At 70.5% G+C, this 115,343-nt stretch carries 95 protein-coding genes, 1 pseudogene and 1 riboswitch (2 of these 97 only partly in view); of the genes and pseudogenes, 52 read left to right on the plus strand and 44 right to left on the minus strand.

The annotated features are described in order from the left end of the window. From ACJX2R_RS34925 to ACJX2R_RS34940, 4 genes are all read right to left on the minus strand, one after another. A protein-coding gene (locus tag ACJX2R_RS34925; RefSeq protein ID WP_413103358.1) for a S8 family peptidase crosses the window boundary here: on the minus strand, positions 1-256 show its start. The gene continues 998 nt to the left of window position 1, outside the view; the window shows 256 of its 1,254 coding nt (coding positions 1-256); it begins with the start codon at positions 254-256; its stop codon lies beyond the left edge, outside the window. 68 nt (positions 257-324) lie between these two features. Further along, positions 325-1,188: a helix-turn-helix domain-containing protein gene (locus tag ACJX2R_RS34930; protein WP_413103359.1), complete on the minus strand. Its 864-nt coding sequence runs from the start codon at positions 1,186-1,188 to the stop codon at positions 325-327. A gap of 97 nt (positions 1,189-1,285) precedes the next feature. After that, positions 1,286-2,080: a pectate lyase gene (locus ACJX2R_RS34935; protein WP_413103360.1), complete on the minus strand. Its 795-nt coding sequence runs from the start codon at positions 2,078-2,080 to the stop codon at positions 1,286-1,288. A gap of 27 nt (positions 2,081-2,107) precedes the next feature. Further along, positions 2,108-3,943, minus strand: a complete 1,836-nt coding sequence (locus ACJX2R_RS34940; RefSeq protein ID WP_413106014.1) for a rhamnogalacturonan lyase — start codon at positions 3,941-3,943, stop codon at positions 2,108-2,110. Between the two features lie 222 nt (positions 3,944-4,165). Between ACJX2R_RS34940 and glgP the strand changes: the two genes are divergently transcribed. The 3 genes from glgP (at position 4,166) to ACJX2R_RS34955 (ending at position 7,993) form a co-directional block, all read left to right on the plus strand. After that, a complete protein-coding gene (gene glgP / locus ACJX2R_RS34945) occupies positions 4,166-6,916 on the plus strand; it encodes an alpha-glucan family phosphorylase (RefSeq protein ID WP_413103361.1) in 2,751 nt (916 codons plus the stop codon). 266 nt (positions 6,917-7,182) lie between these two features. Next, on the plus strand, positions 7,183-7,335 hold the full coding sequence (locus ACJX2R_RS34950; protein WP_262701643.1) for a hypothetical protein: 153 nt from the start codon (positions 7,183-7,185) through the stop codon (positions 7,333-7,335). A 79-nt stretch (positions 7,336-7,414) separates the two neighbouring features. Beyond that, positions 7,415-7,993: a histidine phosphatase family protein gene (locus tag ACJX2R_RS34955; protein WP_413103362.1), complete on the plus strand. Its 579-nt coding sequence runs from the start codon at positions 7,415-7,417 to the stop codon at positions 7,991-7,993. Positions 7,994-8,058: 65 nt separating this feature from the next. Here the strand turns inward: ACJX2R_RS34955 and ACJX2R_RS34960 are convergent, their stop codons facing one another. From ACJX2R_RS34960 to ACJX2R_RS34970, 3 genes are all read right to left on the minus strand, one after another. Beyond that, complete coding sequence (locus ACJX2R_RS34960) at positions 8,059-8,751, minus strand: DUF6879 family protein (RefSeq protein WP_413103363.1); 693 nt, start codon at positions 8,749-8,751, stop codon at positions 8,059-8,061. 5 nt (positions 8,752-8,756) lie between these two features. Further along, entirely contained in the window at positions 8,757-9,053 is a 297-nt protein-coding gene (locus tag ACJX2R_RS34965; RefSeq protein WP_413103364.1) for a hypothetical protein, read from the minus strand. A gap of 884 nt (positions 9,054-9,937) precedes the next feature. Continuing rightward, positions 9,938-10,468 (minus strand): hypothetical protein, encoded by a 531-nt coding sequence (locus ACJX2R_RS34970; RefSeq protein WP_413103365.1) that lies wholly within the window; start codon positions 10,466-10,468, stop codon positions 9,938-9,940. 279 nt (positions 10,469-10,747) lie between these two features. Between ACJX2R_RS34970 and ACJX2R_RS34975 the strand changes: the two genes are divergently transcribed. Beyond that, positions 10,748-10,879 (plus strand): hypothetical protein, encoded by a 132-nt coding sequence (locus ACJX2R_RS34975; protein WP_413103366.1) that lies wholly within the window; start codon positions 10,748-10,750, stop codon positions 10,877-10,879. Between the two features lie 190 nt (positions 10,880-11,069). After that, the gene (locus tag ACJX2R_RS34980; RefSeq protein WP_413103367.1) at positions 11,070-12,623 is read left to right on the plus strand and encodes a phosphate ABC transporter substrate-binding protein; all 1,554 of its coding nucleotides are present in this window, start codon (positions 11,070-11,072) and stop codon (positions 12,621-12,623) included. A 55-nt stretch (positions 12,624-12,678) separates the two neighbouring features. Here the strand turns inward: ACJX2R_RS34980 and ACJX2R_RS34985 are convergent, their stop codons facing one another. The 5 genes from ACJX2R_RS34985 to ACJX2R_RS35005 all read right to left on the minus strand — a co-directional run bounded on the left by ACJX2R_RS34985 (position 12,679) and on the right by ACJX2R_RS35005 (position 20,939). Beyond that, entirely contained in the window at positions 12,679-14,361 is a 1,683-nt protein-coding gene (locus tag ACJX2R_RS34985) for a M4 family metallopeptidase (protein WP_413103368.1), read from the minus strand. Between the two features lie 146 nt (positions 14,362-14,507). Then, the gene (locus tag ACJX2R_RS34990) at positions 14,508-16,139 is read right to left on the minus strand and encodes a M4 family metallopeptidase (RefSeq protein ID WP_413106015.1); all 1,632 of its coding nucleotides are present in this window, start codon (positions 16,137-16,139) and stop codon (positions 14,508-14,510) included. Between the two features lie 326 nt (positions 16,140-16,465). After that, positions 16,466-18,712, minus strand: coding sequence for a M4 family metallopeptidase (locus tag ACJX2R_RS34995; protein ID WP_413106016.1), 2,247 nt, complete (start codon positions 18,710-18,712; stop codon positions 16,466-16,468). A 560-nt stretch (positions 18,713-19,272) separates the two neighbouring features. After that, entirely contained in the window at positions 19,273-20,004 is a 732-nt protein-coding gene (gene pepE / locus ACJX2R_RS35000; protein ID WP_413103369.1) for a dipeptidase PepE, read from the minus strand. A gap of 122 nt (positions 20,005-20,126) precedes the next feature. Then, positions 20,127-20,939: an IclR family transcriptional regulator gene (locus ACJX2R_RS35005; RefSeq protein ID WP_262701657.1), complete on the minus strand. Its 813-nt coding sequence runs from the start codon at positions 20,937-20,939 to the stop codon at positions 20,127-20,129. Positions 20,940-21,250: 311 nt separating this feature from the next. Between ACJX2R_RS35005 and ACJX2R_RS35010 the strand changes: the two genes are divergently transcribed. From ACJX2R_RS35010 to ACJX2R_RS35025, 4 genes are all read left to right on the plus strand, one after another. Next, a complete protein-coding gene (locus tag ACJX2R_RS35010) occupies positions 21,251-22,213 on the plus strand; it encodes a DUF1177 domain-containing protein (RefSeq protein ID WP_413103370.1) in 963 nt (320 codons plus the stop codon). Positions 22,214-22,268: 55 nt separating this feature from the next. Then, a complete protein-coding gene (locus ACJX2R_RS35015) occupies positions 22,269-23,954 on the plus strand; it encodes an OPT family oligopeptide transporter (protein ID WP_413103371.1) in 1,686 nt (561 codons plus the stop codon). 17 nt (positions 23,955-23,971) lie between these two features. Beyond that, entirely contained in the window at positions 23,972-24,775 is an 804-nt protein-coding gene (locus ACJX2R_RS35020; protein WP_413103372.1) for an AroM family protein, read from the plus strand. Positions 24,776-24,942: 167 nt separating this feature from the next. After that, positions 24,943-25,611, plus strand: coding sequence for an aspartate/glutamate racemase family protein (locus tag ACJX2R_RS35025; RefSeq protein WP_413103373.1), 669 nt, complete (start codon positions 24,943-24,945; stop codon positions 25,609-25,611). A 78-nt stretch (positions 25,612-25,689) separates the two neighbouring features. On the opposite strand, the gene ACJX2R_RS35030 is transcribed toward ACJX2R_RS35025, so the two are convergent. Genes ACJX2R_RS35030 through glgX form a run of 3 tightly spaced genes read right to left on the minus strand, consistent with a single transcriptional unit; the run spans position 25,690 to position 31,821 of the window. Beyond that, a complete protein-coding gene (locus ACJX2R_RS35030) occupies positions 25,690-27,555 on the minus strand; it encodes an ABC transporter ATP-binding protein (protein WP_413103374.1) in 1,866 nt (621 codons plus the stop codon). After that, positions 27,552-29,438: an ABC transporter ATP-binding protein gene (locus ACJX2R_RS35035; RefSeq protein ID WP_413103375.1), complete on the minus strand. Its 1,887-nt coding sequence runs from the start codon at positions 29,436-29,438 to the stop codon at positions 27,552-27,554. Before ACJX2R_RS35035 ends, ACJX2R_RS35030 begins: the two co-directional genes overlap by 4 nt. Before the next feature lie 34 nt (positions 29,439-29,472). Beyond that, entirely contained in the window at positions 29,473-31,821 is a 2,349-nt protein-coding gene (glgX, locus tag ACJX2R_RS35040) for a glycogen debranching protein GlgX (RefSeq protein WP_413103376.1), read from the minus strand. Between the two features lie 487 nt (positions 31,822-32,308). Between glgX and ACJX2R_RS35045 the strand changes: the two genes are divergently transcribed. From ACJX2R_RS35045 to ACJX2R_RS35065, 5 genes are all read left to right on the plus strand, one after another. Further along, positions 32,309-33,529: a L,D-transpeptidase gene (locus tag ACJX2R_RS35045; RefSeq protein ID WP_413103377.1), complete on the plus strand. Its 1,221-nt coding sequence runs from the start codon at positions 32,309-32,311 to the stop codon at positions 33,527-33,529. Between the two features lie 111 nt (positions 33,530-33,640). Then, complete coding sequence (locus ACJX2R_RS35050) at positions 33,641-34,408, plus strand: enoyl-CoA hydratase/isomerase family protein (protein WP_262701665.1); 768 nt, start codon at positions 33,641-33,643, stop codon at positions 34,406-34,408. 310 nt (positions 34,409-34,718) lie between these two features. After that, positions 34,719-35,222, plus strand: coding sequence for an ATP-binding protein (locus ACJX2R_RS35055; protein WP_262701666.1), 504 nt, complete (start codon positions 34,719-34,721; stop codon positions 35,220-35,222). Positions 35,223-35,669: 447 nt separating this feature from the next. Next, entirely contained in the window at positions 35,670-36,317 is a 648-nt protein-coding gene (locus ACJX2R_RS35060; protein ID WP_413103378.1) for an N-acetylmuramoyl-L-alanine amidase, read from the plus strand. Positions 36,318-36,459: 142 nt separating this feature from the next. Next, positions 36,460-36,690 carry an EF-hand domain-containing protein gene (locus tag ACJX2R_RS35065; RefSeq protein WP_037960901.1) on the plus strand — a complete coding sequence of 77 codons (231 nt, stop codon included), beginning with the start codon at positions 36,460-36,462 and terminating at the stop codon, positions 36,688-36,690. 44 nt (positions 36,691-36,734) lie between these two features. Here ACJX2R_RS35065 and ACJX2R_RS35070 read toward each other — a convergent pair whose 3' ends face one another. From ACJX2R_RS35070 to ACJX2R_RS35080, 3 genes are all read right to left on the minus strand, one after another. After that, the gene (locus ACJX2R_RS35070; protein ID WP_020868286.1) at positions 36,735-37,043 is read right to left on the minus strand and encodes a hypothetical protein; all 309 of its coding nucleotides are present in this window, start codon (positions 37,041-37,043) and stop codon (positions 36,735-36,737) included. Between the two features lie 53 nt (positions 37,044-37,096). Further along, positions 37,097-37,738: a glycoside hydrolase family 25 protein gene (locus ACJX2R_RS35075; RefSeq protein ID WP_413103379.1), complete on the minus strand. Its 642-nt coding sequence runs from the start codon at positions 37,736-37,738 to the stop codon at positions 37,097-37,099. 583 nt (positions 37,739-38,321) lie between these two features. Then, complete coding sequence (locus tag ACJX2R_RS35080) at positions 38,322-39,053, minus strand: hypothetical protein (RefSeq protein WP_413103380.1); 732 nt, start codon at positions 39,051-39,053, stop codon at positions 38,322-38,324. Between the two features lie 144 nt (positions 39,054-39,197). Between ACJX2R_RS35080 and ACJX2R_RS35085 the strand changes: the two genes are divergently transcribed. After that, complete coding sequence (locus ACJX2R_RS35085) at positions 39,198-39,695, plus strand: hypothetical protein (RefSeq protein ID WP_413103381.1); 498 nt, start codon at positions 39,198-39,200, stop codon at positions 39,693-39,695. A gap of 38 nt (positions 39,696-39,733) precedes the next feature. Here the strand turns inward: ACJX2R_RS35085 and ACJX2R_RS35090 are convergent, their stop codons facing one another. The 3 genes from ACJX2R_RS35090 to ACJX2R_RS35100 all read right to left on the minus strand — a co-directional run bounded on the left by ACJX2R_RS35090 (position 39,734) and on the right by ACJX2R_RS35100 (position 46,268). After that, complete coding sequence (locus ACJX2R_RS35090) at positions 39,734-40,162, minus strand: hypothetical protein (RefSeq protein WP_413103382.1); 429 nt, start codon at positions 40,160-40,162, stop codon at positions 39,734-39,736. 2 nt (positions 40,163-40,164) lie between these two features. After that, positions 40,165-45,396, minus strand: coding sequence for a DUF6531 domain-containing protein (locus ACJX2R_RS35095; protein WP_413103383.1), 5,232 nt, complete (start codon positions 45,394-45,396; stop codon positions 40,165-40,167). A 149-nt stretch (positions 45,397-45,545) separates the two neighbouring features. Next, positions 45,546-46,268, minus strand: a complete 723-nt coding sequence (locus ACJX2R_RS35100) for a DUF4386 domain-containing protein (protein ID WP_413103384.1) — start codon at positions 46,266-46,268, stop codon at positions 45,546-45,548. A gap of 91 nt (positions 46,269-46,359) precedes the next feature. Between ACJX2R_RS35100 and ACJX2R_RS35105 the strand changes: the two genes are divergently transcribed. Continuing rightward, entirely contained in the window at positions 46,360-46,914 is a 555-nt protein-coding gene (locus ACJX2R_RS35105; RefSeq protein ID WP_413103385.1) for a MarR family winged helix-turn-helix transcriptional regulator, read from the plus strand. A 44-nt stretch (positions 46,915-46,958) separates the two neighbouring features. Continuing rightward, positions 46,959-47,132, plus strand: a pseudogene (locus tag ACJX2R_RS35110) (Uma2 family endonuclease); the annotation flags it as partial. Between the two features lie 40 nt (positions 47,133-47,172). Here the strand turns inward: ACJX2R_RS35110 and ACJX2R_RS35115 are convergent. Beyond that, positions 47,173-47,799: a TetR/AcrR family transcriptional regulator gene (locus ACJX2R_RS35115; protein WP_262701681.1), complete on the minus strand. Its 627-nt coding sequence runs from the start codon at positions 47,797-47,799 to the stop codon at positions 47,173-47,175. Between the two features lie 121 nt (positions 47,800-47,920). Between ACJX2R_RS35115 and mca the strand changes: the two genes are divergently transcribed. After that, positions 47,921-48,826, plus strand: a complete 906-nt coding sequence (mca, locus tag ACJX2R_RS35120; RefSeq protein ID WP_413106017.1) for a mycothiol conjugate amidase Mca — start codon at positions 47,921-47,923, stop codon at positions 48,824-48,826. On the opposite strand, the gene ACJX2R_RS35125 is transcribed toward mca, so the two are convergent. From ACJX2R_RS35125 to ACJX2R_RS35155, 7 genes are all read right to left on the minus strand, one after another. Then, positions 48,783-49,640 carry an RNA polymerase sigma-70 factor gene (locus ACJX2R_RS35125; protein ID WP_413103386.1) on the minus strand — a complete coding sequence of 286 codons (858 nt, stop codon included), beginning with the start codon at positions 49,638-49,640 and terminating at the stop codon, positions 48,783-48,785. The genes mca and ACJX2R_RS35125 overlap by 44 nt on opposite strands. Then, a complete protein-coding gene (locus ACJX2R_RS35130) occupies positions 49,637-50,194 on the minus strand; it encodes a carboxymuconolactone decarboxylase family protein (protein ID WP_413103387.1) in 558 nt (185 codons plus the stop codon). The genes ACJX2R_RS35125 and ACJX2R_RS35130 overlap by 4 nt, the downstream gene beginning before the upstream one ends. A 142-nt stretch (positions 50,195-50,336) precedes the next feature. After that, positions 50,337-51,104, minus strand: a complete 768-nt coding sequence (locus tag ACJX2R_RS35135) for a M48 family metallopeptidase (RefSeq protein ID WP_413103388.1) — start codon at positions 51,102-51,104, stop codon at positions 50,337-50,339. A 6-nt stretch (positions 51,105-51,110) separates the two neighbouring features. Beyond that, complete coding sequence (locus ACJX2R_RS35140) at positions 51,111-54,782, minus strand: type I restriction endonuclease subunit R (protein ID WP_413103389.1); 3,672 nt, start codon at positions 54,780-54,782, stop codon at positions 51,111-51,113. 206 nt (positions 54,783-54,988) lie between these two features. Further along, a complete protein-coding gene (locus ACJX2R_RS35145; protein ID WP_413103390.1) occupies positions 54,989-55,243 on the minus strand; it encodes a hypothetical protein in 255 nt (84 codons plus the stop codon). Continuing rightward, positions 55,240-55,401 (minus strand): hypothetical protein, encoded by a 162-nt coding sequence (locus ACJX2R_RS35150; RefSeq protein WP_413103391.1) that lies wholly within the window; start codon positions 55,399-55,401, stop codon positions 55,240-55,242. The genes ACJX2R_RS35145 and ACJX2R_RS35150 overlap by 4 nt, the downstream gene beginning before the upstream one ends. Then, a complete protein-coding gene (locus ACJX2R_RS35155) occupies positions 55,398-55,607 on the minus strand; it encodes a hypothetical protein (protein ID WP_413103392.1) in 210 nt (69 codons plus the stop codon). Before ACJX2R_RS35155 ends, ACJX2R_RS35150 begins: the two co-directional genes overlap by 4 nt. Positions 55,608-56,000: 393 nt before the next feature. Here ACJX2R_RS35155 and ACJX2R_RS35160 point away from each other — a divergent pair, with 393 nt between their 5' ends. Next, positions 56,001-56,822, plus strand: a complete 822-nt coding sequence (locus ACJX2R_RS35160) for a helix-turn-helix domain-containing protein (RefSeq protein ID WP_413106018.1) — start codon at positions 56,001-56,003, stop codon at positions 56,820-56,822. After that, positions 56,822-57,046: a DUF397 domain-containing protein gene (locus ACJX2R_RS35165; RefSeq protein WP_413103393.1), complete on the plus strand. Its 225-nt coding sequence runs from the start codon at positions 56,822-56,824 to the stop codon at positions 57,044-57,046. Before ACJX2R_RS35160 ends, ACJX2R_RS35165 begins: the two co-directional genes overlap by 1 nt. 71 nt (positions 57,047-57,117) lie before the next feature. On the opposite strand, the gene ACJX2R_RS35170 is transcribed toward ACJX2R_RS35165, so the two are convergent. The 8 genes from ACJX2R_RS35170 to gcvT all read right to left on the minus strand — a co-directional run bounded on the left by ACJX2R_RS35170 (position 57,118) and on the right by gcvT (position 68,011). Next, a complete protein-coding gene (locus ACJX2R_RS35170) occupies positions 57,118-58,320 on the minus strand; it encodes a restriction endonuclease subunit S (protein ID WP_413103394.1) in 1,203 nt (400 codons plus the stop codon). Beyond that, on the minus strand, positions 58,310-61,018 hold the full coding sequence (locus ACJX2R_RS35175; protein WP_413103395.1) for an N-6 DNA methylase: 2,709 nt from the start codon (positions 61,016-61,018) through the stop codon (positions 58,310-58,312). The genes ACJX2R_RS35170 and ACJX2R_RS35175 overlap by 11 nt, the downstream gene beginning before the upstream one ends. A gap of 111 nt (positions 61,019-61,129) precedes the next feature. After that, positions 61,130-61,879 carry an RloB family protein gene (locus tag ACJX2R_RS35180; protein WP_413103396.1) on the minus strand — a complete coding sequence of 250 codons (750 nt, stop codon included), beginning with the start codon at positions 61,877-61,879 and terminating at the stop codon, positions 61,130-61,132. Further along, a complete protein-coding gene (locus ACJX2R_RS35185; RefSeq protein ID WP_413103397.1) occupies positions 61,879-63,135 on the minus strand; it encodes an AAA family ATPase in 1,257 nt (418 codons plus the stop codon). The genes ACJX2R_RS35180 and ACJX2R_RS35185 overlap by 1 nt, the downstream gene beginning before the upstream one ends. A gap of 330 nt (positions 63,136-63,465) precedes the next feature. Next, entirely contained in the window at positions 63,466-64,848 is a 1,383-nt protein-coding gene (locus ACJX2R_RS35190; protein ID WP_413103398.1) for an L-serine ammonia-lyase, read from the minus strand. 232 nt (positions 64,849-65,080) lie between these two features. After that, entirely contained in the window at positions 65,081-66,346 is a 1,266-nt protein-coding gene (gene glyA, locus ACJX2R_RS35195) for a serine hydroxymethyltransferase (RefSeq protein WP_413103399.1), read from the minus strand. A gap of 26 nt (positions 66,347-66,372) precedes the next feature. Next, the gene (gene gcvH / locus ACJX2R_RS35200) at positions 66,373-66,753 is read right to left on the minus strand and encodes a glycine cleavage system protein GcvH (RefSeq protein ID WP_262701687.1); all 381 of its coding nucleotides are present in this window, start codon (positions 66,751-66,753) and stop codon (positions 66,373-66,375) included. A 130-nt stretch (positions 66,754-66,883) separates the two neighbouring features. Continuing rightward, positions 66,884-68,011, minus strand: coding sequence for a glycine cleavage system aminomethyltransferase GcvT (gcvT, locus tag ACJX2R_RS35205; RefSeq protein WP_262701688.1), 1,128 nt, complete (start codon positions 68,009-68,011; stop codon positions 66,884-66,886). A gap of 170 nt (positions 68,012-68,181) precedes the next feature. After that, a riboswitch (glycine riboswitch) is annotated at positions 68,182-68,292 on the minus strand. Between the two features lie 169 nt (positions 68,293-68,461). On the opposite strand from gcvT, the gene ACJX2R_RS35210 reads away from it, so the two are divergent. The 11 genes from ACJX2R_RS35210 to ACJX2R_RS35260 all read left to right on the plus strand — a co-directional run bounded on the left by ACJX2R_RS35210 (position 68,462) and on the right by ACJX2R_RS35260 (position 79,957). After that, the gene (locus tag ACJX2R_RS35210; RefSeq protein ID WP_413103400.1) at positions 68,462-69,181 is read left to right on the plus strand and encodes an AAA family ATPase; all 720 of its coding nucleotides are present in this window, start codon (positions 68,462-68,464) and stop codon (positions 69,179-69,181) included. 198 nt (positions 69,182-69,379) lie between these two features. Continuing rightward, a complete protein-coding gene (locus tag ACJX2R_RS35215) occupies positions 69,380-70,186 on the plus strand; it encodes an enhanced serine sensitivity protein SseB (RefSeq protein WP_413103401.1) in 807 nt (268 codons plus the stop codon). A gap of 111 nt (positions 70,187-70,297) precedes the next feature. Continuing rightward, a complete protein-coding gene (locus tag ACJX2R_RS35220; RefSeq protein ID WP_413103402.1) occupies positions 70,298-71,101 on the plus strand; it encodes an enhanced serine sensitivity protein SseB C-terminal domain-containing protein in 804 nt (267 codons plus the stop codon). Between the two features lie 486 nt (positions 71,102-71,587). After that, complete coding sequence (locus ACJX2R_RS35225) at positions 71,588-72,592, plus strand: ABC transporter permease (RefSeq protein WP_262701691.1); 1,005 nt, start codon at positions 71,588-71,590, stop codon at positions 72,590-72,592. Positions 72,593-72,723: 131 nt separating this feature from the next. Further along, positions 72,724-74,484 carry an ABC transporter substrate-binding protein gene (locus ACJX2R_RS35230; protein ID WP_413103403.1) on the plus strand — a complete coding sequence of 587 codons (1,761 nt, stop codon included), beginning with the start codon at positions 72,724-72,726 and terminating at the stop codon, positions 74,482-74,484. Between the two features lie 136 nt (positions 74,485-74,620). After that, the gene (locus ACJX2R_RS35235; protein ID WP_262701693.1) at positions 74,621-75,619 is read left to right on the plus strand and encodes an ABC transporter permease; all 999 of its coding nucleotides are present in this window, start codon (positions 74,621-74,623) and stop codon (positions 75,617-75,619) included. Continuing rightward, complete coding sequence (locus ACJX2R_RS35240) at positions 75,616-76,758, plus strand: ABC transporter ATP-binding protein (RefSeq protein WP_413103404.1); 1,143 nt, start codon at positions 75,616-75,618, stop codon at positions 76,756-76,758. Before ACJX2R_RS35235 ends, ACJX2R_RS35240 begins: the two co-directional genes overlap by 4 nt. A 20-nt stretch (positions 76,759-76,778) precedes the next feature. Next, the gene (locus ACJX2R_RS35245; RefSeq protein ID WP_413103405.1) at positions 76,779-77,870 is read left to right on the plus strand and encodes an ABC transporter ATP-binding protein; all 1,092 of its coding nucleotides are present in this window, start codon (positions 76,779-76,781) and stop codon (positions 77,868-77,870) included. A 52-nt stretch (positions 77,871-77,922) separates the two neighbouring features. Continuing rightward, positions 77,923-78,582, plus strand: a complete 660-nt coding sequence (locus ACJX2R_RS35250; RefSeq protein WP_262701697.1) for a trimeric intracellular cation channel family protein — start codon at positions 77,923-77,925, stop codon at positions 78,580-78,582. Between the two features lie 65 nt (positions 78,583-78,647). Beyond that, on the plus strand, positions 78,648-79,055 hold the full coding sequence (locus ACJX2R_RS35255; protein WP_413103406.1) for an ArsR/SmtB family transcription factor: 408 nt from the start codon (positions 78,648-78,650) through the stop codon (positions 79,053-79,055). Continuing rightward, positions 79,052-79,957, plus strand: a complete 906-nt coding sequence (locus ACJX2R_RS35260; protein WP_413103407.1) for an SRPBCC family protein — start codon at positions 79,052-79,054, stop codon at positions 79,955-79,957. The genes ACJX2R_RS35255 and ACJX2R_RS35260 overlap by 4 nt, the downstream gene beginning before the upstream one ends. Before the next feature lie 209 nt (positions 79,958-80,166). Here the strand turns inward: ACJX2R_RS35260 and ACJX2R_RS35265 are convergent, their stop codons facing one another. After that, positions 80,167-81,024, minus strand: coding sequence for an alpha/beta fold hydrolase (locus ACJX2R_RS35265; protein WP_413103408.1), 858 nt, complete (start codon positions 81,022-81,024; stop codon positions 80,167-80,169). Between the two features lie 134 nt (positions 81,025-81,158). Here ACJX2R_RS35265 and ACJX2R_RS35270 point away from each other — a divergent pair, with 134 nt between their 5' ends. Then, positions 81,159-82,328: a cysteine desulfurase family protein gene (locus tag ACJX2R_RS35270; protein ID WP_413103409.1), complete on the plus strand. Its 1,170-nt coding sequence runs from the start codon at positions 81,159-81,161 to the stop codon at positions 82,326-82,328. Positions 82,329-82,559: 231 nt separating this feature from the next. Next, a complete protein-coding gene (locus ACJX2R_RS35275; protein WP_413103410.1) occupies positions 82,560-83,993 on the plus strand; it encodes a hypothetical protein in 1,434 nt (477 codons plus the stop codon). Between the two features lie 10 nt (positions 83,994-84,003). Here the strand turns inward: ACJX2R_RS35275 and ACJX2R_RS35280 are convergent, their stop codons facing one another. Then, positions 84,004-84,678 carry an N-acetylmuramoyl-L-alanine amidase gene (locus tag ACJX2R_RS35280; protein WP_371106051.1) on the minus strand — a complete coding sequence of 225 codons (675 nt, stop codon included), beginning with the start codon at positions 84,676-84,678 and terminating at the stop codon, positions 84,004-84,006. Positions 84,679-84,873: 195 nt separating this feature from the next. Between ACJX2R_RS35280 and ACJX2R_RS35285 the strand changes: the two genes are divergently transcribed. From ACJX2R_RS35285 to ACJX2R_RS35295, 3 genes are all read left to right on the plus strand, one after another. Further along, on the plus strand, positions 84,874-85,785 hold the full coding sequence (locus ACJX2R_RS35285; RefSeq protein WP_413103411.1) for a TIGR03619 family F420-dependent LLM class oxidoreductase: 912 nt from the start codon (positions 84,874-84,876) through the stop codon (positions 85,783-85,785). A gap of 63 nt (positions 85,786-85,848) precedes the next feature. Further along, complete coding sequence (gene mnmA, locus ACJX2R_RS35290) at positions 85,849-87,000, plus strand: tRNA 2-thiouridine(34) synthase MnmA (protein WP_413103412.1); 1,152 nt, start codon at positions 85,849-85,851, stop codon at positions 86,998-87,000. Between the two features lie 127 nt (positions 87,001-87,127). Next, positions 87,128-88,882 (plus strand): methyltransferase domain-containing protein, encoded by a 1,755-nt coding sequence (locus tag ACJX2R_RS35295; RefSeq protein ID WP_413103413.1) that lies wholly within the window; start codon positions 87,128-87,130, stop codon positions 88,880-88,882. Positions 88,883-88,956: 74 nt separating this feature from the next. Here the strand turns inward: ACJX2R_RS35295 and ACJX2R_RS35300 are convergent, their stop codons facing one another. Beyond that, entirely contained in the window at positions 88,957-89,946 is a 990-nt protein-coding gene (locus ACJX2R_RS35300; RefSeq protein ID WP_413103414.1) for a MerR family transcriptional regulator, read from the minus strand. 98 nt (positions 89,947-90,044) lie between these two features. Between ACJX2R_RS35300 and ACJX2R_RS35305 the strand changes: the two genes are divergently transcribed. The 11 genes from ACJX2R_RS35305 (at position 90,045) to gatB (ending at position 102,571) form a co-directional block, all read left to right on the plus strand. After that, complete coding sequence (locus ACJX2R_RS35305) at positions 90,045-91,262, plus strand: glycosyltransferase (protein ID WP_413103415.1); 1,218 nt, start codon at positions 90,045-90,047, stop codon at positions 91,260-91,262. 77 nt (positions 91,263-91,339) lie between these two features. Beyond that, positions 91,340-91,867 carry a TIGR00730 family Rossman fold protein gene (locus ACJX2R_RS35310; protein ID WP_079259081.1) on the plus strand — a complete coding sequence of 176 codons (528 nt, stop codon included), beginning with the start codon at positions 91,340-91,342 and terminating at the stop codon, positions 91,865-91,867. A 71-nt stretch (positions 91,868-91,938) separates the two neighbouring features. Next, positions 91,939-92,124 (plus strand): hypothetical protein, encoded by a 186-nt coding sequence (locus ACJX2R_RS35315; protein ID WP_413103416.1) that lies wholly within the window; start codon positions 91,939-91,941, stop codon positions 92,122-92,124. A gap of 158 nt (positions 92,125-92,282) precedes the next feature. Beyond that, positions 92,283-92,972, plus strand: a complete 690-nt coding sequence (locus tag ACJX2R_RS35320) for an SDR family oxidoreductase (protein WP_413103417.1) — start codon at positions 92,283-92,285, stop codon at positions 92,970-92,972. 172 nt (positions 92,973-93,144) lie between these two features. Next, positions 93,145-94,161 carry a methionine synthase gene (locus ACJX2R_RS35325; protein WP_413103418.1) on the plus strand — a complete coding sequence of 339 codons (1,017 nt, stop codon included), beginning with the start codon at positions 93,145-93,147 and terminating at the stop codon, positions 94,159-94,161. A 15-nt stretch (positions 94,162-94,176) separates the two neighbouring features. Then, positions 94,177-96,411 carry an NAD-dependent DNA ligase LigA gene (ligA, locus tag ACJX2R_RS35330; RefSeq protein WP_413103419.1) on the plus strand — a complete coding sequence of 745 codons (2,235 nt, stop codon included), beginning with the start codon at positions 94,177-94,179 and terminating at the stop codon, positions 96,409-96,411. A gap of 303 nt (positions 96,412-96,714) precedes the next feature. After that, entirely contained in the window at positions 96,715-98,826 is a 2,112-nt protein-coding gene (locus tag ACJX2R_RS35335; protein WP_413103420.1) for a putative bifunctional diguanylate cyclase/phosphodiesterase, read from the plus strand. Between the two features lie 193 nt (positions 98,827-99,019). Then, positions 99,020-99,316: an Asp-tRNA(Asn)/Glu-tRNA(Gln) amidotransferase subunit GatC gene (gatC, locus tag ACJX2R_RS35340; protein ID WP_020868242.1), complete on the plus strand. Its 297-nt coding sequence runs from the start codon at positions 99,020-99,022 to the stop codon at positions 99,314-99,316. A 5-nt stretch (positions 99,317-99,321) separates the two neighbouring features. Further along, positions 99,322-100,815, plus strand: a complete 1,494-nt coding sequence (gene gatA / locus ACJX2R_RS35345; RefSeq protein ID WP_413103421.1) for an Asp-tRNA(Asn)/Glu-tRNA(Gln) amidotransferase subunit GatA — start codon at positions 99,322-99,324, stop codon at positions 100,813-100,815. Continuing rightward, on the plus strand, positions 100,812-101,051 hold the full coding sequence (locus tag ACJX2R_RS35350) for a hypothetical protein (RefSeq protein WP_020868240.1): 240 nt from the start codon (positions 100,812-100,814) through the stop codon (positions 101,049-101,051). The genes gatA and ACJX2R_RS35350 overlap by 4 nt, the downstream gene beginning before the upstream one ends. 14 nt (positions 101,052-101,065) lie before the next feature. After that, positions 101,066-102,571 carry an Asp-tRNA(Asn)/Glu-tRNA(Gln) amidotransferase subunit GatB gene (gene gatB / locus ACJX2R_RS35355; RefSeq protein ID WP_413103422.1) on the plus strand — a complete coding sequence of 502 codons (1,506 nt, stop codon included), beginning with the start codon at positions 101,066-101,068 and terminating at the stop codon, positions 102,569-102,571. A 760-nt stretch (positions 102,572-103,331) separates the two neighbouring features. On the opposite strand, the gene ACJX2R_RS35360 is transcribed toward gatB, so the two are convergent. Further along, positions 103,332-104,822, minus strand: a complete 1,491-nt coding sequence (locus ACJX2R_RS35360; RefSeq protein ID WP_413103423.1) for a M81 family metallopeptidase — start codon at positions 104,820-104,822, stop codon at positions 103,332-103,334. 128 nt (positions 104,823-104,950) lie between these two features. Between ACJX2R_RS35360 and ACJX2R_RS35365 the strand changes: the two genes are divergently transcribed. From ACJX2R_RS35365 to ACJX2R_RS35375, 3 genes are all read left to right on the plus strand, one after another. Beyond that, entirely contained in the window at positions 104,951-107,335 is a 2,385-nt protein-coding gene (locus ACJX2R_RS35365) for an MMPL family transporter (protein ID WP_413103424.1), read from the plus strand. A gap of 151 nt (positions 107,336-107,486) precedes the next feature. Further along, a complete protein-coding gene (locus tag ACJX2R_RS35370) occupies positions 107,487-107,678 on the plus strand; it encodes a hypothetical protein (protein WP_413103425.1) in 192 nt (63 codons plus the stop codon). A 136-nt stretch (positions 107,679-107,814) separates the two neighbouring features. After that, on the plus strand, positions 107,815-111,063 hold the full coding sequence (locus ACJX2R_RS35375; RefSeq protein WP_413106019.1) for a helix-turn-helix transcriptional regulator: 3,249 nt from the start codon (positions 107,815-107,817) through the stop codon (positions 111,061-111,063). 117 nt (positions 111,064-111,180) lie between these two features. Here the strand turns inward: ACJX2R_RS35375 and ACJX2R_RS35380 are convergent, their stop codons facing one another. From ACJX2R_RS35380 to ACJX2R_RS35390, 3 genes are all read right to left on the minus strand, one after another. Next, positions 111,181-111,348, minus strand: coding sequence for a DUF6191 domain-containing protein (locus tag ACJX2R_RS35380; RefSeq protein ID WP_167396640.1), 168 nt, complete (start codon positions 111,346-111,348; stop codon positions 111,181-111,183). Between the two features lie 157 nt (positions 111,349-111,505). Next, complete coding sequence (locus tag ACJX2R_RS35385; protein ID WP_413103426.1) at positions 111,506-112,705, minus strand: PQQ-dependent sugar dehydrogenase; 1,200 nt, start codon at positions 112,703-112,705, stop codon at positions 111,506-111,508. Between the two features lie 134 nt (positions 112,706-112,839). Then, positions 112,840-113,838: an aldo/keto reductase gene (locus tag ACJX2R_RS35390; protein ID WP_262701724.1), complete on the minus strand. Its 999-nt coding sequence runs from the start codon at positions 113,836-113,838 to the stop codon at positions 112,840-112,842. Between the two features lie 75 nt (positions 113,839-113,913). Here ACJX2R_RS35390 and ACJX2R_RS35395 point away from each other — a divergent pair, with 75 nt between their 5' ends. Both ACJX2R_RS35395 and ACJX2R_RS35400 read left to right on the plus strand, forming a co-directional pair. Further along, on the plus strand, positions 113,914-114,912 hold the full coding sequence (locus ACJX2R_RS35395) for a 2-hydroxyacid dehydrogenase (protein ID WP_209468615.1): 999 nt from the start codon (positions 113,914-113,916) through the stop codon (positions 114,910-114,912). A 346-nt stretch (positions 114,913-115,258) separates the two neighbouring features. Continuing rightward, positions 115,259-115,343, plus strand: partial view of a putative bifunctional diguanylate cyclase/phosphodiesterase gene (locus ACJX2R_RS35400; protein WP_262701727.1) — the 5' portion only. The gene runs 2,831 nt beyond the window's last position; the window shows 85 of its 2,916 coding nt (coding positions 1-85); it begins with the start codon at positions 115,259-115,261; its stop codon lies off the right edge, out of view.

Below are 115,343 nucleotides of genomic sequence, written 5' to 3' on the forward strand. Positions count from 1 at the left end.
GGCGCACCCGCGCCCCGTACCGCTCGATCAGCGCCCGGCCCGTACCCGAAGCCGCCGCGGGCGCTCCCGGGCCCCGCTTCAGGGCGACGATATAGCCTTGGGTCCCCGCGGTACGGCCTTGGATCCCCGCCCCGCCCGAGACCTGGACCCCCTGCGCGGGAACGGTCTGAGCGGGCGACAAGACCACCAGGACCACCGCGACGACGGCGGCCGGCGCCGCCACCCTCCGCCGGGGGCCCGCGGATGCGCATGCCATGGAACGATCCCCTCCCCAACTCGACGGCGCAAGCCTGACGTGGGAGGAAAGATCCCGACAAGGGCGCATCAGGGGGCGTAGAACGCGACGGTCTCCCTCGACAGCAGCCGCAGCGCCGCCTCCGAGGGCGACCCCGGCTCCGCCCCGTACATCAGCAGGGCCTGGCCGCCGGAGTCCGGCAGCCGGGTCATCTCGAAGTCCAGCTCCAGCGCCCCCACCAGCGGGTGGTGGAAGGACTTGGTGCCGAAGGCGCACCGGCGCACCGGGTGGCGCGACCACAGCGCCGCGAACTCCCCGCTCTTCATGGTCAGTTCGCCGACCAGCTCCGCCAGCCGCCGGTCGTCGGGGTGCGCCCCGGCCACCACCCGCAGCGAGGAGACCGCGCGCCGCGCCTCGCCCGCCCAGTCCGGATACAGCTCACGGGTGTGCGGATCGAGGAACAGCATCCGCTGGGTGTTGGGCCGGTCGTCGGGGTGCTCGGGCGCGTCGGCGGGCAGATGCCCGGCGATCAGGGCGTGCCCCAGCGGATTCCACGCCAGGACGTCGAAGCGGAGCCCGAGGACCACGGCCGGTACGCCGTCCATCGCGGCGAGCAGCCGGCGGGTCGCCGGGCGCGCGGACTCGGCGCGCCGCGCGGGGCGGCGCCCGGCGCGCGGCGGACGGGCCAGGTTGCCGAGGTGCGCCCGCTCGTCCGGGCTCAGCCGCAGCGCGCGGGCGAGCGCGTCCAGCACCCCGTCCGAGGCGCCGGTGGACTGGCCCTGCTCCAGCCGGGTGTAGTACGCCACGCTCACCCCGGCCAGCTGCGCCAGCTCCTCGCGGCGCAGGCCCGGGACCCGGCGCCGGGTCCCGTACGTGACCAGGCCGACGTCCTCGGGGCTCAGCCCGGCGCGGCGGGTGCGCAGAAAGCTCCCCAGTTCGGCAGTCGTGTCCATACCCGCCAGTGTCCGGTACGGGCGGGCGCCGTGCCTGTCCCTGTGAGGGTCAGGCACGGCGCCGGGTCATCCGGACGTCACTTGTAGGTGATGGACATCACTTGTAGGTGATGTCCGACGAGCTGTACTTGCAGTAGGTGCCGTCGGGGCCGCTGCCGTTCTCGGTGGGCTCCTTGCCCGTGTTGTTCCCGATGTACTTCTGGCACGGGACGATCTTCTTGCTGCTGTCCCCGATGATCGTGATACCGCGCAGGGTCAGCGAGTCGCCGTAGTTGGTGTTGATCCCGCCGATGGCCTTGCCCGGTGCGGTGACCTCGGTGTTGCTCACGTTGATGGTGCGCTTGTACTGCGACGAGCAGTTGCCGCAGGAGCGGACCAGCTTGCCGAAGTCCTGGACGGCGAAGCCCGAGATGTTGAGCGTGCCGCCGCCGTTGAACTGGAACACCTTGTCGGACGCCTTGCGGGCGCCGCCACCGATGACGTTGTACGTCTTGCCGGTGCCCCGGAAGGTGGCGGCGTCCTCGCCGACGTCCTCCCACCAGACGTTCTGGAGGGTGCAGCTGCCGGCACAGTGCACGCCGTCGGCCGCCGGGGCGCCGAGGATGACGTTCTTCAGCGTGGCGCCGTCCTTCAGGTCGAACAGCGGGTCCTGGCCCTCGTTCTGGCCGCCGGAGCCCAGGTCGCCCGAGCCGTAGTAGCGCTTCATCCCGCCGTCCATGGTGCCGCTGACCGGGATGCTCTTGGTGACCGCCTGCGGGGTGCCGCTGGGCGTGGGCCAGGTGGCGGCGGAGGCCGTGGGCAGGGTCAGCCCGGTGGTGATCGCGCCCGCGGTGAGGGCTACGGCGCCGAGGGCGCCGGCTATCGCCCGGTGCCTGGTGCGTTGTTCAGCCATGTCGGATCTCCTTCTGGGTGGGGGGTTTCACGGGGTGGTGATGGCCGGCCGCGGCGGGGTCGCCATCTTGTTGCCGATGAAGAAGCTGGGGTGCGGGGGCTGGTTGTAGGCCGTGTTCTGCCAGGCCAGCGCCTCGCGGTACTGCCGGTCATGGAGCAGCGTGGTGATCTTCCGGTCGGTCTCGTACGGGGTGGAGTAGATCCGCAGCGCCTTGTTGTCACTGGTCGGCCAGACCACCTCCTCGCGCCAGTCGCCGAGGATGTCGCCGGACAGCGACGGGGTGGCCTTGGTGCCGTTGTTGGAGTGCACCCCGGAGCCGGTGAGCAGCCGGGTGTCACCCGAGGTGCCGTACTTGTCGATATGGGTGCCGTCCAGCAGCTCGCGCACCGGATCGCCGTCCCACCAGGCCAGGAAGTTGATCGAGGAGGGCTTGCGGCCCTTGGTGCCGCCGCCCTCGTCGCGGATCTGGTCGTCCCGCGCGGACCACATCTCGGCGCCGTCGTTGCCCGCCCAGATGTCACCGGCCACGCCGCGCCCGTTGTCGCCGCCGGACGCGGTGGACCACAGCACCTGGCCGGTGCGGGCGTCGGCGAAGTACGAGCCCGGTTTCGAGGAATCCTCGTCCACCTTGAAGTACTCCAGGCCCGCCCGTGAGGGGTCGAGGTCACCGAGGTGGGCGGCGTCGCCATGGCCGTTCTTGTTGGTCCACAGCCCGGAGCCGTTGTCGTCCACGGCCATCGAGCCGTAGACGATCTCGTCCCTGCCGTCGCCGTCCACGTCCCCGGTGGCCAGCGCGTGGTTGCCCTGGCCGTCGTAGCCCTTGCCGGTGTTGGTGGAGCTGTTGGTGTCGAACGTCCACTGGCGGGTGAGCTGGCCTCCGCTGAACCTCCAGGCGGAGATCACGGTGCGGGTGTAGTAGCCGCGCGCCTCGATCAGCGAGGGGGTGGAGCCGTTGAGATACGCCGTCCCGGCCAGGAAGCGGTCCACGCGGTTGCCGTAGGAGTCACCCCAGGAGGAGACGGTGCCGCGCGGCGGGACGTAGTCCACCGTGCTCATCGCGGCGCCCGTACGGCCGTTGAACATCGTCAGATATTCGGGTCCGCTGAGCACATAGCCACTGGAGTTGCGGTAGTCGGCGGACGCGCTGCCGATCGTCTTACCGGCGCCGTCGACCGTGCCGTCCGCGGTCTTCATCGCGATCTCGGCCTGGCCGTCGCCGTCGTAGTCGTACACCTGGAACTGGGTGTAGTGGGCGCCGGAGCGGATGTTACGGCCCAGGTCGATCCGCCACAGCCGCTGCCCCTGGAGGGTGTAGCCGTCGACGATGGTGTTGCCGGTGACGCCCGACTGGGAGTTGTCCTTGGCGTCGGTCGGCTGCCACTTCAGGACGAAGTCCAGGTCGCCGTCGCCGTCGAGGTCGCCCACGGAGGCGTCATTGGCCTCGTAGGTGTAGCCCGAGCCGCCCGCCGGGGGTGAGATCGGCACATCGTAGTACCCCGGGCGGAACTGGATCGCGCTCGGCGAGGCGGGCTGCTCCACCCCGCCCACGACGGCCCGCACGGTGTAGTCGGCGCTGTTCGGGGCGTCCTTGTGGAGATAGTTGGCCGTGGTGATGGGGGAGGAGTTGACCTTGACGCCGCCCCGGTAGAGGTTGAACGTCACCCCGTCCGGGTCGGTGGCCAGCCAGCGCCAGCTGACCAGGTTGTCATTGCCGGTGTGCACGCTCACCAGCCCCCGGTCCAGCTTCTCGAGCTGGGCCGCGGCGGCCGCCTTCGGCGCCGGCCCCTTGCCCTCGGCGGCCTCCGAGACGCTCACCAGCGAGGTGACGGTCAGCGCGCCCGCCGCGCAGGCGGCGGCCAGCATCCGGCCGCGGATCGGCGTCCTCCGCACCGGGGATCTGGGCGGATGAGCGGGGGGCGGAGTGTGCGAACTGTCCCGAGAGCGCACGTGGTCCTCCAAGGCATGGGGGGAAGGTGTGACCCCTAGTCGTCCCCTTGGCCGGAAAGGTTGCCGCCTTCGGGCCGACTTCTCGGGAGCGGGGCGAAACAGCCGAAACAGGGACTCGTCGACCGCTACCGTCGAAGGGTGAAGGCCATTCGTCGATTCAGCGTGCGCCCCGTCCTTCCGGAGCCCCTGCGACCGCTCAACCGGCTGGCGCGCAATCTGCGCTGGTCCTGGCACCCCGAGACCCGCGAGCTCTTCGAGTCCGTGGACCCCGAGGGATGGCGGGAGTCGGGCGGCGACCCGGTACGGCTGCTGGGCGCCGTGCCCCTCTCCCGGCTCGCGGACCTCGCCGAGGACCGCTCCTTCCTGCGCCGTCTCACGGCGGCCGTGGATGATCTGCACGACTATCTGACCGGGCCCCGGTGGTATCAGGGGCGGGTCGCCGCCGAGGACAGGTCCGGGCCGGCCCCGGTCGAGTCCGTACGTGCCGAGTCCCCGGGCGCGTCCGTGCCATCAGACGCGTCCGTTCTTTCTGACACCTCCGTGCCCTCAGGCGCGTCCGTACCCTCTGACACCTCCGTGCCCTCTGACACGTCCGTACCGTCCGTCCCGCCCGCCCTCTCCGGCCTGCCCACCGCCATCGCCTACTTCTCGCCGGAGTTCGGGATCACCGCCGCCCTGCCCCAGTACTCCGGCGGCCTCGGCATCCTCGCCGGTGACCACCTCAAGGCCGCCAGCGACCTCGGCGTCCCCCTGATCGGCGTCGGACTGCTCTACCGCCACGGCTACTTCCGGCAGTCGCTCTCCCGCGACGGCTGGCAGCAGGAGCACTATCCGGTACTGGACCCCGACGAGCTGCCGCTCACCCAGCTGTGCGAGGCGGACGGCCGGCCCGTCCGGATCCCGCTCACCCTGCCCGGCGGCCGTCCGCTCCACGCCCGCGTCTGGCAGGCCCAGGTGGGCAGGGTGCCGCTGCTGCTGCTCGACTCCGACGTGGAGGAGAACGGCCACGGCGAGCGCGAGGTCACCGACCGGCTCTACGGCGGCGGCAGCGAGCACCGGCTGCTTCAGGAGATGCTGCTGGGGATCGGCGGCGTCCGCGCCCTGCGCGCGTACTGCCGGCTCACCGGCCACCCCGCACCCGAGGTGTTCCACACCAACGAGGGCCACGCCGGATTCCAGGGCCTGGAGCGCATCCGCGAACTGATCGCCGACGGCGCCGACTTCGACGCCGCCCATGAGGCGGTGCGGGCCGGGACCGTGTTCACCACCCACACCCCCGTCCCCGCCGGGATCGACCGCTTCGACCGCGAACTGGTCGCCCGCCACTTCGGCGACGACGCCGAGCTGCCCGGGATCGAGGTCGAGCGGATCCTCGCGCTCGGCATGGAGACCTATCCCGACGGCGAGCCCAACCTCTTCAACATGGCCGTGATGGGGCTGCGGCTGGCCCAGCGCGCCAATGGGGTGTCGACGCTGCACGGCCGGGTCAGCCGGGAGATGTTCGCCGGGCTCTGGCCGGGCTTCGACCCCGAGGAGGTGCCCATCACCTCCGTCACCAACGGGGTGCACGCACCCACCTGGACGGCCCCCGAGGTCACCCGGCTCGGCGCCCGCCAGTTCGGTCACCTCGGCGACTCCGAGCTGTGGGAGCTGCGCCGCACCCTGCGCAAGCGGCTGGTCGCCGAGGTCCGGCGGCGGCTGTACGCCTCCTGGCGGCAGCGCGGCGCGGGCACCGCCGAGCTCGGCTGGATCGACGGGGTGCTCGACCCCGACGTCCTCACCATCGGCTTCGCCCGCCGCGTCCCCTCCTACAAGCGGCTCACCCTGATGCTGCGCGACCAGGACCGGCTGATGGAACTGCTGCTCCACCCCGAGCGGCCGATCCAGATCGTCGTCGCGGGCAAGGCCCACCCGGCCGACGACGGCGGCAAGCGCCTCGTCCAGGAACTCGTCCGCTTCGCCGACGACCCCAGGGTGCGCCACCGCCTGGTCTTCCTGCCCGACTACGGCATGGGCATGGCCCAGAACCTCTACCCCGGCTGCGACGTCTGGCTCAACAACCCGCTGCGCCCGCTGGAGGCATGCGGCACCAGCGGTATGAAGGCGGCTCTGAACGGCTGTCTCAACCTCTCCGTCCTCGACGGCTGGTGGGACGAGTGGTACGAGCCGGACTTCGGCTGGGCCATCCCCACCGCCGACGGCGACGCCATCGACGAGACCCGCCGCGACGACCTGGAGGCCGCCGCCCTCTACGACCTGCTGGAGCAGCGGGTCGCCCCGCGCTTCTACGACCGCGGCCTTGACGGCATCCCCGGCCGCTGGATCACCATGGTCCGCCGCACCCTCACCACCCTCGGCCCCAAGGTGCTCGCGGGCCGCATGGTCCGCGAATACGTCGAGCGCCTCTACGCCCCCGCCGCCCGCTCCCACCGGGCCCTGAACCTCGATGCGGCCGCCGAACTCGCCACCTGGAAGACCCGAATCCGCGCCGCCTGGCCGGACGTCTCCGTCGACCACGTCGAGGCCCACCTCACCCCACCCGCCCCGGGCGGCGCCGCGGAACTCGGCTCGACCCTCTCCCTCCGCGTCCGGGTGCGCCTGGGCGCCCTGGACCCGGCGGACGTCGAAGTCCAGGCCGTGGCGGGCCGCGTGGACGACACCGACCACATCACCGACGCCATCCACGTTCCCCTCAAACCCACCGCGGGCCCCGACCTCGAAGGCAGCCGCCGCTACGAAGCCCCCCTGGCCCTCAACCGCACCGGCCCCTTCGGCTACACCATCCGCATCCTCCCCACCCACCCCCTCCTCTCCCACCCCGCCGAACCGGGCCTCATCGCCATCCCCTCGGAGACCACGTCCAAAGCGGCGGGAGTCCTGATGCGCTGAGCCTCCGGCGGCTACTCTGGTGACGGACCGTCCGGCACGGGGGAAAGTGTCGCCCCATGTCCGACGTCTCGGGGTGCACGAAAAAAGCCGGCCGCCGCCCGCGTGGCGGCCGGAATTGCCGACGGTCCCCGGAGAGCGCCGCTCTCCGGCTGTTCGTATTGAGATCTTGGACGTCGGCAGGACCTCAGCTGACCACCGTACGAGGTGGTCGGGCTGAGCCTGCCGGGCCATCGGTTCGACCACCCGACTGAGGGGTGTGAGAACTGGTGGACTGGGACACCGTCACCCTGCTCGTGCTCGCCGCCTTCGGCTTGGCCGGGCTGATACTCACCATGGCAGCGGAGCTCCTGTCCAAGGTCCCGGCCGTCATCGAGGCATGGCGCCGGGTCCGGGCCACATGGCGCGGAGGCGACGACTAGTGGGAGGACCGACATGGGGCCGGTCCCCCGCAACACAACGCGTGCCGCCGACCCGGGCCACGACCGGAACGGAGCCGCCATGGCGGTCGACATCGTCTACGAGACTCATTCGATCACTGAGGACAACGAGAACGGCATCGCCACGGGCTGGCTGCCCGGCAGGCTCTCCGCCGCCGGGCGGCGCGTCGCCGCCGAACTCGGCGACCGCCGCCGCCACGACAACCTCGCGGCCGTCTTCGTCTCCGACCTCCACCGGGCCGTGGAGACCGCCCAGATCGCCTTCTCCAGGACCACCATCCCCATCCACCAGGACCCTCGACTGCGGGAATGCGATTACGGCGAGCTCAACGGCTGCCCCGTGACCACCCTTGCCCCCGAACGCTCCCGGCACATCGACGTCCCGTTCCCCGGTGGCCAGAGCTACCGCCAGGTCATCGCGGCCACCAGGGACTTCCTCCATGACCTCGCCGCCGACTGGAGCGGCCACCGCGTCCTGATCATCGCCCACTCCGCCAACAGATGGGCCCTCGACTGCCTACTGACCGGCGCCTCGATCGAAGACCTGGTCGACGCGCCGTTCAGATGGCAGGACGGCTGGCACTACACCCTTCCCACAGACTGGTCGGCCACCGGAGGCATTGAACCCGGCGAACACTAGGCGGCCAGGCCGGCACCGAGCGAGGCGGCGGCGGCCGGGGCGGATCAGCAACTTTGAGGCGGGCGCTATGCGGTCAGCGCCGAGAGGGTTCGCACACCGGTGCGCGGAGCACCCCGAGGCCATACTCTCAACGACCCGTACGCGCCTGAGACATTCTGCCTCGATGCGCAGCTCACGCAGCCGTGCACCGAGGGCGATACGGCTGGCCTGAAAGTCAGTGCTCTCACGGACGACGGTACCTGTGCCTCAAACTCCCTCGTGGGCACGGCGTGGTGCCATGCGGCGTCACGGATCTGACACGCGCGGACCACTGATTCGGCGTCCTCCAGGACGTGCACGCCCAGGGTCGTTCCCTCGCTGTCGATGACGAACTTGATGACGGTGCGGGAATCGAATAGCCAGAAGTCATAGTCCGGCAAGCCGATACGCTGCGCGTCCGAACGACAGAGGTTCCGGATGTCCTCTCCGGCCTCGACGTTGCCGAGCCCGGAGGCGAGCAGGAACCGTTGCCCCTCTGTGGGAGGCTGGTCAACCAGGCGCACGCGCTCGAAGCGCTTGCCCTGCATCGTCCGTTCGCGAACGTTGATGTGCCAGGGGCTGTCCGGGTTGTAGCCGAAGGTCTCCCCCCGCTGGAAGCGCGGCCAGTTGGGGCTGGTGAGGTCGGAGGCGTAACCCCGCTGTGTCTCCAGCCGCCAGGCAGTGTGCTTGAAGTCCTCGAAGAAGTGGGAGACATCTTCGAAGGAAACGAGATCGGGCACGTTTTCTACTCCTTGGGTGAGTAACGAGTCAGCAACTCGCGTGGGATGACGACGAATGCCTCTGATGCCTTGACGTCTCGGAGTTGGGCAAGGTGCTTGGGGTCGGTGAGCAGATCTCCCTGGACGATAAGATCGCCGGTTTCTTCGATTTCGTAGAGCGTTGGGCAGTTGCCGTGCTCGGACGTCGTGCCGAGGAACCTCAACGCCATAGCTTTCCCCTCCCTTGGGTGGTCGATCAGGTCATCAGAATGTCGTGGATAACGTCGAAGAGACAGGCGATTGCGCGGGATTGCGACGGTCATTCACTCGTGCGTGTTGCTCTGCGCTCCCTTGAGAGGAAGCCAATCTCCGGCTCGCGCGAGATCGTCGAGCAACTTCGAGCAATCGCGTTGAGCAGCAATGAGTGCGCTCCGTAGCGTCTCCGTCACCCACTCGTGCGGAGAAGTTGGCAGCCATGAGAATCACCGAAGAGGCCATCGACGCCATGCGTTCCGAGCGTCACCGAGCAGCCGGAGAAGACGCGAGAGCGATCGCTGAACTGCTGCGAGAGGCACTGGGCCGTCTCGGCTTCACCCCGGACGTAGCCATGCCCCGCGGCGAAAAGAGCGACGCCCTGTTCTGGCCGGTCCTGCGGGGTGAGGTGACGGTCTCGGGCTACCCCATGGTCGCCCTCGGCCGTATCCCGCTCGACAGCGCGAACCGGCTCGCGGAAATCCTCATGCGCGCCCTCACCTCTCGTGGGGTCCGCTCTCACCGAGAGAGCGAGTACATGCACCATCACGGCTACACCTGGCTCGGGTCCGCACACGATCTACTCAAGGATGGTCCCGGCGTCCCCTTCACCCGGAGTTCAGATCCAGCAAGGTCGTTCCCCTGGAATGCGCGCACTGGTTGCTCAAGCCGGTCGCCTTCGTCCAGAGGACCTGGAGCGATGCAGAGCAGGCGGCCGCATGGTTCGGTGAGCAAGTGCGGGCTTCCGCGGCGGCATTCGTGCCGGAGCGCGACCGGGACGCCACTCGGCTCGCCGACGCGATCCGTCGCATGACCGAACGGGTTGCGAGCGGTGAGGACGTGGTCGGCGGCTGGTATCTCACGGGGCGGAGATTCCTGTCCGTGTGCCTGATCGCGTGCAGTCCGCACCGACTGCGCCCCGAGATTCCCTGCCCCGTTGGCACCGCTGAAGGGATCAATCCGGTACCAGGTACTCCCACCGCTTGACGCGTGAACAGCTATGCAAACCGGCCTTCTTGGCTGCCGCCCCGGCCTCCTTCGCGCTGTCCTTGACGACGTTGGCGGTCACGGCGAGCAGCAGTTCCATGCCGGGTTTGAGGTTCTGGATGACGCTGTGCATCGTGTACAGCTCTTTCGCGTACGCGTCCAGCTTGCCCAGCCAGGTGTTCAGCGCGGCCCGGTCGGCCGCGGAATCTGGTTGGGGCAGCTCTTTGACGTCCTTCCGCAGGTCCCTGATCAGAGTGTTCCGCTTGAGGACCTTCGTCAGGTCGTCCGAGCCGAGCGTCTTGCCGTAGGCCAGGTCCCCGGTGAACCGGTCGGTGATGGTGTCGCACTTCTTGTCGGCACTCTCGACCAACCCTGGAGGCGACGACGAGCAACCGCCCAGGGCGACGACGGTGACCAGCGCGGCCGCACCGGCGGCGCTCGCTTGCCAGGGCGCGCGGGACCACTGTGGTCGATGGCAATAGGTGCTCTCGTCGCGCATGTCATCCCGTTCCGCCGTGGGCCATGGCGGAACGGGACGCCCCGGCCGCCAGCCGGGATGCTCTCGCGCCTGCTCGGGACCCCTCCCCGGACCGCGCGCATCGCCGGGGAGGGGCGAGTTGTCCGGTTGTGTACTGTCCGTTGTTCAATGTGCCTCGTAGGCTCGCGGGTTGGCTGTCCGCCCGTCGCAGGAGGTGTTGTGCGAGACCAGAAGATGTACTGCTACACCTGTGGAACTGACGAGATGCACCGTCGGCTCACTGCCGGCGAGAAGGCTTGGGTGAAGAACAGCACCCGCCGGAAGAGCGTCGAGGACGTCTTCATGTGCAAGGCGCCGAACTGCCGCAACCTGCGCACCGGTTTCCAGAAGCGTCCCTTCGACCCCATCCTCCGTCTGCCGGACGACCTCTGACCCCAGATGAACGGCGTCGTGCGGCAGGCGGTTGCCGTACGGCGCCGTCGTGGTGCTCGCGCCCCCTTCGCGCCCGTGGGGGTTGAACGCGGGACGAACATTGGATGAGAGGTGGGCCGCATCGGCCACATGTGCGTTCTTGGAGCGTACATTCGCCCCCCTGAAGCCATTGCATGCACGGGGGGCAACCATGAAGTGGCTGGAGCAATTGACGGCGCCCGAGAATCTACTCGCCCTGCTCGGCGTCGTGGTGACGGTCGGGGGACTGTCGTATGAGCGGCTGATTCCCGGGCGGAAGCGTATCGGTTATCGCGTGCAGATGGACACGTTGATAGACGACAGCACCCAGGACGGGCCGATTCATCAGCGGTTGCGGATGCTGGAAAATACCCCGGATCTGGCCGGGGCCTCGCTCGTCCTGTTGCGGATTGAGAATGATGGGTTTCGGAGCATTGACGCCGACGACTACATCACGGCACCGGCGACGAACCATCGCGGGCTCACCGCGACCTTTCCCAATCGCACCGTGCGGGATGTGGCGGTCACCGAGCCCAGCCATCCGGATCTGCTGCGGCATCTGCCGCAGCGCGGGACGCCGGAGAATCCCGGGCTGGTCTGTGCGGGCAATGAGATCTCGCTGCCCCGGGTGCCGCTGAACAAGGGGGATCACTTCAAGCTGCTGGTGCTGCTGACGGGTGCCGGGACCGATAAGCCGCCGCATGTGGGCGGGCGGATCAAAGAGGGCAGGATCCGCAACAATGAGAAGTTCCGGCGGCCCAGCAATCGGATGCTCGGGCTGATCGGCAGTCTGCTGGCCATGCTGATGCTCCAGTCGTTCGGTATGCAGTTGTGGCGGGACGATCCGCTGCCGCGCGGCTGCGCCGAGGGGAATCTGACGATCGTCGGCTCGACCGCGTTCAAGCCGGTGGCGCAGGACGCGGGCGAGGCGTATCAGGCGGATTGCCGGGATGCCCATGTCACGGTGGAGGCGCAGGGCAGTGGGCGCGGCACGAAGGCGCTGATCGACGCGGGGGAGGCGGCGAAGGGCGGATTCCCGTCGTATCTCGCCTTTTCCGACGGCCCGGAGGGGGATGGGGACCCCAAGCTCAAGGAGCATCTGGTGGCGCTGTCCGTGTTCAGCGTGGTGGTGAACAAGGACGTACGGATGACCGATCTCTCGCTCGACGAGCTCCGCAGGCTCTACTCGGGCCGGATCACCAACTGGAACCAGCTCCCCGGCGGGCCCGATCTGCCGGTGCGGCTGGTGAGCCGGGACGCGAAATCGGGGACGCGTGGAGTGTTCGAGAGCCGGGTGCTGAGGCGTAATGAGATCTCGCGGACGTCCGACAACTGCCGGACCCCGAAATTCTCCGGGGACGCCGTCGTGCGCTGTGAACTCGACAGCACGGGCGAGGTGTTGAAGACGGTGGCGAACACCCCCGGTGCGATCGGCTACGCCGAATTGCACTCCGCCGAGGAGAGCGCGCGGAAGGGGGATCTCCATCTGGTGGCACTCGACAAACGCAGGCCTTCCATCGACGCGGTGCGGGAGCGGATCTATCCCTTCTGGGAGCCGGAGTACGCGTACACCTACACCGCGCCGCCCCCGAACTCCCTGACCTCGAAGTTCCTCGACTATCTGGCCGGGGACACCGGGCGGAACCTCATCGAGACCCACGGCCATCTGCCCTGCGCCGCCGCCGAGAACCAGCGGGCGTGCCAGCTGGCCACCGGCGGACGGTAGGGGATAGCGGGGCGACCGGTCGGCCGGGTCCGGAAGCCCGGCCGACCGGCGGGGCTCACTTCACGTTCACGCCGCCCCAGGCGTTGTCGACCGCCTTGTACTCCGCGCTGCTCGCGCCGTACAGCGCCTTCGCGGCCTTGAGGGTCGCGGTGCGGGCCTTGGCGTAGTTGGTGGTCGAGGTCATGTACGTGGTCAGGGCCTTGTACCAGATCTTCTCGGCCTTGGCGCGGCCGATGCCCTTGACGGTGCGGCCGTCCTTGGTCGGGCTGTCGTAGGTCACCCCGCCGATGACCTTGCGGCCGCTGCCCTCGGACAGCAGGTAGAAGAAGTGGTTGGCGATACCGGAGGTGAAGTGCGGGTCGTCGTTGCCCACACCGCTCTTCCAGTAGTCGTAGGACAGGCCGTCCTTGCTTGGCTTGTCCATGTAGCGCAGCGGAGTGCCGTCGCCGTTGATGTCGATCTTCTCGCCGATGAGGTAGTCACCGGGGTCCTTGGCGTTCTTGGCGTACCACTCCACGGCGGTGCCGAAGATGTCGGAGGTGGCCTCGTTGAGCCCGCCGGACTCGCCGCTGTACTCGAGGTTGGCGGTGGCCGAGGTGAGCCCGTGGCTCATCTCGTGGCCCGCGACGTCGAGCGAGGTGAGGGGCTTCTTGTTGCCGGCGCCGTCGCCGTAGGTCATGCAGAAGCAGTCGTCGTCCCAGAAGGCGTTCTCGTACGCGTCTCCGAAGTGGACGCGGGAGTACGCGGCCTTGCCGTTGCCCTTGATGCCGTTCCGGCCGAGCACCTTCTTGTAGTAGTCCCAGGTCATCGCGGCGCCGTAGTGGGCGTCCACGGCGGCGGTCTGGGCGATGGTGGGCTTGCCGTTGCCCCAGACGTTGTTGGCGTCGTAGAAGGCCGACCCCTTCTTGGTCTCGTCCCACGAGTGCTTGAGGTTGTACGTCTGGTGGCCGCCGCGCGCGGTGTCCTTGAGCAGCCACTGGCTGCCGCTCTTGACCGAGCCGACGGTGACCTTGCCGTTGTGCTGACCGGTGCCGGTGCCGTTCTCGACGGCCTGGTACTCGTAGAGCTTCCGGCCGGAGTCGGCGTCGGTGATGACGTGCAGCTTGCTGGGCGTACCGTCCTTCCGCACCCCGCTGACGACCGTCTCGTACGCGAGGGTGGGCTTGCCGGTGGCGGCCCAGATCACCTTGCGCGCGTTGTCGGCGTCCGTCTTCTTGTCGCCCGCGGCCCGCGCGGCGCCGAGGGCGGACCGCTCGGCGCCGGAGGGGGCGATGGCGGCGCTGGTGTCGGTGACCTCGATGTCGGCGTCGGTCGCCTTGTCGACACCCTGGGAGGCGCCGCTCGCCGACTCATGGACGATCAGATCGCCGCCGAGGACCGGCAGTCCGGCGTAGGTCCGCTCGTAGCGGGTGTGGGTGGTGCCGTCGGCATCCTTGACGACGTCCTTGACGACCAGCTTCTCCTTGGCCCCGAGCCCCAGCGACTTGGCGGTGGAGACGGCGGTGGAGCCCGCCTCCCGCAGCAGCTCGGCGCGGGCCGAGGGGGAGGGCGAGACGGTGGTGGCACCCGAGCGGGTGGCCGAGGAAGGGGCCGAGGAGGGGGCCGCGTTCGCGGATCCGGCGGTGGCGCCGGCGGCGAGCAGGGAGGCGGCCAGGGTAGCCGCTCCGGCGGCGAGGGCGGTACGCGAGCGTCTGAGACGGGATATGCCGGATATGGCTGACGTCGAACGTGAATCCACGCGTATCTCCAGTTGTGATGGGGAGTTGGGCGAAGCTTCCGCCCAACGCGACAAAGATGTCGCTTTGCCGTGGATATAAACATACCGGTGCCCGGGGCCTCAGGCCCCGGGCACCGGCAGAGTGTCGTGCGGTAACTCCGCTGGTTTTACTTGACGTTGACCCCGGCCCAGGCGGCGTCCACGCCCTTGGACTCGGCGCTGTCGGCGCCGTACAGGTCCGTGGCGGCCTTCAGCGTGGCCTCACGGGCGGCGTGGTAGTCGGTGTTGGAGGTCATGTACGTGGTCAGGGCCTTGTACCAGATCTGCTCGGCCTTGTCCCGCCCGATGCCCTCGACCTTGGAGCCGTCGGAGGTGGGGCTGTCGTACTTCACACCGTTGATCTCCTTCGCGCCGCTGCCCTCGGACAGCAGGTAGAAGAAGTGGTTGGCGACGCCGGAGGAGTAGTGCACGTCCTGGTCGCCCACGTCGTCGGACCAGTTGTCCGCGGACTGGCCGTCCTTGCTGGGCTTGTCCATGTAGCGCAGCGGGGTGCCGTCGCCGTTGATGTCGATCGCCTCGCCGATGAGGTAGTCACCGACGTCGGTGGTGTTCTTGACGTTGAACTCCACCGAGGTGCCGAAGATGTCGGAGGTGGCCTCGTTGAGGCCGCCCGACTCGCCGGTGTACTCCAGGCCCGCGGTCTTGGAGGTGACGCCGTGGCTCATCTCGTGACCCGCCACGTCGAGCGCGGTCAGCGGGGCCTTGTTGCCCTGGCCGTCGCCGTAGGTCATGCAGAAGCAGCTGTCGTCCCAGAAGGCGTTGACGTAGTTGTCGCCGTAGTGCACGCGGGAGTAGGCGCCCTTGCCGTCGCCCGCGATGCCGTCACGGCCGTGCACGTTCTTGTAGTAGTCCCAGGTGGCGGCGGCGCCGTAGTGGGCGTCGACGGCGGCGGTCTGGGGGTCGTCCGGCTTGCCGGTGCCCCAGTTGTCGTCGTCGTCGGTGAAGGCCTTGCCCTCGCCGTCCTCCTTGTTCTCCAGGTTGGTGGTCTTGTGGCCGCCGCGGTCGGCGTCGGTCAGGGTGTAACCGCTGCCTTCCTTGCTGGTACCGAGCTCGACCGAGCCGCTGTACTCGCTCTCGCCCTTGCCGGTCTCGATGCCCTGGTACTCGTAGAGCTTCTTGCCGGTGGCGGCGTCGGTGATGACGTGCAGCTGGTTCGGGGTGCCGTCCTTCTGCACCCCGCCGACGACGGTCTCGTAGGCGAGGGTGGGCTTGCCGTCGGCGGCCCAGATCACCTTGCGCGGGGCCTGGTCGGCCGCGGCCTTGGTGGTGTCGTCGGCCTTGGCCAGCTTGACGGCCGACTTCGCCGCGGCGCTCGGGGCGATCCCGGCCGTGGTGGAGGCGACCTTGACGGTGGCCTTGGTGGCCTTGGTGACGCTCCGGACGTCACCGCCCTTGGCGCGGTGGACGATCAGGTCGCCACCGAGGACGGGCAGACCGTCGTAGGTGCGGTCGTAGCGGGTGTGGGTGGTGCCGTCGGCGTCCTTGATGACGTCCTTGACGACCAGCTTCTCCTTGGCGCCGAGGCCGAGCGACGAGGCGATGTCCGCCTTGGTCGCGTTGGCCTCGCGGAGCAGCTCGGCACGGGCCGAGGCGGTGAGCGCCGCGGGCTGGGCGCCGGACTTGGCCGGGGCGGCGCCCGCGGTGCCGGTGCTCAGTCCGGAGGCGAGCAGGGCCGCCGCGGCGACCGCGGTACCGGCCGCGATGGCGGAACGCCGCTTCGCGGCACCGGATATGGGCATGCTGAAGGTCTTGCGCACGCGATCTCCTCGTTGCTGTGGGGGGTCAGCGCCGGGCTGCGGGGAAGTGCGGCCCGGTGCTGAACAAGAGGTACTGATGCGTAATGCGTTGGGCAGACTGTCACACAAGTCCGGGACATGTCACGGGTTTCACGACAGGTCGAAGGGAAAATGTTCGTTGAATGCTGATCAACCTTCGGATTCCGGACAACCGGACGTAAGGCCATGGACCGAAAGAGGCGCCGCCAGGGGGAGTCGGGTCGACCCCTGGCGGCGCCTGTCCTGAGTGAGCCTCACGGCTCGGTCAGGAGGTCAGAGCGTCAGAACCTTCAGAACGTCAGCTTCCAGCTGTTGATGTAGCCGGTGTCCTGGGCGTACATGTCCTGAACCCTCAGCTTCCAGGTACCGACCGCGGTCTCCGAGGACGCGTCCACGGTGTACGTGGTCCGTACATCGTCCGCCGAGTCGAAGAGGCTGGCGCTCTTCAGCCGGTAGGCCGTGCCGTCCGGGGCCACCAGGTCGATCACCAGGTCGCCGCGGTAGGTGTGCACGATGTCCACGCCCACCTGGAGGTTGCTGGGCGCGTTGCCGGCCCGGCTCACCGAGATCGGCGAGGTGATCGGCTCACCCGCGTCCGGGATGGAGATGTCGGCGGCGTTCTCGAAGACATTGCCGCCGCTGGTGTTCACCGTCCAGGTGAAGGACGCCGTACCCGTCTTGCCTGCCGAGTCGGTCACCGTGACGGTCACCGCGCTCGACCCCTCCGTGGTCGGGGTGCCGGAGATCAGACCGCTGGCGGAGTCGATGGCCAGGCCCGCGGGGAGCCCACTGGCCGCGTAGCTCAGCGCGCCCGGGTTGGAACTGGTCGCGGTGATCTGGAGGCTGGTGGCCTGGTCGACGATGCTGGTCTGGTCGCCGGGCGGGGTGACGGTGACGCCGTCCGCGATCCGGGTGCCCACGTTGACCCCGGCCCAGGCGTTGGCCACCGCGTTGTACTGCGCGCTGCCCTGGCCGAACAGCTCGCCCGCCGCCCACAGCGTGGCGTCGCGGGCGCCCGCGTAGTTGGTGTTGGAGGTCATCCGCTGGCTCAGCGCCTTGAACCAGATCTTCTCCGCGTTGTCCCGCCCGATGCCGGTGACCGGGAGGTTGTCGTACGTCGGGCTGTTGTAGCTCACGCCGTTGATGACCTTGGCGCCGCTGCCCTCGGAGAGCAGGTAGAAGAAGTGGTTGGCGATGCCGGACGAGTAGTGGACGTCCACATTGCCGACACCGGAGTACCAGCTGTCCTTGGAGGCCCCGTCCTTGCTGGGCTTGTCCATGTAGCGCAGCGGGGTGCCGTCACCGTTGATGTCGATCTTCTCGCCGACGAGGTAGTCACCGGGGTCGCTCGCGTTGTTCGCGTAGAACTCGACGGCGGCGGCGAAGATGTCGGAGGTGCCCTCGTTGAGCCCGCCGGACTCACCGCTGTAGGTGAGGTTGGCGGTGGCCGCGGTGACACCGTGGCTCATCTCGTGCGCGGCGACATCGATGGAGGTCAGCGGCTTGGCGTTGCCCGAGCCATCGCCGTAGGTCATGCAGAAGCAGGCGTCCTGCCAGAAGGCGTTGACGTAACCGCTGCTGTAGTGGACCCGGGAGTACGCGCCGACGCCGTCGCCCCGGATACCGGTGCGGCCGTGGACGTTCTTGTAGTAGTCCCAGGTCTCGGCGGCGCCGTAGTGCGCGTCCACCCCGGCGGTCGCGGCGTCGGAGGTGGTGCCGTTGCCCCAGACGTCGTCGGCGTCGGTGAACAGGGTGCCGGTGCCCGAGGTACCGCGATTGAGGTTGTACGTCTTGTGGTTGCCGCGCCCTGCGTCGGTGAGGTTGTACGAGCCCGAGCTGCCGGAGGTGCCGAGGGCCACCTGGCCGCTGTACTGGCTGTTCCCGGTGCCCGTCTTGACGCCCTGGAACTCGAACAGCTTCTTGCCGGTGGCCGCGTCGGTGATGACGTGCAGCTCGTTCGGGGTGCCGTCCTCCTGGAGGCCGCCGACGACCGTCTCATACGCGAGGGTCGGGGTGCCCTTCGCGGCCCAGATCACCTTGCGGGGGGCCCGGTCGGCCGAGGTCTTCCGCGAGCCCTGCGCGTTCGCCGCCCGCACGGCGGCCTTCTCGGCGGTGGCGGGCGCGACGGCGGCGCTGGTGGTCGGGACGGTCAGCCGGGCCTTGGTGGCCTTGGCGACGGTCAGCGGCGCGCCGCTCTTCGCCCGGTCGACGACCAAGTCGCCGCCGAGGACGGGGAGTCCGGCGTAGGTGCGCTCGTAGCGGGTGTGGGTCGTACCGTCGGCGTCCTTGATGACGTCCTTGACGACCAGCTTCTCCTTGGCCCCGAGCTTGAGGTCCTTGGCGGCCTCGCCCTTCGCGGCGTCGGCCTGGCGGATCAGCTCGGCGCGCTGGGCGGGGGACAGCTTCACGGGGAGGGCGCCGCGGTCGGGGGCGCCGGAGATCGTGGGGGCGGCGGGGCGGTCGGCGGCGCTCGCGGCGTTCGCGGAGTCGTCCGGGCGGGCGGCGGCGGTGCCGCTCTGGAAGCCGACGCCGATCATCGCCGCCGCGACGACCAGCACACCGGTCGCGATGGCCCGATTGCCCGGGGTGCGGCCGGATCTGCGGCTACTGGGTCTGAGGTGCCGTTGGGGGAGCGATCTCACGCTGACTCCTTCTGCGCTGGCCGCGCGGTGGCACGGCCGGGACGACCGGGCGGCTGGGTCGCCGTCCGGGCAGGGCAGGGCAGAGCGGGTGCGCACCCTGGCGTTACCGGGTGCGCCCGGCCGCAGACGAACGACTGGGCGCGGTCGCGGTGCGACCAGGGGGTGTGGGGGGCTCGGGTGGCTGTGGCGTGGTTGCGGCTTCGGGCGCGGCGATGGGCTGGGGGAAGCGCCGCGCCTCGGCCGAGGGAAGAGTGGCACCAATGGACTCGACCTGTCAGGATCGCGACAAAAACTTGTCCGGAAAGCGTCCGTTGACAGGTGTGCCGTGTTCATATGACGGTGATTTACGGTCAATTTCGGTAAGGGGCGATGTCGGTGGCGTATCCCGGCATCACCCGCCATGTCCCCCCTCGAACCGCCGAGCCCCCCGAACTCGGCGAACCCGATCCGCGCCGTCAGCGCGCGGGGGAGTCGAAGTGTGGCTCCTCGCGCAGCAAAGCGCTCAGATCGGCGCCCGGACGCAGCTCCTCCGGGTCCTCGCCCCGGCGGAAGAGGATGGCCCCGGCGTCGATGCCGCCCAGGGTCAGCCGGTCCGCGTTCCGGCGCAGCCAGGTGCCCTCGCGCAGGCCGAGTACGGGGACGTCGTTCTCCTCGAGGAACTGGTCGAGTCGCTGGGCCCTTGTCTCGCCCATGTGGGCGGTGTCCGGCTTGGCGTCGAGGTAGTGCGGGTTGATCTGGAACGGCAGCAGGCCCAGCGCCTCGAAGGTGAGCGGCTGCACGATGGGCATGTCGTTGGTGGTGCGCAGGGTCGGGCAGGCCATGTTGGTGCCCGCGCTGGAGCCCATGTAGAGCGCGCCCGAGGCCACCCGCTCCCGTATCGCCCGGACCAGACCGCGCTCGTGCAACGCCTTGAGCAGCCGGAAGCTGTTGCCGCCGCCGACGAACACCGCCTGCGCCCCGCGCACAAGACCGGCCGGGTCGTCGGCGGTGTGCGCACCGGTGACCTCCACGCCCAGCGGCTCCAGGGCCGAGGCCACCTGGGCGGTGTAGCCGTCGTGGTCGGCCAGCGCGTACGGCACGAAGACCAGCCGCCGCGCGCCGTCCAGCGCCGAGGCGATCTCCTCCCGCGCGTGTTCCAGATAGCCACGGCCGGGCGCGGCGGAGTTCGACAGCAGCAGCAACTGCATGAGGGGGCCTTTCCGAGACGGGTCAGGAGACGGGTCAGGAGACGGGTAACGAGACGGGTAACGAGACCGATCACAAGGGGGGCGGCGGGGCGCCGGGCGGCTCGGCGCCGACGTCGCGCCGTTCAGCGCCGCTCGCGGTGCGGGGCGCGCCGAGGCCGGGCGGGCGTCAGCGCCCGGCCCAGATCGGCGGCGCCTTGCAGCAGCGGTGCCACCAACTGCTCCCGGCGCGGGCGCAGCACCTCGGGGGTGGCGGCCAGGGTCAGGGTGCCCACCGGACGTCTGCCCACCAGAACCGGCGCCGCGAGCGCCGCGGTGTCCGGATCGTACTCGCCCTCGGAGTAGGCGTAGCCCTCGCGCCGCACCTCGGAGAAGCGCTCCTCGAGCCGCACCGGATCGGTCAGGGTGTGCTCGCCGAAGCGCGCCATCGGGCGGCCGTACAGCAGCACGGCCCGGTCACCGGGCGCGAGCATACCGAAGTAGGCGCGGGAGGTGGCCCCGGCGTGCGCCGGGTACAGCTCGCCCGCCAGCACGTAGTAGCGCAGCGGGCCGGTGGCCCCGTCCACCGCCGCGACGCAGCGCATATGCACCCCGTCCGGGACCGCGAACAGCGCGTTCACCCCGACCGCCCCGGCCAGCGCCTCCAGGGTGGGCCGGGCCAGGCTGGCCATGCCGCCGCCCCGCTCCCACACCCAGGACAGATGCCACACCGCCGGGCCCAGCCGGTAGCGGCGTGAGCGCTTGTCGGAGACCAGGAAGCCCCGGTAGGCGAGCGCGGCCAGCAGCCGCTGGGCCACCGACTTGTCCAGCCCGAACTCCTCGGCGATCTCGGTGACGCCCCACTCCGGGCGCTCCCGGTCGAAGGACAGCAGCACATTCAGCACGCGGTCCGCGGTCTGGAGGGGTGGGGCGCCGGTTACGGGCGTCTGTTCAGCCATGACGAAAGGGTAAACATTCTCGGATATAGAGAAAACATTGCGCACTGCGTGACGCCGGGCGGACCCTGGCCAGGCCGGTGCCGGGAGGATCCCTGGCCAGGCCGGTGCCCGGTGGCAGTGCCCGCCCCGCGCACCGCTTCCCCGCTCGTGTGCGGTCGGGCCACCGACGCCACCGACCGCGTCACCCCGACCGACGCTTCCCCCCCGACCGACGCTTCCCCCCCGACCGACCGCTTCCCCCAGACCGATCGCATCCCCCCGACCGATCGCATCACCCCGACCACCGCTTCACCCGCCGTGAGAGGCCAGCCGTGCTCAAACACGTCCTTGACATCATCGAACTCCTCGACCGTCCGCAGACCAGCGGCGCCCTCCTCGCCGACCATCTGCGCGCGGTCCAGGCCTCGGCCGGAGCCGACCCGCAGACGGCGCCCGCGATCGAGGTACGCACCGTCGAGGGCGACAAGGGCAGCACGGACTTCGTCTCCGTCACCGTCCCCGGCCGCCGCGGCAAGCTCACCGGCGGCGACGCCCCGACCCTGGGCATCCTCGGCCGGCTCGGCGGAGTCGGCGCCCGACCGGAGCGGATCGGCCTGGTCTCGGACGCCGACGGGGCGGTCGCCGCGCTGTCCGCCGCGGCCAAGCTGCTGGACATGCACGCCCGGGGCGACGTCCTGGACGGCGATGTCACGCTCTCCACCCACGTCTCCGGCTGGGCTCCCACCCAGCCGCACGACCCCGTACCCTTCATGGACTCCCCGGTGGACACCCTGGTGTGCAACCGCGAGGAGATCTCGACCGCGATGGACGCGGTCGTCTCCATCGACACCACCAAGGGCAACCGGCTGCTCAACCACCGCGGCGTCGCCCTGTCGCCCACGGTCTGCCAGGGCTGGATCCTGCGGGTCAGCGAGGATCTGGTCTCCGTCCTGGAGAGCGTGACCGGCGAGCCGGCGCGGATCCTGCCGATCACCACCCAGGACATCACCCCGTACGGCAACGGAGTGCACCACCTCAACTCCATCCTCCAGCCCGCCGTGGCCACCACCGCCCCCGTCGTCGGCCTCGCGATCACGGCGGGCACGGCGGTGGCCGGATGCGCCACCGGCGCCAGCCACGAGACCGACATCGCCGTCGCGGCCCGGTTCGCCGTCGAGACCGCCAAGGAGTTCGGACGCGGCGTCGCCCGCTTCCTGGACGCCGAGGAGTTCGCGCGCCTGGTCGAGCTGTACGGACCCATGACCCACCTCCAGGCCCTCACCCCAGCGGGGTGACCGACCCGTCCGGGGTGACCGACCCGTCCCCGCCCCGGACCCCGCAGGAGTCCCCATGAACCCGAACCCCCAGGCCACCGTGGCCGCGGATGCCCCGCCGCGGTCGCACCCCAGAGCCTTCGAACCGGTCACCCTCGTCCTGACCATCGTGCTGTCGGTCCTCGGCGCCCTGATCGGCATCGTGCTGATCACCACGCTCGGGGTGTCGCCCAATACGGCGGTGATCGGCGCCCTGGTGGCGATGCTCATCGGCCGCATCCCGGTGGGCGTGCTGACCCGGATGCGCTCCAAGCACCGGCAGAACCTGGTGCAGTCGGCGATCTCCGGCTCCACCTTCGCCGCGGCCAACTCCCTGCTCACCCCCATCGCGGTGCCGTTCGCCCTCGGGCGTCACGACCTGGTGTGGCCCATGCTTGGCGGGGCCGTCATCGGCCTGGCGGTCGACAGCTGGGTGCTGTACCGGGTGTTCGACTCCAAGCTGCTGCCCGCCACCGGCTCCTGGCCGGCCGGTATCGCGGCGGCCGAGACGATCAAGGCCGGGGACACCGGCGGGCGCAAGGCCGCGATCCTGGGCGTGGGCGCCGTGGTCGGCTTCGTCGGCGCGCTGTTCAAGCTGCCGACCAGCGCCGCCGGTGTGGGCTTCCTGGGCAACATCTGGGCGCTCGCCATGTTCGGCATCGGGCTGACCGTGGGGCAGTACGCACCCGACTTCGGCTTTGACCTGGGCGGGAACCATGTGCCGCACGGGCTGATGATCGGCGCGGGGCTGGTCGCCCTGACCCAGGCGTTGCTGCTGATGCGGACGCGGAAGGGCGGGGGCGACGGGGCCGATCGGGCGGAGGGCGCCGACGGCGGCCCGGACGTCGATGGCGCCGACGGCGGCCGTACGGTCCAGGCCCCCCAGCTGCGGCGGGGACTGCTGGAGGGCATGGGCCTCTTCGTCTGCGGCGCGGTCGTGGTCGCGATCGCGGGCGGTGTGGTCGGCGGACTCTCCCTGCCCGCCCTGGTCGGCTGGGTGCTGCTGGCCGGTGTCGCCGCCATCGTCCACCAGCTGATCGTGGGGCTGGCGGCGATGCACTCCGGCTGGTTCCCGGCCTTCGCCGTCACCCTGATCTTCCTGATCATCGGCCTGGTGCTGCACATACCGACCGTCCCGCTCGCCCTGCTGGTCGGCTACACGGCCTCCACCGGCCCCGCCTTCGCCGACCTCGGCTACGACTTCAAGGCGGGCTGGCTGCTGCGCCGGGACGCCGCGCCCTGGCGGCCCTTCGAGATCGAGGGGCGGCGCCAGCAGTACCTCGCCCAGCTCGTCGGCTTCGGTGTGGCGCTGGTCGTCGTCGCCGTCGCCTGGAAGGCCTTCTTCTCCGACGGCAAGGTGCCGCCGGTCGCCGAGGTCTACGTCACCACCATCAAGACCGGCCTCGAGCCCGGCACCATGACCACCATGCTGCTGTGGGCGATCCCCGGCGCGCTGGTCCAGCTCGTCGGCGGACCCTCCCGGCAGATGGGCGTGCTGCTGGCCACCGGCCTTCTGGTGGCCACGCCCCAGGCCGGATGGATGGTCCTCGGCGCCCTGGTGGTCCGTCAGCTCTACACCATGTGGCGGCGGCGCGGGATCGCCGACGCGAGGGCGCGCAAGGAGTCCGACGAGCAGGCCGAGAACGATCTGTCGCTGGTCGGCGCGGGACTCGTCGCCGGAAGCTCCCTCAACGACGTCGGCCAGCTCACCAAGGCCCTGTGAGGAAGGACGTGCACGCTGTGGACACCACGGAGGCTGTGGACACCACCGAGGCTGTGGACACCACGGAGATCGTGGACACCGCGGAGACCGTGGACCGCGGAGACCCGGCGGGCGGCCCGGCCCTCGGCCTCGTCACCATCGGCCAGGCCCCGCGCGCCGACCTCCGCCCGGACGCCGAACCGCTGCTGCCCGGCGTGCGCCTGGTCGAGCACGGCGCGCTCGACGCCGACCGGTTCGACGACGACGCCGAGGCCGCGACCCGCCGGCTGCTGGCCCCCGAACACGGCGAGGCACCGCTGGTCTCCCGGCTGCGTGACGGCCGTTCGGTGCTGCTCGGGCACGGCGCGATCGTCCCGCGCATCACGGACGCGGTCGCCCGCGCGGAGCGGGACGGCGCCGCCGCGACGCTGCTGCTGTGCACCGGCCGCTTCCCGGCAGTACGGGCCAGGCGGCCGCTGCTCTTCGCCGAACCGCTGGTGCAGCAGGCCGTGGCGGCGGCCGTGGGCACCGACCCCGTGGGCATCGTCTGCCCGCACCCGGACCAGTCGGAGGACGTCTCCCGGCGCTGGGCGGAGCTGCTGCCCGGCCGGGTGGATGCCGCGGTCGCCGATCCGTACGGCCCCGCCGAGCGCGTCCTGGACGACGTGGCCGCCGCCGCGCGCGGCCTGGCCGAGCGCGGCAGCTCCTGGCTCGTCCTGGACTGCATCGGCTACACCGAGCGGATGCGCACCGCCGCCCTGCGGGCCGCCGACCGCCCCGTACTGCTGGCCCGCGCCATCGCCGTCCGGATGGCGGCGGAGGTGGTGGCGGCCTCGGCGTGACGGGCGCGCGGCGCCTGCCGCGTTCCCCCTCGCCCCCTCGGCGCGACGGGCGTGCGGCGCCTCCGCGTACGTCACTCGCACCCTCGGCGAGACCGGGGCGCGGTGCCTTCTCGCACCCGCCCACCCCTTCGTTCGATCCGATGTGCCTCACCCACCGGAGGTCCACCATGTCCGTGCCCCCGTCCGGAGCCCCGGCCCGGTCCATCGGGGTGATCCGGGTCCTCACCAGCGAGGACCCCGCCGCCGTCGCCACCCATGGCACGGCCATCGAGGAGCGCTACGGTCTGCCGACCGTCTCGCGGTGCATCCCCGACCAGCCGTACGGCATCCACGACGACGAGTCCGAGACCCGCGCCGAACCCAAGATCGTCGCCCTCGCCCGGGAGCTGACCGAGGCCGGGGCTCAGGCGCTGATCATCAGCTGCGCCGCCGATCCGGCGCTCCAGGAGACGCGCCGGGCCGTCGGCGTCCCCGTCATCGGCGCGGGGTCGGCGGCCGCCGCCGTCGCCCTGGGCCTCGGCCGCCGGGTCGGGGTGCTGGGCATCCGGGACGAGGCACCGCCCGCCGTACGCGCCCTGCTCGGTGACCGGTTCACCGCCTCCGCCCGCCCCCACGGCGTCCACCGCACCACCGACCTGCTCGCCCCGGAGGGGCCCGAGGCGGTGCTGGAGGCCGCGGCCGGGCTCGTCGCCTCGGGCGCGGACACGCTGCTCCTCGCCTGTACGGGCCTGAACACCATTGGCATCCGGCCCCTGCTGGAGCGGCGGCTGGGCGTTCCGGTCGTGGACCCGGTGCTCGCCGCCGGGCTGCTGGCCTCGTACGCGTACGGGGACTGAGCAGTCCACAACGGACTGCCGGGCCGCACCCGGCGCCCGCCTCACGAGGCGGGCCCGGCACCAAATCCCGCGCCCGCCTCACACCAGGCTGTCCCGCCACGCCTGGTGCAGTGCCGCGAACCGGCCCTCGCCCGCGATCAGCCGGTCCGGCGGGCCGTCCTCCACGATCCGGCCGTCGGCCATGACCAGCACCCGGTCGGCGGTCTCGACGGTCGACAGCCGGTGGGCGATGACGACCGCCGTACGGCCGCGCAGCACCGTGTCCATGGCGCGCTGCACCGCCCGCTCGCCCGGGATGTCCAGGGAGGAGGTGGCCTCGTCGAGGATGAGGACGGACGGATCGGCGAGCAACGCGCGTGCGAACGCCACCAGTTGGCGCTGACCGGCGGAGATCCGGCCGCCGCGCTTGCGCACATCCGTGTCGTAGCCGTCGGGCAGCGCGGCGATGAAGTCATGCGCCCCGATCGCCTTCGCCGCCTGCTCGATCTCGGCGCGGGTGGCGTCGGGGCGGCCGATGGTGATGTTGTCGGCGACCGTGCCGGAGAACAGAAACGCCTCCTGCGTCACCATGACCACACCGCGCCGCAGCTCGGGCATGGCCAGATCGCGCAGATCCACCCCGTCGAGCAGCACCCGGCCGTCGCTGGGGTCGTAGAAGCGGGCCAGCAGCTTGGCCAGGGTGGACTTGCCCGCGCCGGTGGCCCCGACCACCGCCACCGTCTGCCCGGCGGGCAGCGTGAGGTCGAAGCGGGGCAGCACCTCGCCGCCGGTGCGATAGGCGAAGCGCACCCCGTCGAAGACCACCTCCCGGCCGGGGGCCTTCGTCGGGCGCGGCGGCAGCGGCCTGGGGTCCGCGGGCTCGGGCACGGAGGGGCGCTGGGCCAGCAGGCCCGCGATCTTCTCCAGCGAGGCGGCAGCGGACTGGTACGAGTTGAGGAACATCCCGAGCCGGTCGATCGGGTCGTACAGCCTGCGCAGATACAGCGCGGCCGCGGCGAGCACCCCGAGCGCGAGCGAACCGGAGGCCACCCGGTAGGCGCCCCAGAGGACGATGGCGGCCACCGCCGCGTTGGCGACCAGCCGGGAGCTGACCACATAACGGGCCATCTCCAGGATCGCGTCCCCGTTGGCGCGCTCATGGCGGTGGTTCTGCTCGCCGAAGCGCGCGTCGTTGGCCCGCTCGCGGCGGAACGCCTGCACGGGGCGGATGCCGTTCATGGTCTCGGTGAACGTCACGATCACCGCCGCGATGGCCGTCGACCGCTTGCGGTACACCCGCATGGAGCGGCGCTGGAAGGAACGGATCAGCAGATACAGCGGCCAGAAGGAGAGCACGGCCGCCCCGCCGAGACCCCAGTCCAGATACAGCAGCGTGATGGAGATGTAGACCACCGACAGGGCGACCCCGAGCAGCTCCTCCAGGCCCTCGATGAGCAGCTCGCGCAGCGACTCGACGTCCGTCGTGGCGCGGGAGATCAGCCGGCCGGAGGTGTACCGCTCGTGGAAGTCCACGCTCAGCGCCTGGGCATGACGGAAGATCCGGCCGCGCAGATCCAGCAGCACGTCCTGGCTGATCCGGGCGGAGGCGCGGATGAACGCGTACTGGAGCGCCCCGGAGGCGAGCGCACAGCCCAGATAGCCCGCGCCGACGGCGATCAGCGGGCCGTGGCCGCCGTCGCGGAAGGCGGGCACGGCACGGTCGATGGCGTACGCCACGAGCAGCGGACCCGCCTGGACGGCGGCTTGCTGGAGCAGCAGCAGAACGGCCGCCAGCCACACCCGCCGCCGGCGCGGGGAGAGCAGCGAGCGCAGCAGGGCCAGTGACGCGCCCTTGGGCACGGGCAGGACATCGCGGTCGAACCGGTCGTCGGACGACGCCGCCCGGCCCCCGTCCTCGTCGTCCCAGTCGTCCGCGCTCTCCCGCTCCTCCTCAACCGTGGTCATGGGCTTCTCTCCCCCTCCTCGGCTTCCTGCCCGGACATCAGCGAGCGGTACTCCGCGCTCTCCCGCAGCAGCCGCTGATGGGTGCCGACTGCGGCGATCCGGCCCCCCGACAGCAGCGCGACCCGGTCGGCGAGCAGCACGGTGGACGGCCGGTGGGCGACGACCAGCGCGGTCGTGGAAGCCAGCACCCGCCGCAGCGCCGCCTCCACCAGCGCTTCGGTGTGTACGTCGAGGGCGGAGAGCGGATCGTCGAGCACCAGGAACCGGGGGCCGCCCACGACGGCCCGCGCCAGCGCGAGCCGCTGCCGCTGACCGCCGGACAGACTCAGCCCCTGCTCACCGACCTCGGTGTCGGTGCCCTCCGGCAGGGCGTGCACGAAGTCGGCCTGTGCCACCTTCAGGGCGCGCAGCAGCTCCTCCCTCCCAGCGTCGGCGGCACCCATGAGGACGTTCTCCCCGGCGGTGGCGGAGAACAGCGTGGGCTCCTCGAACGCGACGGCCACCAGGGCGCGCAGCTCCTCCCGGGTGAGTGCGGTGATGTCCCGGCCGTCGACGGTGATCCGGCCGCGCGTGACCTCATGGAGCCGGGGGACGAGGGCGGTGAGGGTGGTCTTCCCGGAACCGGTCGCCCCGACCAGCGCCATGGTCTCGCCGGGCCGGATGTGGAGATCGACCCCGCGCAGCACGGGCGGCTCGTCGGGCGGCGCGTCCGCGTAGGCGAACTCCACGCCCTCGAACCGCAGCCCGCCCGCACCCTCCCGCTCCTGGCCGCCCTTCTGCTCTTGGTTGGCCTCCTGCCCCTGGCCGGCCTCCCGCCCCTGGCCGCGCTCCCGCGAAGGCTCGGTCCGAAGTCGGTCGGCGGCCGTGGCCGGTTCCGCGTCCATGACGTCGAAGTAGCGGTCGGTGGCCGTGGCCGCGTCCTGGCTCATGGCGAGGAGGAAGCCCAGGGACTCCACCGGCCAGCGCAGCGTGAGGGCGGTGGAGAGGAAGGCGACCAGCGTGCCCGCCGACAGATCTCCGTCGGCCACCCGCACCGTGCCCAGCACCAGCGCCGCGCCGATCGCCAGCTCCGGCAGCGTCATGATCAGCGCCCAGATCGTGGCCAGCAGCCGCGCCTTGCGCAGCTCGGTGGAGCGGACCTGCTCGGACAGCGTGCGGAAGGCGCGGGCCTGGCTGCGGTGGCGGCCGAAGCCCTTGACGATCCGGACGCCCAGCACGCCCTCCTCCACGACCGTCGTCAGATCGCCGGTCTGGTCCTGCACGGTACGGGCCACCGTCGAGTACCGCGTCTCGAAGAGCGAACAGAGGATCATCAGCGGCACCGCCGGGACCATCAGGACCAGGCCCAGCGTCCACTCCTGGGACAGCAGAATGGCGAACCCGGCCAGGATGGTGACCCCGTTGACCACCAGGAAGGTGAGCGGGAAGGCCAGGAACATCCGCAGCAGCATCAGATCGGTCGTGGCCCGCGACAGCAGCTGGCCGGAGGCCCAGCGGTCGTGGAAGGAGACCGGCAGCCGCTGGAGATGGCGGTAGAGATCGGCGCGCATCGCGGCCTCGACGGACGCCAGCGGCCGCCCCACCAGCCAGCGCCGCAGCCCGAACAGCGCCGCCTCGGCCGTGCCGAGGGCGAGCAGCAGCGCACCGCCCAGCCAGACCCCGCCCGGGTCCCGGTCGGCCACCGGCCCGTCCACCATCCACTTGAGGACCAGCGGAATGAACAGCCCCATACAGGAGGCGACGACCGCCACCCCGGCCGCGCCGAACAGCCGCGCCCGCACCGGGCGCACATATGGCCACAGCCGCAGGAGCGAACGCGTGGCGGAGCGGTGCCGCGGGGCGGCGCCGCCTTCCTGGGCGCGGGGTTCACTCGTCACAGCCATCAGTGGGGAGACTACGGTCCGCCACTGACAGTGCTCACTCGGTTTTTTGGCGTAGGTCCACGGAGGTGAGGGCGCGCAGCAGCAGGACCGAGCGTTCCGGAAGCTCGATGGGCGCGCCCGCCGCGAGGAGTGTGCCCGGGGGCGCGTCCTGCTCCTCGCGGGCGGTGTCCAGCACGAGCTCGTACCCCCGGGCCCAGGGCCGTCCGGGCAGGGTGAAGGAGACCGGCCGCGGGCCCGCGTGCAGCAGCGCCAGGAAGCTGTCGTCGGTGACCGGGGCGCCGTGCGGATTGCGCTGGGGCAGTTCACGGCCCGACAGATAGGCCCCGAGGGCGTTCGTCGGCGCGTACCAGTCGGATTCGGTCATCTCGGTGCCGTGCGGGGTGAACCACGCCAGGTCGCGCAGCCCCTCCGGGGGCCGGGCCAGACCGGAGAAGAAGGCCGGGCGGCGCAGCACCGGATGGGCCCGGCGCAGCCGTATCAGCCGGGCGGTGAGCTCGGTGAGGGCGCGCCAGCCGGGGTCCTCCAGCAGCGACCAGTCCAGCCAGCCGGTCTCGTTGTCCTGGCAGTACGCGTTGTTGTTGCCGCCCTGGGTGCGGCCCAGCTCATCGCCCGCGACCAGCATCGGCACCCCGGTGGACAGCAGCAGGGTGGTCAGCAGATTGCGCAGCTGGCGGCGGCGCAGCGCGCGTATGCCGGGGTCGTCTGTCTCGCCCTCGGCACCGCAGTTCCAGGCGCGGTTGTCGGGGGAGCCGTCGCGGTTGCCCTCCCCGTTGGCCTCGTTGTGCTTGCGTTCGTACGAGACCAGGTCGCGCAGGGTGAAACCGTCGTGCGCGGTGATGAAGTTGACCGAGGCGTACGGGCGGCGGCCACGGTGCTCGTACAGATCGCTGGAGCCGGAGAGCCGGTAGCCCAGCTCGCGGGCATCGGGCAGCGCCTCGCGCCAGAAGTCCCGCACCGCGTCGCGGTAGCGGTCGTTCCACTCCGCCCACAGCGGCGGGAAGGCGCCCACCTGATAGCCCCCGGAGCCCACGTCCCACGGCTCCGCGATCAGCTTGACCCGGCGCAGCACGGGATCCTGCGCGATCACGGCCAGGAAGGGGGAGAGCATGTCCACACCGTGCGCGGCGCGGGTGAGCGCGCTGGCCAGGTCGAAGCGGAAGCCGTCCACGCCCATCTCGGTGACCCAGTAGCGCAGCGAATCGGTGATCAGCCGCAGCACTTGGGGCTGGAGGACGTTGAGGGTGTTGCCGCAGCCGGTGAAGTCGGCGTAGCGGCGCGGGTCCTGCTGCATCCGGTAGTAGCCGCGGTTGTCCACACCGCGCAGCGAGAGGGTGGGGCCCAGCTCATTGGCCTCGGCGGTGTGGTTGTAGACCACGTCGAGGATCACCTCGATCCCGGCGGTGTGCAGGGCCCGCACCATCCGCCGGAACTCCGCGACCTGCTGGCCCCGGGTGCCGCCGGCCGCGTATCCGGCGTGCGGCGCGAAGTAGCCGATGGAGTTGTAGCCCCAGTAGTTGCGTAAGCCACGCCGCAGCAGATGGTCCTCATGGGCGAACTGATGCACCGGCAGCAGCTCCACCGCCGTGACCCCGAGCCGGGTCAGATGCTCGACCGCCGCCGGATGTGCCAGCCCCGCGTAGGTGCCGCGCAGCTCGGGCGGCACCCCGGGGTGGCGCATGGTGAAGCCGCGCACATGGAGTTCGTAGATCACCGACTCGGCCCAGGGCGTCTTGGGCCGCCGGTCCTCGGTCCACTCGTCGGGCGCCCCGTCCGCCGCGTCGTCGCCGATGACCACGCCCTTGGGGACGTACGGGGCGGAGTCGCGATCGTCCCGTACGGTGTCCGCCACATGCTGCTGCGGCCAGTCCCGCACATGTCCGTAGACCTCCGCGGGCAGCGCGAAGTCCCCGTCCACGGCGCGGGCGTACGGATCCAGCAGCAGCTTCGCCGGATTCCAGCGGGCGCCGGTCCAGGGGTCCCAGCGGCCGTGCACGCGGTAGCCGTAGCGGCGGCCGGGCAGCACACCGGGGACGAAGCCGTGCCAGACCTCATGGGTGAGCTCGGTGAGCGGACAGCGGAGCTCCAGGCCGTCATCGTCGAACAGACAGAGGTCGACGGCCTCGGCGCCGCCCGCCCACAGCGCGAAGTTGGTCCCCCACGCCCCGTCAGGGCCCCGGCGGGGGCGGGCGCCGAGCGGCTCCGGGCTGCCCGGCAGGACGGCGGGGCCCGCCGCGGGGGCGGTGGTCCGATCGCGGCGCGGCGCGACGGCCGGGGTGCGGTGGCCGACGGGGTGCCCCACCGCGGTCGCCGAGGGGCGTACGGGGGTGCCGTCGGGCGTCACCTGCTGGGCGGTACGCGTCTCCTGCTCGGCTGCGCTGGACACATCGGCCTCCGCGGCTCGCGGCCAACCGCCTCCGCCCCGACGGAGGGAGGCGGGCAGCACCTCATGGCGGGCCGGTGGGCCCGCGGTGTCCCGTCCCGCACGGCCCGGCCCGCGCCCTCCCACCTGTTCTGCCCGCAATCCCCTTTCTATAAGGCTCGGTTCGCCTCCGGGGCGCCTAAGTCTCCCCCAGCTACCGCTGGGAGGTGCCCCGGCCGGAAGACCCCAGAACCCGGGGCTCTATAGCGCTCGGCCTCTACCGCCACCGGACGATCACCGTGGAGCGCCGCCCCGGGCCCCGGGGTCCAGGGGCGGAGCCCCTGGTAGCGGGAAGGGGCGGGGAGGGGAAGCACCGATATCCGGCCTGGGACTGAAACGTGACCATCGAGGGGAGTCCACTGTCAGCGGCGTGTGATTACCTATCGCCAGGCACGCCTGCGCGTGATCGGGGTTGCCGCGGGGGCGCGGTCCTGGGGAGGGGAGAACTGTTGTGACGGTGCGGCGGATACCGGGGGCGGCGCGGGGCGGCCGCAAGGGGCTTCTCGCGTTGCTGCTCGGGGCGTTGCTGATGGCGGTGGCCGCGTGCGGCGGCGGTGGCTCCGACGACGGTGAGAAGGGCAAGGACGGCAAGGGCGACCCGCCCAAGACCTCCCGGGCCGTGGTGACCATCGCGCCGAAGGACGGCGCCAAGGGCGTGGACACCAGCGGCGCCCTGAAGGTCAGCTCGGCGAAGGGCACCCTGTCCTCGGTCAAGGTCAAGGACGCGAAGGGCACCGCGGTCGAGGGGAAGATCGCCCAGGGCGGGAAGAGCTGGCGGCCCGACGCCCATCTCCGCTCGGACACCACCTACACCGTGGACGCGGTCGCCAAGGACGCCCACGGTCTGACCACGACCGAGCACACCACCTTCACCACCCTCCGTCCCAAGAACACCTTCGTGGGCATCTACACCCCGGAGGACGGCACGACGGTCGGCGTCGGCATGCCGGTCTCGCTCCACTTCACCCGCGGCATCACCCACCCGGCGGACGTGGAGAAGGGGATAAAGGTCAGCGCCTCGCCGTCGGTGCCGATCGAGGGCCACTGGTTCGGCAACGACCGGCTGGACTTCCGGCCGGAGGAGTACTGGAAGCCCGGCACCAAGGTGACGCTCCGCATGGACCTCGACGGGATCGAGGGCCGGCCGGGGGTGTACGGCGAGCAGCGGAAGTCCGTGACGTTCACCATCGGCCGCAGCCAGATCTCCGTCGTCGACGCCAAGTCCAAGAAGATGACGGTCAAGCGGGACGGCAAGACCATCAAGACCATTCCCATCACCTCGGGCGCGCCCGGCCACGAGACCTACAACGGCAAGATGGTGATCAGCGAGAAGCATCCGGTGACCCGGATGAACGGCGCCACGGTCGGCTTCGACGGGGAGTACGACATCAAGGACGTGCCGCACGCCATGCGGCTGTCGACCTCCGGCACCTTCATCCACGGCAACTACTGGGCGGGGCGGCCCACGTTCGGCTCGGCCAACGTCAGCCACGGCTGTGTGGGCCTGTTCGACCAGCGCGGCGGAGGGGACTCCTCCACCCCGGCGTCCTGGTTCTTCCGGAAGTCGATCATCGGCGATGTGGTCATCGTGAAGAACTCCCATGACGAGACCGTCCAGCCGGACAACGGGCTCAACGGCTGGAACATGTCCTGGGAGAAGTGGAAGGCGTGACCCCGGCCGGTGTCCGGGCGCCCTGTCGGGGGCGTCCCGGCGCCGCCCCCGGCACCCCGGCACCCTCCCCCGGCCCTCCGCTCCCGTGTTAGCGGGCGCTAACCTGCGCTTATGACTGTGAACCTCGAGGTTGCCGACGGCGTTGCCACCTTCCGCCTTGACCGTCCCCCGATGAACGCGCTCGACGTCGCCACCCAGGACCGGCTGCGGGAGCTCGCGGCCGAGGTGACCCGCCGCGACGACGTGCGCGCGGTGGTCATCTGGGGCGGTGAGAAGGTGTTCGCGGCCGGCGCGGACATCAAGGAGATGCGGGAGATGGACCACGCCGCGATGGTGGTCCGCTCCGGTGACCTGCAAGAGTCCTTCACCGCCGTGGCCCGGATCCCCAAGCCCGTGGTCGCCGCCGTCACCGGCTACGCGCTCGGCGGCGGCTGCGAGCTGGCGCTGTGCGCCGACTTCCGGATCGCCGCGGAGAACGCCAAGCTCGGCCAGCCCGAGATCCTGCTCGGCCTGATCCCGGGCGCGGGCGGCACCCAGCGGCTGGCCCGGCTGGTCGGCCCGGCCAAGGCCAAGGACCTGATCTTCACGGGCCGTCAGGTCAAGGCCGACGAGGCGCTCGCGATCGGCCTGGTGGACCGGGTGGTACCGGCCGAGGAGGTCTATGAGCAGGCCCACGCCTGGGCGGCGAAGCTGGCCAAGGGCCCGGCGATCGCGCTGCGCGCGGCCAAGGAGTCGGTGGACCGGGGGCTGGAGACGGACCTCGACAGCGGTCTCGCCATCGAACGGAACTGGTTCGCCGGGCTGTTCGCCACCGAGGACCGGGAGATCGGGATGCGCAGCTTTGTCGAGGACGGGCCGGGCAAGGCCACCTTCCGCTGACACCCGACCGCTTCCGATCGCCTCGGCCGGGGTTCGCGAAGCCACCCCGGCCGAGGCGTGAAGTTGCGTGGAGTCGCGTATGCCCCGTGCGAGCGAATTTTCTTCGCCAACGATCGACCCTCGACTGACCCGGTCCGGTACGCTGGGTGATCACGCGTACGCGCGGTGACATCGCTGGTCAGGTGGGGTGTTGCGGTTCCCCAACTGCCCTTGGCATATGTCGGATCGGATTTATGGAGCCTGGGGCTCCGGTGTTCGGAATCCCACGGTTCCGCCCCGGATGGCCTTTTGGGCGGCCATGATGGGGGGCATGGCGGGCTTGGAGGGAATGGAGCAGCCGCGGCAGCGCACTGGTACGGCTGCGGTGCGGGGGGCGCCGTCCGTCGAGGACGACCTGGCCCTCAGAGCGCTTGACCTCTTCGGGAACCCCGCGTGCGAGGAGGTGCGGCTGCCCTCCCGCCCCGAGTCCGCGGGGACCGCCCGCCGGATGGCCGAATTCGTGGTGGCGCGGGACTGGGGACTGGGCCTTCAGCTCGCCGAGCACACGGTGCTGCTGGTCTCCGAGCTCGTCGGCAACGCCGTACGGCACACCGGCGCCCGCACCTTCGGGCTGCGGATGCTGCGGCGGCGCGGCTGGATCCGGGTCGAGGTCCGCGACCCGTCCCGGGGGCTGCCGTGTCTGATGCCGGTGGGGGAGCTCGACACCAGCGGACGCGGGCTGATGCTGGTCGACCAGCTCTCCCAGCGGTGGGGCGTCGATCTGCTGCCGTGCGGCAAGACGACCTGGTTCGAGATGCGAGTGGCCGAAAACTGATTGTGCGTGCGCCGAAATAGACCTCACGCGGAGCTGCATGAACTGAAAGGGGCCCCCGTGTCGTCGTGCGCCGACGGCATGGGGACCCCTTCCGTCCCCGGCCATGGCGCGAAAGGGGTGTTCGCCGTGGCATTCGGGGGAAGCGACCTCGCTCGGGTCAATGGGGGTCGCGGCCCCGACTATCGCAGAGACGGTAGAGCAGTTCCAAGCCAACCCAAGGTGAGGTGTAACACTTGCCTTGTTAATGGCGGGTAGAGCGGCAAATTTCCTTCGTTGTCGACCTGATTCTTTCGAAACTCCAGTGGTCCAGACCGTGACACGAAATCTTTCTTTGCCCGTCGGTTCTTGGCATGGCCCTGCCGAGGATTCACCATGGAACCGCGCTACGCGCGTCACACCCCCACGCGTCACCCCCTTTGTCCCCGCTACGACATTCGGGAGACCCCCATGGAAGCGCACGGCCGCACCCCCACCCGGCGCGCCCTGCTCCGCTCAGGCGCCTATCTCGCCACCGCCGCCACCGGACTCGCCGCCACGGCCGCGACGGCCACCACCGCCCACGCCGACGGCAGACACCGCCGCCGCGTGGCCGCCTATCCCCCCACCCACTGGATCCCGGCCTCCACCGCCAACTACCGCGTCTCCAGCCGCCCGACCTCGTATCCGATCGACTTCGTCGTCATCCATGTGACGCAGGAGACCTTCCCGGACGCGATGAAGATCTTCCAGGACCCGGCCAAACAGGTCTCCACCCACTACATGGTCGCCTCGGCCGACGGCTACATCGGGCAGTTCGTCCGGGAGAAGGACGTCGCCTGGCACGCGGGCAACAAGGACTACAACAACCGCAGCATCGGCATCGAGCACGAGGGCTGGGTGGACGACCCCAAGTGGTTCACGGACGAGATGTACGCCTCGTCCGCCGCCCTGACCGCGGCCGTCTGCGACCGCTACGGCATCCCCAAGAACCGCGACCACATCATCGGCCATGTGGAGGTCCCCGGCACCGACCACACCGACCCCGGCCCGCTGTGGGACTGGGACCGCTATATGAGTCTGGTCAACGGAGGGAGCCGGGTGCGCCGCGGAGTCTGAGGCCGCTCACCGCGGCGTATGTGGCGTGCGCCTCGTACGCCGCGCACGGATGCCGAGCGCGCCGTGACACGGCCGAGACGAACCGGCCACCCCCGACCGCTAATCTGTGCGGGTCAAGAAACGCACGGAAGGGGCGGAACAGGTGGCGGACATCGAGGCGGCGCGCAAGGCGTTCGAGCGGTATGACCTCAACGGTGACGGCCAGATCACCGCGGCCGAGTACAAGAGCGTGATGGCGCAGCTGGGGGACCCGTATGTCACGGAGCCCGTCGCCCAGGCCGTCATCAACGCCCACGACTCCAACGGTGACGGGCTGCTCACCTTCGACGAGTTCTGGGCGGCCCAGAACAAGAGCGGTGAGAAGACCGCCTGAGAACCTGAGAACAGGCCGTACGGACGGCGGCGCGGCCGGCGCGTTCAGCGCCAGCCGCGCCGCTGTGCGCCGGCCCGCCGTCTGCGGTCGTTGCACAGCAGACAGCGGCCGTAGCCGGGTGGCAGCGGGTCGTCCGGATCCCCGTACAGCGGATCGACGGCCCCGCGCGGATGCTCTGGGCAGCCCGTCGATCCGTGCTCGGCGGTCAGCGATCCCGCGGCGGCGAGCGCCCGCCGCAGGGCGTCGGTGAGCAGCTCGGTCTCCGGCCCGGAGGGTGCGGCGTCCAGCGAGAAGGCGATGTCCGACGCGGTGGTGAGCGCGCTGCGGAGTTCGCGCAGGTCTGCGTAACTCATACCGGGCAGCGTAGGCGCCCCCACCGACAACGCCCCGAGGGGCCCGGGGCCGGTCAGGTCTCGTCCGCCACGTTCTCCCCGTCCTCCGCCGTGTGGACGTCGGCCACGTCCTCCGTCTCCTCATCGGCGGTGAGCGCCGCCCGGCTGGGGTTGGCCCATGCCTGGAGCGCGGACTTGCTGGAGAAGTTCGCCACGTCCTTGTCCAGCGGGCGGTCGGTGTACTGGTGGATGCGCCACTTCGCCTTGATGCGCGGCTTGCCCGCCGTCACGTAGTCCGCTATCCACAGACCGTCGCCCGCGTACGACGTGGTGTCGTAGTTGAGCCAGAAGTTCCGGTTGCAGTAGAGCATGACCCGGTGGGTGGGCCGCAGCTTCTTGACCTCGCGGATGAACCGGTCCTTCTCGGCGTTGCTGGCGCGGGTGCCGGAACCGGTGGTCTCCCAGTCCACGGCGAGCAGATCGTGCTTCTGGGACGCGCACTTCTCGACGAAGTAGCGCGCCTGCGCCGAGATGTTGCCCGGCCACAGGAAGTGGTAGAAGCCGACGACGCATCCCGCCTTGCGCGCCCGGGACGCCTGCGAGGTCTGCTTCGGGTTGATGTACGACCGGCCTTCGGTGGCCTTGATGAACACGAAGGCCAGCCCGTCCGCGTCAAACGTGGACTGGTGCGAACTCACGTCGATGCCGTGCAGCATGGCGCCTACCTCGGGTCAAGAACGGGTGAATACACGGGTGTTATTCCCCCTCTCGTACGCAGGACCCTACTGGGACGGGATCTCGATCCGCAGCCGTTCGGCGCCACACCGGGGGTGACGGGCGGGAGGAGAAGCGGACCCGAGGGTTTGGCCATCCCCCGGGCCCTGTGATGCCGCCCAACTGCGCACGCCCACCCGGATGGGAACGGGTCAGTCTGATGTCGTCGTGTTCTTCCGTTGAACTACCGCTCCACGAAGCGGGGCGGGCCGGATTCGAACCGGCATCCGACGACCGAGCCCGTGCCCGGTCGGTGAGACGATCGGCGGCGAATGCTGAGGCTGGAGCGAGAATCTGAGATTGAACGCGTGCCACGGGCGCACGGTCCGCTCGTCCGCTCGAAGACCGGGGGCTGAACCCGGCTACCTCCTGGGACGGACCGTCCCCTCTCGTGACCAAGTGCTCGGGGAGGTGGTCAATACCTCCCAACGCAACCGCGCGCATCACGACGAGCTTCAGTATCAGCTTGCGCTCCTCGCGCACCCCGCACCGCCGCTTGACCCGGCGGCCGGGGAGTCCATGACGCTACCCGAACAGGTAGCCGAAGACCACCTCACCCACGCGCTGATCGGTGACCTCGACGCTGTTGGCCTCCTCGCGGGCGAACTTGACCGCCTGCTGGAGCTTCTCCACCCGGTCGAGCACCTCATTGACGCGCCGCGCCGGGAGGGCGCCGGAGAACTTCACGGTCGTCCAGTAGCCGACCGGGATGTCCTCGTAGTACACCTCGACCTGCGCCGGGTGCTTCTCCGTGGCCTCCGCCTTCACATGGTTCCTGGGCACCTTCTTGGTGCGGACGGTCCGCACGGCCTCGGTCTTCCAGCAGTCCGTCGACGGGTCGAGCGACCACGACTCGGCGGCGTCCAGGGTCGGCAGCCTGCGGATGAGGGTGGCGAGATCCGTCAGCTGCTTCTCCAGGAACAGCAGATACGAGACCGGCACCTCACGCAGCAGCGTGCGCCCCTCGACCTCGATGTCCGCCCGGGCCTCGCAGTTCGTCCAGTCCTTGGTGGCGGTCACATCGAACAGCCGGGTCAGCGTGGCCGCGGTCTCCCGAAGGATGTCCTCCGCCTTCACCTGCACCCGCGTCGACTCGGGCGGCAACTGCTCGCCCTCCTCATCCTTCGGCTGATACGTCCGGGAAATCCCCGCCAGCAGCACCGGCTTGTCCAGCCGGCGCTGGGACGCCGTCAGGTCCGCCTGCGTCTTGGACTTGACGCCCTTCTCCACTGCGATGATCTGATTGAGTTTCGCCACGTGAGGGACGCTAGCAGGGCGGAACGCCCGCTCTCGAACGATATTCGAGGACCCCGCCCACCCCGCCCGGGACCGGTCCCGCAGCCGACGTGCCAGCTTGGCCGCGCTGAGGAAGGCCCTCAAAACCACCCACGGGAGTCAGCCATGCGCGGGAACCCCTCTGCCCGACAAGCCGCCTCCGCTGCCTTTGCCGTGGCCGCCGTGCTGCTGCTGGCGGGCTGCGGCACCGACGACACACACCCCAAGGCGGCCTCACCCGAGCCGAGCACGACCACCACGTCGGCCGGCACATCCCCGCCCCCGACGACCAAGCCCCCCACAACCCCCGCCGCCACCCCCTCGGCCCCACCCACCGACCACAGGCTTCCGGCACATGTCCCATCGGACGCCAGTGACCAGGCCAAGGAGGACTTGCTGGGCCTCCGCGCCCTTGAACTCCAAAGCGCCCTACGCGACATCGACCCGGCACTCGGCGCCGCCGAAGACATCAACAAGGCCGGTGAACAGTGCTACGACCTCCGCCGAAAGGCAGCGAACCCCGACGAGAAAGCGGCCCGACGCTTCAGCACCCCACACCACAAGGTGACCGTGTCCAACGGCAAACGAATCAACGCGCTGCTGCGCGGCGACTACTGCTCCTGAGGAACACCGAGGCGCGCCGCGACCGCCTCGGCGGATGCCTAGAAGTTATCCGCGAACGGATCCTGCATTCCTCCCCAATGGAATACATGCGAACCTGTTTCGGGTGAATAGTCCACTCGCGCTCCCGTGTCGGGAAGGTTGAATTCTTCTCGCAGCCATCCGTCGATGGCGAGAGCGGCGACTTCCGCACGGTAGTCGCTGAGCGGAAACGTGAGTCGATGGACTGCGATCTCTACGCCTTCGGGGAAGCGTGAGGAGAGTTTTTCCGAGTGAAGCGATACGCCGACGCAGAGCCACGCCAGATCTTTCCAATTGATGCCCTCGGGAGGGGACAGGTAAATCTTTCGGTAGATTTGAATATGCTGTTGATCTGGCCTGCCGGTTGCGATGCTCTCTGCGGACAGGTCGGCGGCAAGCCCCCCGCTCGGGAAGCGTTTACGGAATTTGAAGGTCCGAATGGCTGTCATTGCTATTCCAAGAATTTCAGCAGATGGAATACGGATTTGCTGAAGAAATGCTCTTCGCCCATTCCGGTTCTGCCTCGTATGTAGTCGTAACCGTGTGGCATTCCATCTCCGTACAGTCGGCTATGGCGATCCATGAACAATTCCGCTTCCCTGGGGCTCATTTCGATCATATCGGCCTTGCGTAGGGTTGCAAAGTCGCGTTCGGAGACTTTGAAGGTCAGTATCTCTACGTCATACCCGCGGCTCTGCCGACGCTCCAGATAGCGCTCGGCATCCGCCCTGCTCCCCCATGAGTAGACACCTTCTCCGTATTGGCCACGGTTCGCTTCTGTAGGCCACGGGGTGCCGTCACCTCGTAGCCGCACGGCGTCTTCAGGGCCTTGCACTGTGTGGAACTCGCGGCAGGGGGCGAGGCCCAGGGGGTCGGTCCAGGTGTGGGGGTTGTGGACATAGGCGACCGGGTTGGGATCCGGTGTGAGGCCGAGGGGGTCGGGGGTGAGGTAGCGGGCGGAATGCGGGTCGTAGTAGCGGTGGTGGTTGTAGTGGAGGCCGGTTTCGGGGTCGAAGTATTGGCCGGGGAAGCGGAGAGGGGTGTAGGCCGTGCTGTCGGCGGCCCAGGTCGTGGTGCCCCAGAGGGTGGAGCGGGTGCGCCAGGCGATGGTGCCTGATTCGTCGATGAGTTCGGTGGGGGTGCCGACCAGGTCGGTGACGATCGCGAAGAAGCGGGCGTCGATCTCGCGTTGGGTGGTGGCTTCGGTGACGCGCTCGGTCTGGGCTATGGGGTGGAGGCCGTCATGGTCCCAGGTGAGGGTGACCGGGTGGGGGAGGTCCGGGGCGGTGGTGGTTTGTTCTATGAGGGTGGGGCCGTCCCAGGTGAAATCCGTTTGCTCCAGGACGCTTTCGCCATCGGCCGCGAGGCGTTGTTTGGCGGTGCGGCGGCCGAAGGGGTCGTAGAGGTAACGCCAGACCGTGCCGTCGGGGGTGGTGACCGATACCAGGCGGTCCTCGGCGTCCCAGGTGTAGCGCCAGGTGTCCGGCTTGCGGGACGGGCGGGTCTTTTGGCGGAGGGTGAGGCGGCCCGCCTCGTCGTGTTCGTAGCGGACCGAGCCCGCGCCGGTGATGCGCGTGCCGGTGTAGGTGCGGGGGCCCGTCGCCTCCTGGGCGGGTTGGGTGCTCGGCCAGGCCGCGTGTGTCTGGTTGCCCGCCTCGTCGTAGGCGTAGGTCTCGGTCCAGCCGTGGGCGTGGACGGCCGTCACCCTGCCTGCCGCGTCCAGGTCGAAGGTGCGTCGGCCCGACAAGTGGTCGTCCACCGCGATGAGGTGGTCGTCGGCGCGGTAGTGGTACGTCCGGTGGTGGACGTTGCCGGCTGCTCCGGTCAGCGATTGCGTGGTCAGGCGGCCGTGCGGGTCCCAAGTATGGGTGAGGGTGAGGGCGTCGCCGATGTGGCGCGTGGTCTCGCGGCCCGCCGCGTCGTGTGCCGAGGCGAGGGTGTGGTTCCCGGCGGTCAGGGCGGTGCGGTTGCCCGCCGTGTCATAGGCGTAGGTCGTGACGGCACCGGTGGGTGTGGTGCGGCGGATGCGGCGGCCCAGGGGGTCGTAGGTGTGCGTCAGGACGCGGCCGTTCACCGTTTCGGACGTCACCCGGCCCAGGGGGTCGCGCTGGTAGACGACCTCCGCGTCCGGGCCGGTGGCTGAGGCCAGGAGCCCCGCGGGGTCGTAGGTGAAGGTCGCGGTGCGGTCGTCTGACGCCTTGCGCATCAGTCGGCCGAGCACGTCGTACTCGTATGTGACGGTCCGGCCCAGCGGATCGGTCCGGGCGGTGAGTTGGCCCGCCGCGTCGTACGCGTATCGCACGACGCGGTCGTCGAAGTCCGTCTCCGCCACCAGGCGGCCCGCCAGGTCGTATGCGTAACTCCAGGTCAGCCCCTGCGGATTGGTGACCTTCGTCAGTCGCAGCGCCGCGTCGTGCTCGAACTCGTAGCGGACGCCGTCCGGGCCCGTGCGGGCGGCCAGCAGGTCGAAGTGGGTGTACTCGTACACGGTCGTGCCGGCGACGGGGTCGGTGTGCGTGGTGCGGTTGCCCTCGCCGTCGTACGTCCAGGACTCCGCCGACCCATCAGGGCCGGTGCGGCGCAGGAGTCTGCCCTCCGGGCTCCAGTCGTAGCGGGTCACCGCGCCCAGCGGGTCCGTCTCGGCCACGACGCGGCCGAACGCGTCCCGCTGGTAGCGGGTCGTGGCTCCCAGCGGGTCGGTGACCTCGATGGGGAGCCCGGCCCCGTCGCAGCGCACCCGGGTGGTCGCGCCCTGCGGATCGGTGACGGCGAGCAGACCTCCGCGCGGGTCGTAGAGGTAGCGGGTGGTGGCGGCGAGCGGGTCGGTGAGGGTGGTGCGGTTGCCTGCCGCGTCGAAGGTCTGCCGCCACACCGCGCCGCCCGGGTCGGTGATCTGTACCGGGTTGCCCCGTGCGTCGAGCACCGCGCCGATCTCGCCGCCGTCCGGCCGGATGACGGCCGTCAGATGGCCGTGCTCGTCGTAGCGGAAGGCGGTGGTGCGGCCCAGCGGGTCGGTCTCGGCGACCGTACGGCCCGCTTGGTCGTACGCCGTGCGGCTGACCGCGCCGGCCGCGTCGATCTCGCCGACGACCTGGTGCGCCTCGTCGATCAGATAGCGGGTGACCGCACCGTCCGGTGAGATCAGGGTCGTGACCTTCAGGCCAGGGAAGGCCGGGTCCACCCCGTCGTAGCCGATGCGGAAGGTGGCGTGGCCGCCCTCGCCGCCCTCGGCGACGACCCGGTCCTGCTCGTCGTAGGCGTAGGAGTACCAGCGGTTGTTGGTGTCGGTCCAGGACGTGACCCGCCCGGCCCGGTCGTAGGCGAAACGCAGAGGCGGGCCCGCGGAGCCCGTGACCTCGGTGAGTTGGCCGTCGGTGTAGCCGTAGCCCATCACCCGTACGTCCCCCAGCCACAGGCCGGTGATCCGTTCGTTCTCCGACGTCAGGCGCAGCCGGTAGCCACCGCTGTGGAGGATCTCGACGGGTGTGCCGGAGGCGTCGTCGTAGGTGAAGGTGACGCGGTTGCCGTTGCGGTCGGCGATCTCGCGCAGGAGTGCCACCGCCCCATCGCCGTACGGGGTGAAGGTGCGGACGAGCCCGGCGTCCGGGTCGGTGAGGGTGTACGTACCGCCGTCCGCCGTCCGTGCCAGCGGCCACCGCGGACCCTCCGCCGGCAGGACCGCGGCGCCGCCTGGCACCGGATGCGGATAGGCCAGCAGCAGACCGTCCTCGGTGAAGAACACCACGCCCTGCTCGTCGGACTCCAACCGCTGGTCGGCCGTCGATGCCCAGGTCGGCCCGAACCACCGCCCCGCGCGGTACCCGGAGTCCACCCGGCGGGAGAACACCAGCGGCAGCACACCCGGCAGCTCCACATCCGTCTGCGGCAGGAACATCCGCCCGGTCGCCAGATCCACCGGATCGGTACGGCCGTGCCGCACCCGGTCCCAGGTACGGGAGAACACCCCCCGGCCACGGCTCCGGAGCGCGCCGCGCGCCCACTGCGTCGCCTCACGCGCCGCCAGCCTGGCCCCGAGGCGTGAGGCGACCGGCGCCAGGGCGCGCGGGGCGAGGCCCATCAGCAGGGTCTCCGCCAGCCCTCCGCCCATGGCGAGCTCCAGCGGCAGCGCGTAGGGCATGGCGAACATGGCGAGGGTGAGGAGGAGGGGAAGGCCGGTCTCGAGGAGTTTTTCCAGGAGGAAGCGGTCGGTGCCCAGGATGTCGTAGCCGGCGAGCGGGGCCTCGCCGTCCGCGATGGCCGACCAGCGGGACAGCAGCAGGACGCCGACGACGAGCGAGCCCGCGCAGACGGCGATCCGGAACTGGACCAGGGCGACGGCCTCGCCCAGCGGGGACGCGCCCGCGGCCCGGTAGCCGCGTACGGCGGAGATCAGGCGCCACAGGGTCAGGGCCAGCCCGGCCAGGCCGACGCCGACCAGAATCCGCAGCCCGGTGCCCCCGGTGAAGTACTCCTGTAGATCCTTCGTGGACGGGAAGGAGCCCACCGCCAGATACAGCAGGGAGGGGACGGCCAGCAGCAGGCTCAGCACCAGAAGCGCCTTCTCGTGCCGCGGCCGGCGGGGTCGCTGCTCCCGGGCCCGGTGCCACAGCTGCCGTAAGGTCACGCCACGCCATGCCTCCTGGCCGCGGGTGGCGTCCATGCGGTGGGTCTGCTGGACGACCGACTCGCGCAGCGGCTCCAGCTTCTCCGCGCGGGTACGGGGGTGGGCCGTGGCGTACAGCAGCGCTCGGCGCTGCCGGGCGTAGCCCAGGGCGATGATCCACGTGGCCGGAAGGCGCAGCAGGGCGTACCCGAGGAGAGCTTCGAAGGCGGTCTGGCCCTGACGTTCGGCGGCCGGCACGACATCGGGCGCGCGGCGCCGCCCCAGGCGGGACCGGCGCAGATCCCAGATCCACGCGGCGGCAAGGCATCCGAGGACGATCCACAGCCCCCACTCCCCGGCCAGCCGCTCCCTCCACTCCACCACGGTTTGGTCGCCCGGGAAGGCCGCGGCGTAGTTGTACACCCAGTGGACCGCCACCGCACCGGCCATCGGCACCAGCGCCGCCGCCCGGGTCAGCGCGCGGGCACCACACCACAGCAGGCCCACCGCCAGTCCACCCAGAGCACTGGCGAAGATGTGTACGTCATAGGGGAGTACCGCCCCCTCGACGACTTCGACGGTGCCGGTCGGTGAGGGAAACCAACTGCCGAGGATCTGGCCGAGGCCGGGAACGTACGGGTGGTCGACCAGTCCCTTCGCGATCAACCAGCCTCCCTCATCCGAGGGCACGGCCTTGCCCGCGGACTCGGCGTACATCAGAAGGTTCTCCAGCAGGCTGAACCCCGCTCCGGCGGCGCCACCCAGCACCACGAAGTCCGCCAGACCCCACTGCATCCGCCCGCGCAGCGCCCACCCCGCGACCAGGAGCGGTGCGATCTTGATCAGCTCCTCCACCACGGGAGCCGTCGTCCACGACACCAGATCGACGACGGCCGCCAGCGACTTGTGCCTCGTGGTCGCCAACTGACGTGCCACCACGAGCTCCAGCAGCATCGAGAGCACACCGCAGCCGTACGCACCCACCCCGAAGGCGAGCAGCACCGTCGGCCACCGCACCGTCCGCACCGGCCAGGACAGCAACAGCAGCTGCAACACGGCCCATACCGACGCGAGCGCCATCCATAACGCCACGCCCCGCGACCCCCTCAACGTTGCCAGTGATCCGTCACGCTAAGTCGAACGGCGATCACGTACAAGGGAGTTCATGGTCATGTGGCCTCTGGACCCACGCTCTGCGCGGGTCCTCGGCGGGGCCGTGGGTCCGACGCTCACTGGTGCCGGGACGGGCGGGTGCGGGGCAGCAGGAACGCGGTGATGACCAGCCAGATGAGCCCGCCGAAGCGGACGACCGGCAGCAGGTAGCCGAACGGGTCGGCGATCAGCGAAAGCAGCGAGACCATGCCCGCGGCGGCCAGCGCCAGCCCGGTCCAGGTGAGCGGGCGGGGCAGCAGGCGGGTCATCAGCCCGGTCACCGAGATGCCGGAGACGAGCATCGCGAACGTCACCGAGTAGGCGACGCCGCCGGACAGGAACGACAGGTCGGCCAGTGCGCGGGCCAGGGCCGGATCGGCGTCCATGGGCAGACGGCCGCCGGTCCAGCCGAACAGCGCGCTCCCGGTCAGCGCCACGGCCGCCAGCACCCCGCCCACCAGCGTGATCGCCGAGCCCGGTGCGGTGATGCCGAGCGCTCGCAGCCGCCGGTAGAGCACCGCCGCCAGCAGCGCCAGCGGCATGGCCGAGGCGAACAGCAGGAGCGAACCCAGCTCGATGGTGCCGCCGTTGTCCCGCGCGTACTTCAGAACCTCCTTGCCGGAGGCGTCGGGGCGTGGGGTCGAGCTGTTGACGACGACGTAGCCGATGGTCAGGACGGCGAACGCGAGCACGGGCGCCGGCAGCGGAGGCCCGCCCTGCGGGCGGCGCCCGGAGGTGCGCTCGGCGGGGGCGGTCCGGGTGGACGGGGTGGGGGGCGTCTGGGGTGTCGTGCTGGGCATGGCTTCTCCTCCGTTGGGTCGGCTCAGGGCAACCGATACGAAGGATAATGATTACAAGCTGAAACGATTGTCAAGCGGCTATGATGTCTGCATGGGAATGACCAATGAAGGTGAACGGCCACCGGGACAGCCCCCGACCGGTGCCGCCTTCCTGCTCGCCCAGCTCGGCGCCCACGCCGCCGAGCTGTTCGCCGAACGCCTCGCCGAGCTGGACCTGACCCCGCCCCAGGGCGGCCTGCTCCGGCTGCTGGCCGACTCACCCGGCCGCAGCCAGCGCGAGCTCGCCGACGACCTGGGCATGCCGCCGAGCCGGTTCGTCGCGTTCGCCGACGAACTGGAGGAGCGCGGGCTGATCGAACGCCGCAGGAACCCCGCCGACCGGCGGCTGTACGCGGTTCATCTGACCGATGAGGGCGTGAAGTTGCTGGCAGGGCTGCGGAAGGTGGGCGCTGAGCACGAGCGCCGGATGACCGACGGCCTCTCGGAGCAGGAGCGGGATCAACTGACCGGACTGCTCCGACGGCTGGCGGACCGGCAGGGCCTCAGCCCCGGCGTCCACCCCGGCTTCCGCACGGTCCGCGCCGAACGCCCCGGCCGCGGGGGAGGCCGCCGGAAGGGGAGAGGGGCGCCTCCCCCCGTACGCTGAGCGCGGCATGCCACACCCGTCGCGCGGGTTCGGGGAGGTGAGTCATGGCCGCCGAGATGGTCGCTCCGGCGTGGATGCACGAGCAGATCACGGCTGAGCAGTACGACTCCTGGTCCGAGGAGCAGTGCGCGGGCATCGAGATCGTGGACGGGATGGTCGTGGTGAGCCCCGGCCCGTCGAAGCGGCATAACCGACTGGCTCGGATCCTGGCCAACGCTCCGTTTCCAGTGCGGGTGGATCTCGGTCAGCTCTGACGGCTCAGCGCACCGCGTAGCCGCCCAAGGAAGGCTCCAGCAGGTCGAAGACCTTCTCGGCTGAGCGGGTTGCCGTGGTGGCGATTTCCTCGTCGGGGCGGCCCGCGCGGGTGAGGGTCTGGACGTGGTGGAACAGGGTGCGGTGGGCGGCGGTGAGGAGGGCGGCGGCGGCTCGGGGGGTGGGGTCCTCCGGGGTGGGTGCCGTGGCGGTGGTGAGCGCGTCCGCCAGGGCTTCCTCGCGTTGGTCGTGGAGTTCGCGGAGCCTCGCGGTCAGGGTGGGGCTGTCGGCGAGCATGCGGGCGAACTCCGGGCTGGAGAAGCCGACGACGGGGTCGTGACGCTCGACCGCGGCCAGATATGCGCGGCGCAGCGCGGTCAGGGCGGATTCGCCGGTCGGGCGGTCCGCGACCGTCCGGGCCAGGGCGGTGGTGATGGTCTCGTGGTAGTCGAGGGCCAGGTCTTCCTTGCGTGGGAAGTAGTTCGTGACCGTCATCTTGGCCACCTGGGCGGCCGTCGCGATCTCCGCGATGGTCACCGCCTCGAAGCCACGCTCCATGAAGAGCCTGGTCGCGGTGTCGGAGATCATCTGGCGCGTCTGCCGCTTCTTCAGCTCGCGCAGTCCTGCTGTCATGTCACCCATCTTCGCATGGGCGGTTCTAAGATTGTGCTTGACCTAATTTTAGGTTCAGACTATTTTTCTGTTCGTCAGTCACCACGAGCCATGCTGAGGAGCGCGTTTGAACCTGCGTCTGATGAGCGTGCACGCCCACCCCGACGACGAGTCCAGCAAGGGCGCGGCCACGCTGGCCAAATACGCCGCCGAGGGGGTGGAGGTGCTGGTGGTCACCTGCACGGGAGGGGAGCGTGGCGATGTGCTCAACCCCGCCATGGACCGCCCCGGTGTGCGGGAGAACCTCGCCGCGATCCGGCGGGGCGAGATGGCCGAGGCCCGCCGGATCCTCGGCGTACGGCAGCAGTTCCTGGGGTTCGTCGACTCGGGGCTCCCGGGGCCGGGCGAGACGCTGCCCGAGGGGTGCTTCGCGCTCGCGCCGCTGGAGGAGGCGGCCGGGTGGCTGGTGGGGCTGATGCGGAGCTTCCGGCCGCATGTGGTCGTCACGTACGACGAGACCGGCGGCTATCCGCACCCGGATCACATCAGGACCCATGAGGTGACGGTCGCCGCCTTTGACGCGGCGGGCGAGGCCGACCGCCATCCCGAGGCGGGCGCGCCCTGGCGGCCCCTGAAGCTCTACTACCAGGGCGGTTTGTCGCGGCCCTGGTTCCAGGCCTTGCACGACGCCATGACCGCGCGGGGCATGGACTCAGGGATGCGGGAGGTGCTCGCCGAACTGCCCGAGGCGGGGCTGGAGATCACCACGCGGGTGCCGTGCGCGGAGTACTTCGCGACCAGGGACCGGGCCCTGCTCGCCCATGCCACACAGATCGACCCGAACGCCGGGTTCATGCTTCACGACCGTGACATTGAGCGGCAGGTCTGGCCCACTGAGGAATACCACCTGGCCCGGTCCCATGTCGAAGTCGGCGTCGATGTCGGCATCGATGCCGCGACTTTCGAGAACGACCTGTTCGCCGGTGTGCGGTGCCCTCAGGGGCCTACCGCGGCGGCAGGTGCCGCAGCTTCTCGGGGTTGCGGATGATGCGGATCTCGGTGATGCGCCCGTCCTCGACCTCCGCACAGGCGACCGTGTCCGGGCGGCCCGCGACCGTGAGCAGCAGGCCCGGCCGGCCGTTGACGTCCACCGCGTGCGCCTGGGGGTCCTCCATCGGCTGGGCGATGACGGCGGCGAGGAAACGGGCGACCTTGTCCGCGCCCCGCTGCGGGCGGAGGGCGGCCTTCACCTTGCCGCCGCCGTCGCTCCACGCCGTCACATCGGGGGCCAGCAGCTCCATCATGCGGTTCAGGTCGCCGCCGAGACACGCGGCCAGGAACTCCTCGGTGACCTGCCGCCGCACCTCCGCCGGGGCGTCGTAACGCGGCCGGCGGGCCTGGACATGGGCCCTGGCCCGGCTGCCCACCTGCCGTACGGCCGCCTCGCCGCGGTCCAGCATTCCGGCGATCTCCCGGAAGGAGAAGCCGAAGACCTCCTTGAGTACGAAGACCGCCCGCTCCAGCGGCGACAGACTCTCCAGGACGACGAGCATGGCGAGCGAGACCGACTCGGCCAGCTCCACCTCCTCGCCGACGTCCGGCCGGGTGACCAGCGGCTCGGGCAGCCAGGGTCCGACGTACTGCTCGCGGGTGGCGGCGGCCGAGGTGAGCCGGTTGAGCGCGAGGTTGGTGACCGTACGGGTCAGATAGCCCGCCGGGTTCTCCACCGGCGTGGACACCTGACTACAGCGCAGCCAGGCGTCCTGCACCATGTCCTCGGCATCGGCGACGGAGCCGAGCATGCGGTAGGCGATGCCGAACAGCATCCGCCGGTGCTCTTCGAAGGTGCTCGTGTCGATCACGCCCGCGACGGTACCGCGCAGGCGTCCGAGAAGCCCTGGCTGGTCAGGCCGAAGGCGCTATTGACCCGCGAGCGGTAGTTCTCCAGGCCGACGATGGCGGTGAGTTCGACGAACGCCGCCTCACCCAGCCGCTCGATCAGGTCGGCCGCGAGCTCGTCGGTCACGCGGGGCTCGGTCTCGGTCATCGCCTCGGCGTAGTCCAGGACGAGCAGCTCAAGATCGGTGAAGGCGTCCTCGTGGTCGCGCCACCGCGGCACCTTGGAGATCTTGTCCATCGGGAGCCCGAGGTTATCGGCCTCCCAGTGCCCGAAGTCCATGCACCACGAGCAGTTGATCCTGGCCGCCGCGGCCATGACCGCGAGGTGCTTGAGGCCCGGGTCGAGGCGGTTCCACTTGGCGGCGCCGCGCTCGGCCCGTACGTAGGTGAGCAGCACCCGCGGATTGTGGCCGACGGCCAGACCGGGGTGGAGCACCTTGCCGTAGGTGCGCCGGGAGTACCAGGCGCCGATGCGGTTGAGCAGGGTGCTGGGCGGGGTGAGCGGGATACGGGCCATGGCGGGCTCTCCATCGTGTCGTATCTGTGGTGGCAATGCCGTGCAGTACAGGTACGACAGAGCAGCCCGCCGGAGTGTGACATGCGGCCGGTGCCGGATTATGCCGTTGCGGGTGAGAAGCGGGACTACGATGGCGCTCTGGTCATCGCTCGGCCATGTCACCCATCCACACTCTGCGCCCCATCTCATCCAGTTCCGTTTTCCACCGGGCGCATTCGGGCATCGCCCGGCGCAGTAGCCGCCAGTAGTCCGGACCATGGCCCGAGACCCGGACATGTGCCAGCTCGTGCGCGATCACGTAGTCGACCAGGTGGAAGGGGAGCTGGAAGGTGGCCCAGTGGAGTGCGATCCGGCCAGACCGGTGGGTGCCCCAGCGGCGGCCCACGTCCCGTACCTCGATCCGCGGCTCGTCGACATCCATACGCGCCGCCCATGGCTGGAGGCGCCCTCGAGCCCAGCGCAACCCACTGCGGGTGTACCAGTCCGCCAGCGCGCGCCGAGCCCGCGCGGGATCGGCCGCCGTGGCCAGGTCCATGCGCAGCCGACCCGCGACGAGCCGTACGGGCGCTCCCGGATCGTCCACGTACAGCAGCCGGTAATCCCGGCCGAGGTAGCGGTGGATCTCCCCGTCGGCCAGCCTCCGGGTGGGGTGCAGCGGCCGGCGCTCCTCACGCAGGCGCAGCTTCTCGTCGATCCAGCGGCCGTTGGCGCGGACGAACGCCTCCGCCCGCTCGGGCAGGCACGCCGTGGGTACACGCAGGATCAGCGACCCGTCCCGCTCGACAGTCAGGCCGAGGCGGGAGCGGCGCGCGTTGACCCGCACCTCCAGCGTGCGGTCGTCCACCGACAGCTTCTGCCCGTCGGTGAGGCAGGCGCTGTCGGCGGGGGAGTGGGGGCTTGCGTCGGACACGGCCGCCTATTCTGCCCGACCTTCCGCGCGGAAGCCCTCCAGGTGGTCCTGTGCGAAGCCCGCGAGTGAGTTCGACAGCTCACGCAGGGCTGTGAGGCCGCCTTGCTGGGGCCGCAGACCGGCACGGCGCAGCCGCTGCCAGATGTGTGCCTGCATTTCGGAGACGTTGTCGTCACTGTCACCGCCCGCGTACCGGGGGAGTCGCGCCAGATCGACGATCTCCGCGTACACCTCCTGCGTCAGCATGCGTAGGAAATCGGTATCCGGTGCGGCGAAGGAGGGGCTGTCGGCGAGCTGGTCGCCGAGCCGACCGTAAAGCTTCTGCTCCATCGGCGACAGGTCAGCCACGTCCGAATCCGGCTGCTCCGCTTCACGCGCCCGGACGATCAGCGGGCCGACCCGCTCCTTGATCTTGTCCCAGCGGCCGTCGAACTCGCGCAGCACCTCCTCCAGCTCCTCCGACAGCTTCCGGTACACCGGCCGGTCGTCTCGTTGCGCGCGTTCCTCCAGGTGGTAGCGCAGCGCCTGCACCTGTTCGGCGGCGGACTCGCGGACGTCCGGGATGCGGTCCACGATCTCGTCGAAGTCGGCCGCGAGGATGGACACTGGAGCAATGGTCTCGTTGATCTCGGGCAGCTCCAGATGGTCGGCGATCAGGGCCCGCACCTTGCGCCCGTAGCCGCGTACGGAGAAGTCGCCGCCGGGGGCGTCGCGGTAGTGCCGCCGTACACGCTTTTGCAGCAGCGTCCACGCCTGGGCGTTGGGCACCTGCCGCAGCGCGTCCTGGTGCGGCAGGGCACCGTCCAGCGCGCCCATGAACTTGCGCAGCAGACGGTCGAAGGTCGCCCGCTGCTCCTTGTCGTGGAGCGTCAGCATGGCCTCGGACACCCGGGCCCGGCTGGACAGGTCCTCGATGCCCAGCCCCTCCAGGAACAGCTCGACCAAATCCGCCGCCTCCTCCAGCGCGGGCAGCCCGTCGGACAGGCGCGACGCGCCGAGCGCGGGTGGTGCCCCCTGGTACGCGGCGAGGGTGACCGCGAGATTGTTCAGCACGCCGTAGTAGTCCACGACGCGCCCCTCCTCCTTGCCGTGGAACGGGCGGTTGACGCGGGCCACCGCTTGCAGCAGCTCCGCGTCCTGGATGGGGCGGTCCAGGTACAGCACCTGCTCGATCGGCGCGTCGAAGCCGGTGAGCAGCATCGACTTCACGATCAGGAACGCGATCGGCGGCTTCTCGGCGGGGATGGCGACGGACGGACCCGCCGTGCTCCACGGATTGAGCCCGCCCACCGGCACGGGGGCCTCCTCCGGAACGGGGTACACCTCCGGGCCGTGAACGACCTCCCACGGGTTGTCGGGCGGCAGATTGGGGAACGGCTCCAGGAACCGCTCCACATGGTCCTCCTGCTTCTTCTTGTCCGTCCATTCCCGCCACACACCGGACTTCTGCTCGTCGCCCGCCGAGATCACCGGCACGAAGTCGATACGGCGCAGCAGATCCTGGTAGTGCCAGGCGCGCAGCAGCAGCAATTCGTCCCGCGTGTACTCCTCGGACTTCTTCCGCCGCAGCGCCTCCTGGGCCGCTGGGCCGAACTCGTCGCGTACCCTGTTCAGCAGCTCGGCCCGGACATCACGCAGCGCGTCCCGGTAGAGCACCGCCGCTCGGCGGCTGACCGCGGCGACCTGGGCCTTGTAGCCGAACTGCATCGCACCCAGCACGTAGTGGTGGAGCATGTCCCGGGCCTTGGCCCGGATCATGGGCGTGGACTCGGAGACGTCGCGGCCGGTCGGCGGAGCCCAGCGATCACGTATTCGGTCCTTGGCGGCGTCGTCGAGCGGGGCGATCAGATCCTCGAAGCCGTCGTCCAGCTCTGCCTTGTTCCGGACGTTGGCGGGTCCGGTACGGCCCTCGTAACGGATGGGGACGACCACCTGGTCCCGCTCGGCCTCGCGCATCCGGTACTCGTCGAGGAACCCGCCACCCGGCTCCAGGCCGAAGATCTCCCCGGTGGTCTTCCGCGTGCCCGTCATGATTGGCGTGCCGGTGAAGCCGATCCGGGCGGCATTGGGCAGCGCGTCCCGCAGACACGCGTGCAGCACCGACGTGTGCGACCGGTGTGCCTCGTCAATGAGCACCAGCACCCGTGTCGAGTCGCTGCACTCGCGGAACTCGCGGCGCGCTGCCTTCTTCGTCGCCTCGTCGGGCTTCGGGTCCGCCACTTCTTCCGGGTCCACGCCGGCGGCGATACGTTTCCGGGCCCGCTCGAAGTCCTCCGCGAGCGCCCGGTCGTCGCCCCGGGTGTCGCCGAGCCCCGGGATGTTCCCGAGGTACTTCTGGATCATCGCGAAGATCACGGAACGTCCGCCGCCTCTCCCCGCGCGCTCCAGTCGCCCCTCCAGATCGGCCTGCGAGGTCGCCACCCCGATATCGCTGCCGCTCACCCGGACGGCGGCCGAGAGCTGGTCCTGGAGCTGGGTCCGGTCGGTGACGACGAGAAGGGTGAACCCGTTCAGCTCTGGATCGGGGTTCATATGCAGCCGTCGCGCGAGGAATGCCATAGTCAGGCTCTTGCCCGAGCCCTGGGTGTGCCAGATGACGCCCCCGCGCTCGTCGTCCTCCGCGCCCGGGTCGAGCGGGGACCGCCCGGTCCGCAGCTTGTGGACGATCTTCTCCACGGCCCGGTACTGCTGATGGCGGCAGACCGTCTTGACCGTCTTCGCGGGCTCGCCCTCCTTGACCTTGACCGGGAGCTCGAAGACATAGTGCCGGACGATGTTGAGCAGGTTCTCCGGCTTGAGGACGACCGCGATCAGCTTGTGCTGCTCGGTCAGCTCGGCCCCCGGCTCCAGCACCCGCCGCCCGTCCGCCGTCCGCGACTCCTCCAGCTCGCGGCGCAGCGCCCTGTCGTCCCGGTAGTCCGGGGTGACGCTGCGCCACGGCGCGTAGTGCGCCTCGTCGGCCGAGATCGTGCCGAGCGCGGCCGTCTCGCCGCACGCGGCGATCAGTAGCTGCGCGGGCGCGAACAGCTCGGGTACGGCACGTGGTACGTCCTTGTCCTTCCGGCCGTCGTGCGTCAGTGGATTGCCGGAGTACGCCCGCAGATCGCGGATCGCCTTGACGATGGGGTCCTTGATGTCGGGACTCTTGCACTCGACGACGGCGAGGGGGATGCCGTTGACGAACAGCACCAGGTCGAGGAACGCGGGCTTTCCCTCCGCCGTGTTGACCTGGAGCTGGTCGACGACGAGGAAGTCGTTGCGCTTGAGGAGGTCCGGGCTCTCGATGTCCCAGTCGATGTAGTGCACCTTCTGGTCGGTGCCCCGGTGGTGGACCTCGTCGCCCTTCACCAGGGTGCCGTGAAGGAGGAGCTCGGTGGTCTCGCGGTTGGCGGTGAGCAGCGGGCGCGCCGAGATGTTCCTGGCCGCCCGTCGCAGGTCGGTGAGGGCCTTGGCCGCCTGCGCGTCCTCGACCCACTGGCCGCCGGTCTCGGCGAGGCGGTTGATACGGCGCAGCGCGGCGTCCATGCGCTGGGGGAGGAACACGTCGTCGTAACCGCGCTCGGCGGACTCGGCGGCGAGGTCGGGCCCGTGGACGTGGGTCCACCCCATGGAGACGAGCTGATCGATGAACGGCCGCTCAACCTCGTCCCGTTCGACCTGTTGCCGTGCCGTGGCCATACGCCCGCGCCCCTTCGCTCGTCCGGCTGCCGCCCGTGCCTCCTGTCCCATTGTGGGGCAGGGGAGTTGGGCTGTGGGGAGGTAGGGGAGGGGCGCGGTGTGTCGGCTGGGAGGGAGGGCATTTGAGGTGACTCTCTGACGGCCCTATGCCGTGAATGACGGTGTTGTCGCTGTCCGAGAGCCACCTCAAGGCGATGGCGGTGGCGTCAAGCGGTCCCTTGTCCAGGGGGCGGGAAGCGGAGGGTGGTGGCGTCGGCGGTCCATTCGACACCGCCGTGGGCGGGGCGGGGGAAGGCGACGTGGTGACCGGTCACCTGGTGGTCGAAGAGCAACTCGGCGGCGGCGTGGACGGCCTGCACCACGCAGGTCCGGCCGCTGGCGGGGTCGTACGCCACCTGGCCGGGGGCGGGCACGCGGTGGTCGGATCGCGGGTGGGGTGGATGATGGGGCTGGTGCTTCATGCGATGCGTCCTTCGGGCTGCCGGGGGATGTGCACGGTGTGGGAGGGGTAGCGGCGGCGCAGTACCTCGTAGTCGGTGGCCTTGCTGTAGTCCCTGGCCTGTTTGGCCTGTTCGCGTAGGGCGGCGTAGTGGCGGCAGGTGGGGCAGGTGTCGTTCAACGGTCACGCTCCGGTCGGTTGGGGTAAGTGGTTGCGGAGGCGGGGCGGTTGGGCTCGTTGCGCTCGCTGAGATGTGCGCGAACAGCAGTGCTCAGTTCGTCGGACAGCCGCCACAGCTTGTCCAGGGCGACGGGGTTACGTGACGGCTCGGCCTCCTGGCTTCCGGTAATGGGTGCCGGGGCTGGTGAGGGGGTGCCGGCGTTCATGGGGTGTCCGCTCCCTGTCCCGGCTGCCGACGTCCCGTGGGAATTCGCCGTGCGAGGTTTTCTGAGCGTGCCCCGCAGAAGAGGACGTGTGGGGTGTCCGCTGCTGACGGCTGAGCCGGGGCTGTCGTGTCCCATCCGCGTTGGCGCGCCACGTCCTGTATCTCGCGGGTGATCCGGTCCGCGACGCGGCCGGGGCCGTGAGCGGGGGTCGTTGCGGTGGTCCGCGTGGATTCGCTGGCGTGTTCGGAGGGAAACACCATGGGGGGTTCTTTCTGACCTTGATGTGTCTTGCGGGCTTTAATCACTCTGTGTACTCCCAGCGTTGCGCTGGGGGACAGCGAGAAACAGGGGTTGGAGCACACCAAGAGGCTTGGGGTGAGGGGGGATCCGCAGGTGAGTGAGGCGAAAGAAGGGCAGGAACCGTCCAGCGGGGCGGCGTTCCTCGGGGCCGAGGTACGGACCTGGCGACTACAGGCGGAGCTGAGTCGGCGGGAGCTGGGCTTGAGGGCCAACTATGGGCAGCAGTATGTGGCCAAGGTGGAGGCGGGTGAGCGGCTGGCGAGCCCTGAGTTCGCCGACGCGTGCGATCAGGTCTTCGGCACGCCGGGAACGTTCGCGCGGCTCCGGAAGCGGGCCAGCCAGCACGGCTACCCGGATTGGTTCGTGCCGTACGTGCAGTTGGAGCGGCAGGCGGTCAGCATTCTGGACTACTCGGCGACGCTCATCATGGGGATGTTGCAGACGTCGGAGTACGTGCGGGCGGTTTTCCGGGCGGTGCATCCCCGCGCGAGTGTCACCGAGATTGACGCAAAGGTCGAGCGGCGGTTGCGCAGGCGGGAGGTGATGGAGAAAGGTAATCCTCCGCTCCTGTGGTGCATCCTGAATGAGGCGTGCTTACGGACTGCGGTGGGTGGCCCCGAGGTCATGGCCGTACAGCTCGCCCATCTCTGGAAGCAAGCGGAGTCTCCGCACATCACTATCCAGGTATTACCGTTCGCGGTGGGGGCACCACCAGCGGCAGAGAGCTTCACGCTCCTGACGTTCGACGAGGGGCCGGACGTCGCGTACGCAGACACGGCGATGGCGGGCCAACTCGTGGACTCACCGGAAGCGGTGGTAAACGCAACCGCTACCTACGACCGGCTGCGGGCTGCCGCCCTACACCCCGAGGAGTCGTTGGCCATGATCCGTAGAGTGATGGAGGAGTACGCCTGATGAGGTCCGACCTCGACCTGTCCTGTGCTGAGTGGGTCAAGTCCAGTTACAGCAACGGTAACGAAGGTCAGTGCGTGGAATTCGCACCCGACATAGCCGCCGCTGCTGGCGTCGTCCCGGTACGAGACAGTAAGAGCCCGGCAAGCCCGGCCCTTGTCTTTACTGTGGAGGCGTGGGGATTCTTTGCAGATGCCGTACGCAGGGGAGTGTTCTCGGCCTTCTAGGGTCACGCATTTTCTGCCCCGTCGCTCTGAATTAAAAGTGGCGGGGCAGTCTCGCTGGCTTACATTGTCCGTTACGTCGCCTTGCCGGTCAGTAGATCTTCGATCAGGGCTTGCTTCAGCATTTTCAGTCCATTGATCTTCTGCTCGCTGAGGCTGAGCACCGAACGTGCAGCCTCCCAGGCCTTGACGAGTTGACGTTGAGTGCTCAGTGGCGCTAGCGGCATTAGGTGGCGATCGTACTCGCGAGCGCTAATGTTGCGCTGCCCGACTTCTCGAACGCTTCGATTTACCCACTGATGGAACGCGTTGGATCGCGACCAGGCGAATGCGTACTCGGGTAGCATGACATCGGGCTTGATGCGGTATCGCACCAGGTATCCGGCATATGCGCAGGTGCCATCCGTGGGATAATACAAGTATGACTTGCCCGTGGTGAACCCCGTTCGCGCGATCAGCAGGTCCCCCGAGGAAAGGATGTGCCGGTGTGCCTTTTCCCATGGGATGCTTGCTGGGGTCGATGAATCTGTAAGCAGGGTTCCGTGGTCGTCAATGTCCGTGATGCGGACGTATCGCGGCAGAGAGTCGCTGTATGGAACTGCCGGACTACTGCTTCCGTATTGCCCTCCTCCCTGGGTGACGTCCGCTAGTCGCACCTTCTCAAAATTTCGAACGTGTTGATCTAGCTCGTGATTAAGTACACCTTCCCAAAGTAGTTGTTCCTTGCGGGACTTGTGAATTTCGGACGTCACCTGCTTGTCTGTCTCTTTGAGTGCGGAGATGATCCTATGCTGCTCGGCCAGCGGAACCAGTGGTACGGGTATATCTCGAACCATGTTGGCGGAGATCTTTACCATACTCTCAGAGGTTCCCTGCGCCGAAGCCATAATGCGGCGGCGGACGGGAGAGGATTTCAATAGGACTTCAAGGAAATCAGAGAGGCATAGTTCGGATGGGCGCAGACGCATCATGAGGTCCGGGTAGATGCAGGGTGAGCCAATGTCTCGGTACCTGCCTGCTAGTCCCACCAACGCGCGAGTATTGGCCCTGCTGACCAAGATGTCTCCATCGCTCAAAAGCGCTGGATGGTCTGGAGAGATTCCTGGCGGGGCGTTCTTCAGCTGCCGGGGGTGGAACCCATCGGGAGTCAGGCACCCGAGCCCCAACATTTGCACGCCCGTCCAGTCCTGGCTCTCGGGGGGTGAGAATCCGTTGCGAATCGGGCCACTGAGGTAATGGCTGAGCGGTACTTCCTTGCGAAAGGCTTCACCCCGCATAACCCAGGACCTCCAGGAACCCGTCCAGCCGCTTCGCGGCTTCCGCGCGCCGGGCTTCGATGTCCCGCATCGACACCGCGTACTTGTCTTCCCACACCCGGTACGAGTCCACCAACTCCCGGCGGCGCCGCACCACATGGCCTTCCAGCTTGCTGGACAGGTCGTTGCGCAAGATGTCAAGCACCACCCGGCGCTCGCCGCTCTTTTCTTCCGTCAGCGCCCTGCGGGCGCGCGTGAGGCGAGGGAGCTTCGTCGGCTTGTCCGCGTCGGCCTCGGGAGGCGCCTCCGCTAGGACATCCAGCGTGTCCTGCACCGCCGCCTCCTCGGCGGCCACCGCCTTCTTCTTCGCCTTCGGCCGTCCCCGCTTGGCAGATTCCAGCGGCCAGAAGTCAGCTTCCAGCCGCTTGACCTCGTTGCCGGCCGCCGTGCGGTCCTTCTTCAGCTTCGCCAGCTCGGTCTTGCTGAGCACCGCCTCCACGAGCGCCGGGTCGATGGACCCGGAATCGCCCCCGTCCTCGCCGTCGCCCACCTCGGCCTCCGCCCTCGCCTCCGCGAGGGCCGCCTCCGCCTCCTGTGCGGCTTTCAGCTTCGCGTCCAGCTGCGCCTTGTGACGATCCGCCGATGCCAACTCCTCCAAGAAGTCTGGGGCAATCGCGGCGACCACCTTGTGATCGTACGCCTGGCGCCGCTCCGCGCCCGAGCGGTTGCGCGCTCCGCCCGTCTTGGGGTCGCGCTCAGGGGCGAGCATCGTCTCGACGTTTTCGACCCAACCGTCCACCACGCCCGTGAAGCCGCCCACCGACAGGGCCTTGAGCTCGTTGCGCGCGTCCTGCCACCACCCGGCGACCGCACCCGCCAGCGCGTACTCGTCCAGCAACCCGACCTGGAGCAGCTCGCCACGGAACGATTCGATCAGGTCCGCCCGCAGACGGGCGAGCTGCCTGCGCCGCTCGCTCTCCGTACGGTCGTCACCGTCCGCAGGAGCGAGCGCCGCGATCTGCTCGGCCTCCCGCTCCCACCACTTCTCGAACTCCCCGCGCAGCACGTCCTCACGCGTCCGCGCCAGCTCCGCCAGCCGGGCCGCGTCCGGGCGCTGCCCCTCCGGGAGGAAGTCCACGTAGTCCGGGTCACCGGCTCGCTCCGCGAATAGATCGGTGACGCCGATCCCGTACGCGTCCAGCAGCCGCTTCTTGCCCTCGATCTCGGTACGCGGCACCCCACCCTGCAAGTGCGCCCGGACATCCTGCGGCTCGGGCGGCGGAGTGTTGTCCACGTAGCGGCGGATGTTGAGGTTGTCGTCGTTCCTCGCGAGTTCGTCGCGGGTGACGCGGCGGGCGAAGCCGTCCACCCCGGTGAAGTTCTCGTCGTCGCGGAAGCGGTGGTACGTCGAGACGATCTTCTCGACGTGCTCCGGCAGTAGCACGTTCTGCGCCCGCTCCGCGTGGAACTCGCGGTCGGCGTTGATGAAGAGCACGTCGTTCCGCTGGTGGCGCGGCCTGCCGCCGGGCGCGCGCAGCACGATGACGCAGGCCGGGATGCCGGTGCCGTAGAACAGGTTCGGCGCCAGTCCGATGACGGCCTCGATCAGGTTCGCGTCCAGCAGCCCGGTGCGGATGGCGCGCTCCGCACCGCCCCGGAAGAGGACCCCGTGCGGCATGACGCTGAAGACCGCACCGCCCTGGTCGCGTACCTGGTACAGCATGTGCTGGAGGAACATCAGGTCGGCCTTGCCGCGCTCCGAGGTCACCCCGTACGGCATACGGGCCGACTGGTGCTCGACCTCGCCCAACGTGTAGTCCATGGAGAACGGCGGGTTGCTGAGCACCAGGTCGAACCCGGTGTCCAGGTGCGCCGGATCGCTGAGGGTGTCCCCGGTGTGCAACCGGAACTTGTTGGCACCGTGGAACAGCATGTTCATGGTGGCCATCACCCAGGAACCGCTGTTCGCGTCCTGCCCGGCCAGGAGCATGCCATCGGATTCCTCGCCGTGCTCGTCGACGTACTCCTTGGCGTGGATCAGCATGCCGCCGGAGCCGACGCACGGGTCGTAGATCTTCTGGTCCCCCATGGGCCGGGCCAGCTCCACCATCATGCGCACGACCGCACGAGGGGTGTAGAACTCGCCGCCCTTACTGCCCGCTGTGTCGGCGAAGTCCTTGAGCAGGTACTCGTAGGCGGCGCCGATCATGTCGGGGAACTCGAAGTCCTCGCCGCGCAGGCGAATACTGCCGAAGTGGCCGATCAGCGCGGCGAGCCGCCTGTCGGCGAGGCTCGCGGAGGAGGTGCTGCCCGCGCCACCCCCGATGCGGTTGAAGTTGAGGTGATGGAAGAGGCCTCGCAGGGCGTTGTTGTCCCTCTCCAATGCGTCGAGAGCGGGCTGGAGGTACTGGCCGGCCACATCGTCCACGGCTCCGGACAGCCGTTCCCAGCGGGCCGCCTTCGGTACGTACAGCACCTTGCGGGTGGTGTAGCTCTCGGAGAAGTCGGCGACTTCCTCGGCATCCTCCTGCGTGGCGCCCCCCGCCAGTTCCTCGGCGATGATCGCTTCCCGGGCGGCGTCGAACTCGTCGTTGACGCGCTTGAGGAAGAGCAGGACGAGGATGAAGTCGCGGTACTCGGCCGCGTCCATCGTGCCCCGCAGGATGTCCGCCGCCGCGAACAGATGGCGTTCCAACTGGGCGAGCGTGAGCTTTGCCACGTACGAGACTCCCTCTGCTGATGTACTGCCCCGGCGGACCACCCTCGCACGGCCGTGGGCGGACGGTGGAACGCCGGAGAGCAGCCTACGGCCTTGAGGGACCGCCGACTGTCAGTAGTCGGTCAGACCGATGCCGTCCTCCACAAAGCGCCACACATCGGTGTAGGGATCCCATTTCTCACGCTCGGGCGAGGTGTGCTCCTCGTTGATCTTCTTTGCGAACTTCTTGGCCTGTTTGTACAGGCCCTTCACCTGGGCGGGGAGCACCAGCTTCGCCTTGTCCTCGGAGACGGACGTCAGATGCCGCCCGTACGTCTTGACGAACTTCGGGTTCCCCCGCAGCTTGGCCGAGGCCGCCCCGCACTCTCCGCCAAACCCGGTCGTGTAGTTCTGGTAGTGCAGCAGCCGCCACAGCTCGAAGCAGGGATGCGAATACGCGACGTTGACGCCGGCCCGCTCGGCCATGTTGGCAGCTCGCTGAACGCCCGGGTGATCGTCCCGGTCGAAGAGGCACCACACCGAGGGCTGGTACTTCTTCTCCAGGCCCCGCGCCTCCCGCGTCACCTTCTTCTTGTGCGCGATGGCCGCCTCGACGATCACCAGCGGCTTGCGCTCGTAGCTGCTCCGGCTCGGACCCCGCTGGCCGCCGTGGGTGCGCTCGTCCCACTTGATCTCGATCGTGGACTCGACCTCTCCCGCAGGCAGAGCCTCCTTCTCACGCGCCTGCCGCCTGAAATCGATCAGCGCGTCGATGTACGAGGGCTCGGTCAGAGTGCCCTCCGTGAAGACGTAGACCATGCGGCGCCGAACGGATCGCCGGGCGGTGCGCTGTGCCGAGTCCTTCCCCCTCTTCGGAGCCATCAGGTCCGCTCCACCTCCGTCGCTCGCGCCATCAGCAGTCTTCGCCCGATCTGGCCCGTGGTGAGCGTGGGGATGCCACCGAACGCGCCTTCCAGATAGGAACGGGTCAGGTCCTCGTCCTCGCCCGGCTCCGCCGCCGTCAGCGGATACAGCTCGCTCGCGCCCCGGCCGTCCTTCTCGGTGAGCCAGATCTGGCCGGGGTCCAGCAGTCGGCCGCCGCTCGGGGTGGACAGCAGCGACGGGTCGTGCGAGGTGAAGATGAGCTGAGCGCCATGCGGATTGACCAGAGGGTCGTGGAAGAGCCGGACGACCTCGGCGGCGAACCGCGGGTGCAGACTGGAGTCCAGCTCGTCGATCAGCAGCACCGCTCCCTGGTCCAGGGCGAGCAGCAGCGGCCCCAGCAGGGCGAACCAGGAGCGGGTGCCGAACGACTCCTTGTCCCAGTCGATGGCCACTCCCTCGCCGCCGCCATCGGTGTGCACCAGGCGGACCGACGGACGGTCGGACCCCGGCCGCTTTTCGATGCGCGTACCCATGATCCCCAGGTCGGCGACGCGCAGCAGCTCCTCAATACGGGACCGGGCCTCAGGCTCCTGGAGCCTCTGGGTCGTGTACGCCTCGCGTTGCGGCCGTTCGGCCTCCGGGTCGATGTCCCACAGGTTGTCGAAGAACCAGCGGTGAATTCGGCTGAGCTGGGGATGGTTGTCGGCCGCGGCCCGCGAGAGGAGCAACGCGTTGGGGCGGGTGGTGCGGGCGAGGAGGGCGCGGTCCTGGATACGGTCCCCGGGAAAGTGGAACTCCGTGTCCCGGGAGGCGTCGCGGTCAAGCCACTCCCGCCGCCGCCCCTTGGGGTAGGCGTACAGCCACTCCGCTTCGACCCGAGTGTCGCTGAGCTCGAAGCCGTAGGTCCATCGGACGCCGTCCTCCAGGACGAAATCCGCCTCGTAGAAGGTGTTCTCGTCGGCCATGGCCGGGTCGAGGGCGAAACGCTCGCGGGGGACGGGCTCGTGTGGTGCCCAGCCCGTGTAGGACCTGAGGACCGCCTCGCGCATCTTCTTGAGCGCGCTGATGACGTTCGATTTCCCCGAGGCGTTGGCTCCGAAGACGCCGAGCAGCGGATAGACGTCGATGGTCTTGCCGTCGGACAGCTTCACCGTGCGGGCCGCGAGTGCGTCCTCGCCCTGCGGGACGACGAAGGACAGCTCCTGCTCGTCGCGCAGGGACAGCGCGTTCGCCACGCGGAATCTCAGCAGCATGCCACCCTCCTCGTCGACACAGCGTAACGGTGATGCGGTGGCGCGGAGTGATCATCTCGTAATCCCAGGCAGGATGGTGACCAAGGAAATCACCTTGTCGCGGCCATGATCAAGCTGTGTTCGCCCTTCGCTGTGTACGGCGTGGCCCGCTGGCTGGTGCCGTCACCTGACCCGGTTTTATCCGTGGACCGCGCCGCTCAGCGCCCATCCAGCCGCGCGTCTCCGAGCTGGGCGGTCGGCACGGCCCGGCTGAGCAAGCCCAGTCAGGCCGGGGAGACGCCGCTGCCGTATCGCCGGGACTTCAGGCAATCCCACTGGCCGTTCCCCTCGTCAGCACTCGATGACGTTCACCGCGAGCCCGCCCCGCGCCGTCTCCTTGTACTTGACCTTCATATCCGCGCCCGTCTGCTTCATCGTCTTGATGACCTTGTCGAGCGAGACATGGTGGCGGCCGTCGCCGCGCAGGGCCATCCTCGCGGCGGTGACCGCCTTGACCGAGGCCATGCCGTTGCGCTCGATGCAGGGGATCTGGACCAGCCCGCCGATCGGGTCGCAGGTGAGGCCGAGGTTGTGTTCCATGCCGATCTCGGCGGCGTTCTCCACCTGTTCCGGGGAGCCGCCGAGAACCTCGGCGAGGCCGCCGGCGGCCATGGAGCAGGCGGAGCCGACCTCGCCCTGGCAGCCGACCTCGGCGCCGGAGATCGAGGCGTTCTCCTTGAAGAGCATGCCGATGGCGCCCGCGGCGAGGAGGAAGCGGATGACGCCCTCCTCGTCGGCGCCCGGGACGAAGCGGGTGTAGTAGTGCAGGACGGCGGGGATGATGCCCGCCGCGCCGTTGGTGGGGGCGGTGACCACGCGGCCGCCCGCCGCGTTCTCCTCGTTGACCGCCATGGCGTAGAGGGTGATCCACTCCATGGCACGGGCGCCCGGGTCGCCCTCGGAGCGCAGGGCGCGGGCGGCGGTGGCGGCGCGGCGGCGGACCTTGAGGCCGCCGGGCAGGATGCCCTCCTGAGACATGCCGCGGGCCACGCACGCCTCCATGACCTGCCAGATCTCCAGCAGCCCGGCCCGGATCTCCGGCTCCGTGCGCCACGCCTTCTCGTTCTCCAGCATCAGGGCCGAGATGGACAGGCCCGTCTCCTGGGAGCGCCGCAGCAGCTCGTCGCCGGTGCGGAAGGGGTGGGTGAGGACGGTGTCGTCGAGCTTGATGCGGTCCTCGCCGACCGCGTCCTCGTCCACCACGAAGCCGCCGCCGACCGAGTAGTACGTCTTCTCCAGCAGCGGATGGCCCTCGGCGTCGTACGCGCACAGCGTCATGCCGTTGGCGTGGTACGGCAGTGAGCGGCGGCGGTGCAGGATCAGCTGGGCCGAGTCGTCGAAGTCGATCTCGTGGCCGGGGCCGATCTCGGCGCCGAGCAGCCGCAGCCGCTTGGTGGTGCGGATGCGCTCCACCTCGCCGTCGGCCGTCTCGACGTCGACGGTGCGTGGGGAGTTGCCCTCCAGGCCCAGCAGCACGGCCTTCGGGGTGCCGTGGCCATGACCGGTGGCGCCCAGCGAGCCGAAGAGCTCGGCGCGGACGGACGCGGTGTGGGCCAGCAGACCCTCGTTCTTCAGCCGGCGGACGAACATCCGCGCGGCCCGCATCGGGCCGACGGTGTGCGAACTGGACGGGCCGATGCCGATCGAGAAGAGGTCGAATACGGAAATGGCCACCGGGTGACTCCTTCGTCTGCACGCCGGGGGAAGCGTGTGCCCGCCGGGGAAGCGCGCGGGCCGTGCGTGGGGTGGTGCGGGTCGGTGCGGGGTCGGTGCGGGGTCGGTGCGGGTGGTGTGTGGGGTGGTGCGGGTCGATGCGGGTGGTGCGTGCGGGTGGTGCGGTGGGGGCGCGCCTGGGCGGGCGCGCCCCCGGGTCCGCGTTACTCCGGGTTGCTCGGGTCGCTCCGGCTCACTTGGACAGATGCGCGTACAGCGGGTGCTTGTCGGCCAGGGCGCTGACCCGGGCCTTCAGCGCCTCCGCGTCGTACGACGGCTTCAGCGTCTCCGCGATCACGTCGGCGACCTCGCGGAAGTCCTCCGCGGTGAAGCCGCGCGTGGCCAGCGCCGGGGTGCCGATCCGCAGGCCCGAGGTGACCATCGGGGGCCGCGGGTCGTTCGGGATCGCGTTGCGGTTGACCGTGATGCCGACCTCGTGCAGCCGGTCCTCGGCCTGCCGCCCGTCCAGCTCGGAGTCGCGCAGATCGACCAGGACCAGATGGACATCGGTGCCGCCGGAGAGGACGGCGACGCCCACCTCCCGCACATCGTCCTGGGACAGGCGCTCGGCTAGGATCCTGGCGCCCTCCAGCGTGCGCTCCTGGCGCTCCTTGAACGCCGGGCTCGCCGCGACCTTGAAGGACACCGCCTTCGCCGCGATCACATGCTCCAGCGGACCGCCCTGCTGGCCCGGGAAGACCGCCGAGTTGATCTTCTTGGCCAGGTCGGCGGTGGAGAGAATCACGCCACCGCGCGGACCGCCCAGGGTCTTGTGCGTGGTGGTGGTCACCACATGGGCGTGCGGTACGGGCGAGGGGTGCAGCCCGGCCGCCACCAGACCCGCGAAGTGGGCCATGTCGACCATCAGGTACGCGCCGACCTCGTCCGCGATCCGGCGGAAGGCGGCGAAGTCCAGCTGGCGCGGGTACGCCGACCAGCCCGCGATCACCAGCTTGGGGCGGTGCTCCTTGGCCAGCCGCTCGACCTCGTCCATGTCGACCAGACCGGTCTCGGCGTCCACGTGGTAGGGCACCACGTTGTAGAGCTTGCCGGAGAAGTTGATCTTCATGCCGTGGGTCAGATGGCCGCCGTGCGCCAGGTTCAGCCCCAGGATGGTGTCGCCGGGGGAGAGCAGGGCGAACATCGCGGCCGCGTTGGCCTGGGCGCCCGAGTGCGGCTGGACGTTGGCGGCCTCGGCGCCGAAGAGCTCCTTGACCCGGTCGATGGCGATCTGCTCGACCACGTCGACGTGCTCACAGCCGCCGTAGTAGCGGCGGCCGGGGTAGCCCTCGGCGTACTTGTTGGTCAGGACCGAGCCCTGGGCCTCCATGACCGCCGACGGAGCGAAGTTCTCCGAGGCGATCATCTCCAGGGTGGACTGCTGGCGGTGGAGTTCGGCGTCGACAGCAGCGGCGACGTCCGGGTCGAGCTCGTGCAGGGAGCTGTTGAGAAGCGACATCGAGGGTCCCGATCGAATAAGGAGGGTCAGTTTTCGGCGAAGGCGGTGTACTCGTCGGCGGAGAGCAGGTCCTCCGGCTCGCTCGTCACCCTCACCTTGAACAGCCAGCCGCCCTCGAAGGGGGCGGAGTTCACCAGCGCCGGATCGTTCACCACGTCCTCGTTGATCTCGGTGACCTCACCGGAGACCGGCGAGTACAGATCGCTGACCGACTTGGTGGACTCCAGCTCACCGCAGGTGTCACCGGCGGAGACCGTGGAGCCGACGTCCGGGAGCTGGACATAGACGACGTCGCCGAGCGCGTTGGCCGCGAATTCGGTGATGCCGATCGTCGACACGCCGTCCTCGCCGGCGGCCGACAGCCACTCGTGCTCCTTGCTGTACCGCAGCTGCTGGGGGTTGCTCATGGTCCGATTCTCCTGGATACGGGGGAGTGCTTGGGAAACGGGTCTTAGCTGGTGGGATGCGGCGCTGAGGGATACGGCGCCGGGGGGACGCGATGGGCCGGGCCCACTCGGCGCCCGCGCTTGCGGAAGCTCAGCGCTCGCGCTTGTAGAAGGGGAGAGCCACGACCTCGTACGGCTCCCGAGTGCCCCGGATGTCCACGAAGACCCCCTCGGTGCCGGGCTTCGCGTACTCCACGTCCACGTACGCCATCGCGATCGGCCTGCCCAGCGTCGGCGAGGGCGCGCCCGAGGTGACCTGGCCGATCGATGAGCCGTCGGCGGCCACCACGGCGTATCCGGCGCGCGGCACCCGGCGGCCTGAAGCGATCAGGCCGACCAGGGTGCGCGGGGTGACGGTGTCCGCCTGGCGGGACGCGGCCTCCAGGGCCTCGCGGCCGACGAAGCCGCCCGGCTTGTCGAACTTCACCACGCGGCCGAGCCCCGCGTCGAAGGGGGTGGTGTCGGTGGTCAGCTCATGCCCGTACAGCGGCATGCCCGCCTCGAGGCGCAGGGTGTCCCGGCAGGAGAGCCCGCAGGGCACCAGGCCCACCGGGGCCCCCGCCTCGGTCAGCGCCTCCCACACCCGCTCGGCGTCGTCCGGCGCCAGGAACAGCTCGAAGCCGTCCTCACCCGTGTAGCCGGTGCGGGCGATCAGGGCGGGGGCGCCCGCGACGGTGCCCGGCAGCCCGGCGTAGTACTTCAGCCCGTCCAGGTCGGCGTCGGTCAGGCGCTTCAGGATCCCCGCGGACTCGGGCCCCTGGACGGCGAGCAGCGCGTAGGCGTCGCGGTCGTCCCTTACGGTCGCCTCGAAACCGCCGGCCCGCTCGGTCAGCGCGTCCAGCACCACCTGGGCGTTGGCGGCGTTGGCCACGACCAGGAACTCCTCGTCCCCGAGGCGGTAGACGATCAGGTCGTCCAGGATGCCGCCCTCGGCGTCGCAGATCATGGTGTAGCGGGCGCGGCCCACGGCGAGCGCGGACAGCCGGCCGACCAGCGCGTGGTCCAGGGCGTCCCCGGCCCGCGGACCGATGAGAGAGATCTCACCCATGTGGGAGAGGTCGAAGAGCCCGGCGCGGGTGCGTACCGCGGTGTGCTCGTCGCGCTCGCTGCCGTAGCGCAGCGGCATGTCCCAGCCGGCGAAGTCGGTCATGGTGGCGCCGAGCGCGCGGTGCCGCGCGTCCAGCGCGGTACGGCGTGGGGAAGGCGGGGCGTCGGTCACGATTCAGGCTCCAGAGGTCGGGGTCGCGCGACGGCGAGGACGGACGACAAGGACGCGTGCGTCCTCCCCATCTGTCATCGGAACCTGAGAGGTTCGCCGTGACGCCCGTAAGGGGCCCGGTTTGCACCTTGGGTGGAGCCGCGCCCGCGCGGCCCGCTTTTCAGATCTGCCTCGTCCGCGCGGTATCGGGGCCTGAGAGATTCAAGGGAGGACTTGCTCCTTCGGCGCCCTGGACACCCGGCACGGATGCCGATGACCAAGGACTCTCCCGCGCGGATTCAAGCGGCCGGTATGGAGTTGCGCGGACATCATCGCATGTATGGCCGAGAAGGGAAGCCCCGATCCGACCGGGCTCCGGCCGCCCGGCCAGGGGCAGCCTTGCCCGACATTACCTTTTCTTGACACTCTGCGGGTACGAGCAGCGTTGACCGACCTGGGAGGACGATCACGGTGCATGGGCAGGGAACGTACGCGACAACACAGAGGCTCCTGCCGGCGCGGCGTGGGCGCACCCCCTCCGGGTCGACGGCCCGCCCCGGCCGAAGAAGCGCGGTGCACGGGAGAAGCGCGGTGCACGATCTGCGCGCCGGGGCGGAGGGTGGTGACGGCGCGGGCCCGCGTGAGCTGCGGTTTCCGGCAGGGGACGTGCTGGTCGCCTCCGGGCTGCCGGGCAGCGGCAAGAGCACCCTGATCAACCGGACGGTGCCGCTCCTGGACGAGACGGGCGCGGTCGTGATCAGGGTGGACTCGCAGAACACCCGGGAGGCGTGGGAGCGCCGGCTGCCCGGCTGGCTGCCGTACGCGCTCTACCGCCCACTGGTCCGGTACGCCCACTACGCGGGGCTGCGCCGGGCGCTGCGCTCGGGCGTGAGCGTCGTGGTGCACGACTGCGGCGCGCTGCCGTGGGTCCGCCGCTGGCTGGCCCGGGACGTGCGGCGCCGGGGCCGGGGTCTCCACATGGTGCTGCTGGACGTGGGCGCCACGGAGGCGCTGGAGGGCCAGGCCGCCCGTGGCCGCGGGGTCTCCGCCTACGCCTTCGGGCGGCATCTGCGCGCGATGCGGCGGCTGATCACCGGGATGGAGGAGGGGCGGCCGCCGCGGGGGTGCGCGTCGGCGGTGCTGCTGGACCGGCGAGGCGCGAGCGCGCTGCGCTGCATCTCCTTCGAGTGATCACGTCTCTCCCTTGAGCGGTCGATGAGCGGTCGATGAGTGGCCGAAAATCGACCATCGGCATCACACAGCGTGATGAGGGCGGGTCCGGGCGAGGTGGGGAAGTGCTGTGGAGATCGCCGCCGACCCCTCCGGCCCCGGGCCGCCCAGCGGTTAGGGTGCTTCGGGCAGGTCGGACGAGATGGCGGTTGGACGAAGATGAGCTTCCCGGAGCAGTACGGAGTGGCCCCGGCGCACGGAGGATTCCCGGACGGCGGATATGCCGCGCATCCGGCGTTTCCCGGCAATGAGCTCGAAGAGGTGATGGCCGCCTCCGTCGACGTCCCCGGCGCCGGAGCGCGCATCGTCGAGACGCTCTCCCGCAGCCACCTCTGGATTCCGCTGCCCAACGGCGGGGGCCCTGGCAGCCCGAGCCTCGATCTGCCCACGATGGAGATCGACGGCGGCGCGTATGTCCCGGTGTTCAGCTCCGAGCAGCAGTTCCTCCAGCTCGTCGGCTCCCATATGTCCTTCACCGTCGCCCCGGCCGTGGAGTTCGCCCGCGGGCTGCCGCCCCAGCTCGGCATCGCGGTGAACCCCGGTGGCGCGGTGGTCGTACCGCTGCCTCCGCCCGCCGTCCGGGAGTTGTGCCGCGCCGGGCGTACCGAGCTCGACGGCCCGGCCAACGGTGGCCGGGTGCGGCTCTTCGAACCGGACTGGCAGGACGAGCCGGTGGACTTCCTGGCCGCCGCCGGGATCGAGTTCGCCAAGGGCACCGGGGTGCGGACCGCCCGGCGCGCCCTGGCCAGCGTCGAGGGCGACGAGCCCGCGCTCTTCGTCGGTGTGCAGCTCGACGAGCCCAGTCCCGAGGGGCAGGCGCGCGCGGTGGAGGCGCTGGGCCGCGCCCTCGGTTCGGTGCCGGTGCCGTGGAAGGTTCAGCTGGTGCTGCTGGACGTGGCGCAGGGCGATCCGGTGGCCGACTGGATGCTGGGACGGGTGCGGCCGTTCTACGACCGTGACCTCTGACTCACCCCTGGGTCCGCTGCCGCGGCCCGTAAGCTGGTTTGATGACCAGGAGGGGTGCGAGCACGCTCCCCGGTGAGGTGTGGGCAAGGCGATGAGAAGGGGCGGACCCAGGTGAGCGCGGGCGCGGATTGGGGGGCGGCGGCCGGCCAGGTTGAGCGAGCGTTGCAGCAGGTCGCTCCCGGCCGGTACGACGCCTACGAGGCGCTGTTGCACGCCATCGGCGAGGGCCAGGTCTGGATGTTGCTGTGGCACGGCGCGCCCGGTTCGCCCGACGCCCAGTACGGGAACATGGACGTGGACGGCCTCGGTTACGCCCCGTGTGTGACCTCCGCGCAGGAACTGGCCGCCAGTGGCTGGAACCGCGCGCATGAGGTGGTCGACGGACGCCTCATCGCCGACTCGCTCTACCGCGACCGCTACGGCCTCTGGCTCAACCCCCACGCCCGCGGCGGCGGAGTGGGCATCCCATGGCCGGATCTGCGCCGGATCGCGGGCGGTCTGGACCGGCTGCCCGCCGGGCCGCTGCGGCTGTCCGAGCCCGCCATCGACATCCCCCAGTTCTACGCCCTGTTGGGGCAGAACGCGCATCGCACCGCCGCGGTGCGGTCGCTGCGGCGCGTCTGGGTGCAGCCCGCGCTGGGCGCCCCGTATCTGGCCATCGGGCTGGATCTGTACGACACCGGTGCCGCGTCGGTGCAGTCGGTGCGGGTGATGATGGAGCAGTCGATCACCGCCGTGCCGGACGGGCTACCGGTCTCCACGGTCGCGCTCTCGGACGAGTACGACCCCGTCGCCATGTGGATGCGGGCCAACGCCAGGCCCTTCTTCGACCGTGACGCCTATGGTGCCACGTCCGCCGCGCCGCCGCCGCCGTCGTACGGCTACGGCTACCCGCCGCCGCGCCCCGCGTACTGAGCCCCCGAGCCCCGCGTACCGAGCCGCCGTGCCCCGCGTATTGAGCTCCCGTGCCCGGCGTACCGAGCTCACGCGCCCCGCGTGCCGAGCCGCCCCGTCCCACCTACTGAGCCACCGCGTCCCACCGCGGCGCACCTCGTACTGAGCCGCGCACCGATTGACGGGATTGCCCGACCGGCCTTCCACCCCTATCGGGCCGAACAGCCCATTACGGGCGTGATGTTACTGCTGCGTTCTCGTGTCGCGACCGTCCGTATAGCGGAGCGGTAGTCCTCACATCACGGTTAGGCATCCATTGCCCGGGAGTACTGGCGGGTGATCACAAACGCGTTGAAGACTCCCGCTCCAAGGGGTGCGGTTCCTGTGTACGACCCCTTCCGAGAAGGTTCCGTACCAGAACGCGACTTTCACCCAGGTTGTGAACGAAGCCGCCACAGCGGCGAGTCGTGGGCCGGTCACCACCGGTCGAGAGGGGTCTCCACCACGATGACGGCACCATTGCACGGCACGAGCACGGACAGCGATCCGGTCGCGACTGCCGATGTAGCGGCGGATGTGGTCAAAGCGTCCGTCGAAGGCAGATCGCTACGGCAGATCGCCTGGTCACGCCTGAAGCGGGACAAGCTCGCACTGACCGGTGGCATCGTTGTCGTCTTCCTCGTACTGGTGGCGATCTTCGCTCCGCTCATCGTGAGTCTGCTCGGGCATCCGCCCAATGAGTTCCACCAGGAGGAGATCGACCCGCTGTTCGGCACCCCGAAGGGATCCCTGGGCGGCATCAGCTCGGACTTCCTCTTCGGCGTGGAGCCGTCCAACGGCCGCGACGTCTTCAGCCGGGTCATCTACGGCGCCCGGATCTCGCTGCTCGTGGCCTTCCTCGCGGCGGTGGTCGCGGTGGTCCTCGGCACCATCTTCGGCATCATCGCCGGGTACTTCGGCGGCTGGGTGGACTCTGTGATCAGCCGGGTGATGGACATGCTGCTGGCCTTCCCGCAGCTGCTCTTCATCATCTCCCTGGTCTCGGTGCTCCCCAACGACCTGCTGGGACTGACCGGCAGCGGGGTGCGGATCGCGATCCTGGTCTCGGTCATCGGCTTCTTCGGCTGGCCGTACGTCGGCCGCATCGTGCGCGGCCAGACGCTGTCGCTGCGCGAGAAGGAGTACGTCGAGGCCGCGCGGAGCCTGGGCGCCGGCCGGCGCTACATCCTCTTCCGTGAGCTGCTGCCCAACCTGGTGGCGCCGATCACCGTCTACACGACGCTGATGATCCCCACCAACATCCTCACCGAGGCCGCGCTCAGCTTCCTCGGCGCGGGTGTGAAGCCGCCCACCGCCTCCTGGGGGCAGATGCTCTCCAAGGCGGTCGGCACCTACGAGGACGATCCGATGTTCATGATCATCCCAGGTGTGGCGATCTTCGTCACGGTGCTGGCCTTCAACCTCTTCGGCGACGGCGTCCGCGACGCCCTGGACCCGAAGGGCACCCGATGACGGTGCGGCACACGGCCGCCCGGTCGTACTCGAACGCAATCAGCAGCCCCTGCCACATCCGGCAGACGGCTCCCCAAGGTATTCCGCGGCGCCATGCTCAGGACCGCTCTAACCCGGAGGTTGCAGCAACTATGAAACGGCTCTCGAGAAGCAGGCGGATCGCCGGAGCGGCGGCTGTCGTCGGCGCTCTGCTGACCACGGCCGCCTGCGGTGGCGGCGGTTCCGACGACGAGGGCTCGGGTGCCGGGTTCAACGCCGCGGTGAAGGGTGTCGCTGCCAAGTCCGCCAAGAAGGGCGGCACCCTCAAGTTCATCAACAAGCAGGAGTTCGACTCCCTCGACCCGCAGCGTCAGTACTACGGGTTCGCCTGGGACTTCTCCCGCTTCTACGCGCGCCAACTGATCTCCTACACGCCGAAGCCGGGCAACGCCGCCAACGAGCTGACCCCGGACCTCGCCACCTCCACCGGCAAGATCACCAACGGTGGCAAGACCTACACCTACACCCTGCGCGACGGGATCACCTGGGAGGACGGCTCCCCGATCACGTCCAAGGACGTCAAGTACGGCATCGAGCGCATCTGGGCCAAGGACGTCGTCTCCGGCGGCCCCGGCTATCTGCGCCAGGTCCTGGACCCCAAGGGCGAGTACAAGGGCCCGTACAAGGACAAGTCCAAGGACAAGCTGGGCCTGAAGGCGATCGAGACGCCGAACGACAAGACCATCGTCTTCAACCTCGCCAAGCCCAACGGTGACTTCGAGCAGATGCTCGCGATGCCGACCGGCTCCCCGGTGAAGGCGGACAAGGACACCGGCGCCAAGTACACCAACCGGCCGTTCTCCTCCGGTCCGTACAAGGTCCAGTCGTACACCCCGGGCAAGAGTCTGTCGCTGGTCCGCAACACCAACTGGAAGAAGGCCTCCGACCCGATCCGCCCGGCCCTGCCGGACAAGGTCTCGGTCACCTTCAACTCCAACCTCGAGGCGATCGACCGGCTGCTGATCAAGGGCGACTACGACGTCTTCCTCAGCGCCACCGGTATGACCCCCTCGGGCCGTAACGACGCCCTCAAGCACAACAAGGGCAACGTCGACAACATCACCACCAGCTTCGTCCGGTACGTCGACTTCACCACCAAGGTCAAGCCGTTCGACAACATCCACTGCCGCAAGGCGGTCATCTACGGCACCGACTACAAGTCGCTCCAGACCACCCGCGGTGGCCCGCAGGCCGGTGGTGAGATCGCCACCAACATGCTCCCCAAGAGCGTGAAGGGCTCGGACAACTACGACCCGTACGGTGTCCTGAAGCGCGGTGGCAAGGCGGACGTGGCCAAGGCCAAGGACGAGCTCAAGCAGTGCGGCAAGCCGGGTGGCTTCTCCACCAGCATCGTGGCCCGCAACGACCAGCCCGCCGAGGTCGACGCCGCCGAGGCGCTCCAGGCGTCGCTGAAGAAGGTCGGCATCAACCTCAACGTGGAGCCGATCCAGGGCAGCACCTCCGCCAGCATCACCGGTTCGCCGTCGGTGATGAAGAAGCGCGGCTACGGCCTGTCCATGACCGGCTGGGGCCCGGACTTCCCCACCGGCCAGGGTTTCTCCCAGCCGCTGATCGACGGCCGCTTCATCGAGCAGACCGGTAACTACAACGTCTCCGAGACCAACAACGCCGAGATCAACAAGTACTTCGACGACGCGCTCAAGGAGACCGACCCCAACAAGGCCGGCGCGATCTACCAGAAGATGAACCACAAGGTCAGCGACCTGGCCGTGCAGATGCCGTTCATCTACGAGAAGAACATCACCTGGCGCAGCTCGCGGCTGACGAACGCCTTCTCGTCGGCGGCCTACAACGGCCGCTACGACTACTCCCAGCTGGGCGTCGTCAAGTGACGGCCGGTCACCCGACCCGCCTCACACGTTAACCATCGCCGCACCCGATAGGCCCGAAGGGCAGGTGATGGCCGCGGGTGGTGGCCCGTGATCCCCTAGACCGGGGTATCACGGGCCACCACCCGGGCCGCGCACAGTGCTTGCTTATCTCATCCGGCGCTTGTTCGCCGTCGTCGTGATGCTGTTGGTCGTCACCCTTACGACCTTCGCCATCTTCTTCGTGATCCCGAAGTGGGCCGGGGCCGATCCCGCGCTGCTGTTCGTCGGCAAGCAGGCCGACCCCGCGGCCATCGAGGGCATCCGGCAGAAGCTCAGCCTCGGTGATCCGGTCCTGGTGCAGTTCTGGCACTTCGTCCAGGGCCTCTTCGCCGGCCGGGACTACGCCAACGGCACGGACGTCACCCACTGCCCGGCGCCCTGCTTCGGCTACTCCTTCCGCACCGAGCAGGCGGTGTGGCCGCAGCTCACCGACGCCATGCCGGTCACCCTCTCGCTCGCCGCGGGCGCCTGTCTGCTGTGGCTGGTGGGCGGCATCACCACCGGTGTCGTCTCCGCGCTGCGCCGGGGCACCCTGTGGGACCGCTCGGCGATGACGGTCGCGCTGGCCGGTGTCTCGCTGCCGATCTACTTCACCGGTCTGCTCTCGCTGGCGATCTTCAGCTACTCGCTGAAGTGGGTCAACGTGGACTACAAGGGGCTCGGTGACGATCCGGCGATGTGGTTCGAGAGCCTGATCCTCCCGTGGATCACGCTCGCCTTCCTCTACGCGGCGATGTACGCCCGGCTCACCCGGGCCACCATGCTGGAGATCATGGGCGAGGACTACATCCGTACCGCCCGCGCCAAGGGTCTGCGGGAGCGGGTGGTCATCGGACGGCACGCGATGCGCTCGACCTGGACCCCGGTCCTCACCCTGCTCGGCCTCGACCTGGGCGCGCTGCTGGGCGGCGCGGTCCTCACCGAGACCACCTACAACCTGCCCGGCCTCGGGCGGCTCGCGGTGAACGCGATCACCGAGAAGGACCTGCCGGTCATCCTCGGCGTCACCCTGATCGCGGCCGTCTTCATCGTGGTCGCCAATCTCGTCGTGGACCTCCTGTACGCCGTCATCGACCCGCGAGTGAGGCTCGGATGACCGACCTGACCAAGCCCTCCGGACAGCCCGGGAACGGCGATCTGCCGGCCACCGGCACCGCCGCCGTGGGCGAGGTGGCCGCGGCGGGCTCGCCCGCCCCCACCGCCTTCCTCGAGGTGCGCGATCTGCACGTCCACTTCCCGACCGACGACGGTCTGGTGAAGTCCGTGGACGGGCTCAGCTTCCGGCTGGAGAAGGGCAAGACGCTCGGCATCGTCGGCGAGTCCGGCTCCGGCAAGTCCGTCACCTCGCTCGGCATCATGGGGCTGCACACCGCGGGCCAGTACGGCCGCCGCAAGGCGCGGATCTCCGGTGAGATCTGGCTCAACGGCCAGGAGCTGCTGGGCGCCGACCCCGACGAGGTGCGCAAGCTGCGCGGCCGCGAGATGTCGATGATCTTCCAGGATCCGCTGTCCGCGCTGCACCCGTACTACACGATCGGCCGTCAGATCGTCGAGGCGTACCGGGTGCACCACGAGGTCACCAAGGAGGTGGCCCGCAAGCGCGCGATCGAGCTGCTGGACCGTGTCGGCATCCCGCAGCCCGACAAGCGGGTGGACAGCTATCCGCACGAGTTCTCCGGCGGGATGCGCCAGCGCGCCATGATCGCGATGGCGCTGGTCAACAACCCCGAGCTGCTGATCGCCGACGAGCCGACCACCGCATTGGACGTCACCGTCCAGGCGCAGATCCTCGACCTCATCCGGGACCTCCAGAAGGAGTTCGGCTCCGCGGTCATCATCATCACCCACGACCTGGGCGTGGTCGCCGAGCTCGCCGACGATCTGCTGGTGATGTACGGCGGCCGCTGTGTCGAGCGCGGCCCGGCCGAGAAGGTCTTCTACGAGCCCCAGCACCCGTACACCTGGGGGCTGCTGGGCTCGATGCCCCGTATCGACCGCGACCAGACCGAGCGGCTCATCCCGGTCAAGGGCTCCCCGCCCAGCCTCATCAACGTGCCGTCCGGCTGCGCCTTCCACCCGCGCTGCCCGTACGCCGATGTGCCGAAGGACAACATCACCCGCACCGAGCGGCCGGAGCTCACCGAGGCCGGGGGCGGCGGGCACTTCTCCGCGTGCCATATGACGCAGGAGGAGCGCACCCGGATCTGGACCGAAGAGATTGCGCCGAAGCTGTGACCGACACGAAGGATCCGAAGATGACGGTCCCGGAGAAGGCGACGACGTCGCCCGAGCCCCTGCTCAAGGTGTCGGGTCTGGTCAAGCACTTCCCCATCAAGAAGGGGCTGCTCCAGCGGCAGTCCGGTGCGGTCCAGGCGGTCGACGGGCTCGACTTCGACGTCCGGCCGGGGGAGACCCTGGGCGTGGTGGGCGAGTCGGGCTGCGGCAAGTCCACCATGGGGCGGCTGGTCACCCGGCTGCTCGAACCCACCTCGGGCAAGATCGAGTTCGAGGGCAAGGACATCACGCATCTCAACACCGCCCAGATGCGGCCGATGCGGCGCGACGTCCAGATGATCTTCCAGGACCCGTACTCCTCGCTGAACCCCCGGCACACCGTGGGCGCGATCGTCAGCGCGCCCTTCCGGCTCCAGGGCGTCACCCCCGAGGGCGGGATCAAGGCGGAGGTCCAGCGGCTGCTGGCGCTGGTCGGGCTCAACCCCGAGCACTACAACCGCTATCCGCACGAGTTCTCCGGCGGTCAGCGGCAGCGCATCGGCATCGCCCGGGCGCTGGCCCTCAAGCCCAAGCTGGTCGTGGCCGACGAGCCGGTCTCGGCGCTGGATGTGTCGATCCAGGCGCAGGTGGTCAACCTGCTGGACGACCTCCAGGACGAGCTGGGCCTGACGTATGTGATCATCGCGCACGACCTGTCGGTCATCCGCCATGTCTCGGACCGGATCGCGGTGATGTACCTGGGGAAGATCGTGGAGCTGGCGGACCGCAAGGACCTCTACGAGCGCCCCATGCACCCGTACACCAAGGCGCTGCTGTCCGCGGTGCCGGTGCCGGACCCCAGGCGGCGCGCCAAGCGGGAGCGGATCCTGCTCAAGGGCGATGTGCCCTCGCCGATCGCCCCGCCCTCCGGCTGCCGCTTCCACACCCGGTGCTGGAAGGCGACCGAGGTGTGCAAGCAGCAGGAGCCGCCGCTGGTGTCGCTGGCCACCGGCCACCAGGTGGCCTGCCACCACCCGGAATCTGTGTCTGATGTGCAGCTACCGCCGCGTGGGCCTGACCAGAAGCCGGATGCCGAGTCGGCACAGAAGGTGACGAAGAAGACCGAAAGCTGAGACGGGACGGGGCCTGGACGGGACCGTGGGTGTCCGCGGATAACAATGTCGCGTGCCCATCGAACTGTTCACCCCGTCCGTCCAGCACGCCCTGGAAGTCGCCGGGATCTTCGTCTTCGCGATATCCGGCGCCCTGCTCGCCGTCCGGAAGAACTTCGATGTCTTCGGTATGGCGGTGCTCGCCGAGGTCACCGCGCTGGGCGGTGGTGTCTTCCGTGATCTGGTGATCGGCGCGGTGCCGCCCATCGCCTTCACCGACCTCGGCTACTTCCTCACCCCACTCGTCGCCACCGCCCTCGTCTTCTTCCTCCACCCCGAGGTCGAGCGGATCACGGCGGCGGTGGGGGTCTTCGACGCGGCCGGGCTGGGGCTGTTCTGCGTCGAGGGCACGATGAAGGCGCATGACTTCGGGCTCGGCCTCACCTCGTCCGTCACCCTCGGCATGGCCACGGCGGTCGGCGGCGGTGTGCTCCGCGACCTCCTCGCCCATGAGGTGCCCTCGCTGCTGCGCTGGGACCGGGACCTGTACGCCGTCCCGGCCATCGTCGGCTCCTCGGCAGCGGCGCTGCTGCTCCATTTCGACGCCCTTACGGCGGCCACGAGTGCGCTCGCGGCCGCCATCGCGTTCGCGGTGCGGCTGGCGGCGATGCGGTTCGGCTGGCGGGCGCCGAGGGCGTGGAACCGGCGCAGTACGGCGACGGAGGAGCCCTGAGAGGCTCGTTCCTTCTCGCCTTCATCCCCTTGCGGTTATATATCCGGGTGGTTATGTTGGGGCTCATGGCCATACCGTTCGATGTGCTCGCGGAGCCGAGTCGACGGCAGATCCTGGACCTCCTGCTGGAGCGGCCCCGCCTGGTCGGCGAGCTGACCGAGCACCTGGGGCTCACCCAGCCGGGCACCTCCAAGCACCTGCGGGTGCTGCGCGAGGCCGGTCTGGTGCGGGTCCGCCGGGACGCCCAGCGCCGCTGGTACGAGCTCTGCCCGGAGCCGCTCGCCGAGGTGGACGCCTGGCTGGCGCCGTACCGCCGGCTGTGGACCGACCGTCTCGACGCGCTCGAACGACACCTGGACACGATGCCGGAGCTCCCCGGGACGACCGGCGAACCCGAGCCACCCGAGCCACCACCCGAGCCGCGCGACGCACGCGACGCATCCCCCGACGCACCCGACGGAGAAGCGCCATGAAAGACACCCTCGCCCAGTCCGACGGCGGCCGCTCGGCCCTGCGCCTCGAGCGCCGGCTCGCCCATCCCCCGGAGAAGGTCTGGCGTGCGCTGACCGAGCCCGCCCAGCTCGCCCACTGGTTCCCCTCCGAGGTCCAGGTGGAGCTGAAGGCCGGGGGCAGGATGGGCTTCGTCTTCCCCGGGCGCGAGGGCCCGGACATGGACGGCGTCGTCACCGAGCTCGACCCGCCCCATGTCTTCGCCTTCACCTGGGGCGAGGACGAGCTCCGCTGGGAGCTGCGCCCCGAGGGCGACGGCTCCGTGCTGACCCTCACCCACACCTTCGGCGACCGCTTCGGCGCGGCCAGCTTCGCCTCCGGCTGGCACGCCTGCATCACGGGGCTCGCGGCCCTGCTCGGCGGCGAGGAGGTCGCCCACGGCGACATGGCCGAGCTGCACGAGCAGTACGTCGAGGCGTTCGGGCTCGCCGAGGGCACGGTGGAGACCGCCGAGGACGGCGGCTGGCGGCTGCGCTTCGAGCGCCAGCTGGTACGCCCCGCCGAGACGGCATGGCGGGCGCTGACCGGCCCGGCCGCCGAAACCACCGCCGACACCACCGCCGACACCACCGCCGAACCGGCGGCCGGGGCGCCGGTCCCCCCGGGCTTCCGCACGGACGCGGTCCCGGCGGGCCCGATCACCGAGGTCCAGTCGCCCCGGGTGCTGGCGTACGAATGGGAGCGCGACGGCCGCCCGGCGGGTACGGTCCGCTGGGAGCTGACCCGGGGCACCGGCCACGGCGCCCGCCTCATCCTCACCCAAACGGGCCCGTCGGCCGCCGACGCGGAACGCACCGAAGCCCAAAAAGCCTGGCGCCACCACATCGCCCTCTTCGCGGCCGAACTCCTCCGAATGAGCACCTGAATCGCGAGCCCGCCCAGCGCTGACACCCAGCCCGTCCGGGGCGAACTTCCAGCCCGTCCGGCGTTTGAGGACCGGGGTCCGGGGCGGAGCCCCGGCGGGGTCTGGGGCGGAGCCCCCCCCACGCGGCGGAGCCGCATATCGTCATGAGCCGGGAAGGGGCGGGGTGGGGAACAACAACCGCCCACCGCCCCGCACCCGCCGACGAGACCTCACCCAAGGAACCCGCTGAGCGCAGCCGTGAGCTCGGCCGGAGCATCCTCCTGCACCAGATGCCCCGCCCCCGAGATCAGCCGAAACCCCGCCCCCGGAATCCGGGAGGCAAGCTCCCGCCCCCGCTCCACCGGAATCCACGCATCATCCGCACCCCAGCAGACCAGCACCGGCAGCCGGATCTCCCCATAGCGCCCCTCGATCTCATCGGTGAAGCGCCGATCGTTCTGCGCGATCTGCCGGTAGAACGCCGCCTGGTCCTCAGGACCGCCGCACCACCCGTCCACGATCCGCTCCAGCACCCGCGGATGCAGCCCGAGGGCGCTCCCCGAGCGGACGTACTCGCGCACCAGCCCCCGATGCACCTCGGGCGACAGCTGCCCGAAGACGTCGTGGTGGGCGCCGATCAGGCGGTACGTGGGGGAGCCCCACGGGGACAGCGCGAGGGCGTTGACCAGCGCCAGCCGCCGGAACCGCGCACCGTGCAGCAGATGCGCGCGCAGGGCGACACATCCGCCGAAGTCATGGGCGACGACGGCCGGTTCCGCCCCCTCCCCGGTCAGCCCCCACTCCTCGAGCAGCTCACCGAAGACCCGGCCCTGGGCGGCCAGCGAGACATCCTGGTCGGCCCGCTTCTCGGAGGCCCCGTAGCCCGGCATGTCCCAGACGAACACCCGGTGCCGGTCGGCCAGCGCACGGGCGACGCCCCGCCACACGTACGACGAGAACGGCGTGCCGTGCAGCAGCACGACCGGCGGCGCGTCCGGTGCGCCGAACGCGGCCCAGCGGACCTCTCCGGAGGAGCTGAGGTAGCTGCGGTCCAGGTTCCACTCGGTCTTCCACTCAGTGCTTGTCATGAGTAAAACCGTAGACACTCCTTACAGTCACTGTCGAGGGGTTACCGCAGGACGATCCGAAGCCGGAGGCGACCAGCAGACGCGACGCCTCGTAGAGACGCCTCGCAGAGACGCCTCGTAGAATCGAGGCCACCATGGTTTATCTCGACCACGCCGCCACCACCCCGATGCTCCCGGAGGCGGTGCAGGCGATGACCGCCCAGCTCGCCGTCACGGGCAACGCCTCCTCGCTGCACGCCGCCGGCCGGCGTGCCCGCCGTACCGTCGAGGAGTCGCGCGAATCCCTGGCCGCCTCGCTGGGCGCCCGCCCGAGCGAGGTCGTCTTCACCGCCGGAGGGACCGAGGCCGACAATCTCGCGGTCAAGGGGCTCTACTGGTCCCGCAGGGACGCCGACCCGGCCCGCGTCCGGCTGCTCGCCAGCCCCGTGGAGCACCACGCCGTGCTCGACGCGGTCGACTGGCTCGCCGAGCACGAGGGCGCGCGGGTCGAATGGCTGCCGGTCGACGCCCTCGGGCGGGTCCACCCCGAGGCGCTGCGCGAGGCGATCGCCCGCGACCCCTCGGATGTCGCCCTCGCCACCGTCATGTGGGCCAACAACGAGATCGGCACCGTCCAGCCGGTCCGTGAACTCGCCGCCACCGCCGCCGAATTCGGGGTTCCGCTGCATGCCGACGCGGTCCAGGCGTTCGGCCAGACCGAGGTCGACTTCGCCGCCTCTGGGCTGGCCGCGATGACCGTCAGCGGCCACAAGATAGGCGGTCCCTACGGCATCGGCGCGCTGCTGCTCGGCCGTGAGCACACCCCCGTGCCGGTGCTGCACGGCGGCGGCCAGGAGCGCCAGGTGCGCTCCGGGACGCTCGACACCCCGGCCATCGCCGCCTTCGCCGTGGCCGGTGCGCACGCCACCGAGCACCGCGAGGAGTTCGCCCGCGAGATCGGCGCCCTGCGCGACGCGCTGATCACCGCCGTCCGTACCGCCGTGCCCGACGCGGTTCTCGGCGGTGACCCCGATCCGGCGGGCCGGCTCCCCGCCAATGCCCACTTCGCCTTTCCCGGCTGCGAGGGCGATTCGCTGCTTCTGCTGCTGGACGCGCAGGGCATCGAATGCTCGACGGGCTCGGCCTGCACGGCCGGTGTCGCGCAGCCCAGCCATGTGGTCCTGGCCACTGGCAGCGACCCCGAGCTGGCCCGGTCCACCCTTCGCTTCTCGTTCGGCCACACCTCGACCAAGGCCGATGTGGAGGCCGTCGCGGAGGCGATCGGCCCGGCGGTGGAACGGGCGCGCGGGGCGGGGCTCAGCTGACGGCCTCGCCGATGGTTCCCGCCCGGACCGCCTCATCCGGTCCCTGCCCGGACCGCCTCATCATAACCATGGAATTCGAATTGTTCCGGCGGCCATTTCACATAACCTACGGAACATCAGTCTCCGCTTGAAATGGCGGAGAGCCGTGGGAAAGGATTTACCCGTCAACGAGACCTGTCATGCGGGATAAGCGCACAGGTTTTCTTCACGGGGAAATCCAGGAGTTCATCGATGTCGCAGCCTTCGCTGCCGCCGCACCACCAGCCGTCGCACCAGCCCCCGCAGCCGCAGGGGGTGCGGCGGCCGCCGTCGCGGGGGTGGCGCTCCAAGCCCGCCCTGAAGCTGATCGCGGGCGGGGTCCTCGCGGCCGCCCTGGTGAGCGGCTGCGGGTCCGGGGATGACGACGGCGGTGAGAGCGGGGGCTCGTCCAAGGGCGCCCAGGCGAAGACGCTGGGCAAGGTCGCCATGCCGAAGGTCGGCAAGGAGGCCAACACCATGGGCACCTGGGTGACGGACTCGACCTTTGTGAAGGGCGACGTCAACAAGCTCGTCGGCTACTCGCTGGACGGCGCCAAGTCCAAGTGGCGGATTCCGCTCGGCGGACAGCTCTGTTGGGCCTCACCGCATATGACCAAGGACGGTCTGACCGCGATCCTGTTCCGGGACGGCGCGGGCGAGGACGCGCTGTGCACCAAGGTCGGCCTCGTCGACCTGAAGAAGGGCAAGCTGGTCTGGCAGAAGGAGGGGTCGGACAGCGAGGGCAACGCCGGGGTGCAGTTCGACGAGGTCACCATCGGCGGTGGCACCGTGGCCGCGGGCGGCACCGGCGGCGGGGGAGCCTGGTCACTCGACGGCAAGCCGCTGTGGAAGCCCGCGTACCTCGCGGACTGCGACGACAACGGCTACGCGGGCGGCGATGACAAGATCGTCGCGATCCGGGGCTGCGACAGCGAGGACTCCAGCACCGAGCGGCTGGAGGTCCAGACGGTCGACCCCAGGACCCGCGATGTGAGGTCGTCCTACAAGCTGGACGAGAAGGTCGAGTACGCGCATGTGATCTCCACCGCGCCGCTCGTCGTGGCCGTCGACACCGGCGACTCGGACGGCGGGTCCGGTGTCACGGACATCCTGACCATCGACGACAGCGGCAAGCAGGGCAAGCTGCTCAGCACGATCGACGTCCTGGCCAAGGGGTACCAGCCCGACTGCGAGGCCACGAACGTGGAGGGCTGCACCCAGCTCGCCCTCGACAAGGCGAGCAGCACCCTCTACCTCTCCTCGGAGGTGGACGTGGACCACGGCGGCCCGGGGGACCGGATCAGCGGCCTGAATCTGAAGACCGGCAAGGAGACCGGGAAGACGAAGATGGCGGAGAGCCGGTCGCTGATCCCCATCCAGACCGATGACGACGGCGCCCTGATCGCCTATCTGGGCTCCATGTACAGCGAGGCCGGCGGGGTCGTGCGGGTCGATCCCAAGACCTTCGCGATGGAGACGCTCCAGACCCACCCGGACGACATGAAGGACGTGGAGTCCGACATGGACACCTATGGCGAGTGCACCATGATCTACAAGGGCAAGAAGCTCTACATCGGCGACAACAAGGCTGCCAGGCCCACCGCCGACAGCGCGGCCCGTCCGCTCGCCGTCGTCTTCGGAGCCTGAGCCGGGTCCGTCACTTCGCCGTCCGTGCCACGCGCACCGCTCGCACCAGCCGTATATAGCGGTCCCAGTCCCAGTGGCGGCCTGGGTCGGTGTGATCGGTGCCCGGCACCTCCACATGGCCGACGATGTGCTCACGGTCCCGAGGGATGTCGTACCGCTCGCAGATCGACGCGGTCAGCCGTGCCGAGGCGCGGTACATCGCGTCCGTGAAGGAGCTCGGCTCGCTCACGAACCCCTCGTGCTCGATGCCGACACTGCGCTCGTTGTACGAGCGGTTGCCCGCGTGGAACGCCACGTCCAGCTCCCGGACCATCTGCGCGATATGCCCGTCGCGGCGCACCACATAGTGCGCCGCGGCGCGGTGTCCGGGGTCCCGGAAGACCCGCACCGCGTCGTCGAAGCTGCCCTGCACCACATGGATCACCACCCGGTCGATGACGTAGTCGTCCGGGCGGTCCGCCCACCGCCAGTTCGCGCCCGAGGCCGCGATCCACTTCACGCCCGGCTGATCGACCGCCCCGGCCTTACGGGGCTTGTCGACCCCGGGCAGCCGCCACCACATCCGGGCCAGTTCGTCCCGCGCGGCATAGGCCGCGACACCCGCCCCGAGACCGGCCGCCGAGCCGCCGATCAGGAGGGTGCGCCTGCTGACGCGGCGTCCACCGCCGGTCGTGGTCTCGCTCACGGAACGCTCAACGCGCGGGGGAGGGCGTCGGGTTCCGGCCGCCGGGATCATGGCGGGAACCGTTCGTCCCGGGCGGTGGCCCTCTGGCCGTCCGGGTAGATGAACGTTGAACTGTCTCTGGGGCGATCCCAGGCTTCCGTACCGTGGAACGTGCCCGCTGGAATGTGTCCATCCGCTCGACGAGGAGCTGACGGTATGCGCATCGGATTCGCCCTTCCCCAGTTCGGTCCGCTCGCCCACCACCCCCAGGACATCGCGCGGTTCGCGCGCCAGGCCGAGGAGCTCGGCGCGGACAGCCTGTGGGTCGGGGACCGCCTGCTCGCCCCGGTCGACCCGATCGTCGGCTACGCGGGCACCGATGTGATCCCGCCCGAATTCCGCGCCGCGCTGGACCCCTTCGCCGTCCTGGCCACCGCCGCCGCGGCCACCGAGCGGGTCGAGCTCGGCACCGATGTGATCAACGCCCCCTGGTACCCGCCCGCGCTGCTCGCCCGCTCCCTCACCACCGTCGATCTGCTGAGCGCGGGGCGGCTGCTGGTCGGGCTCGGCACCGGCTGGTCGCCCGAGGAGTACGAGGCGGTGGACGTCCCCATGGCCGAGCGCGGCAGGCGCCTGGACGAATGCCTGGACGCCCTGGACGCCTGGTGGACCCGGAACCCGGTCGAGTACCGCGGGGACCACTGGACCGTGCCCGCCTCCCATGTGGACCTCAAACCGGCCTCGCGCCCCCGCCCGCCCGTCTACCTCGCCGCCTTCGCGCCCGCGGCCATGCGCCGGGTGGCCCGGCGCGCCGACGGCTGGCTGCCCATCGCGGTCGTCCCCGCCGCGTCCGGTGCGCCCGACCCCGTCGCCGCCCTCGCCGAGCGGCTGCCCGGGGTGCGGGAAGCGGTCGAGCGGGAGGGCCGGGACCCGGCGGCATTCGACGCGATCCTTCGCGTCAACCCGAGCGCCGACGCCTCCGTGGACGACATCGCGACGGCCCTGGTCCGGGCCGAGCGGGAGGCGGGCATCCAGCACGCCTTCGTCGACCTGATCTACCTCGGCAAGGACGCCGACCAGGCCCTGGACCTCGTCCAGCGGGTGCTGGAGCGGGCGCGGGCGAGCTGACCGGGGCGGGTCCGTAATACCGCTTTCGTCGTTGCGTGCGTACCGACTTATGCTGACGGGGTTATGACTGACTTCCCCGGTGCGCCCACAGGTCCCCGCGACGGCCGTCGGCTGCGCGTCCTCGCCGCCATGTCCGGCGGTGTGGACTCCGCGGTCGCCGCCGCGCGGGCGGCCGAGGCCGGCCACGATGTGACCGGCGTCCATCTCGCGCTCTCCGCCAACCCGCGGTCGTTCCGCACCGGCGCCCGTGGCTGTTGCACCATCGAGGACTCGCGGGACGCCCGGCGGGCCGCCGATGTGATCGGGATCCCCTTCTATGTGTGGGACCTCGCCGAGCGCTTCCGTGAGGACGTGGTCGAGGACTTCATCGCCGAGTACGAGGCGGGCCGCACCCCCAATCCGTGTCTGCGCTGCAACGAGAAGATCAAGTTCGCCGCGCTGCTGGACAAGGCGCTCGCCCTCGGCTTCGACGCCGTCTGCACCGGGCACTACGCCACGATCGTGGAGCGCGAGGACGGCTCGCGGGAGCTGCACCGCGCCAGCGACATGGCCAAGGACCAGTCCTATGTCCTCGGCGTGCTCGACGAGCGCCAGCTCGCCCACGCGATGTTCCCCCTCGGCGACACCCTGACCACCAAGGACGAGATCCGCGCGGAGGCGGAGTGGCGGGGCCTGGCCGTGGCCAAGAAGCCCGACAGCCATGACATCTGCTTCATCGCCGACGGCGACACCCAGGGCTTCCTGGCCCGGCACCTCGGTACGGCCGAGGGCGACATCGTCGACGAGGACGGGCACCGGCTGGGCACCCACGAGGGCGCGTACGGCTTCACCATCGGCCAGCGCAAGGGGCTCCGCATCGGCCGTCCCGCGCCCGACGGCAAGCCGCGCTATGTCCTGGACATCTCCCCGGTGGACAACACGGTCACGGTCGGCCCCGCCGAGGCCCTGGACGTGACCGCCCTCACCGCCATCAAGCCGCGCTGGTGCGGGGCGCCTCCGGTGGGCCCGGGTACGTACACCGCCCAGTTGCGCGCACATGGCGGCGAAACCGAGGTGATGGCCGAGCGGATCGGGGAAACCGAGCTGCGGGTGACCTTCACCGAGCCGGTGCGGGGCGTGGCGCCCGGGCAGGCGATCGTGCTCTACGACGACACCCGGGTGGTCGGCTCCGCGACCATCGCCGCGACCGAGCGGGCCCGGGCGGTTGCCTCGTAGGCTCCGGGCCCCAGGTGGATATCCACTTTTGGTGAGAAAGAAGCCGAAAGTCAGGATTGAGTGGTTGATCTCCGTTTGGCGCGATCAGTTTTTCTGAAATTAACGTGCGCCCGGCCATTCCGGTGGCATGCGTCACGTGAATCTGGGAATGCGCCCCGCGGACACGGGTGCCGTGGTCCGCTGTCTCAGCACCGGAGGTTCCGTTATTTCTGCGCAACCTGTACAGAAATTTGGCGACAATCCAGTTGATGTCAGGGACACTGATCACTACACAGAGGAGTACGTACCCAGCTTCGTAGAAAAGTGGGACTCGCTGATCGACTGGGACCGGAGGGCAGAGAGCGAGGGTACGTTCTTCATCGACCTGCTGCGCGAGCGCGGGGTCAAGAAGGTCCTGGACGTGGCCACCGGGACCGGCTTCCATTCGGTCCGGCTGCTCGAGGCCGGATTCGAGGCCGTGAGCGCCGACGGCAGCGCCGAGATGCTCGCCCAGGCATTCTCCAACGGGCTCAAGCACGGTGACCACATCCTCCGCGTCGTCCAGGCCGACTGGCGCTGGCTCAACCGCGACGCCCACGGCGAGTACGACGCCATCGTCTGTCTCGGGAACTCCTTCACGCATCTGTTCTCCGAGCGTGACCGGCGCAAGGCGCTCGCGGAGTTCTACGCCATGCTCAAGCATGACGGAATCCTGATCCTGGACCACCGCAACTACGACGCGATCCTCGATCGCGGCTACAGCAGCAAGCATGTGTACTACTACTGCGGAGAAGACGTCGCCGTCGAACCGGAGTACGTGGACGAGGGGCTGGTGCGCATGCGCTACAGCTTCCCCGACGAATCCGTCTACCACCTCAACATGTTTCCGCTGCGCAAGGACTACACGCGCAGGCTGATGGAGGAGGTCGGCTTCCAGCGGATCGAGACCTACGGCGACTTCCAGCACACCTACCGGGAGGAGCGGCCCGACTTCTTCATCCACGTCGCGGAGAAGGAGTACCGCACGACGGAGGAGCCGGCCGGGCCGAACGGTTCGGTCACGGCCGACGGGGAGTATTCGGGAGCCGTGGGCACCGCCCGCGACTACTACAACTCCGCGGACGCCGACGCCTTCTACTGGAGTGTCTGGGGCGGCGAGGACATCCACATCGGCATCTACGACCGGCCCGACGAGCGGATCGCCGAGGCCAGCAGGCGCACCGTGGCCCGTATGGCCGGGCAGCTGGACCTGACCGAGTCCTCCGTCGTCCTTGACCTCGGAGCGGGCTTCGGCGGCTCGGCGCGCTATCTGGCCGAGACGTACGGCTGCCGAGTCATGGCGCTCAACCTCAGCGAGGTGGAGAACGAGCGGCATCGCGCGCTGAACGCCGAGCGCGGGCTGACCGAGGCCATCGAGGTGATCGACGGCTCCTTCGAGTCCATCCCGCTGCCGGACGACAGCGTCGACGTCGTCTGGTCCCAGGACGCGTTCCTGCACAGCGGCAACCGTGCCCGTCCCCTGGAGGAGGCCGCCCGCGTGCTGCGCCCCGGTGGTCACCTCATCTTCACCGACCCCATGGCGGCCGACGGCTGCCCCGCCGAAACCCTCCGCCCCATCCTGGACCGCATCCATCTGGAGACCATGGGGTCGCCCGAGTTCTACCGCCATGAACTGGCGCGGCTCGGCTTCATCGAGGTCGGCGGCGGCTTCCAGGAGCACCGCGAGCATCTGATCACCCACTACGCCCGGGTCCTGGAGGAAACCCGGCGCCAGGAGGCGGACGGCCTGGCGGAGCAGGTCAGCGCCGACTACCTCACCCATATGAAGAAGGGGCTGAGCAACTGGGTCGAGGGCGGCAGGAACCGCCATGTGACCTGGGGCATCTTCCACTTCACCCGCTGAGTCAGCGCCGGGCGTGACCCCGTCGGGTGGCCGGTGTGGCGGATCGGTCCCGCCACACCGGCCACCCCGGGGGCTCACCGGGTGTTCGCGGTCAGCGGGAGGCCCGCGACCTGGTGGTGCAGGGCGGCGAGCGGTGCCGCGAGGTGTCCCTGGCCGCAGGTCGCGGAGGGTGGCGGGGTCTCGCCGGTGACGGCGAGGGCCTGTCGCCAGTAGCGCAGCGAGAACGAACCGGCGCGCGTTCCCCGGCGGAACCGGGCGCGCAGCCACGCACGGAACGCCGGTGTGTCGTCATGGCCGCCGATGCGGGCGTAGGCGCGTACGAAGTGGCCGAGCGCTTCGGCGCGCCGGTCCGGGCAGCCGGCCGCCAGGGCCTCACCGGCGAGCGCGCAGGCGTCCAGGAGACCGGCGTAGAACGACGCCACGTCGCCCACCTGGTGGGGCTGCGGTTGCCGGCGCCGGTCGTCCGCGGTGGCCACGGCGTGGAGCCCGGCGTAGGCGAGGACGGTCGCGGCGGTCGGGGCGGCCGGTGGCGCGGGCACCGCGCCGTCGATGACGGCCTGGGTCAGACGGCGCGGCAGACCGGCCGGAAGCGCCCAGTGCCAGTACCGCACCAGCCGGTCGTGGGCGTCGTCCGGGCTGCCCACCCCGGCGAGCAGGGCGAGGCGGTGCGGCCGCTCCGGCCCGGGGCAGTCGTCCAGCACGCGGAGCAGCTCCCGGCGCCATGTCGCCTCGCGCAACCGCTCCTGGACCGCGTCCAGTTCGCGGGTGACGAGTTCGCCCAGCGAGCGCTCCCCCGCCATGACCGCGGCGATCGCGGCGATGGGGGTGCCGAGCGCGCGGAGGTGCTGGATCACCCGGAGCCTGGGCAGCGCGTCCGCGGCGTATCTGCGGTGACCGCCCGGGCTGCGGCCGCTCTCGGGCAGCAGCCCGATGTCCGAGTAGTAGCGGATCGTCTTCACCGGCAGTCCGGTGCGCGCGGCCAACTCGCCGATGCCCACGGCGTTCCCGCCTTGTGTGTCGCCCTGTGTGCCGCCCCGTGCGTCGCCCTGTGTGCCGTGCGTCACAGCCGCTTGAACCTCCACCGCGCAGGAGCCGTTAGCGTCCGCGGCGACCGCCGTTGTCCGGGTGTGCCCGGACGGCACTCGCCGAGGAGGATCATCACATGCGGATTCTGATCGTGACCGCCGGTTCGCGCGGGGACGTCGCCCCGTACACGGGCCTGGGGCGGCGTCTGCTGGCGGCCGGTCATGAGGTGGCCGTGGCCGCGCACCCGCCCTTCGCCGGACTCATCGACGGATGCGGCCTGGACCACCGGCCGCTGCCGGGCGATCCACGGGAGTTGATCCGCGCCAGGGCGCGGGCGGCCTCGTGGGAGGAGGCGCGGGCTGCGATGGCGGCGTTCCTCGACCGGCTCGCCGACGGAGTGGCGGCGGCGGTGGCGGACGGGACCGACCTGGTACTCACCGCATTCGGCCCGGCGGCGCTCAGCCGGGCGGCCGGTGAGGCGTCCGGCGTCCCCGTCATCGGCGCCTTTCTCGCACCGGCCTGTGCCACAAGGGAGTTCCCGCTGGCCGGTGCGACGGACGCCGAGGACCTCGGGCCGGCCGGCAACCTGGCGGCGGGGCGGCGGCTGCTGGCGGACGCCGGGGCGCTCCAGGCGGACGCCGTGGCGGGCCTGCGCACCCGGCTCGGACTGCCACCCGCCACCTCGCGGACCACGGGAGCGGACCTCCGGCCGGTCTTCCACGGCTTCAGCCCGCTGGTCGTACCGCGCCCGGCGGACTGGCCGTCCGGGGTCGAGGTCGCGGGCTACTGGTGGCCCGCCCGGCCCCGGGACTGGCGTCCCCCGGCCGAGCTGACCGACTTCCTCCAGGCCGGTCCGCCACCGGTGTTCATCGGGTTCGGCAGCATGGCACCGGGCGAGGGGGAGCGGCTGGGCGAACTGGTGACGGCGGCGGTGGCCCGAGCGGGGGTGCGCGCGGTGGTGCAGGCGGGGTGGGCCGGGCTGACGGCGGCCGGGGACGACGTCCTGGCGATCGGCGACCTCCCGCACGACTGGCTGTTCCCGCGCACGGCCGCCGTCGTCCACCACGCCGGAGCGGGCACCACCGCGGCCGGACTGCGCGCCGGGGTCCCCGCGGTGCCGGTGCCCGCCATGGCCGACCAGCCGTTCTGGGCGGCGCGACTGCACCGGCTCGGAGTCGCCCCCCGGCCGCTGCCGCTCGAGGAACTCACCGCCGAATCCCTCGGCGCGGCGATCACGACCTGCCTGACCGAACCCGCCCCCGTCCGCCGGGCGACGGAGCTCGCCGAAGCCATCGCCACGGAGGACGGCGCCGCGGCGGTGCTGGCCCATATAGGCGGCGTGCGCGGAAGGTGAGGCCGGGCGCGGCACCGCGAGGCGATCCGTGGCGCGGAGCGGTGTACGTGTCCGACCCGGCTCGTAGAGTGGCGCGCATGAACATCTGCGTCTTCTGCTCCGCCGCCGACCTCGACGACCGCTACACCGCCCCCGCCCGCGAGTTCGCCGAGCTGATCGGCAAGGGCGGGCACACGCTGGTCTGGGGCGGGTCCGACGTCGGGCTGATGAAGGTGATGGCCGACGGGGTGCAGGAGCACGGGGGGCGGCTGGTCGGGATCTCGGTGGAGTTCCTCGCCGCCAAGGCCCGGGAGAACGCCGACGAGATGGTGATCGCCAAGGACCTCGCCGAGCGCAAGGCACAGCTGCTCGCCCGCGCCGACGCCGTCGTGATCATGGTCGGCGGCACCGGGACGCTGGACGAGGCCACCGAGATCCTGGAGCTCAAGAAGCACGGACTGCACATCAAGCCGGTGGTGCTGCTCAACGCGGCGGGGTTCTACGACGGCCTCAAGCAGCAGTTCCAGCGGATGGAGCAGGAGGGGTTCCTGCCCCGGCCGCTGAGCGAGCTGGTCTTCTTCGCGGAGAACGGGGTGGAGGCCATGACGTATCTGGAGTCCGTCTGAAAACTTGTCAGTTCAGCAACCGGTCAAAGTGCCCGCGCCGGGGAGCGCGGATCCCTCCATCAGGTCCAGCGTTGCACCGTGTCGAGCTGAGGGACGGCCCCCTCAGGCGCGGCCTGTTCATCCTTGACGTCCTCGCCGACCGCTGGGGTGGCTGTGCCATCGGTGAGGAGCCGTTCGGGCTCGGCGGCAAGACGCTGTGGTTCGAGTTGTCCTGGGGTGGGCCCCCGCCGGCACCGGTTCCGGCCCTCGCCGCCTGATCTTCCGCGAGCCCCATTACGGCGAGCGCCGCGCCCGTTACAGGACGCAAGCGCCCGGCGGGAAGGCCGCACGGGTTTCGGGCATGGGATCGCGCCAAGCCGGGACCAAGCCGGGACCGTCGTCGGGGCGCGCCCGTCGGTGAGGCAAGCTGGGGAGCATGGGAACGCATCTGATCACTGGGGCAGGCTCGGGCATCGGCGCGGCGGTCACCGAGCGGCTGGCCGAGCGCGGCGACGAGCTGTGGCTGCTCGCGCGGGACGCCGGGCGGGCGAAGGAGCTGGCGGAGCGGTTCCCGGGGGTACGGACGGTCGTCGGCGACCTGGCCGACCCGGACCGGCTGTCCTGGGCGCTGGGCCATCAGGCGCTGCCCGACCGGCTGGACTCGCTGCTGCACATCGCCGGAGTGGTCGACCTGGGCGAGGTCGGGGAGCTGACCCCGAAGGCGTGGAACCGCCAGCTCGCCGCCAACCTCGTGGCCCCCGCCGAGCTGACCCGGCTGCTGCTGCCGCAGCTCCGGCTCGCCCAGGGGCATGTCGTCTTCGTCAACTCCGGCGCCGGGCTGCGCGCCAACGCCCAGTGGGCCGCGTATGCCGCGAGCAAGCACGGGCTCAAGGCGCTGGCCGACGCGCTGCGCTGGGAGGAGAGCGGCAACGGCGTCCGGGTGACCACGGTCTACCCGGGGCGCACGGCCACCCCGATGCAGGTGAAGGTGCACCAGCAGGAGGGCAAGGAGTACGAGGCGGAGCGCTGGATCGCGCCCGAGACCGTGGCGAGCACCATCCTGACCGCGCTCGACCTGCCGCACGACGCCGAGATCACCGACCTCCAGGTGCGCCCGCGCGGCTGAGTCGCTGTCCTCGGCTGCGGTGGGTGGTGCCCCGCAGGGGCGCGGGGCTGTGTCGATGTGCGGCTCCGCCGCGTGCGCGCGACCAGCCACGACGCCGCCGCAGCCGACCGACGGCAATGCGGGGCACCCCGGAATCTCGGGGCACTCCAGCGGACCGCTTACCCTTTCGCTGGTGAGCGACAAGACCACAACCCACCACCCATGGCCCCCCGGAACCGCCAGCGGCGTCGGATCGATGCCGGGCGGCGACGCGCGGGAGGCCGCGAAGACCGTCACCGGCTCGCTGGAGGCCCTGCCGTACCTTCCGGAGCTGCCCGCGCGCGGGCCCGGCGCGGACATGATCGGGCGCACCGCCGGGATGCTGGCCGAGCTGTACGCGCATGTCGAGCCCAGCGGCTGGCGGATCAGCGACCGGCCGGGCCGGGACACCCGGCGGGCCCGTTCCTGGCTGGGCGAGGATCTGGACGCGCTGGAGGAGTTCACCCAGGGGCACCGGGGCGCGCTCAAGGTGTCGGCCGTGGGGCCTTGGACCCTGGCCGCCTCCCTCGAACTGCGCGGCGGCGAGGCCGCGCTGAGCGACCCGGGCGCCTGCCGGGACCTCACGGCCTCGCTCGCCGAGGGCGTGCGCGCCCATCTGGCGGAGGTGCGCCGCCGGGTGCCGGGCGCCGAGGTGGTGCTCCAGCTCGACGAGCCGTCGCTGACGCCGGTGCTGCGCGGGAGCGTCCGTACGGCGAGCGGCTACCGCACCCACGCCGCCGTGGACCGGGGCGTGGTCGAGGGCGCGCTGCGGTCCCTGGTGGAGGCGGCCGACGGGCCGGTGGTGGTGCACTCGTGCGCGCCGGCCGTGCCGTTCGGGCTGCTGCGGCGCGCGGGCGTCGCGGGGATCTCCTTCGATCTGTCGCTGCTCACGGAGGGTGAGGAGGAGGCGATCGGGGAAGCCGTGGAAGGCGGTACGGCACTCCTCATCGGCGCGGTACCCGGCACCGACGCCCCATTGTCGGACCCTGCCGGTAGCGTCGGGGGTGTCAGGACGCTGTGGCGCAGGCTGGGGCTGGCACCGGCGACTCTCGCGGAGTCGGTGGTGGTCACCCCGTCGTGCGGGCTCGCGGGCGCCTCGCCCGGGTACGCCCGCGCCGCGCTGGCCCACTGCGTCCGGGCGGCGAGATCGCTCGCGGACAACCCTGAGTAACGGGAGGACGACACGGTGGCCGGCGAACAGCAGTCAGAGGTCCCCGCCGAGGCGCGGGAGAGGCATGCCAGGCTCGCTGAGCAGATCGAGGAGCACCGCTTCCGGTACTACGTGAAGGACGCGCCGGTCGTCAGCGACGCCGAGTTCGACAAGCTTCTGCGCGCGCTGGAGGCGCTGGAGGAGGAGCATCCCACGCTCCGTACGCCCGACTCGCCGACCCAGAAGGTCGCGGGGGCGTACGAGACGGAGTTCACCGAGGTCGAGCACCGCGAGCGGATGCTCAGCCTGGACAACGCCTTCGACGACGACGAGCTGGCCACCTGGGCGGACCGCATCGCCAAGGAGCTGGGCAGCGGCTCGTACCACTTCCTGTGCGAGCTGAAGGTGGACGGCCTCGCGGTCAACCTCACCTATGAGCATGGGCGGCTGACCCGCGCCGCGACCCGTGGCGACGGCCGCACCGGCGAGGACATCACGCCCAATGTGCGGACGATCGCCAAGATCCCCAACCGGCTGACCGGCGACCGCGTCCCGGCGCTGGTGGAGGTGCGCGGCGAAGTCTTCCTGCCCCGCGAGCGGTTCGAGGAGCTGAACGCCCGGCTGGTGGAGGCGGGCAAGCCGCCCTTCGCCAACCCCCGGAACGCGGCGGCGGGTTCGCTGCGCCAGAAGGACCCGAAGATCACCGCGTCCCGGCCGCTGGACATGGTGGTGCACGGCATCGGGGCGCGCGAGGGCTTCGACATCGACCGGCTGTCGCAGGCGTACGAGCTGCTGCACGAGTGGGGGCTGCCCACCGCCGCCCACTTCTCGGTGGTGGACTCGATCGAGGGCGTGCGCGAGTACATCGGGTACTACGGCGAGAGCGAGCACCGGCACTCGGTGGAGCACGAGATCGACGGCGCGGTCGTCAAGCTGGACGAGATCCCGCTCCAGGGGCGGCTCGGCTCCACCTCGCGGGCGCCGCGCTGGGCGATCGCCTGGAAGTTCCCGCCCGAGGAGGTCAACACCAAGCTGGTGGACATCCGGGTGGGCGTGGGGCGCACGGGGCGGGTGACGCCTTATGCGGTGGTCGAGCCGATCACCGTCGCGGGCTCGGAGGTCGAATTCGCGACGCTGCACAACCAGGATGTGGTCAAGGCCAAAGGTGTGCTGATCGGTGACACCGTGGTGCTCCGCAAAGCGGGCGATGTCATTCCGGAAATTCTGGGCCCGGTCGTCGATCTGCGGGACGGCAGCGAGCGGGAATTCGTGATGCCGGCCGCCTGCCCCGAGTGCGATACACCGCTCCAGCCCGCCAAGGAGGGCGATGTCGATCTGCGGTGTCCCAACGGCCGGTCCTGCCCGGCGCAGCTGCGCGAGCGGATTTTCTATCTCGCCGGGCGGAAATCCCTGGACATCGAGAACCTCGGCTATGTCGCCGCCGCCGCCCTCACCCAGCCGCTGGAACCCGCCGAACCGCCGCTGAAGGACGAGGGCGATCTGTTCGACCTGAAGATCGAACAACTGCTGCCCATTCGGTCGTATGTACTGGACCCGGACAGCGGACTGCCCAAGCGTGATCCCGAGACCGGTGAGGAGAAGGTGGTCACCTTCTTCGCCACCCAGAAGGGCGAGGCGAAGAAGAACGCCCTGGCGATGCTGGCCAATATCGAGGCGGCCAAGGAGCGCCCACTGGCCCGGATCATCACCGGCCTTTCGATCCGTCATGTCGGCCCCGTCGCCGCCACCGCGCTGGCCCGGGAATTCCGCTCGCTGGACCGGATCGCCGAGGCGGACGAGGAGGAGCTGGCGGCCGTGGAGGGGGTCGGGCCGACCATCGCCGCCTCGCTCAAGGAGTGGTTCGCGGTCGACTGGCACCGCGAGATCGTCGAGAAATGGCGGCGCGCCGGGGTCCGGCTGGAGGAGGAGGGCGGCGAGGACGAAGGCCCCCGTCCGCTGGCGGGCCTCACCGTCGTCGTCACCGGAACGCTCCAGTCGTACACCCGGGATGGGGCCAAGGAGGCCCTACAGAGCCGTGGTGCCAAAGTCACCGGATCGGTTTCGAAAAAGACCGATTTCGTCGTCGTCGGCGACAATCCGGGCTCGAAGTATGACAAGGCCATGCAGGTGAAGGTTCCCGTGCTCGATGAGGACGGATTTGGCGTCCTGCTCGAACAGGGTCCCGACGCGGCGAGAGAGGTCGCGTTGACGCCCCCGGAAGAGCCCGGGGAAGAGTCCGCGGAGGAGTCCGGGGAAGAGTCCGCCGAGTAGCACGGATGGCCGGTGGAGCGGCGGTTGGAGTAGCCCCTGGAGTAGCCGCTCCACCCATCCGGCGCAGCGCTCCGGCCATCTTGTCCGCTCAATGGGTCCAAACCTGGCCGGATTACGACTGGGAGCACTTCCCGGGTACAGCCGGCGGGCATCACCCTTACAGCGCATAGCAGAAGGTCATGGATCGTCGGGCGGCATTCGGGGAACCGTCGCCGATCGCTGCCCGTCTTCCCCTTCTGCCGCCTACTGTTGAGGTGTGCGCCCGCCGTGGCGCTGGCACCGCCGGCTGTGAGAGGGACGGGTATGAAACCGACCGAAAGCGCCGCCCCGGCGTCGCGGCTGCGCCGGGCCGTGCTGCCCGCGCTGCCGGCCGCTGCGGTCGCCATGGCGGCTTTCGCACTCGGTATCGGAGTGTTCCGAGTGCTCGACGCGGGCAATGCGCTCTTTCCCGACGGAACCGTGGGCTGGTCGCTCGCCGTGCTCACCGGAATCATCGTCGGCCATCTGGTCGCTCTCGGCCGTGACCGCTGGTGGGGCGGCACCGGCTCCGGGGCCGCGTTAACCCTGGCGGCGCTGCTGCTCTACGGCTGGATTCCGGCCGTGCTGGTCAGCCTCGCCGTGGTCGTCCTGGTCGGCGCCGCCCGCCGGCACCGATGGCGGCAGGCCGCCCTGCACGGCGCGGTCGACATCCTCGGGGTGGGTGCGGCCGCCCTCACCCTCGCCGCCTTCGGCATCACCCCCTCCGTCGAACACCCCTGGCGCACCGACACCTGGCATGTGTCCGCCATCCCCCAGACGGCCCTGGCCGCCTTCGTCTATCTCGCGGTGACCCGCGCCCTGCTGTGGTGCTCCCTCGCCCCGCCCGGCGCCGGGCTGCCCACCGTCGCCCGTACCGCCCTCTTCCGGCAGGCCCTCGTCGGCATCGCGCTCCTCGGCATCGCCCCCCTCATCGTGGTCGTCGCCGGGGACACCCCGCTGCTGCTCCCGCTGTTCGCGGTGCCGCTGGTCGCCCTGGACTCCACGCTGTGGATCGCCCGGGTCCGCGCCGAGGAGCAGCTGCGCGACCCGCTCACCGGACTGCCCAACCGCCAGTGGCTGCTGGAGCGCACCTGGACCGCGCTGGACGAGGCCGAGCGGGCCGGCACCCGCACCGCGCTGGTGCTGCTGGACCTCGACCGCTTCCGTTCGGTCAACGACACCCTGGGCCATCTGGCCGGTGACCGGCTGCTGCTCCAGATCGCCGAGCGGCTGCGGCTCGCCCTGCCGCGCGGGGCGGAGGTGGCCCGGCTCGGCGGCGACGAGTTCGCGGTGTTGCTGCCCACCACCGACTCGCTCACCAGCGCCCAGCGCAGCGCCCGCGTCCTCGTCGGCGACCTCGGCTCCCCGCTCGACCTGGACGGGCTGACCCTGGTGCTCGAGGCCAGCGCGGGCGTCGCCGTCTACCCCGACCACGCCCTGGACGCCGAGGGGCTGCTGCGCCGCGCCGACGTCGCGATGTACCAGGCCAAGCGGGACCGCAGCGGAGTCGAGCTGTACGAGGCGCGGCGGGACGGCAACACCCCCGACCGGCTCGGTCTGCTCGGCGATCTGCGGCGCGCCCTGGACGCGGGCGACGTCGAGCTGCACTACCAGCCCAAGGTCGGCTTCGACGGCCATGTGGCGGGCCTGGAGGCCCTGGTGCGCTGGGTGCACCCGGACCGGGGGAAGGTGCCGCCGGACGAGTTCATCTCCATGGCCGAGAGCTCCGGGCTGATGCCCCGGCTGACCGAGTACGTCCTGGAGACGGCCCTGGGCCAGGTCGCGCGGTGGCGCGCGGACGGCCTCGAGGTGCCCGTCGCCGTCAACGTCTCGCCGCGCGATGTCCACACCCCCGGTTTCGCGGGCGCGGTCGCCGGGCGGCTGGCCCGGCACGGGGTCCCGGCGGGCGCCCTCCAGCTGGAGATAACCGAGCACGTCCTGCTGGAGGACCCGCAGCGGGCCGCCGACACCCTGGCCGGGCTCACCGGCCATGGGGTGAAGATGTCGCTGGACGACTTCGGGACGGGGTATTCGTCGCTGGTCCATCTGCGGCGGCTGCCGGTGAGCGAGCTCAAGATCGACCGCTCCTTCGTGGCCCGGCTGGCGGTGGACAACGAGGACGCGGAGATCGTCCGCTGTACGGTCGACCTCGCCCACTCGCTGGGCCTGCTCGTGGTCGCGGAGGGCGTCGAGGACGACGAGACCTGGGAGCGGCTGCGGGACCTGGGCTGCGACGCGGTCCAGGGCTGGCTGGTGGCCGCGGCGATGCCGCCGGAGGAGATGACGGCGTGGCTGCGGGCGCGGGGTGAGAGTGGCTGGCACCGCGAGACGGCGGAGCCGTCGGACGAAGCCGCTGCCGCGGAGGCGGACGAGGACGCGGATCAGCCCGTGACATAGGGGTGCGGCGTCGGTGCTGCCCCTTGGCGTTTCGTTGCCGGGTGCGGTCCGGTGGGTGGCGTTGTGCCCACCCGTCCCGCCCTGCGGGACGACTGCCCACAACGTGGAGTGCCGCAAAGCCTTTCGCGCGCCGTGCGGCGGGAGCCATAGGATTGGGGCCGAAACACTCCACACTCACCCAGAGGATCGCTGCATGCCTGGCATCACGCGCGAGGAGGTCGCCCACCTCGCCCGGCTGGCGCGTCTGGAGCTGAAGGCCGAAGAGCTAGACCACTTCGCCGGACAGCTCGACGACATCATCGGCGCGGTCGCCCGCGTCTCCGAGGTCGCCGACCAAGACGTTCCGCCGACCTCTCACCCGCTGCCGCTGACCAACGTCATGCGCCCGGACGAGGTCCGTCCGTCCCTGACCCCGCAGCAGGCGCTGGCCTGCGCCCCGGCCCAGGAGCAGCAGCGTTTCAAGGTGCCGCAGATCCTGGGGGAGGAGTGACCACCGTGACCGACCTGACCAGGCTCACCGCGGCCGAGATCGCCGCCAGGATCGCCTCCGGCGAGGTCACCGCCGTCGAGGTGACCGAGGCGCACCTGGCCCGTATCGAGGCCGTCGACGAGAAGGTGCACGCCTTCCTGCACGTGGACCGCGAGGGGGCGCTCGCCCAGGCGCGCGCCGTCGACGCGAAGCGGGAGCGCGGTGAGGAGCTGGGCCCGCTGGCCGGTGTTCCGCTCGCGCTCAAGGACATCTTCACCACCAAGGGGATCCCGACCACGGTCGGTTCCAAGATCCTCGACGGTTGGATCCCGCCGTACGACGCGACCGTCACCCAGCGGCTGCGGGACGCGGACGTGATCGTCCTCGGCAAGACCAACATGGACGAGTTCGCCATGGGGTCCTCGACCGAGAACAGCGCCTTCGGCCCCACCGGCAACCCCTGGGACCTCACCCGGGTCCCCGGCGGCTCCGGCGGCGGCTCCTCCGCCTCGCTGGCCTCCTTCCAGGCCCCGCTCGCCATCGGCACCGACACCGGCGGCTCGATCCGCCAGCCCGCCGCCGTCACCGGCACGGTCGGGGTCAAGCCGACGTACGGCGGGGTCTCCCGCTACGGCATGGTGGCGTTCTCGTCCTCGCTCGACCAGGGCGGACCCTGCGCCCGCACCGTGCTGGACGCGGCGCTGCTGCACGAGGTCATCGCCGGGCACGACCCGATGGACTCGACCTCCATCGACGAGCCGGTCCCGGCCGTCGTCGAGGCCGCCCGCAACGGAAGCGTGCGGGGCATGCGGATCGGCGTCGTCAAGGAGTTCGCGGGCGAGGGCTACCAGGCCGGCGTCATGCAGCGCTTCAACGAGTCGGTGGAGCTGCTGCGGGAGCTGGGCGCCGAGATCGAGGAGATCTCCTGCCCGTCCTTCGACAAGGCGCTGGCCGCGTACTACCTGATCGCGCCGTCCGAGTGCTCGTCCAACCTGGCCCGCTTCGACGCCATGCGCTACGGCCTGCGGGTGGGCGACGACGGCACCAAGTCCGCCGAGGACGTCACCGCGCTCACCCGTGCGGAGGGCTTCGGCGCCGAGGTCAAGCGCCGGATCATGCTCGGCACCTACGCGCTCAGCTCCGGCTACTACGACGCGTACTACGGCTCCGCGCAGAAGGTCCGTACGCTGATCAAGCGCGACTTCGAGAAGGCCTTCGAGCGGGTCGACGTGCTGATCTCGCCGACCACCCCGACCACCGCCTTCCCGATCGGCGAGCGCGCCGACGACCCGATGGCGATGTATCTGGCCGACCTCTGCACGATTCCCACCAACCTCGCGGGGAACGCGGCCATGTCACTGCCCTGCGGTCTGGCACCGGAGGACGGTCTGCCGGTCGGATTGCAGATCATCGCCCCCGCCATGGCCGACGACCGGCTCTACAAGGTCGGTGCCGCGGTCGAGGCCGCGCTCATCGGCAAGTGGGACCACCCGCTGATCGAGGAGGCACCGTCCCTATGAGTGCGATCAAGAAGGCGAAGGGCTTCAAGAAGTCCAGGCCCGGCACCTACCTGTCCATCGCGACCTCGCTGTTCGGCGCGGTCAGTGTGGCGAAGCAGGCCAAGAAGGCCCGATTCGAGAACGACAAGCTACAGCTGGCCGACGCGGTGGTCTCGGCCGCCGCCATCGTCACCGGCGTCGCCCTGCTCATCCGCGAGCTCAAGCGCATGGGCGACGACGACGTCCTCGCGGACTGAGAGGTTAGTTTTCCGTGACCGTCACTGAACTGGTGTCGTACGAGGACGCCCTCGCCACCTACGACCCCGTGATGGGGCTCGAGGTGCATGTCGAGCTCGGCACCAAGACCAAGATGTTCTGCGGGTGCTCCACGGCGCTGGGCGCCGAGCCCAACGCGCAGACCTGCCCCACCTGCCTCGGCCTGCCCGGCTCGCTCCCGGTGGTCAACGCGACCGGCGTCGAGTCGGCCATCAAGATCGGACTCGCGCTCAACTGCGAGATCGCCGAATGGTGCCGCTTCGCCCGGAAGAACTACTTCTATCCGGATATGCCGAAGAACTTCCAGACGTCGCAGTACGACGAGCCGATCGCCTTCAACGGCTATCTGGACGTCGATGTCGACGGTGAGGTCTTCCGCGTCGAGATCGAGCGCGCCCATATGGAGGAGGACACCGGAAAGTCCACCCATGTGGGTGGCGCGACCGGCCGCATCCACGGCGCCCAGCACTCCCTCCTGGACTACAACCGGGCCGGGATCCCGCTGATCGAGATCGTCACCAAGCCGATCGTCGGCGCCGGGGAGAAGGCCCCGGAGGTCGCCAAGGCGTATGTGACCGAGCTGCGCGAGCTCATCAAGTCGCTCGGGGTCTCCGAGGCGCGCATGGAGATGGGCCAGATGCGCTGCGATGTGAACCTGTCGCTGCGCCCGCAGGGCGCCGACAAGTTCGGCACCCGCTCCGAGACCAAGAACGTCAACTCGCTGCGGTCGGTCGAGCGCGCGGTCCGCTTCGAGATCCAGCGCCATGCCGCGGTGCTGAACGACGGCGGCACGATCATCCAGGAGACCCGTCACTTCCACGAGGAGGACGGCTCCACGACCTCGGGCCGGGTCAAGGAGGAGGCGGAGGACTACCGCTACTTCCCCGAGCCCGATCTGGTGCCGGTCGCCCCCGCCCGGACGTGGGTGGAGGAGCTGCGCGGCGGGCTTCCGGAGCTGCCGCGGGTGCGTCGCAACCGGCTGCGCGAGGAGTGGGGCCTGTCCCGGCACGAGATGCAGTCGGTGCTCAACGCGGGCGCGATCGACCTGATCACGGCCACGATGGACGAGGGTGCCCCGGCCGACCAGGCCCGTAAGTGGTGGATGGGCGAGCTGGCCCGCCGTGCCAACGAGGACGGTGTGGAGCTCGCCGGGCTGCCGATCACCCCGGCGCAGGTCGCCCGGGTGTGCGCGCTGGTCAAGGAGGGTTCGCTCAACGACAAGCTGGCCCGCCAGACCATCGAGGGCGTCCTCGCGGGCGAGGGCGGCCCGGACGAGGTCGTCGCCGCGCGCGGGCTGAAGGTCGTCTCGGACGAGGGCGCGCTGGGCACCGCCGTGGACGAGGCGATCGCGGCCAACACGGCCATCGCCGACAAGATCCGCGGCGGCAAGGTCGCGGCGGCGGGTGCGCTGGTCGGCGCGGTCATGAAGGCCACGCGCGGCCAGGCGGACGCGGCGCGGGTGCGCGAGCTGATCCTGGAGAAGCTGGGCGTCGAGGGCTGACCGGCTCGACGTACATCCGTTTCGGTTCCTGACGGCGGCGGGGTGCGCGAGGGCGCGCCCCGCCGCCGTCGTATGCGCCCTTCCGCGCTGTCCGGCGGCTCACGCGGCGGAGCCGCATGGCGATGCTTTCCCCTCCCCGCCCCTTCCCGCTACCAGGGGCTCCGCCCCTGGACCCCGGGGGCGACATGCCGACCGTCGCGCCGTGAACCCCCGCACGGACGGGCTGAGCGCGGGCGGCACGCCGTCGCAATGCATGACCGGCGGACGCCCGTGCACATCCGCGGTATCCGGCCGGGGAGGGCGGCGCCCGCACTGGCGGCTTGACCGCCATCGCCACGTCGGCGCCCCCGTACCTCCGGGTCGTCCGGCTGGGGTCTGGGGGAGCCCCAGTTTCGGGAAGGGGCGGGGAGGGGAGCAGCTCGCCGCAGGCGTCACGATCCGCCGGGCGCCCCCGCACGTCCGGGTCGTCCGGCTGGGGTCTGGGGCGGAGCCCCGCCATGCGGCGGAGCCGCATATCGATGCCGTGGGAAGGGACGGGGAGGGGGCAGCTCGCCGCGGGCGCCAAGACCCGCCGGGCGCCCCTGGAGCAGCCCGGACGTCCCCCGTACCTCCGGGTCGTCCGGCTGGGGTCTGGGGGAGCCCCAGTTTCGGGAAGGGGCGGGGAGGGGAACAGGTCGCCGCAGGCGTCACGATCCGCCGGGCGCCCCCAGAGCGGTCCGGGCCCCAAGACCCGCCGCCCCCCACAGCAGCCCGGCCACCCCTAGAGCAGCATCGGCTCCAGATGCGGCACCTCGAACCCCTCGTCGTCGAAGGGATACAGCGGCCGTACGAGCCGCCGATGGCCCAGGCGCGCCAGATCCTGGTCGACCCCACCGGGCGTGAGCGCGAGCCGCCAGTCCGCCGCCAAGTCGTACAGCTCGGGCTCCAGATAGCCGATCTTGACGACGACGAGGTCATAGCCGCGCGGATCCAGCTCGCCGAAGTCGGCCAGGGTGTGGAACGGCTTGCGGCGGCTGACCAGGATCGCCGTGACGCCCCCTTGGCGCACCGCCGCGAGATCCCCGCCGACCGGGTCGTCCCGGCGCAGGGCGACCACCTCGCCGGTCAGTTCGCAGGGCGCGGCGTGGTCCGCCGTCCCCCGGCTGATCCCGCCGCCGACGGACAGCCGGACCGTCGCGCCCGGCCCGGCGGCGAAGCACTCCGCGACCGCCGCCGGATCGGTGATCCCGGGGTGCAGGGCGGTCGCGCGGCCGGCGGCCAGATCCTCGTTGGCCAGCAGCCGCCCGAGCATATAGGCGAGGTCCCCCGCGCCCCCGGCCGTGGGATTGTCGCCGGAGTCGCTGATCAGGAAGGGGCGGGCGGAGGAGGCGATGGCCTCGGCGACGCACTCGTCGGCGCCTCCGGTGGGGCCGACGAAGGCGAAGTCGCGGCGCATCTCCCAGTACTCGCGGGCCAGGGAGCGGGTCTGCTCGACGGCGAGCACGGGGTCGTCGCCGGTCACCACGACGGCCGCCCGGCAGCGCGGCTCGTCGGCCCAGGCGTAGCCCACCCAGATCGCCGCGTCCACGACACCGTCCATCGCCTCCACGGCGGCCAGCCGCCCGTACAGCGACTTGGCGGGCTCCAGACGGGTGCTGGTGCGCTCCCCGGGCAGCAGTACCGGGATCTGCACCCAGGCCAGATGCGGACGGCCCCTGCCGGAGGCCAGGCGCTCCACCAGCTTGCGGGCGGCGCGCTCGCGGGTCTCCCAGGCGTCCTCGTGCGGGGCGAGCCGGTGGGCGGTGATCAGATCGAGTCGGCCGGCGAAGCGGCGGGAGACATTGCCGTGGAGGTCCATGGCGGCGGAGATCAGCGCGTCGGGCCCGATCGCCTCCCGTACGGCCTCGGTCAGATCGCCCTCGGCGTCCTCCAGGCCAACGACGCTCATCGCGCCGTGGATGTCGTAGACCAGCCCGTCGAGCGGCCCGGCCCGCCGCAGCCGGTCGATCAGCTCGCCCTTGATCCGGTCGTAGGTCCCGCGCTCGACCGGGCCGCCGGGGAGCGAGACGGCGTGGAGCAGTGGCACCCACTCGGCGCGCCCGGCCAGATCGCCGTCCGGCCGGGTCCAGGCGTAGCGGTCCAGCAGCTCGGCGCCGCGGGTCACGCGGAAGTCGTCGTAGGCCGCGCGGTGCGGGCTGAAGGTGCTGGACTCGATGTGCATACCGCCGATGCCGATACGCGGGCGGCGGCCTCCGGACGCGGCAGGATTCATGCTCTCCGACTTCCCCCTCCCGTATGTGGTGAAGCCCACAAAGGGGACAAAGGATCTTTTCCGCCTGGCAGAGTGCCAGGTCACAAGCACATCACGGCGCCCCCCGGCGCACGACCCGGAAAGCAGCCATGGCCGCACTCGCCCGCTGGTGTCTCAGGCGCCGCGCCATCGTCATCGTGTTGTGGCTGGCCGCCTTCGCCGGGGTCGCCGCGGCGGCGGCCGTGACGGGTTCGGCGTACTCCAACGACTACGACATCCCGGGCACCGACTCCTCCAAGGTCTCCGCCCTGATGGAGCGGCGGCTGCCGGACCGGGCGGGGGACAGCGACACCATCGTCTGGCACACCGCGGACGGCGCGGGCACCGTACGCGCCCCAGGGGTCGAGCGGCGGATGGCGGCGGCGCTGCGGCAGGTGGCGGACCTGCCCGGCGTCGCCTCCGTGACCGGCCCGTACGGCGCCGTCTCCGCGACCGGTCCGTACGGCGCCGGTGACACCGGCCGGCTGGGCGGATCCGGCGGGCTCGGCGAAGCCGGTGACAACAGCCGGATCAGCGCCGACGGGCACACCGCCTACGCCACCGTCGTCTTCCGCGAACCCGCCGCCGACCTGGGCGAGGCGGAGGTGCGCCGGGTGCTCGACACGGTGCGCTCCGCCGCCGCCGGGGCCAAGGGACTCCAGGTCGAGATGGGCGGCGCGGGCGCCGGGCTCACCGAGCGGACCGGGCCCGCCCATCTGAGCGAGGCCATCGGGGTCGGCGTGGCCGCCGTGGTGCTCTTCCTCGCGTTCGGCTCGCTCGCGGCGACGCTTCTGCCGATAGCCACCGCGCTCATCGGCGTCGGCACCGCGTACGCGGCCATCGGGCTGCTCGGCCACGCCATGACGATCGCCGACTTCGCGCCCATGCTCGGCATGCTGATCGGCCTCGGCGTGGGGATCGACTACGCGCTGTTCATCGTCACCCGGCACCGCAAGGGGCTGCGGCGGGGGCTTTCGGTCGAGCAGGCCGCCCAGCGCGCGGTGGCCACCTCGGGGCGCGCGGTGGTCTTCGCGGGCGCGACCGTCTGTCTCGCGCTCCTCGGCATGCTCGTCCTGCGGCTGTCCTTCCTCAACGGGGTGGCGGTCGCGGCGGCGCTCACCGTCGCCCTTACGGTCGCCGCCTCGCTCACCCTGCTGCCCGCGCTGCTCGGACTGATCGGCATGCGGGCCCTGAGCCGGAAGGAGCGCAGACGGCTGGCCGATCGGGGGCCGGAGGCCGCGGCGTCCCAGGGCCTGTGCGCCCGCTGGGCGCTCTACGTCGAGCGCCGCCCCAAACTGCTGGGAGCGGCCGCGGCCGCCCTCATCGCGGTGCTCGCCCTGCCCACCTTCTCGCTCCACCTGGGCACCTCGGACCAGGGCAACGGCTCCTCGGCCTCGACCACGCGCCGCGCCTACGACCTGCTGGCCGAGGGGTTCGGACCAGGTTTCAACGGCCCATTGACGCTGATAGGCAGCATGGACGGGGCCGACGACCGTATGGCCTTCACCCAACTGTCCGAGACCCTGCGCACCATCCACGGGGTGGCCTCGGTGAGCGCCGCGGACCTGGGCGGAGGCGGCGACACCGGCGTCATCACGGTCGTCCCCACGACGGCACCGCAGTCACGGGACACCTCCGACCTCGTCGGACGGCTGCGCGCCGAGGTGCTGCCCCGGGCCGAGGAGGGCAGCTCGCTGCGGGTCTACGTGGGCGGGCTGACCGCGGGCTACGACGACTTCGCCGCGGTGATCGTGAGCAAGCTGCCGCTGTTCGTGGGGGTGGTGGTGGCGCTGGGATGTGTGCTGTTGCTGCTCGCGTTCCGCAGCATCGGCATCCCGGTCAAGGCGGCGGTCATGAACGTGGCCGCCGTCGCGTCGTCCTTCGGCGTGGTGGTCGCGATCTTCCAATGGGGCTGGGGGAGCGAACTGCTGGGGCTGGGCAGGGCGGGCCCGATCGAGCCCTTCCTGCCGGTGATCATGGTGTCGGTGCTCTTCGGGCTCTCCATGGACTACCAGGTCTTCCTGGTCAGCCGGATGTACGAGGAGTGGCGGCGCACCCGGGACAACCGCACCGCGGTCCGGGTGGGGCTCGCCGAGACCAGCCGGGTCATCAACTCCGCGGCCGTCATCATGATCGCGGTCTTCTCGGCATTCGTGCTGAGCGGCGACCGGATCATCGCGATGTTCGGCATCGGACTGGCGGCCGCGGTCGCCCTGGACGCCTTCGTCCTCCGTACGCTCCTGGTGCCCGCGCTGATGCATCTGCTCGGGGGCGCCAACTGGTGGCTGCCGGGCTGGCTGGAGCGGCTGCTGCCGAGGATCAGCATCGAGGCGGAGGGCGATGGCGCGGGCGACGCCGAGGCCGATGGTGAGGGCGACGCCCATGGCGATGGCGAGGGGTCGGCGCCCGGACCGGTGGCGGTGCCCGTGCCACTGCCGGGGCAGCCCGCGAACGGCGCGGCGCGGGCCGGTACGGCACGGTCGCCGGTGCCCTAAGGACCCTCCTCGGGCCTTCTCAGCCGTGTGGGCCGGGTGCCTAAGGCCCTGGCCCGAGCGAAGATCGGGCAGCCTGCCGATGTGCCGGGCCCTCCTGGGCGACGAGAGTGGACGCGTTCCACGAAACCAATCGTCACAGGGGGAGAACGCCATGCTGCACCATGAGCTGTACCGGATCCGTGAGGCCGAGCTGCTGCGGGAGGCCGCCGCCCACCGGCTGGTCCGGGAGGCGGCCGAGGGGCCCGGCGGCCGGTCGGCCGGGCGGGAGGGGGGAGGGCGGCCGAGGCCGGTCCGGCGGTGGCGCGGCGACCGCTCACCGCGGTCGTACCGCACGGCGGCCTGACGGCGGCCGGGCCGTGCCGCTCGTCATAGGGGCTGGAGCAGGGTCTGGAGCCGGAGCTGGGTCTGGAGCCGGAGAGGTGGAACCCGGAACGGCGGGTGCCGGAAAAGCCGGTGCCGCGCTGTCGGGGCCCTGTGCGATGCTCGACGACGTGCACACCACGTCCGTCAGCCCGGTCTTCATCGGCCGCGCCCAGGAGTTGGCGACCCTCGAGGACGCGCTCGCCCGCGCCACCGCGGGCGAGCCGCAGGTGCTGCTGGTGGGGGGAGAGGCGGGGGTCGGCAAGACCCGGCTCATCGACGAGTTCCTGGCCTCGGCCGTGGCCGCGGGGGCGGTCGCCGCGGTCGGCGGCTGTGTGGAGATCGGCGCCGACGGACTGCCGTTCGCGCCCGTGTCCACCGTGCTGCGCTCACTGCGCCGCAAGCTGGGCACCGAGCTGGACGGGGCCGCCGCCGGACAGGAGGGCGAACTGGCCCGGCTGCTGCCCGAGCTGGGCGAGACCTCCCGCGCGTCCCGTGACGGAGACGGCCGGGCCCGGCTGTTCGAGCTCACGGTCCGGCTGCTGGAGCGGCTGGCCGCGGAGCGCGTCCTCGTCGTCGCCATCGAGGATCTGCACTGGGCGGACCGCTCCACCCGCGAACTGCTCGGCTATCTCTTCCGCTCGCTGCTCAGCGCCCGGCTGCTGGTCGTGGCCACCTACCGCTCCGACGACATTCACCGCCGCCATCCGCTGCGCCCCTTCCTCGCCGAGGTGGACCGGATGCGCGAGGTGCGGCGCATCGAGCTGTCCCGCTTCACCCGGGGCGAGGTGCACGCCCAGCTGACCGGGATCAACGGGGCCGAGCCGGAGCGCGAGCTGGTCGACCGGATCTTCAAGCGCAGCGACGGCAATGCCTTCTTCGTGGAGGAGATCGCCCGCTCCCTCAACGAGGGCTGCGCCACCGGGCTCAGCGAATCGCTGCGCGATCTGCTGCTGGTGCGGGTCGAGGCGCTGCCCGAGGAGGCCCAGGGGGTGGTGCGGATCCTCGCCGAGGGCGGCTCCTCGGTGGAGTACGAACTGCTGCGCGCGGTCGCCCGGCTGGGCGAGGACGAGCTGATCGACGCGCTGCGGGCCGCCGTAGGGGCGAACATCCTGCGCCCCACGGCCGACGACAGCGGCTACCGCTTCCGGCATTCGCTGGTGCGCGAGGCCGTGCGGGACGATCTGCTGCCCGGCGAGCGCTCCCGGCTCAACCGGCGCTTCGCGGAGGCCCTGGAGGCCAAGCCCGCGCTGGTACGGGCCGATGAGCGGGCCGCCCGGCTGGCCAGCTACTGGTACCACGCGCACGACCCCGCCAAGGCCCTGCCCGCCGTGCTCCAGGCGTCCGTCGCGGCGCGGCGGCGGTACGCCCACGCGGAGCAACTGCGGCTGCTGGAGCGGGCCATGGAGCTGTGGGAGGACGCCCCCGAGGAGATACGTCGGGCGCAGCGGCCCATGGACTACGCGGAGGTGTACCCCGCCCGCGGCTGCGAGGACCAGGCGCTGCGCCATCTCGATCTGCTCGCCGAGGTGGTGGTGGCCGCGCATATGTCCGGGCAGCGGGAGCGCGCGCTGGCCGTCAGCAAGCGGGCGCTGCGGACGCTGAACCGGGGCGGTGACGATCCGCTGCGGGCCGCCTGGTTCTGGACCCAGCAGGGCAAACTGATGGAGGGCCTGGCCCGCGGTGACGGCTGGGAGGAGCTGAGCCGGGCCCAGGAGCTGGTGCGCGGGCTGCCGCCGTCCCCCGTGCACGCCGAGGTCATGGCGCAGGTGGCGGGCTGGACGATGACCCACCGGCCAGGCGCCGAGGGCCTGGCCGCCGCCGAGCGGGCGGTGGAGCTGGCCCGGCTGGTCGGCGCCGAGAGCACGGAGCTGAACGCCCGTCTGACACTGGGCTACTTCACCGGTGACTCCGGCGACGTCGAGCGCGGGCTGGCCGAGATGCGCAAGGTCTGCGAGCGGGCCCTGGACCTCGATGACATCAGCGTCCTGGGGCGCTGCTATGTGAATCTGGCCTCGGTGCTGGAGGGGGTCGGCCGGTCGGCCGAGGCGGTGGAGACCGCCGAGGAGGGCGCCCGGGCCCTGGACCGCGTCGGCCTGGTGGACTCCCGGGCGTGGGTCTACGGGAATCTGGCCGAGTCGCTGTTCTCCCTGGGCCGCTGGGACGAGGCGGAGGCGGCGGCCCTGAAGACCCGGCGGCTCGCCCTCGGCACCAAGCCGCGCGGCACCGCCGCCAACCGGCTCGTCCAGCTGGCGTTGGCGCGCGGGGAGTGGGACACGGCGGAGCGCGAGCTGGCCGCGGCCCGGGAGCACTACGGCGCCCGCAACACCGAACCGCAGTACACCCTCCAGATCATGGGGCACGCCATCGAACTCGCGGCGGCCCGTGGCCGGATCCTGGAGGTCCGGGCCCTGCTGGACCAGGCCGTGGAGACCGGTTTCCCGCCCGGGATGCAGCGCTACGCCTGGCGGTTGCTGTACGCGGCCGCCGCGGCCGAGTCGGCCGCGCGCGGACTGCCCACGGCCGAGCCGGGCCGGGGCGAGGCGCTGGCCCGCCTCCGGGCGGCGGTGAAGCGGGTGCCGCAGCCCGTGCCGGTGTGGCGGGCCCACGCGGCGATGGTCCAGGCCGAACTGGCGCGCGCCGAGGGCCGGGACCGGCCCGACCTCTGGGCCGAGGCCACGGCCGCCTTCGCCGCGCTGGATCGCCCCTACCCCCTGGCCCGCGCCCGCCACCGCTGGGCAGAGGCACTACTCACCCCCACCCCGAGCCCGTCTGCCCGGGGCACCCCCGCCCCGGTCCTCTCCGGCCAAGGTGCCCCCGACGTAGCCACCCCTGGCCCGGGCGCCTCCGGCCAAGGTGACTCCGGTCGGGGTGCTCTGGGTCGGGGCACCGGGGCCCAGGCTGATCGCGAGCATGCCGCCGAACTGCTCGCCCAGGCGTATGCCGTGGCCGACCGGCTGGGTGCCCGTCCGCTGCGCGAGGAGATCGAGCTGCTGGCCCGGCGTGCCCGGCTGCCCTTGGCGTCCGCCGTGACCCGCGCCGCGCTTGACGCGTCCCCGGGGCGCACCCCCGCGCTGCCTCCGGGCCCTGGCTCCCCGGCCCCGGCCGCCGAGGCCGCCGGACCCGCCGATCCGGCCGAGGAGCTGGGGCTGACGCCGCGGGAGCGGGATGTGCTGCGGCTGGTCGCCGACGGCCGCAGCAATCGCCAGATCGCCGAGGAGCTCTTCATCTCGCCCAAGACGGCCAGCGTGCATGTCTCCAACATCCTGGCCAAGCTGGGCGTCTCGGGCCGGACCGAGGCTGCCGCAGTGGCCCACCGACTGCGCCTGGTGGACGGCCTGGCCAACGGCGCGGCGGCGGCCCGCTGACGGGGTGCGCGGTGCGCACCGTCAGCACGCCGGGGCGCTGACGAGACGCGCGGTACCCCGACCGCCCGCCGGGCCAGTCCCCTTCCGGGTCAGTCCTCTCCCGGGTCAGTCCGCTTCTCAGTCCCCTTCGCGGGGACGGATCACCACTCGCCCGGAGTCAAGGTCTATAGGGCCCTTCCCCGGGTCGCTGCTGCGCGTCTCGTCGAGCGTGAACTCCAGCCGGTTGCGCTCTTCCTCGGTGTGCTTGCGGCCGGGCGCGAACAGTTCCTCGATGAGGTTGAACATGACGACCCCCGTAGGCGTGCGACTGCTGCCAGTGTAGGCAGACCCGTCACAGAACGGGCACTCCGCACCATGTCGGCCGAACTCAACGCCACGACCAGCCGATTCGCCCTCCCCTCGGTGGACCTTCCTTAAGTGGCTCTCCCGTCAGTGGATCCCTTCAGCGGACCTCCAACCGCAGGATCCGGTCGTCCTCCCGGCCCGGATCACCACGCCCATCCGTATTGCTCGTGGTCAGCCACAGCCCCCCGTCGTCCGCCGCCACCACGCTGCGCAGCCGTCCGTACTTCCCGTCCAGGAACGACTGTGGCTTCGCCACCGCCTTGTCGCCCTTCAGCGGAATGCGCCACAGCCGCTCACCGCGCAGCCCGGCCATCCAGATCGAGCCCTTGGCGAAGGCGATTCCGCTCGGCGAGGCGTCCTTGGGCTTCCACTGCTCCAGCGGATCGGCGAAGCCCTTCTTCCCGGCCTTGCCCTCGACTTCCGGCCAGCCGTAGTTCTTGCCCGGCTCGATCAGATTGAGCTCGTCCCAGGTGTCCTGGCCGAACTCGGAGGCCCACAGCCGCTTGTCCGCGTCCCAGGCCAGACCCTGCACATTGCGGTGCCCCGGGGAGTAGACGACCGACTGGGCGTCGGGATTGCGGGGCGCGGGCTCGCCGTCCGGGGTCATCCGCAGGATCTTGCCGCCGAAGGAGTCCATGTCCTGGGCGAGTCCGCGGTCACCGCTCTCGCCCGTGCCCGCGTAGAGCATCTTGTCCGGGCCGAAGGCGATGCGGCCCCCGTTGTGGATCGTGCCCTTGGGGATGCCCTTGAAGATCGTGTCCGGGGCGCCGAGCTGATCGCCGGCGGGGCGCTTGTCGTCGTACACCATCCGGACGATGCGGTTGTCCGAATCGGTGGTGAAGTACGCGTAGACCATATGGTCCGTGCCGAAGTCGGAGGAGACCGCCAGCCCCAGCAGCCCGCCCTCACCGGCGGCGGAGACGCCCGGGACGGACCCGAGCTCGGTCTTCTTCCCCGAGTCCGCGGAGACCTTGAAGATCTTCCCGGTGTTCCGCGAGGAGACCAGCAGATCCCCGCCGGGCAGCGGCGCGAGCCCCCAGGGGGAGTTCAGCTTCGTGGTGAGCGTGCGCTCCACCTTCACCGAGCCCTTCGCGGGCGCCGCCGACTCCGTAGGCGAGGGCGACCCCGAGGAGGAGCCCCCGCCGCCCGGCTTCGTGGGCCCGGACGAGCGGCCACCCGGTCTATTGATGCTGTCGCCGTCGGACGAGCAGCCCGCCACGAGCACCACGGCGGCAGCGGCAGCGGCGGCGAGAACAGAGGTGACGCGAGGACGTCGCACGGTCGGGTTCCTCTCCATGGGCACGTGTGCCGCGGCACGGCACTGATTCTTATACACCGCGGGCCCGCGCCGGGTTCCCATCCCCGAATCGGGCCCGGACCAGGGCGGAACGCACAACGGCGGCCCGCGCCGGGCGGCCGGGCGCGACGCGTTCAGTCCCATGACCCCCGCGCCGGCGGCAGCCCCGCGATCTCGTCGAGGTCCTCGGGGGAAAGCGGCAGACCGGCCGCCGCGCAGTTCTCCGCCGCCCACCGCTCCCGCTTCGTCCCCGGCACCGGCACCACATGCGGCCCCTGCGCCAGCAGCCAGGCCAGGGCCACCTGCGCCGGGGTCACCCCGTCCCCGTGCCGCTGGGCGACCCGCCGCAGACCGGCCACGATCGGCTGGTTCGCGGCCATCATCTCCGCCGTGAACCGCGGATGCCGGGCCCGCATGTCGTCCGGCTCGAAACCCTGCCCGGGGGTGAGCGTCCCGCTCAGGAAGCCGTTGCCCAGCGGCATCGCCGCCAGGAAGCCCACCCCGCGCGAGGCGCACCACGGCACCAGCGCCTCCAGCGCGTCGGGCGACCACACCGACAGCTCCGCCTGCACACAGCTGACCGGAAAGACCTGCTGGACCCGCTCCAACTGGCGCACCGTGGCGTCGTGCATCCCGGCTCCCGCCCTCCGCTGCGCCCGCGCGCCCACCGCGCACAGCCCGAGCGCCCGTACCTTCCCGGCCGCGACCAGCTCCGCCATCGCGCCCCAGGTCTCCTCTATGGGGACCTCGGGGTCGGCCCGGTGCAGCTGGTAGAGGTCGATCACATCGGTCTGGAGCCGGCGCAGCGAGGCGTCGCAGGCCCGCTTCACATAGCCGGGCCGCCCGTTGGCCACGATGTGCTGGTCGCCCACCAGCAGTCCGCACTTGGTGGACACGAAGGCGTCCGCCCGCCGCTCCTTGAGTACCCGCCCCACCAGCAGCTCATTGGTGAACGGGCCGTACATGTCGGCGGTGTCCAGCAGGCTCGCCCCCGAGTCCAGCGCGGTGTGCACGGTGCGCACCGACTGCTCGCCACTGCGCTGCGAAGCGGTGTACGCCCAGCTCATCGGCATGCATCCCAGGCCGATGGCCCCCACTTCGAGCGCCGCCGCTCCGATTCTCCTGCGCTCCACCTGGCCTGACCCCTCCCGTTCCTCGGACCCCAAACTAACCTCTGCCAACGGCCGGTGATCGAATAGCCTCCTGGCATGAGTGCAGATCACAGCGATACGTTCCGCCACCACGATTCGACTCACGGTTCATCCGAAGCGCGCGACCTGGTGTGGCTGCCCATCCCGCCCGAGGAGATGGACGGCCTCCCCGACACCCTCGAATACGCCCACTGGGACGGCGGTGAGGACTTCCCCACCGACCCGGCGCGCTGCGCGTTCTACTGCGTCCCCTACATGAAGCCGCCGCAGGTGTGCACCCGCCCGCTGCCCGCCATGACCAACCTGCGGGTGGTGCAGACCCTGACCGCCGGAATAGACCACATCAAGCCCGCGCTGGCCGATCTCGCGCCCGGGGTGCGGCTGTGCAACGCGCGCGGGGTGCACGACGCGAGCACCGCCGAGCTCGCCCTCACCCTCATCCTGGCCTCGCTGCGCGGTATCCCCGACTTCGTCCGGGGCCAGGACGCCGAGGAGTGGCGCTCCGGCTTCCGCCCCGCGCTCGCCGACAAGTCCGTACTGATCGTCGGCTACGGGGCCATCGGCAGCGCGATCGAGGATCGGCTTGTGCCGTTCGAGTGCGAGCGGGTGGCGCGCGTCGCGCGCTCCCCGCGCACGACCGAGCGCGGCCCGGTGCATCCGATCGACGAATTGCCCCGACTGCTTCCGGAGGCCGATGTGGTGGTGCTGGTGACCCCGCTCACCGAGGCCACCCGTGGTCTGGCCGGGGCGGAATTCCTGTCGCTGATGAAGGACGGGGCGCTGCTGGTGAATGTCTCCCGTGGTGGGGTCGTGGACACCAAGGCCCTGCTCACGGAGTTGGAGTCGGGCCGGCTGCGGGCCGCGCTCGATGTGACCGACCCCGAACCACTGCCCGCCGGGCATCCCCTGTGGCACGCTCCAGGGGTGCTCATCTCCCCGCATGTGGGCGGCCCCACGTCGGCCTTCCTCCCGCGGGCCAAGCGGCTGTTGAGGGATCAGCTGCATCGTTACGCGCGCGGCGAGTCGCTGGCACATCTCGTCGCCACGACGGGGTAGACATGCCTCTGGCACCACATACAGGCACCGATTGACTCCCCTCCGTATATACAACGCCGTAGTCGGTTACGGTCCGTAGATGGCCTATGTCCCTGAGTGACCACTCTGGTGTATCGTCCCGAGCGGGGGCTGCGCCACTGACCTGACGGCGTCAGCGATGGACCGGAACTCGAGGGGGGCGACGGGCGATGTATGGCCGATGGACCGACAACCCGACGCAGCTCAGGCGTCGACCGCGACACTTCCGCGCAGCCGCGCGGTTCTCCAACTCGACGAGGCCCGCGGGGATACCGCTGCCCGGTGCCCCGAGGCGCCAGTGGTCCGCCACGCAGTGGATGGCAGTCCAGTGAGCGCCACGGGAGCGGTGCTCGCCCGGCCGTCGGTCTCCGGCGGCGGGGCCGGGCTGTTGCCGCAAGTGGTCCTCGCCCTGG

It is taken from the genome of Streptomyces sp. Inha503 (assembly GCF_047215865.1).
Classification (GTDB): Bacteria; Actinomycetota; Actinomycetes; order Streptomycetales; family Streptomycetaceae; genus Streptomyces; species Streptomyces lycopersici.

Coding starts and splice junctions, on each gene's coding strand:
- ACJX2R_RS34930 (WP_413103359.1), bottom strand. CDS start 1,188: ATGGACACGACTGCCGAACTGGGGAGCTTTCTGCGCACCCGCCGCGCC.
- ACJX2R_RS34935 (WP_413103360.1), bottom strand. CDS start 2,080: ATGGCTGAACAACGCACCAGGCACCGGGCGATAGCCGGCGCCCTCGGC.
- ACJX2R_RS34940 (WP_413106014.1), bottom strand. CDS start 3,943: ATGCTGGCCGCCGCCTGCGCGGCGGGCGCGCTGACCGTCACCTCGCTG.
- ACJX2R_RS34955 (WP_413103362.1), top strand. CDS start 7,415: ATGGCGGTCGACATCGTCTACGAGACTCATTCGATCACTGAGGACAAC.
- ACJX2R_RS34965 (WP_413103364.1), bottom strand. CDS start 9,053: ATGACCGTCGCAATCCCGCGCAATCGCCTGTCTCTTCGACGTTATCCA.
- ACJX2R_RS34970 (WP_413103365.1), bottom strand. CDS start 10,468: ATGCGCGACGAGAGCACCTATTGCCATCGACCACAGTGGTCCCGCGCG.
- ACJX2R_RS34980 (WP_413103367.1), top strand. CDS start 11,070: ATGAAGTGGCTGGAGCAATTGACGGCGCCCGAGAATCTACTCGCCCTG.
- ACJX2R_RS34990 (WP_413106015.1), bottom strand. CDS start 16,139: ATGCCCATATCCGGTGCCGCGAAGCGGCGTTCCGCCATCGCGGCCGGT.
- ACJX2R_RS34995 (WP_413106016.1), bottom strand. CDS start 18,712: ATGATCGGCGTCGGCTTCCAGAGCGGCACCGCCGCCGCCCGCCCGGAC.
- pepE (WP_413103369.1), bottom strand. CDS start 20,004: ATGCAGTTGCTGCTGCTGTCGAACTCCGCCGCGCCCGGCCGTGGCTAT.
- ACJX2R_RS35005 (WP_262701657.1), bottom strand. CDS start 20,939: ATGGCTGAACAGACGCCCGTAACCGGCGCCCCACCCCTCCAGACCGCG.
- ACJX2R_RS35015 (WP_413103371.1), top strand. CDS start 22,269: ATGAACCCGAACCCCCAGGCCACCGTGGCCGCGGATGCCCCGCCGCGG.
- ACJX2R_RS35025 (WP_413103373.1), top strand. CDS start 24,943: ATGTCCGTGCCCCCGTCCGGAGCCCCGGCCCGGTCCATCGGGGTGATC.
- ACJX2R_RS35030 (WP_413103374.1), bottom strand. CDS start 27,555: ATGACCACGGTTGAGGAGGAGCGGGAGAGCGCGGACGACTGGGACGAC.
- ACJX2R_RS35035 (WP_413103375.1), bottom strand. CDS start 29,438: ATGGCTGTGACGAGTGAACCCCGCGCCCAGGAAGGCGGCGCCGCCCCG.
- ACJX2R_RS35050 (WP_262701665.1), top strand. CDS start 33,641: ATGACTGTGAACCTCGAGGTTGCCGACGGCGTTGCCACCTTCCGCCTT.
- ACJX2R_RS35055 (WP_262701666.1), top strand. CDS start 34,719: ATGGCGGGCTTGGAGGGAATGGAGCAGCCGCGGCAGCGCACTGGTACG.
- ACJX2R_RS35060 (WP_413103378.1), top strand. CDS start 35,670: ATGGAAGCGCACGGCCGCACCCCCACCCGGCGCGCCCTGCTCCGCTCA.
- ACJX2R_RS35070 (WP_020868286.1), bottom strand. CDS start 37,043: ATGAGTTACGCAGACCTGCGCGAACTCCGCAGCGCGCTCACCACCGCG.
- ACJX2R_RS35075 (WP_413103379.1), bottom strand. CDS start 37,738: ATGCTGCACGGCATCGACGTGAGTTCGCACCAGTCCACGTTTGACGCG.
- ACJX2R_RS35085 (WP_413103381.1), top strand. CDS start 39,198: ATGCGCGGGAACCCCTCTGCCCGACAAGCCGCCTCCGCTGCCTTTGCC.
- ACJX2R_RS35090 (WP_413103382.1), bottom strand. CDS start 40,162: ATGACAGCCATTCGGACCTTCAAATTCCGTAAACGCTTCCCGAGCGGG.
- ACJX2R_RS35095 (WP_413103383.1), bottom strand. CDS start 45,396: ATGGCGCTCGCGTCGGTATGGGCCGTGTTGCAGCTGCTGTTGCTGTCC.
- ACJX2R_RS35100 (WP_413103384.1), bottom strand. CDS start 46,268: ATGCCCAGCACGACACCCCAGACGCCCCCCACCCCGTCCACCCGGACC.
- ACJX2R_RS35105 (WP_413103385.1), top strand. CDS start 46,360: ATGGGAATGACCAATGAAGGTGAACGGCCACCGGGACAGCCCCCGACC.
- ACJX2R_RS35115 (WP_262701681.1), bottom strand. CDS start 47,799: ATGACAGCAGGACTGCGCGAGCTGAAGAAGCGGCAGACGCGCCAGATG.
- mca (WP_413106017.1), top strand. CDS start 47,921: ATGAGCGTGCACGCCCACCCCGACGACGAGTCCAGCAAGGGCGCGGCC.
- ACJX2R_RS35130 (WP_413103387.1), bottom strand. CDS start 50,194: ATGGCCCGTATCCCGCTCACCCCGCCCAGCACCCTGCTCAACCGCATC.
- ACJX2R_RS35140 (WP_413103389.1), bottom strand. CDS start 54,782: ATGGCCACGGCACGGCAACAGGTCGAACGGGACGAGGTTGAGCGGCCG.
- ACJX2R_RS35145 (WP_413103390.1), bottom strand. CDS start 55,243: ATGAAGCACCAGCCCCATCATCCACCCCACCCGCGATCCGACCACCGC.
- ACJX2R_RS35155 (WP_413103392.1), bottom strand. CDS start 55,607: ATGAACGCCGGCACCCCCTCACCAGCCCCGGCACCCATTACCGGAAGC.
- ACJX2R_RS35165 (WP_413103393.1), top strand. CDS start 56,822: ATGAGGTCCGACCTCGACCTGTCCTGTGCTGAGTGGGTCAAGTCCAGT.
- ACJX2R_RS35170 (WP_413103394.1), bottom strand. CDS start 58,320: ATGCGGGGTGAAGCCTTTCGCAAGGAAGTACCGCTCAGCCATTACCTC.
- ACJX2R_RS35180 (WP_413103396.1), bottom strand. CDS start 61,879: ATGGCTCCGAAGAGGGGGAAGGACTCGGCACAGCGCACCGCCCGGCGA.
- ACJX2R_RS35185 (WP_413103397.1), bottom strand. CDS start 63,135: ATGCTGCTGAGATTCCGCGTGGCGAACGCGCTGTCCCTGCGCGACGAG.
- glyA (WP_413103399.1), bottom strand. CDS start 66,346: ATGTCGCTTCTCAACAGCTCCCTGCACGAGCTCGACCCGGACGTCGCC.
- gcvH (WP_262701687.1), bottom strand. CDS start 66,753: ATGAGCAACCCCCAGCAGCTGCGGTACAGCAAGGAGCACGAGTGGCTG.
- ACJX2R_RS35215 (WP_413103401.1), top strand. CDS start 69,380: ATGAGCTTCCCGGAGCAGTACGGAGTGGCCCCGGCGCACGGAGGATTC.
- ACJX2R_RS35225 (WP_262701691.1), top strand. CDS start 71,588: ATGACGGCACCATTGCACGGCACGAGCACGGACAGCGATCCGGTCGCG.
- ACJX2R_RS35230 (WP_413103403.1), top strand. CDS start 72,724: ATGAAACGGCTCTCGAGAAGCAGGCGGATCGCCGGAGCGGCGGCTGTC.
- ACJX2R_RS35240 (WP_413103404.1), top strand. CDS start 75,616: ATGACCGACCTGACCAAGCCCTCCGGACAGCCCGGGAACGGCGATCTG.
- ACJX2R_RS35245 (WP_413103405.1), top strand. CDS start 76,779: ATGACGGTCCCGGAGAAGGCGACGACGTCGCCCGAGCCCCTGCTCAAG.
- ACJX2R_RS35255 (WP_413103406.1), top strand. CDS start 78,648: ATGGCCATACCGTTCGATGTGCTCGCGGAGCCGAGTCGACGGCAGATC.
- ACJX2R_RS35260 (WP_413103407.1), top strand. CDS start 79,052: ATGAAAGACACCCTCGCCCAGTCCGACGGCGGCCGCTCGGCCCTGCGC.
- ACJX2R_RS35265 (WP_413103408.1), bottom strand. CDS start 81,024: ATGACAAGCACTGAGTGGAAGACCGAGTGGAACCTGGACCGCAGCTAC.
- ACJX2R_RS35270 (WP_413103409.1), top strand. CDS start 81,159: ATGGTTTATCTCGACCACGCCGCCACCACCCCGATGCTCCCGGAGGCG.
- ACJX2R_RS35275 (WP_413103410.1), top strand. CDS start 82,560: ATGTCGCAGCCTTCGCTGCCGCCGCACCACCAGCCGTCGCACCAGCCC.
- ACJX2R_RS35285 (WP_413103411.1), top strand. CDS start 84,874: ATGCGCATCGGATTCGCCCTTCCCCAGTTCGGTCCGCTCGCCCACCAC.
- mnmA (WP_413103412.1), top strand. CDS start 85,849: ATGACTGACTTCCCCGGTGCGCCCACAGGTCCCCGCGACGGCCGTCGG.
- ACJX2R_RS35295 (WP_413103413.1), top strand. CDS start 87,128: ATGCGTCACGTGAATCTGGGAATGCGCCCCGCGGACACGGGTGCCGTG.
- ACJX2R_RS35305 (WP_413103415.1), top strand. CDS start 90,045: ATGCGGATTCTGATCGTGACCGCCGGTTCGCGCGGGGACGTCGCCCCG.
- ACJX2R_RS35310 (WP_079259081.1), top strand. CDS start 91,340: ATGAACATCTGCGTCTTCTGCTCCGCCGCCGACCTCGACGACCGCTAC.
- ACJX2R_RS35320 (WP_413103417.1), top strand. CDS start 92,283: ATGGGAACGCATCTGATCACTGGGGCAGGCTCGGGCATCGGCGCGGCG.
- ACJX2R_RS35335 (WP_413103420.1), top strand. CDS start 96,715: ATGAAACCGACCGAAAGCGCCGCCCCGGCGTCGCGGCTGCGCCGGGCC.
- gatC (WP_020868242.1), top strand. CDS start 99,020: ATGCCTGGCATCACGCGCGAGGAGGTCGCCCACCTCGCCCGGCTGGCG.
- ACJX2R_RS35350 (WP_020868240.1), top strand. CDS start 100,812: ATGAGTGCGATCAAGAAGGCGAAGGGCTTCAAGAAGTCCAGGCCCGGC.
- ACJX2R_RS35360 (WP_413103423.1), bottom strand. CDS start 104,822: ATGAATCCTGCCGCGTCCGGAGGCCGCCGCCCGCGTATCGGCATCGGC.
- ACJX2R_RS35365 (WP_413103424.1), top strand. CDS start 104,951: ATGGCCGCACTCGCCCGCTGGTGTCTCAGGCGCCGCGCCATCGTCATC.
- ACJX2R_RS35370 (WP_413103425.1), top strand. CDS start 107,487: ATGCTGCACCATGAGCTGTACCGGATCCGTGAGGCCGAGCTGCTGCGG.
- ACJX2R_RS35375 (WP_413106019.1), top strand. CDS start 107,815: ATGCTCGACGACGTGCACACCACGTCCGTCAGCCCGGTCTTCATCGGC.
- ACJX2R_RS35380 (WP_167396640.1), bottom strand. CDS start 111,348: ATGTTCAACCTCATCGAGGAACTGTTCGCGCCCGGCCGCAAGCACACC.
- ACJX2R_RS35385 (WP_413103426.1), bottom strand. CDS start 112,705: ATGGAGAGGAACCCGACCGTGCGACGTCCTCGCGTCACCTCTGTTCTC.
- ACJX2R_RS35395 (WP_209468615.1), top strand. CDS start 113,914: ATGAGTGCAGATCACAGCGATACGTTCCGCCACCACGATTCGACTCAC.